Origin of the sequence: Streptomyces sp. NPDC058246, from assembly GCF_042881985.1 — a bacterium.
Taxonomy (GTDB): domain Bacteria; phylum Actinomycetota; class Actinomycetes; order Streptomycetales; family Streptomycetaceae; genus Streptomyces.
Genome location: NZ_JBHVWZ010000008.1, coordinates 231,210 through 328,725 on the forward strand (window position 1 = coordinate 231,210; position 97,516 = coordinate 328,725).

93 protein-coding genes, 1 rRNA gene and 1 pseudogene are annotated in these 97,516 nt (G+C 70.4%); 41 read left to right on the plus strand and 54 right to left on the minus strand.

The window, feature by feature from the left end; translation table 11 throughout:
- The first annotated feature begins 122 nt into the window (after window positions 1-122).
- The 3 genes from ACFVXA_RS15055 to ACFVXA_RS15065 all read left to right on the plus strand — a co-directional run bounded on the left by ACFVXA_RS15055 (window position 123) and on the right by ACFVXA_RS15065 (window position 4,001).
- On the plus strand, window positions 123-944 hold the full coding sequence (locus ACFVXA_RS15055; RefSeq protein ID WP_389467006.1) for a class I SAM-dependent methyltransferase: 822 nt from the start codon (window positions 123-125) through the stop codon (window positions 942-944).
- Between the two features lie 305 nt (window positions 945-1,249).
- Window positions 1,250-2,335: an NlpC/P60 family protein gene (locus ACFVXA_RS15060; RefSeq protein WP_362026712.1), complete on the plus strand. Its 1,086-nt coding sequence runs from the start codon at window positions 1,250-1,252 to the stop codon at window positions 2,333-2,335.
- 310 nt (window positions 2,336-2,645) lie between these two features.
- Window positions 2,646-4,001: a PP2C family protein-serine/threonine phosphatase gene (locus ACFVXA_RS15065; RefSeq protein ID WP_383739140.1), complete on the plus strand. Its 1,356-nt coding sequence runs from the start codon at window positions 2,646-2,648 to the stop codon at window positions 3,999-4,001.
- Window positions 4,002-4,366: 365 nt separating this feature from the next.
- Here the strand turns inward: ACFVXA_RS15065 and ACFVXA_RS15070 are convergent, their stop codons facing one another.
- From ACFVXA_RS15070 to ACFVXA_RS15085, 4 genes are all read right to left on the minus strand, one after another.
- Window positions 4,367-4,711 (minus strand): DUF2516 family protein, encoded by a 345-nt coding sequence (locus ACFVXA_RS15070; RefSeq protein ID WP_362026971.1) that lies wholly within the window; start codon window positions 4,709-4,711, stop codon window positions 4,367-4,369.
- Between the two features lie 205 nt (window positions 4,712-4,916).
- The gene (locus tag ACFVXA_RS15075; protein ID WP_362026719.1) at window positions 4,917-5,510 is read right to left on the minus strand and encodes a hypothetical protein; all 594 of its coding nucleotides are present in this window, start codon (window positions 5,508-5,510) and stop codon (window positions 4,917-4,919) included.
- Between the two features lie 107 nt (window positions 5,511-5,617).
- Complete coding sequence (locus ACFVXA_RS15080; RefSeq protein ID WP_390025193.1) at window positions 5,618-6,124, minus strand: helix-turn-helix domain-containing protein; 507 nt, start codon at window positions 6,122-6,124, stop codon at window positions 5,618-5,620.
- Between the two features lie 365 nt (window positions 6,125-6,489).
- Entirely contained in the window at window positions 6,490-7,614 is a 1,125-nt protein-coding gene (locus ACFVXA_RS15085) for an NAD(P)/FAD-dependent oxidoreductase (RefSeq protein WP_362026723.1), read from the minus strand.
- A 53-nt stretch (window positions 7,615-7,667) separates the two neighbouring features.
- Between ACFVXA_RS15085 and ACFVXA_RS15090 the strand changes: the two genes are divergently transcribed.
- Window positions 7,668-8,360: a TetR/AcrR family transcriptional regulator gene (locus ACFVXA_RS15090; RefSeq protein ID WP_383739145.1), complete on the plus strand. Its 693-nt coding sequence runs from the start codon at window positions 7,668-7,670 to the stop codon at window positions 8,358-8,360.
- 427 nt (window positions 8,361-8,787) lie between these two features.
- Here ACFVXA_RS15090 and rox read toward each other — a convergent pair whose 3' ends face one another.
- Together rox and ACFVXA_RS15100 are read right to left on the minus strand one after the other, a co-directional pair.
- Complete coding sequence (gene rox / locus ACFVXA_RS15095) at window positions 8,788-10,248, minus strand: rifampin monooxygenase (RefSeq protein ID WP_390025195.1); 1,461 nt, start codon at window positions 10,246-10,248, stop codon at window positions 8,788-8,790.
- 244 nt (window positions 10,249-10,492) lie between these two features.
- Window positions 10,493-10,609: pseudogene (locus tag ACFVXA_RS15100) on the minus strand (RNA polymerase subunit sigma-24); the annotation flags it as partial.
- A gap of 526 nt (window positions 10,610-11,135) precedes the next feature.
- Between ACFVXA_RS15100 and ACFVXA_RS15105 the strand changes: the two are divergent.
- Window positions 11,136-12,020, plus strand: a complete 885-nt coding sequence (locus ACFVXA_RS15105) for a nitroreductase/quinone reductase family protein (RefSeq protein WP_389467016.1) — start codon at window positions 11,136-11,138, stop codon at window positions 12,018-12,020.
- Window positions 12,017-12,685, plus strand: coding sequence for an SDR family NAD(P)-dependent oxidoreductase (locus ACFVXA_RS15110; RefSeq protein WP_362026732.1), 669 nt, complete (start codon window positions 12,017-12,019; stop codon window positions 12,683-12,685). The genes ACFVXA_RS15105 and ACFVXA_RS15110 overlap by 4 nt, the downstream gene beginning before the upstream one ends.
- Window positions 12,686-12,739: 54 nt before the next feature.
- Here the strand turns inward: ACFVXA_RS15110 and ACFVXA_RS15115 are convergent, their stop codons facing one another.
- On the minus strand, window positions 12,740-14,848 hold the full coding sequence (locus tag ACFVXA_RS15115) for a HelD family protein (RefSeq protein ID WP_390025197.1): 2,109 nt from the start codon (window positions 14,846-14,848) through the stop codon (window positions 12,740-12,742).
- A 49-nt stretch (window positions 14,849-14,897) separates the two neighbouring features.
- Window positions 14,898-15,515 (minus strand): TetR family transcriptional regulator, encoded by a 618-nt coding sequence (locus ACFVXA_RS15120; RefSeq protein WP_389467021.1) that lies wholly within the window; start codon window positions 15,513-15,515, stop codon window positions 14,898-14,900.
- Window positions 15,516-15,657: 142 nt separating this feature from the next.
- Here ACFVXA_RS15120 and ACFVXA_RS15125 point away from each other — a divergent pair, with 142 nt between their 5' ends.
- Window positions 15,658-16,629 carry a zinc-binding dehydrogenase gene (locus tag ACFVXA_RS15125; RefSeq protein ID WP_389932254.1) on the plus strand — a complete coding sequence of 324 codons (972 nt, stop codon included), beginning with the start codon at window positions 15,658-15,660 and terminating at the stop codon, window positions 16,627-16,629.
- An 85-nt stretch (window positions 16,630-16,714) separates the two neighbouring features.
- On the opposite strand, the gene ACFVXA_RS15130 is transcribed toward ACFVXA_RS15125, so the two are convergent.
- The 3 genes from ACFVXA_RS15130 to ACFVXA_RS15140 all read right to left on the minus strand — a co-directional run bounded on the left by ACFVXA_RS15130 (window position 16,715) and on the right by ACFVXA_RS15140 (window position 20,898).
- Window positions 16,715-18,871 carry a phosphotransferase gene (locus tag ACFVXA_RS15130; protein WP_390025199.1) on the minus strand — a complete coding sequence of 719 codons (2,157 nt, stop codon included), beginning with the start codon at window positions 18,869-18,871 and terminating at the stop codon, window positions 16,715-16,717.
- 387 nt (window positions 18,872-19,258) lie between these two features.
- Complete coding sequence (locus ACFVXA_RS15135) at window positions 19,259-20,071, minus strand: HAD family hydrolase (protein ID WP_383739166.1); 813 nt, start codon at window positions 20,069-20,071, stop codon at window positions 19,259-19,261.
- Entirely contained in the window at window positions 20,020-20,898 is an 879-nt protein-coding gene (locus ACFVXA_RS15140; RefSeq protein WP_362026749.1) for a winged helix-turn-helix domain-containing protein, read from the minus strand. The genes ACFVXA_RS15135 and ACFVXA_RS15140 overlap by 52 nt, the downstream gene beginning before the upstream one ends.
- A 164-nt stretch (window positions 20,899-21,062) precedes the next feature.
- Here ACFVXA_RS15140 and ACFVXA_RS15145 point away from each other — a divergent pair, with 164 nt between their 5' ends.
- Window positions 21,063-21,251 carry a hypothetical protein gene (locus tag ACFVXA_RS15145; protein WP_362026752.1) on the plus strand — a complete coding sequence of 63 codons (189 nt, stop codon included), beginning with the start codon at window positions 21,063-21,065 and terminating at the stop codon, window positions 21,249-21,251.
- A gap of 40 nt (window positions 21,252-21,291) precedes the next feature.
- Here the strand turns inward: ACFVXA_RS15145 and ACFVXA_RS15150 are convergent, their stop codons facing one another.
- Window positions 21,292-22,200 carry a winged helix-turn-helix domain-containing protein gene (locus ACFVXA_RS15150; RefSeq protein WP_390025201.1) on the minus strand — a complete coding sequence of 303 codons (909 nt, stop codon included), beginning with the start codon at window positions 22,198-22,200 and terminating at the stop codon, window positions 21,292-21,294.
- 214 nt (window positions 22,201-22,414) lie between these two features.
- Between ACFVXA_RS15150 and ACFVXA_RS15155 the strand changes: the two genes are divergently transcribed.
- Window positions 22,415-22,600 carry a hypothetical protein gene (locus ACFVXA_RS15155; RefSeq protein WP_362026758.1) on the plus strand — a complete coding sequence of 62 codons (186 nt, stop codon included), beginning with the start codon at window positions 22,415-22,417 and terminating at the stop codon, window positions 22,598-22,600.
- Between the two features lie 259 nt (window positions 22,601-22,859).
- Here the strand turns inward: ACFVXA_RS15155 and ACFVXA_RS15160 are convergent, their stop codons facing one another.
- From ACFVXA_RS15160 to ACFVXA_RS15170, 3 genes are all read right to left on the minus strand, one after another.
- Window positions 22,860-24,116: a GNAT family N-acetyltransferase gene (locus tag ACFVXA_RS15160; protein ID WP_362026761.1), complete on the minus strand. Its 1,257-nt coding sequence runs from the start codon at window positions 24,114-24,116 to the stop codon at window positions 22,860-22,862.
- Between the two features lie 71 nt (window positions 24,117-24,187).
- A complete protein-coding gene (locus ACFVXA_RS15165; protein ID WP_383900783.1) occupies window positions 24,188-25,141 on the minus strand; it encodes an asparaginase in 954 nt (317 codons plus the stop codon).
- Window positions 25,142-25,206: 65 nt separating this feature from the next.
- Window positions 25,207-25,914: an AmfC protein gene (locus ACFVXA_RS15170; protein ID WP_390025203.1), complete on the minus strand. Its 708-nt coding sequence runs from the start codon at window positions 25,912-25,914 to the stop codon at window positions 25,207-25,209.
- 242 nt (window positions 25,915-26,156) lie between these two features.
- Between ACFVXA_RS15170 and dtd the strand changes: the two genes are divergently transcribed.
- Window positions 26,157-26,582, plus strand: a complete 426-nt coding sequence (gene dtd, locus ACFVXA_RS15175; RefSeq protein ID WP_362026769.1) for a D-aminoacyl-tRNA deacylase — start codon at window positions 26,157-26,159, stop codon at window positions 26,580-26,582.
- Between the two features lie 102 nt (window positions 26,583-26,684).
- On the opposite strand, the gene ACFVXA_RS15180 is transcribed toward dtd, so the two are convergent.
- From ACFVXA_RS15180 to ACFVXA_RS15220, 9 genes are all read right to left on the minus strand, one after another.
- On the minus strand, window positions 26,685-27,650 hold the full coding sequence (locus ACFVXA_RS15180; RefSeq protein ID WP_362026772.1) for a folate-binding protein: 966 nt from the start codon (window positions 27,648-27,650) through the stop codon (window positions 26,685-26,687).
- Between the two features lie 182 nt (window positions 27,651-27,832).
- A complete protein-coding gene (locus ACFVXA_RS15185) occupies window positions 27,833-28,255 on the minus strand; it encodes a Fur family transcriptional regulator (RefSeq protein WP_383739178.1) in 423 nt (140 codons plus the stop codon).
- Window positions 28,256-28,284: 29 nt separating this feature from the next.
- Entirely contained in the window at window positions 28,285-28,917 is a 633-nt protein-coding gene (locus ACFVXA_RS15190; protein ID WP_383900786.1) for a restriction endonuclease subunit S, read from the minus strand.
- Window positions 28,914-30,602, minus strand: coding sequence for an N-6 DNA methylase (locus ACFVXA_RS15195; protein ID WP_390025205.1), 1,689 nt, complete (start codon window positions 30,600-30,602; stop codon window positions 28,914-28,916). Before ACFVXA_RS15195 ends, ACFVXA_RS15190 begins: the two co-directional genes overlap by 4 nt.
- Before the next feature lie 29 nt (window positions 30,603-30,631).
- Window positions 30,632-31,300: a hypothetical protein gene (locus ACFVXA_RS15200; protein ID WP_389467042.1), complete on the minus strand. Its 669-nt coding sequence runs from the start codon at window positions 31,298-31,300 to the stop codon at window positions 30,632-30,634.
- A 378-nt stretch (window positions 31,301-31,678) separates the two neighbouring features.
- The gene (locus tag ACFVXA_RS15205; RefSeq protein WP_362026787.1) at window positions 31,679-32,254 is read right to left on the minus strand and encodes an FABP family protein; all 576 of its coding nucleotides are present in this window, start codon (window positions 32,252-32,254) and stop codon (window positions 31,679-31,681) included.
- 225 nt (window positions 32,255-32,479) lie between these two features.
- Window positions 32,480-33,493 carry a hypothetical protein gene (locus ACFVXA_RS15210; RefSeq protein WP_389467044.1) on the minus strand — a complete coding sequence of 338 codons (1,014 nt, stop codon included), beginning with the start codon at window positions 33,491-33,493 and terminating at the stop codon, window positions 32,480-32,482.
- Window positions 33,490-34,467, minus strand: a complete 978-nt coding sequence (locus tag ACFVXA_RS15215; protein ID WP_383739189.1) for a hypothetical protein — start codon at window positions 34,465-34,467, stop codon at window positions 33,490-33,492. Before ACFVXA_RS15215 ends, ACFVXA_RS15210 begins: the two co-directional genes overlap by 4 nt.
- Window positions 34,464-35,357: a hypothetical protein gene (locus ACFVXA_RS15220; protein ID WP_390025207.1), complete on the minus strand. Its 894-nt coding sequence runs from the start codon at window positions 35,355-35,357 to the stop codon at window positions 34,464-34,466. The genes ACFVXA_RS15215 and ACFVXA_RS15220 overlap by 4 nt, the downstream gene beginning before the upstream one ends.
- A 114-nt stretch (window positions 35,358-35,471) precedes the next feature.
- On the opposite strand from ACFVXA_RS15220, the gene ACFVXA_RS15225 reads away from it, so the two are divergent.
- Window positions 35,472-35,834: a DsrE family protein gene (locus ACFVXA_RS15225; RefSeq protein ID WP_362026799.1), complete on the plus strand. Its 363-nt coding sequence runs from the start codon at window positions 35,472-35,474 to the stop codon at window positions 35,832-35,834.
- On the opposite strand, the gene ACFVXA_RS15230 is transcribed toward ACFVXA_RS15225, so the two are convergent.
- The 9 genes from ACFVXA_RS15230 to ACFVXA_RS15270 all read right to left on the minus strand — a co-directional run bounded on the left by ACFVXA_RS15230 (window position 35,828) and on the right by ACFVXA_RS15270 (window position 41,695).
- Window positions 35,828-36,226: a VOC family protein gene (locus ACFVXA_RS15230; protein WP_362026802.1), complete on the minus strand. Its 399-nt coding sequence runs from the start codon at window positions 36,224-36,226 to the stop codon at window positions 35,828-35,830. The two genes, ACFVXA_RS15225 and ACFVXA_RS15230, sit on opposite strands and share 7 nt — an antisense overlap.
- Window positions 36,227-36,267: 41 nt before the next feature.
- Window positions 36,268-36,528 carry a DUF3099 domain-containing protein gene (locus ACFVXA_RS15235; RefSeq protein WP_362026805.1) on the minus strand — a complete coding sequence of 87 codons (261 nt, stop codon included), beginning with the start codon at window positions 36,526-36,528 and terminating at the stop codon, window positions 36,268-36,270.
- A 216-nt stretch (window positions 36,529-36,744) separates the two neighbouring features.
- Entirely contained in the window at window positions 36,745-37,032 is a 288-nt protein-coding gene (locus ACFVXA_RS15240) for a DUF1416 domain-containing protein (protein WP_054232391.1), read from the minus strand.
- A gap of 31 nt (window positions 37,033-37,063) precedes the next feature.
- Window positions 37,064-37,909 (minus strand): sulfurtransferase, encoded by an 846-nt coding sequence (locus tag ACFVXA_RS15245; protein ID WP_362026809.1) that lies wholly within the window; start codon window positions 37,907-37,909, stop codon window positions 37,064-37,066.
- 144 nt (window positions 37,910-38,053) lie between these two features.
- Window positions 38,054-38,134 (minus strand): putative leader peptide, encoded by an 81-nt coding sequence (locus tag ACFVXA_RS15250; RefSeq protein WP_350310325.1) that lies wholly within the window; start codon window positions 38,132-38,134, stop codon window positions 38,054-38,056.
- Between the two features lie 200 nt (window positions 38,135-38,334).
- On the minus strand, window positions 38,335-39,078 hold the full coding sequence (locus tag ACFVXA_RS15255; RefSeq protein WP_383739198.1) for a DUF2993 domain-containing protein: 744 nt from the start codon (window positions 39,076-39,078) through the stop codon (window positions 38,335-38,337).
- A 202-nt stretch (window positions 39,079-39,280) separates the two neighbouring features.
- Window positions 39,281-40,489: a hypothetical protein gene (locus ACFVXA_RS15260; RefSeq protein ID WP_390025209.1), complete on the minus strand. Its 1,209-nt coding sequence runs from the start codon at window positions 40,487-40,489 to the stop codon at window positions 39,281-39,283.
- 8 nt (window positions 40,490-40,497) lie between these two features.
- Complete coding sequence (locus ACFVXA_RS15265; protein WP_362026818.1) at window positions 40,498-40,752, minus strand: MoaD/ThiS family protein; 255 nt, start codon at window positions 40,750-40,752, stop codon at window positions 40,498-40,500.
- Between the two features lie 82 nt (window positions 40,753-40,834).
- Window positions 40,835-41,695 carry an alpha/beta hydrolase gene (locus tag ACFVXA_RS15270; RefSeq protein ID WP_390025211.1) on the minus strand — a complete coding sequence of 287 codons (861 nt, stop codon included), beginning with the start codon at window positions 41,693-41,695 and terminating at the stop codon, window positions 40,835-40,837.
- A 252-nt stretch (window positions 41,696-41,947) separates the two neighbouring features.
- On the opposite strand from ACFVXA_RS15270, the gene ACFVXA_RS15275 reads away from it, so the two are divergent.
- Both ACFVXA_RS15275 and ACFVXA_RS15280 read left to right on the plus strand, forming a co-directional pair.
- Window positions 41,948-42,766, plus strand: a complete 819-nt coding sequence (locus ACFVXA_RS15275) for a winged-helix domain-containing protein (protein WP_383739207.1) — start codon at window positions 41,948-41,950, stop codon at window positions 42,764-42,766.
- A 23-nt stretch (window positions 42,767-42,789) separates the two neighbouring features.
- On the plus strand, window positions 42,790-43,812 hold the full coding sequence (locus ACFVXA_RS15280; RefSeq protein WP_362026827.1) for a LacI family DNA-binding transcriptional regulator: 1,023 nt from the start codon (window positions 42,790-42,792) through the stop codon (window positions 43,810-43,812).
- A 166-nt stretch (window positions 43,813-43,978) separates the two neighbouring features.
- Here ACFVXA_RS15280 and ACFVXA_RS15285 read toward each other — a convergent pair whose 3' ends face one another.
- A complete protein-coding gene (locus ACFVXA_RS15285) occupies window positions 43,979-45,730 on the minus strand; it encodes a trypsin-like serine protease (RefSeq protein ID WP_383900814.1) in 1,752 nt (583 codons plus the stop codon).
- Between the two features lie 382 nt (window positions 45,731-46,112).
- Between ACFVXA_RS15285 and ACFVXA_RS15290 the strand changes: the two genes are divergently transcribed.
- The 4 genes from ACFVXA_RS15290 to ACFVXA_RS15305 all read left to right on the plus strand — a co-directional run bounded on the left by ACFVXA_RS15290 (window position 46,113) and on the right by ACFVXA_RS15305 (window position 50,005).
- A complete protein-coding gene (locus tag ACFVXA_RS15290; RefSeq protein ID WP_390025213.1) occupies window positions 46,113-47,429 on the plus strand; it encodes a S1C family serine protease in 1,317 nt (438 codons plus the stop codon).
- A 48-nt stretch (window positions 47,430-47,477) separates the two neighbouring features.
- Window positions 47,478-47,717 (plus strand): hypothetical protein, encoded by a 240-nt coding sequence (locus ACFVXA_RS15295; protein ID WP_362026836.1) that lies wholly within the window; start codon window positions 47,478-47,480, stop codon window positions 47,715-47,717.
- Window positions 47,718-47,816: 99 nt separating this feature from the next.
- Window positions 47,817-48,548, plus strand: a complete 732-nt coding sequence (locus ACFVXA_RS15300) for a response regulator transcription factor (RefSeq protein ID WP_362026839.1) — start codon at window positions 47,817-47,819, stop codon at window positions 48,546-48,548.
- Window positions 48,545-50,005: an ATP-binding protein gene (locus tag ACFVXA_RS15305; protein ID WP_390025215.1), complete on the plus strand. Its 1,461-nt coding sequence runs from the start codon at window positions 48,545-48,547 to the stop codon at window positions 50,003-50,005. Before ACFVXA_RS15300 ends, ACFVXA_RS15305 begins: the two co-directional genes overlap by 4 nt.
- Before the next feature lie 4 nt (window positions 50,006-50,009).
- On the opposite strand, the gene murJ is transcribed toward ACFVXA_RS15305, so the two are convergent.
- Window positions 50,010-51,686, minus strand: coding sequence for a murein biosynthesis integral membrane protein MurJ (murJ, locus tag ACFVXA_RS15310; protein ID WP_390025217.1), 1,677 nt, complete (start codon window positions 51,684-51,686; stop codon window positions 50,010-50,012).
- A gap of 222 nt (window positions 51,687-51,908) precedes the next feature.
- On the opposite strand from murJ, the gene ACFVXA_RS15315 reads away from it, so the two are divergent.
- Complete coding sequence (locus tag ACFVXA_RS15315; RefSeq protein ID WP_383739224.1) at window positions 51,909-52,622, plus strand: response regulator transcription factor; 714 nt, start codon at window positions 51,909-51,911, stop codon at window positions 52,620-52,622.
- On the opposite strand, the gene ACFVXA_RS15320 is transcribed toward ACFVXA_RS15315, so the two are convergent.
- From ACFVXA_RS15320 to ACFVXA_RS15335, 4 genes are all read right to left on the minus strand, one after another.
- The gene (locus ACFVXA_RS15320; protein WP_390025219.1) at window positions 52,595-54,370 is read right to left on the minus strand and encodes an ABC transporter ATP-binding protein; all 1,776 of its coding nucleotides are present in this window, start codon (window positions 54,368-54,370) and stop codon (window positions 52,595-52,597) included. The genes ACFVXA_RS15315 and ACFVXA_RS15320 overlap by 28 nt on opposite strands.
- 176 nt (window positions 54,371-54,546) lie before the next feature.
- Window positions 54,547-54,669 (minus strand): hypothetical protein, encoded by a 123-nt coding sequence (locus ACFVXA_RS15325; RefSeq protein WP_362026854.1) that lies wholly within the window; start codon window positions 54,667-54,669, stop codon window positions 54,547-54,549.
- A gap of 248 nt (window positions 54,670-54,917) precedes the next feature.
- Entirely contained in the window at window positions 54,918-56,129 is a 1,212-nt protein-coding gene (locus tag ACFVXA_RS15330; protein WP_390025221.1) for a DUF2993 domain-containing protein, read from the minus strand.
- A gap of 81 nt (window positions 56,130-56,210) precedes the next feature.
- Window positions 56,211-58,010, minus strand: coding sequence for a bifunctional metallophosphatase/5'-nucleotidase (locus tag ACFVXA_RS15335; protein ID WP_389752432.1), 1,800 nt, complete (start codon window positions 58,008-58,010; stop codon window positions 56,211-56,213).
- A 200-nt stretch (window positions 58,011-58,210) separates the two neighbouring features.
- On the opposite strand from ACFVXA_RS15335, the gene mshD reads away from it, so the two are divergent.
- Window positions 58,211-59,137: a mycothiol synthase gene (gene mshD, locus ACFVXA_RS15340; RefSeq protein WP_383739233.1), complete on the plus strand. Its 927-nt coding sequence runs from the start codon at window positions 58,211-58,213 to the stop codon at window positions 59,135-59,137.
- 106 nt (window positions 59,138-59,243) lie between these two features.
- Here mshD and ACFVXA_RS15345 read toward each other — a convergent pair whose 3' ends face one another.
- From ACFVXA_RS15345 to ACFVXA_RS15365, 5 genes are all read right to left on the minus strand, one after another.
- Window positions 59,244-59,861 (minus strand): ABC transporter, encoded by a 618-nt coding sequence (locus ACFVXA_RS15345; protein ID WP_390025223.1) that lies wholly within the window; start codon window positions 59,859-59,861, stop codon window positions 59,244-59,246.
- Window positions 59,862-59,953: 92 nt separating this feature from the next.
- A complete protein-coding gene (locus ACFVXA_RS15350; RefSeq protein ID WP_390025225.1) occupies window positions 59,954-61,693 on the minus strand; it encodes an ABC transporter permease in 1,740 nt (579 codons plus the stop codon).
- Window positions 61,690-62,550 (minus strand): ABC transporter ATP-binding protein, encoded by an 861-nt coding sequence (locus ACFVXA_RS15355; protein ID WP_390025227.1) that lies wholly within the window; start codon window positions 62,548-62,550, stop codon window positions 61,690-61,692. The genes ACFVXA_RS15350 and ACFVXA_RS15355 overlap by 4 nt, the downstream gene beginning before the upstream one ends.
- A gap of 47 nt (window positions 62,551-62,597) precedes the next feature.
- Entirely contained in the window at window positions 62,598-63,449 is an 852-nt protein-coding gene (locus ACFVXA_RS15360; protein WP_390025229.1) for a zf-HC2 domain-containing protein, read from the minus strand.
- Between the two features lie 155 nt (window positions 63,450-63,604).
- Window positions 63,605-64,147 carry an RNA polymerase sigma factor gene (locus ACFVXA_RS15365; RefSeq protein ID WP_362026878.1) on the minus strand — a complete coding sequence of 181 codons (543 nt, stop codon included), beginning with the start codon at window positions 64,145-64,147 and terminating at the stop codon, window positions 63,605-63,607.
- 125 nt (window positions 64,148-64,272) lie between these two features.
- Here ACFVXA_RS15365 and ACFVXA_RS15370 point away from each other — a divergent pair, with 125 nt between their 5' ends.
- From ACFVXA_RS15370 to pstB, 11 genes are all read left to right on the plus strand, one after another.
- Complete coding sequence (locus ACFVXA_RS15370) at window positions 64,273-64,728, plus strand: GntR family transcriptional regulator (RefSeq protein WP_389932302.1); 456 nt, start codon at window positions 64,273-64,275, stop codon at window positions 64,726-64,728.
- Window positions 64,725-65,609: an ABC transporter ATP-binding protein gene (locus tag ACFVXA_RS15375; protein WP_390025231.1), complete on the plus strand. Its 885-nt coding sequence runs from the start codon at window positions 64,725-64,727 to the stop codon at window positions 65,607-65,609. Before ACFVXA_RS15370 ends, ACFVXA_RS15375 begins: the two co-directional genes overlap by 4 nt.
- Complete coding sequence (locus ACFVXA_RS15380; RefSeq protein WP_389745619.1) at window positions 65,606-66,631, plus strand: ABC transporter permease; 1,026 nt, start codon at window positions 65,606-65,608, stop codon at window positions 66,629-66,631. Before ACFVXA_RS15375 ends, ACFVXA_RS15380 begins: the two co-directional genes overlap by 4 nt.
- On the plus strand, window positions 66,628-67,590 hold the full coding sequence (locus tag ACFVXA_RS15385) for a hypothetical protein (protein WP_390025233.1): 963 nt from the start codon (window positions 66,628-66,630) through the stop codon (window positions 67,588-67,590). Before ACFVXA_RS15380 ends, ACFVXA_RS15385 begins: the two co-directional genes overlap by 4 nt.
- Window positions 67,591-68,016: 426 nt before the next feature.
- Window positions 68,017-70,248 (plus strand): RNA degradosome polyphosphate kinase, encoded by a 2,232-nt coding sequence (locus ACFVXA_RS15390; RefSeq protein WP_362026894.1) that lies wholly within the window; start codon window positions 68,017-68,019, stop codon window positions 70,246-70,248.
- Window positions 70,229-71,401: a CHAD domain-containing protein gene (locus ACFVXA_RS15395; RefSeq protein ID WP_390025235.1), complete on the plus strand. Its 1,173-nt coding sequence runs from the start codon at window positions 70,229-70,231 to the stop codon at window positions 71,399-71,401. The genes ACFVXA_RS15390 and ACFVXA_RS15395 overlap by 20 nt, the downstream gene beginning before the upstream one ends.
- Window positions 71,402-71,446: 45 nt before the next feature.
- Window positions 71,447-71,860: an NUDIX hydrolase gene (locus ACFVXA_RS15400; RefSeq protein ID WP_383739276.1), complete on the plus strand. Its 414-nt coding sequence runs from the start codon at window positions 71,447-71,449 to the stop codon at window positions 71,858-71,860.
- Between the two features lie 503 nt (window positions 71,861-72,363).
- Window positions 72,364-73,494 carry a phosphate ABC transporter substrate-binding protein PstS gene (gene pstS / locus ACFVXA_RS15405; RefSeq protein ID WP_362026905.1) on the plus strand — a complete coding sequence of 377 codons (1,131 nt, stop codon included), beginning with the start codon at window positions 72,364-72,366 and terminating at the stop codon, window positions 73,492-73,494.
- Window positions 73,495-73,598: 104 nt separating this feature from the next.
- Window positions 73,599-74,606, plus strand: coding sequence for a phosphate ABC transporter permease subunit PstC (gene pstC / locus ACFVXA_RS15410; protein WP_362026908.1), 1,008 nt, complete (start codon window positions 73,599-73,601; stop codon window positions 74,604-74,606).
- On the plus strand, window positions 74,603-75,664 hold the full coding sequence (gene pstA / locus ACFVXA_RS15415) for a phosphate ABC transporter permease PstA (RefSeq protein WP_362026911.1): 1,062 nt from the start codon (window positions 74,603-74,605) through the stop codon (window positions 75,662-75,664). Before pstC ends, pstA begins: the two co-directional genes overlap by 4 nt.
- A gap of 47 nt (window positions 75,665-75,711) precedes the next feature.
- Window positions 75,712-76,488 carry a phosphate ABC transporter ATP-binding protein PstB gene (pstB, locus tag ACFVXA_RS15420; RefSeq protein WP_362026914.1) on the plus strand — a complete coding sequence of 259 codons (777 nt, stop codon included), beginning with the start codon at window positions 75,712-75,714 and terminating at the stop codon, window positions 76,486-76,488.
- Window positions 76,489-76,760: 272 nt separating this feature from the next.
- On the opposite strand, the gene ACFVXA_RS15425 is transcribed toward pstB, so the two are convergent.
- Window positions 76,761-77,759 carry an inorganic phosphate transporter gene (locus tag ACFVXA_RS15425; RefSeq protein WP_362026917.1) on the minus strand — a complete coding sequence of 333 codons (999 nt, stop codon included), beginning with the start codon at window positions 77,757-77,759 and terminating at the stop codon, window positions 76,761-76,763.
- Window positions 77,760-77,766: 7 nt separating this feature from the next.
- A complete protein-coding gene (locus ACFVXA_RS15430) occupies window positions 77,767-78,387 on the minus strand; it encodes a DUF47 family protein (protein ID WP_327429850.1) in 621 nt (206 codons plus the stop codon).
- Between the two features lie 282 nt (window positions 78,388-78,669).
- Between ACFVXA_RS15430 and ACFVXA_RS15435 the strand changes: the two genes are divergently transcribed.
- Window positions 78,670-79,110 carry a metal-sensitive transcriptional regulator gene (locus ACFVXA_RS15435; protein WP_390025237.1) on the plus strand — a complete coding sequence of 147 codons (441 nt, stop codon included), beginning with the start codon at window positions 78,670-78,672 and terminating at the stop codon, window positions 79,108-79,110.
- A 113-nt stretch (window positions 79,111-79,223) separates the two neighbouring features.
- Here ACFVXA_RS15435 and ACFVXA_RS15440 read toward each other — a convergent pair whose 3' ends face one another.
- Both ACFVXA_RS15440 and ACFVXA_RS15445 read right to left on the minus strand, forming a co-directional pair.
- The gene (locus ACFVXA_RS15440) at window positions 79,224-79,409 is read right to left on the minus strand and encodes a hypothetical protein (RefSeq protein ID WP_383748124.1); all 186 of its coding nucleotides are present in this window, start codon (window positions 79,407-79,409) and stop codon (window positions 79,224-79,226) included.
- Between the two features lie 145 nt (window positions 79,410-79,554).
- Window positions 79,555-80,391 carry a hypothetical protein gene (locus tag ACFVXA_RS15445; protein WP_389932314.1) on the minus strand — a complete coding sequence of 279 codons (837 nt, stop codon included), beginning with the start codon at window positions 80,389-80,391 and terminating at the stop codon, window positions 79,555-79,557.
- A 119-nt stretch (window positions 80,392-80,510) separates the two neighbouring features.
- Between ACFVXA_RS15445 and ACFVXA_RS15450 the strand changes: the two genes are divergently transcribed.
- Complete coding sequence (locus ACFVXA_RS15450) at window positions 80,511-80,681, plus strand: hypothetical protein (RefSeq protein ID WP_383748122.1); 171 nt, start codon at window positions 80,511-80,513, stop codon at window positions 80,679-80,681.
- Window positions 80,682-80,807: 126 nt separating this feature from the next.
- Here the strand turns inward: ACFVXA_RS15450 and ACFVXA_RS15455 are convergent, their stop codons facing one another.
- From ACFVXA_RS15455 to ACFVXA_RS15465, 3 genes are all read right to left on the minus strand, one after another.
- On the minus strand, window positions 80,808-82,385 hold the full coding sequence (locus tag ACFVXA_RS15455; protein WP_362026934.1) for an FAD-binding oxidoreductase: 1,578 nt from the start codon (window positions 82,383-82,385) through the stop codon (window positions 80,808-80,810).
- A 271-nt stretch (window positions 82,386-82,656) separates the two neighbouring features.
- Complete coding sequence (locus ACFVXA_RS15460; protein ID WP_383748120.1) at window positions 82,657-83,352, minus strand: phosphatase PAP2 family protein; 696 nt, start codon at window positions 83,350-83,352, stop codon at window positions 82,657-82,659.
- A gap of 248 nt (window positions 83,353-83,600) precedes the next feature.
- Window positions 83,601-84,608 (minus strand): NlpC/P60 family protein, encoded by a 1,008-nt coding sequence (locus ACFVXA_RS15465; protein WP_390025239.1) that lies wholly within the window; start codon window positions 84,606-84,608, stop codon window positions 83,601-83,603.
- Between the two features lie 88 nt (window positions 84,609-84,696).
- On the opposite strand from ACFVXA_RS15465, the gene ACFVXA_RS15470 reads away from it, so the two are divergent.
- Entirely contained in the window at window positions 84,697-85,347 is a 651-nt protein-coding gene (locus tag ACFVXA_RS15470) for a hypothetical protein (protein WP_390025241.1), read from the plus strand.
- Here the strand turns inward: ACFVXA_RS15470 and ACFVXA_RS15475 are convergent.
- The gene (locus ACFVXA_RS15475) at window positions 85,337-86,143 is read right to left on the minus strand and encodes a trypsin-like serine peptidase (RefSeq protein ID WP_383900867.1); all 807 of its coding nucleotides are present in this window, start codon (window positions 86,141-86,143) and stop codon (window positions 85,337-85,339) included. The two genes, ACFVXA_RS15470 and ACFVXA_RS15475, sit on opposite strands and share 11 nt — an antisense overlap.
- Before the next feature lie 495 nt (window positions 86,144-86,638).
- On the opposite strand from ACFVXA_RS15475, the gene ACFVXA_RS15480 reads away from it, so the two are divergent.
- The 7 genes from ACFVXA_RS15480 to ACFVXA_RS15510 all read left to right on the plus strand — a co-directional run bounded on the left by ACFVXA_RS15480 (window position 86,639) and on the right by ACFVXA_RS15510 (window position 95,723).
- A complete protein-coding gene (locus ACFVXA_RS15480) occupies window positions 86,639-87,955 on the plus strand; it encodes a peptidase S8 (RefSeq protein ID WP_390025243.1) in 1,317 nt (438 codons plus the stop codon).
- Between the two features lie 475 nt (window positions 87,956-88,430).
- Window positions 88,431-88,739, plus strand: a complete 309-nt coding sequence (locus ACFVXA_RS15485) for a hypothetical protein (protein ID WP_028804304.1) — start codon at window positions 88,431-88,433, stop codon at window positions 88,737-88,739.
- Between the two features lie 199 nt (window positions 88,740-88,938).
- Window positions 88,939-89,793, plus strand: coding sequence for a hypothetical protein (locus tag ACFVXA_RS15490; RefSeq protein WP_390025245.1), 855 nt, complete (start codon window positions 88,939-88,941; stop codon window positions 89,791-89,793).
- Window positions 89,783-91,096 carry a hypothetical protein gene (locus tag ACFVXA_RS15495; RefSeq protein WP_389758536.1) on the plus strand — a complete coding sequence of 438 codons (1,314 nt, stop codon included), beginning with the start codon at window positions 89,783-89,785 and terminating at the stop codon, window positions 91,094-91,096. Before ACFVXA_RS15490 ends, ACFVXA_RS15495 begins: the two co-directional genes overlap by 11 nt.
- Window positions 91,093-92,652 carry an SCO6880 family protein gene (locus ACFVXA_RS15500; protein ID WP_362026960.1) on the plus strand — a complete coding sequence of 520 codons (1,560 nt, stop codon included), beginning with the start codon at window positions 91,093-91,095 and terminating at the stop codon, window positions 92,650-92,652. Before ACFVXA_RS15495 ends, ACFVXA_RS15500 begins: the two co-directional genes overlap by 4 nt.
- 14 nt (window positions 92,653-92,666) lie before the next feature.
- Window positions 92,667-94,091 carry an ATP-binding protein gene (locus ACFVXA_RS15505; RefSeq protein WP_383748107.1) on the plus strand — a complete coding sequence of 475 codons (1,425 nt, stop codon included), beginning with the start codon at window positions 92,667-92,669 and terminating at the stop codon, window positions 94,089-94,091.
- A gap of 30 nt (window positions 94,092-94,121) precedes the next feature.
- On the plus strand, window positions 94,122-95,723 hold the full coding sequence (locus tag ACFVXA_RS15510) for a type IV secretory system conjugative DNA transfer family protein (RefSeq protein ID WP_389758539.1): 1,602 nt from the start codon (window positions 94,122-94,124) through the stop codon (window positions 95,721-95,723).
- On the opposite strand, the gene ACFVXA_RS15515 is transcribed toward ACFVXA_RS15510, so the two are convergent.
- Complete coding sequence (locus tag ACFVXA_RS15515; RefSeq protein WP_390025247.1) at window positions 95,720-96,289, minus strand: GNAT family N-acetyltransferase; 570 nt, start codon at window positions 96,287-96,289, stop codon at window positions 95,720-95,722. The genes ACFVXA_RS15510 and ACFVXA_RS15515 overlap by 4 nt on opposite strands.
- Before the next feature lie 190 nt (window positions 96,290-96,479).
- Here ACFVXA_RS15515 and ACFVXA_RS15520 point away from each other — a divergent pair, with 190 nt between their 5' ends.
- The gene (locus ACFVXA_RS15520) at window positions 96,480-97,241 is read left to right on the plus strand and encodes a CDP-alcohol phosphatidyltransferase family protein (RefSeq protein ID WP_383900879.1); all 762 of its coding nucleotides are present in this window, start codon (window positions 96,480-96,482) and stop codon (window positions 97,239-97,241) included.
- A 180-nt stretch (window positions 97,242-97,421) separates the two neighbouring features.
- Here ACFVXA_RS15520 and rrf read toward each other — a convergent pair.
- Window positions 97,422-97,516: ribosomal RNA gene (gene rrf / locus ACFVXA_RS15525) — 5S ribosomal RNA — on the minus strand; the annotation flags it as partial.

Below are 97,516 nucleotides of genomic sequence, written 5' to 3' on the forward strand. Positions count from 1 at the left end.
GTCCGGCGTTTGAGGACGAGGCCGTTCAGGCCGAAAGGCGGGGGCGTGGGGCGGCGGCCTTCAGATACGGGACGGGCAGGGGCGGAGGGGGCGAACCCATCCCGGCGCATACCCTCGTACGTATGACATCCCGCGCCGCCCCGCCCCGCCCCGTGGGCACGGTGACACGCGGGACCACGAACCCCAACCGGCTGCGCCGCATGGACCGCTGGATCGCGGCGACCCATGGCACCGAACTGCGCCGCACCCCCGCCCCCGTGGCGGTCGACCTCGGCTACGGCGCGGCCCCCTGGACGGCGGTGGAACTGCTGACCCGCCTGCGCACCGTCGCCCCCGCCACCCACGTGGTGGGCATCGAGATCGACCCGGCCCGGGTCGAGGCGGCCCGCCCGTACGAGCGCGACGGCCTTGTCTTCCGGCACGGCGGCTTCGAGGTGCCGGTGCCGGGCGCCCCTGCACTGATCCGGGCGGCGAACGTCCTCCGCCAGTACGACGAGGACCAGGTCGCCGAGGTCTGGCAGCGCCTGTGCGCCCGCCTCGCACCGGCGGGCCCCGCCGGCTCCCGTGGCGGCCTGCTCGTCGAGGGCACCTGCGACGAGATCGGGCGGCGGCACGTCTGGGTCGCGCTCGGCCCCGAGGGCCCCCGCACGGTCACCTTCGCCACCCGGCTCGGCTCCCTGGACCGCCCGTCCGACCTCGCCGAACGCCTGCCGAAGGCCCTCATCCACCGCAATGTCCCGGGCGAGCCGGTGCACGCCTTCCTGCGCGACTTCGACCGGGCCTGGGCCGCCGCCGCGCCCTACGCCTCGTACGGCGCCCGGCAGCGCTGGATGCGCGCGGTCCGCGACCTGACGGCCGACTGGCCGGTGACGGACGGGGTGACGCGCTGGCGCCAGGGCGAAGTCACGGTGCGCTGGGAGGCGTTGGCGCCACGAGCGGTATAGGGGATAGGGGCATGATGCCGGGCTCGCGACCGCGCGGGGGCCTGCCGCGCCCGTGACCTGCGGGGAACGATCTCCGTGACTGGTTCGTCACACAGGCGGGGAGATCGTCTTGCGCAAGCGGGGAAGCGGGGAGGGGGAAAGGGGGCGCGGGGAGCCGGACCGGCGCGGGGAGGGGAGTTCCCGCCCGCCTCCGTCGCGCAGGAGAGGGGAGTTCTTGCCCACCTCTGTCGCAATGCGCGCCGACATGGCACGATCCCCCAGGCGTCCGGAAGTTACTGACGGTAAATCAGTTTGGGGGCGGAGTAATGGGATCCGGCAAGCGGAGCCTGACCACGGCGGCCATGGCCCTGGCCTGCGCATGTGCCTGCGTGGCACTGGCAACGCCCGGCGTGGCGTACGCGAGCCCGACACCGACACCGACCCGGACCCCCACCGCGACACCAAAACCGGTGAGCAACAAGGATCTTGAAGAGGTCCGCAAGAAGCTGGACAAGCTCTACCACCAGGCTTCGGTGGCCACGGACGCGTACAACGCGGCGGAGGAAAAGGCCCAGAAGCAGTCCGCCGAGATCGTCGATCTGGCCCGCGAGATCGTCAAGGGCCAGGCGAAGCTGGACAAGTTGAAGGACCGCGCGGGCGCCGCGGCCCGCGCGCAGTACCGAGGCGGCGGACTGCCGCCCGAGGCGCGGCTGTGGCTGAGCGACGACCCGCAGGAGTTCCTGGACGGCGCGGGGCGCGTGCGGCAGGGCGAGCACGCGGCCAAGGGCCTGCTCGCCGAGATGACGCGCACCCAGCAGGACTTGGAGCAGTACGCGAAGGACGCCTCCGCCCAGTGGAAGAAGCTGGAGGCCAACCGCAAGGCCAAGGCCGAGGCCAAGAAGAAGATCAAGGAGCGGATCGCCGCCGCCGAGAAGCTCGAGTCCCAGCTGGAGGAGAAGGAGAAGGAGCGGCTGGCGAAGCTGGAGGAGGAGGCCGCGTACCAGGCGCAGACGACGTGGCTGAGCTCCGGCATCCTCGCCGAGATCAACGGCAAGGCGTCCGAGCAGGGCAAGAAGGCCGTGAAGTACGCGACCGGCCAGATGGGCAAGCCCTACGAGTGGGGCGCCGAGGGCCCGGACTCGTACGACTGCTCGGGGCTGACCTCCCAGGCCTGGGCGTCCGCCGGGCACGGCATTCCGCGCACCTCGCAGGAGCAGTGGAAGCAGCTCACGCACGTCGACATCAAGGACATGCGCCCCGGCGACCTGATCATCTACTTCGACGACGCCAGCCATGTCGGGATGTACGTGGGCGACGGCGCCGTGGTGCACGCGCCCCGGCCCGGGCGGACGGTGACGATCACGGGGGCGGGGTCGATGCCGATCCTGGGGGTCGTACGACCGGACGCGTGACGCCTCCGCGCCGCACGCGTATAGCTCCCGCGGGCCCCTTGGCTGGGTTACCCCACGTGACCTGCCGCACGTGACGCACCGCACGGCTGCCCTCGCGGTTCCACCCCGGGGACGTGACCTTCGTCATTCGGGAGGGGACCCCATCCTGTCCAAGTGCGGTACAGGATGCGGCATATGACGGTGGCCGTTTGCCGGGCGCCGTGTCGCACACCATTCCGTTGCGGCCCCGGCTGACGCTATGGTCCCGGTCGGTGGGTGTCGAAGACCTTCGCCCCACCACGCCCTCGGGGGGAGGGAAGGAACCCAGACGATGCCCGTACCCGTACCGCGGCAGAGAGCGATCCCGGCCGTGGAGAGTGGTCCGGCTCAAGCCGCGTTCTCACCCGGCGGCCCATCCGGAGAACCGACCGGCGGCCTGTCCGGCACCTCGACCGCCAACCCGGCCGGGGGAGCACATGCGCCCCGTGCCGCCACGACCCCGGTCGACAGCACCACCAACCTCACCCTGCTGGTCATCGAGGACGACCCGGCCGGTTCGCTCAGCGTGCCCGAAATGCTCGACGCGGCGGGCAAGCCGATCCGTGTCCGTACGGCCCGCAACCTCACCGAGGCCGACCGGCTGCTCACCGACGACGTCCACTGCATCCTGCTCGACCTCGCGCTGCCGGCGCCGGGCCGGGCGGCCGAGAGCGACGACGAGCTGGCCACGCTCAAGCACGTGCTGCGGCTCGCGCCCCGGCACGCCGTCCTCGCGCTCACCGCGTCCGGCGACGCCGAGCGCGGTGCCGAGGCGGTGCGCGTCGGCGCCCAGGACTACCTCTTCCGCGACGAGCTGGACGGGCGGCTGCTGAGCCGTGCGATCCGGTACGCGGTGGAGCGGAAACGTTCCGACAAGGCGGAGCGACGGCTCACCGAGTCCAGGCTGCGCGCCCAGGAGAACGCCCGCCTGGAGCGCGGCCTGCTGCCGACCCCGCTTCTGGAGGGCTCCCCGCTGCGCTTCGCCGCGCGCTACCGCCCGGGCCGCTCCCGGGCACTGCTCGGCGGCGACTTCTACGACACCGTCCGCACGCCCGACGGCACCGTGCACGCCATGATCGGCGACGTCTGCGGGCACGGTCCCGACGAGGCGGCGCTCGGCGTGGAGCTGCGCATCGCGTGGCGCGCGCTGACGCTCGCGGGACTGTGCGGCGACGAGCTGCTCTCGACGCTCCAGCAGGTCCTGGAGCACGAGCGCGAGAACGACGAGATCTTCGCGACGGTCTGCACCGTGGACATCGCACCGGACGGCCGCCGCGCCGGGCTCTGCCTGGCCGGCCATCCGTCCCCGCTGATCGCCCGCCCGGGCCGGCCCGCCGAACTGCTGCCGTACGACAACAACGGCCCCGCGCTCGGTCTGCTGCCGCACGCCCGGTGGCCGCGTATGCAGGTGGAGCTGGGCGCGGCCTGGAGCCTGATGCTCTACACCGACGGTCTGATCGAGGGCCACATCGGTGCGGGCAAGGAGCGGCTCGGCCAGGACGGCATGGTGGACATGGTCCGCCGCCAGCTCGACCAGGGCCTCCAGGGCGAGGAGCTGCTGCGCGCGGCGGTGAACGAGGTGCGTGAGCTCAACGGCGGGGAGCTGGCGGACGACGTGGCGGTGCTGATGCTGGACCGGACGCCGTAACCGTCGTACGGCAGCGCGTACGGAGCCGTACGGCGTCTTGTGCGGGCCGCGGCCTTGCGACGGCCGTGCGGCGTCTTATGCAGCCTGCGGCCTTGCGACGGCCGTGCGGCTTCTCATGCGCCTGCGGCCTTGCGACGGCCGTGCGGCTCTTTTGCAGCCTGCGGCCGCGCGGCGTCTTGTGCCCTGCGGCCTAGCGACGTCTGTGCGGCGTCTTGTGCGGCCTGCAGCCGAGTGGCGTCTGACCTGCGTCTTGTGCGGCCGTGCGGCGCGTGCCGCCACACACCGCGGGCCCTGGATGCCAGGGCCCGCGTGGCTGCGTGGGGTACCGACCGCCGCTACACCGGGGCCGGACCGCTCGTCGTGTGTCAGCGACCGCCGTTGTAGGGGCCGTACGGCCCGTCGCTGCTGCTTCCGCCGCGGCGGCCCCACCGGCCACCGCCGCCGGAGACCTGACGGAGCGCGGGGCGTACGTCCACGAAGAAGACGATGGTGGCGACCAGGCCCGCGATCTGCAGGAAGAGCATCGGGACCAGAAGGTTCACGGCGACCGTGATGCCCAGGATGATCAGCCAGAACATCTTGTTCTGCTTGTCGGCCGCGCGGTAGGCGTCATCACGGGCCACCGCGGCCATCACCAGCGCCACCACGGCGAGCACCAGCATGGCTGTGAAGATCAGCCACATGAGACCGCCGAATGCCGTCATCAGCACAATGCCCACCGCCCGAATCGAGTCGTCTCTACGGCCACCGTACCCGGAGAACGGGCCGGGAACTCTGAGAGTGCCCGGCCCGTCTCCATGGCCCGAAGCGGCCGCGCCGCTTCTTCCTGCCGTTACTGCTCTTAGCTGTCACTGCTGTACTGCTGTCTGGTGACCGCTTACTTCTGTAGTGCTGTAGTGCTGTACTGCTGACCGCCTACTTCGCGGGCGGAGTCGTCTTCTTGGCCGTGGTGGTCTTGCGGGCCGGGGGCTTCTTCGCGGCGGTCTTCTTGTCGGAGGCGGACTCGGCGGAGGCCTCGGCGGGCTTCTCCTCGTCCTTGACCTCGACCGGCTCCGCGTTCGGCTCGACCGCGATGGCCAGTTCCTCGATCTCCTCGGCGGCCTCGCCGCGCCAGGTCTTCACGGCCTGCTCGCCGTGCTCGGCGACCTTCTCGTACGTCTCCCGGGCCTTCACGGCGTACTCGGCGGCGACGCCGACACCGCGCAGGGCGAAGTCCTGGGCCGACTCACCGATCTTCTTCAGGTCGGTGTCGAGGGTGCTGATGAACTCCGTCACCTTGGTCTGAAGGGTCTCCTGCGCCTCCTTGGCGCGGGCGGTGGCCTTCTCCTGGACGGCGTTCGGGTCGATGTTCTTCACGGTCTCGATGCGCGCCGGGGCCTCGGTGCGGATCTGCTCCACGATGCCGGGGACCTTCTTGGCCTGCTGGACGGCCAGGTCGGCGGTGCCGGCGAGGAAGTAGAGGGGGGTCGGGTCCGTGGCGGCCTTGCGGATGTCGTCGGTGATGGCCATGGCGATGGTCCTCCCGTAGTGGCTTTCGGCTGAGGGTTTTGGGTGATCCGCGGCGAGAGAGCCGGTCGGCGCTCGTTCCGGTGGTGCGGCGGTGCTGGTGCTGCTCGTCAACTGGCGGTCTGCTGCGGACCGGCATCGCTGCCGTCGGCCGTGCGGGGGCCGGGGGCGGCGGTGTCCGGTATGTCCTGGGCCGTGCGTACGTCGGTGCCGGGCGCCTCGGTGTCGTGGGCGCCCTCGTCCTTGTACGCCTGCGCCTGGGTGATCTCGAACCCGTTCTCCTTGCGGAAGGACTCGTAGATCTGGAGCAGCACCTGCTTCTGCCGCTCGTTCAGCGTGGGATCGGCGAGGATGACGGCGCGCGTCTCCACCTCGTCCCGGTCCCGCTCGGCGTCGAGGATGCCGGCCCGCACGTACAGCGTCTCGGCGGAGATCCGCAGCGCCTTGGCGACCTGCTGCAACACCTCCGCGCTCGGCTTGCGCAGCCCGCGCTCGATCTGGCTCAGGTACGGATTGGACACTCCGGCGGCGTCGGCGAGCTGCCGCAGCGACAGCTGCGCGGTGCGCCGCTGTTCCCGCAGATACTCACCAAGGTTGCCGACGTTGAGCGATGCCATGCCCCCACCTTGCCCCATCCCCGCTAACAATTGCAAGCACCCGCTTGCAAAAGTGCGCCACGCCACACGGACGGCTGGTGAGCCCGAGCACGGACGGGGCTGTCCGTTCCCTGTCTATCTGCGGTTTCCCTCCGAGTCCGCAGAGTGAAGTGAACGGGTCTCGGACGACCTGCGCAGCGAGTTGCTTCACCGTCCTGCGAGGAGGATCGGACCAGTGGCGGTAGCGGGTTGAGGGTTGCGCTCGACGCAGGCGTCCGTGCGTTCGCCTAACGGTGGTTCTGCCGGAAGGGACCGCGGCGGTGCCGTACCGTCCCGTGAAGCCGTGGCGAGCTGTTGACGCTGGTGCTCTCGCGCTTGGCAGGCAGTCAGGATTGCTGGACATGATCGAAGAGGGCGAGGGCTTCGGCGGGGTCCGGGCTCACAAGGCGTTCCAGACCGGCCGTCGTGATCTTCGCCCACCTGCCGGCCCGTGCCCACATCTGCTCCTCGAAGGCGCGGACGGCCTCGTCCAGATGTCCAGGACCGGGGGCGGCGGCGATGGACTCGGCGAGTTCTGCGCCTTCCAGCATCGCGAGGTTCGCGCCCGCCCCCAGTGGGGGCATCAGATGGGCGGCGTCTCCCAGTAGCGTCACCCCGAAGACGTGGGTCCAGGTGTGGGACACGGGCAGGACGTAGAGGGGGCGGTGGACGAAGGCGGTGCCGTGGCGGAGGAGGTCGAGGACAGGAGCGGCCCAGCCGTCGAACAGCGCCAGCAAGCTCGATCGCACGGCCTCGACGTCGGCCAGGTCCAGGTTCGTGTGCCAGTCCAGTGGCGCGCGGAACTGGGCGTACACCTTGACGTGGCCGCCGCTGTTGCGCTGGGCGACGAGAGCTCGGTTCACGCCGTACGCAGCCATGGAACCGTCGCCGATCAACCGGGCGAGGTCAGGGTGGCGGGTGTCGACGTCGTCCAGGGATGTCTCGACCGAGGTGACGCCGGTGTAGTGCGGCGTCACCGACGAGACTGCCGGGCGGACCCGGGACCAGGCGCCGTCCGCGCCGACCACGAGGTCGAACGTCTCCTGTCGCCCGTCCGCGAAATGCACCAGTACGCCATCCCGGGCCCCTGGCACCACCTGCGTCACGCCCCGGCCCCACTGGACGTCGAGGGGGCCGAGCAGTAGGTCACGGAGTTGCCTGCGGTCGATCTCGGGATTGGCCCGGTCATCCGGACGGGGTCGCCAGTCGCGCAGGACGGTCCCGTCCGTGTCCAGGATGCGCATGGCCTGCCCCTCGGGACGGGACAGCGCCTGGAACTCCGCCAGCAGCCCCGCCTTGTCCAGCGCGAGCTGGCCCAGCCCTTCGTGCAGGTCCAGGATGCCGCCCGGGGGCCGGGCGTCGGGGGCGGGATCGCGTTCGAGGACGGTGACGAGGTGATCATGGCGGTGCAGGACGCGGGCGAAGGTAAGGCCGGCAGGACCGCTCCCGACCACTGCGATGCGGTGTCTCATGCCGATACACTGTATTTTCTCATTACGATGAATCGCAACGGTACGGTGTGCCAATGACTGTGTGGGACCGGCCGGAGCCGCCGACTCAACCCGTGCCGCTCGACCGGGAGCGGATCGTCGCCGCGGCTGTCGCGCTGGCCGACGAGGGCGGGCTGGGGGCGGTGTCCTTGCGCAAGGTGGCCGCCCGCCTGGACGCCGGCCCGATGCGGCTGTACAGATACATCTCCACCAAGGAGGAGCTGTTCGACCTCATGATGGACGAGGTCCAAGCCGAGATCCTCCCCGACGAACAGCCCGGTGACTGGCGGGAGGCGGTGCGCATCCTCGCCCAGCGCACCAGGCAGGCCGCTCTCCGTCACGAATGGCTGGCCGACCTGCTCGGCGGGCGCCCGACCCTGGGTCCGAACGGCCTCGCCGTGACCGAGGCCACGCTGGCCGCCTTCGACGGCCTCGCCGATATCGACACCGTCATGCGCGCCGTGGAGACGGTCAGCGCCTACTTCATTGGCGCGATCAGGCGCGAGATCGCGAACCTGCGAGCCGAGCACGCCACGGGCCTGTCCAAGCACGACTGGCAGCGCGCCCACGGCCCGCATGTGACGAGAATACTGGCCACCGGCCGCTTCCCGGCGCTGGCCAAGGCCGTGTACGACGGCACGGACATGGACGCCGAGACATCCTTCGCAACCGGCCTGGACTGGGTCCTCGACGCCGTGGCCACCAAACTCACCCGACCGCCGACGTGACGCTCAGCCCTTGCCGAATGTGAGCGAGGTCAGGGTCGGTGTCCACGGGCGTGCGGGCTTGCGCCGCCACCACGAGTCTTGCCGAAGGCCCCTCGCCTCAGCAGTCAAGAGACACGGCCCAGCGACGGGGGTTTGCGCCGGACTGTGTAATCACCCGGACGAGGGGTTGGGCAACGCCGTACGACTACGACGCCTTACGGGGTGAGTCCCACCAGCACTGAAAAACACCAGGCCGCGGCCGTGCCGTCCGGCAGAACAAATGGGACCGTCCCAGCTTGCGGTCAAGCAGGCGCATCACCGTGCAGATCCACTGGGCCGCCCGGCTTCGGATTCGTCCCAGCAGAACTGACAAGGCCCAGCTCAGAGACACCTCATCGATTCAGATCCTTTGGGAACGGACAGGGGCCTTCGGGCCACGACCGTACGCTCAGCCGACGGCCGCGCTGCCGAACCACCTTTGCAGGCGGCTGAGCAGATCCTGCTGATCCTCGCCGACCCACGCCACGTGGCCGTCCGGCCGCAGCAGCGCCGCGGGCGCCTCCAGTTCCTCGCTGACGTCGACGACGTGGTCGACCCGATCCGCCCAGCCCTCCACCGAGAGCCGGCCGGTCTGGTCGAGCAGCAGTCCACGGCCGTCGTGCATCAGCTCGTAGAGGCGGCCCCGCTTCACCTTCACGTCCCGCAGCCGTCGGCCGAGCAGGTCGTGTCCCTCGCCCTCGCCCTCGTCCTCGTCCTCGTCCTCGCCGAAGTCGTAGCGGACGTCGACCGCGGTGATCATCCCGGTGACGTACCGGTTCACCTCCTCGAAGTCCATCAGCTTCGAGAGCAGCTCCCGCAGCGCGGTCGCACCCGGATCGGTCCCCAGCAGCGTGATCTGCGCGCGGGTGTTGTCCAGCACGCGGGCGCCCACCGGGTGCCGCTCGGTGTGGTAGCTGTCGAGGAGCCCCTCCGGTGCCCAGCCGTCGACCGCGGCGGCCAGCTTCCAGCCCAGGTTGAACGCGTCCTGCACGCCGAGGTTGAGCCCCTGGCCGCCGGTCGGCGGGTGGATGTGCGCCGCGTCGCCGGCCAGCAGCACCCGGCCGACCCGGTAGCGCTCGGCCTGCCGGGTGGCGTCGCCGAACCGGGAAAGCCAGCGCGGCGAGTGCACGCCGAAGTCGGTGCCCGCGACCGCCCGCAGCCGCTGCTTGAACTCCTCGAGGGTCGGCGCGGTCGCACGGTCCTCGGCCACGCCGTCGGCGGGCACGCCCACGCGGCACACCCCGTTCTCGCCGGGGCTGACGCCGAACCGCAGTTGGGTCTTGCGGACTTCCGCGACGACGGCGGCGATCGTCTCCGGTTCCTCGGTCACCTCCATTTCACCCAGCAGCGTCTCGACCGTGGCGGGCTCGCCGGGGAAACCGACGCCGAGCAGCTTGCGCACCGCACTGCGGCCGCCGTCGCATCCGACGAGGTAGCGCGAGCGCAGGTGGGTGCCGTCCGCCAACTCGACGGTCACCACCTCCTCGTCCTGACGCAGCCCGACCACTTCGCAGCCGCGCCGAATCTCGGTACCGAGTTCGACGGCTCGCTCGTCGAGCAGCCGCTCGGTGACCGGCTGCGGGATGGCGACGCCGTACGGGTGAGCCGTGTCCAGCCGGTCCGGCCACGGCTTCCTGATACCGCCGAAGGGACCGCCGGCCTGGAACTTCTCACTGACCGCGAGGAACCGGTCGAGGAGGCCGCGCTGGTCCATCATCTCGACGCTGCGCACGTGCAGGCCCTGCCCGCGGGACTCCCCGGTCGGCTCGGTCAGCTTCTCCAGCACGACCACGTGCACGCTGTGCAGCCGCAACTCGCCGGCCAGCATCAAGCCGGTCGGTCCGCCGCCGACCACGATCACGTCAATCATCTGAACACCCGTTCGACGAGATTGGATTTCGGCCGGCCGCTCCGCGCGGTCCGGCGGCCCGCGCAAACCCGCACCTCCGCGCCGAGTCCCCGCAACCGTGCCGCGATTCCCACCTGCGGTGCGACGTTCCCGCACAACCCCCTACGTCGACAACAGCAGTTGCGTCGTTACGTCGTTGCGCCTGTGGTGTTCCGGGCGGTTCCCGCCGCCCGGAACACTCACGGCGTCAGAGCATCAGCGCTGCCTATCTGGCGAGTTCGGCCGGTTCGTCCAGGTGTGTCAGCTTCCGCGGGTTTCTCACCACGTAGATCCGGGTGACCCGCCCGTTCTCCACCACGAGGCTCACCGCGGAGGGCTCGCCGTGCCGGGTGCCGAAAACGAAATCGCCGGCCTCGACGCCTGAAATCGTGCGGGTAAGGAAAAGCACAGGGAAGAGCGTATTGCGTTGACACCGCTCCTGGCATTACCGTTACGCCCATGACTGCCGGGTCGGCCTTGTGCCGTGAGCGAGTTGGTTGCCCGGCCTCCGAGTGAGGCCGGGGCGGGGTAGAGCCCCGCCCGCCCTTCCTTCGTACGCCTTCTGCGTACGCATTTCCGCGTACGCCTTTCCGCGTGCGGCATCTCCGTACGACATTCCCGTACGACATTCCCGTACGACATCCCCGTGCGCCGGCTGTGTACGTCGACCTCGTACGTCGTCTGCGTACGTCGACCTCGTACGACTTCCTTGTGCGCCCCCCTCGGGCCCCTCGTCCGAGCTCCTCTTCGGGCCCCCGCACGCCTTTACTCATCGCGGCACGCCTCACATTCCGCACCGCGGGCTGTCCCCTTGCACCGCATTTGCCCAGCGGTAATTCCCCCTGCCCAAAAACAAAAGAAAGCCGAGAATGCCCAACCCCTTCAATCAGCAGGTCATCGAAGAATTCCGTGCCAACGGCGGGCGCGTCGGTGGTTATTTCGAGGGAGCGCGGCTGCTCCTGCTGACGACCACCGGCGCACGGACGGGAGCCCCGCACACCACCCCCGTCGGCTACTACCCCGACGGCGGCGAGCGCGTACTCGTCATCGCGTCGGCCGGGGGCGCGCCCCAGCACCCCGACTGGTTCCACAACCTCCTCGCGAACCCCCGGTTGACCGTCGAGGACGGCGTCTTCATCTACGAGGCGGACGCGGTCGTCCTCGAACCCGCCGAACGCGACGCCGTCTTCGCCCGCGCCGTGGAAGCCGACCCGGGATGGGCGGAGTACCAGGCGAAGACCGACCGCGTGATCCCGGTCGTCGCCCTCCACCCGATCCCGAAGGACGGCCCGCCGCACGTGAACGCGGGCTCCATGGCCGAGGCCCTGAAGGTCGTCCACGACGCGTTCCGGCGTGAACTCCGTTTGATCCGCAAGGAGTTCACGGCCGCCGCGGGCACCGATGGCACCCGCACCCCCGGTGTCCCCCTCGGCGCCCAGCTCCGCGTCAACTGCCTCACCCTCTGCCAGGGCCTGCACAACCACCACACCGGCGAGGAACTCGGCATCTTCCCGCTCCTCGCCGACCGCCATCCCGAACTCACCCCGGCCCTGGACCGCCTGCGCCGGGAACACGAACGGATCGCCGAGCTGCTGGAAGAGCTGCGCCGCGCCGTCGCCCAGGATCAGCAGGACACGGACCCCGGCCGCGTACTCTCCCAGGTGGAACGCCTCACCACCGAGCTCGAAGCCCATCTGACCTACGAGGAAGAACAGTTGATCCCCCTCCTGACCTCCCCAGGAGCGTCGCGGTGATCGCTCTGGTCACCGGCGCCAACCGCGGTATCGGCCGCGAGGTCGCCGGGCAGCTGGCCGCCGCGGGCCACACCGTGCTCGTGACCGCCCGGTCCGCCGAGGCCGCCGAGGCAACGGCGCGCGACCTCGGACCGCGCACACACCCCCTCCGCCTGGACGTCACCTCCGAGGCCGACATCACCGCCGCCGCCCGGGACATCGACGCCCTTGACGTCCTGGTCAACAACGCGGCGATCACGTACGACACCTGGCAGCGCGCGACCACCGCCGACCTGGACGTCGTACGCGAGGCCGCCGAGACCAATCTGTACGGTCCCTGGCGGCTGACCCAGGCGCTGCTCCCCCTGCTGCGCGCGAGCGCGCACCCGCGCGTCGTGAACGTCTCCAGCGAGGTCGCCTCCCTGACGAGCATGGGCGGCGGGACCCCCGCCTACTCCGCGTCCAAGGCGGCGCTCAACGCCCTCACCCGCATGCTGGCCGCCGAGCTGCGCGCCGACGGGGTCCTGGTGAACGCCGTCTGCCCGGGCTGGGTCGCCACCGACATGGGCGGAGTCGGCGGCCGCCCGGTCGAGGAGGGCGCCGCGAGCGTCGTCTGGGCGGCCACCCTCCCGGACGACGGCCCCACCGGCGGCTTCTTCCGCGACGGACTGCCCCTTCCCTGGTAGACCGGTCACCGGCCGAGGCAGAGGGACCTGGATTCACCAGGGCAGGGACCTGGATCACCAGGGCAGGGGCCTGGCATGCACCACGTCCAGGCGTGACACCGCCCGCGTCAGCACCACGTACAGCCGGTGCAGTCCGCGTGTCTCCCCCTCCGCGACGGCGGCCGGTTCGACGGCGACGACGTGGTCGTACTCAAGTCCCTTGGCGAGCCCGGCGGGCACCACCGCGACACGCGCGCCCAGTTCGTCGGGGCCGGCCGTCGCGATCCCCGCGGCGCGGAGCGCCTCCCGGACGCCTACGACATCCGTGTCGGCGGCGATGACTCCGACAGAGCCCTCGTGGGTGAGCGCCTCCCGCACGGCGCGGACGGTCGCGGCCGGCAGGTCCGAGGCCGATCGCGTCCTCAACCGGCCGTCCCTGCGCAGGGATCGAACGGGCGGCACAGCCACATCCAGTCGGGCCAGCAGCCGGTTGGCGAGTTCGGCCACGGCTGCGGGGACCCGGAAGCCGGTCGTCAGCGGTACCACCGCGGCGTCCGGCTTCCCCAGGTGGCCGAGGAGTTCGCCCCACTCCCGGGCCGCCCACGGCGTCGTGCCCTGCGCGAGGTCGCCGAGCACCGTCAGCGACCCGAACGACGCCCGCCGCGCGATCGCGCGGCACTCCATCGGCGACAGGTCCTGCGCCTCGTCGATGACCACATGGGCGTATCCCTCGGGGTGTTCGATGAGCCCGGCGACCTCGTCGAGGAGGACGAGATCGGCGGCGGACCACCGCGCCGACTTCCACGAGCGCGGCGGCTTCGCCCACAGGATCGCCTTCTGCTCCTGGGCGTCGAGGATCCCGTCGGCCGCCTCCGCCAACACATCGGCGTCGGTGAGGAGTTGGGCGACCAGCTCCTCGGGGCGCACCCGGGGCCACACCGCGTCGACGTACGCGCCGACGGACCCCGCCCGCGCGATCTTCCGCGCCCACGCGTTCGTCTGCGGCCCCGCACGCCGTTCGGCCTGCCGCTGTACGTGGCGCACGACCCGCGTCCGCACGCGCTCGCGCCCGACGGCGTACGGGGGTTCCTCGGCCCGTACGCCGTCCACGATGCGCCGGAGTGCGTCGGCCGGGACGCGCCAGCGGTACGAACCGTCCGGTACGGCCAGGGAGTCGGCGAGGCCGGCAGTCCTCCCGTACAGGGCCCGGCGCAGCACCTCCGCCATCCGGGCGTCGTGCTTGACGACGGCGGCGCGCTCGTCGTCCGCCGCCGTCACCGGGTGCCGGGCGATCTCGTCCCCGATCGTCGACTGCCGCACGCCTGTCTCCCCGAGCGCGGGAAGCACCTCCGAGATGTAGGTGAGAAAGGTGCGGTTGGGGCCGAGGATCAGCAGGCCGCCGCGGCGGATGCGCTGCGGGTGTGTGTAGAGGAGGTACGCGGCCCGGTGCAGGCCGACGGCGGTCTTGCCGGTGCCGGGGGCGCCCTGCACACAGACCGAGGAGGCGAGATCACCGCGTACGAGATCGTCCTGTTCGGGCTGGATGGTGGCGGCGATGTCCCGCATGGGGCCGACGCGGGGGCGCTCGATCTCGCTCGCGAGGATGCCGCTGTCCGGCGCCTGCCCCTCTGCGATGTGCTCGTCCTCCAGGCCCGTGAGGTCGGCGGAGTCCCCCTGGCTGCCGTGCGCCCAGCCGAAGCGGCGGCGGACGGAGACGCCCTGCGGGTCGCGGGCGCTCGCCTGGTAGAAGGCGCGGGAGACGGGGGCGCGCCAGTCGACGACGAGGGGTGGGGCAGCGGGCTGCTCGGTGATCCGCAGCCGGCCGATGTGATAGCTCTGCCCGGCGTGCTCACCCGCGTACTCGCCCACGCACTCGCCCACGCACTCACCGGCTGCGCCCGGGCCCCCGTCGGCCGCCGCAGCGGTGCTCCCTTCGAAGTCCAGCCTGCCGAAGAACAAGGGCCCTTGCGGCAACTCCCGCAGCTCCTTCGCCTGGCTGCGCAGCCGGTATCCGAGGACTTCGGCGTCGGCACCGGAGGCGGAGACGTCCTCGCCGGTGACGACCTGCTCCTCGGCACCGTCGACCATGGCGGCGAGGGCGGCGCGACAGGTCTCGTGGTACGCGCGTTCTTGGGTGAGGGAGCGGGCGAGGGCGACGGTGAGGGCAGGGTCGGGTGACGTCATTCCATGAAGGGTAACGGAATGACGTAACCGAGTTACATTTTTTACCGAGTTACTCCGTGTATTCCGCGTATTCCGGGAGCCCCGCCCCCAACCGCGCGAACGCCTTCTCGGCCGCGGCGACGGCGTCCGGCCGGACCCGCTCGACCCCTTCGCCCCGCGCGATCCGCCCCCAGTTCTCCTGGGCGAGCACACGCTGTACGGCGACGATCTGCCCGGCGGCGAGCCGGGCGCCGAGGTCGCCGCCGAGCGCTTCGGCGAGGGCGGCCTCCGACCGCTCCAGGTAGCCGTACAGCCGGGCGACCAGCGAAGGCGTCCCGTAGAGCAGGCGGTGGTAGGCGAGGACCTCCGGGCTGTCGTTGAGCCCGGTGATGGGATCGCGGCGCTCCAGCCCGTCGAGGAAGTGGCGCCGCAACGCCTCCACCGCGGACGGCCCGCGCAGGGCCACCCGCGCGGCTTCGTCCTCGTGGTCGGCGAACCGGTACAGGACCAGGTCCTCCTTGGACGGGAAGTACCGGAAGAGAGTCGGCTTGGAGATCTCGGCGACGGCGGCGACCTCGGCGACGGAGACGGCGTCGAAGCCCTTCTCCAGGAAGAGCCCGATCGCGATGTCGGAGACGTCCTGGTACATCCGTCGCCTCTTGCGCTCGCGCAGTCCGATCTCACCCATGCCCCGAGCCTACGCATCCCCCGGGCGACCCTTGACCTCAACCGGGCTTGAGGTCGAAGACTGCGGAGCACTGAACCGCTTCCTGCTTCCCCTCTTCCTTCTTCTTCCTACTTCCAGTTCTTCTTCTTGTGAGGAGTGACCGATGCGAGCAGCACAGGTGAAGGCGTTCGGCGGGCCGGAGGTCCTGGCGCCGGTGGAGATGCCGGACCCTGTCCCGGGGCCGGGCGAGGTGGTGATCGATGTCGCCTACGCGGACACGATCTTCGTGGAGACGCAGGTGAGGACGGGCTGGGGCCGGGACTTCTTCTCCGTGACGCCCCCATACGTTCCCGGAGGCGGCGTGTCGGGCGTGGTGAGCGCCCTCGGGGCCGACGTCCCCGGCGAGTGGCTCGGCCGCCGGGTCACGGCCTATGTGACGGGCAGCTACGCGGAGCGTGCCCTCGCCCCGGTCACCGCCCTGACGGTCGTACCCGACTCCCTCGACCTCCTCCAGGCCGCGGCCCTGGTCCACGACGGGGTCACCGCCTCCGGTCTCCTCGAACTGACCGGCATCGACGACACCGACCGCGTCCTCGTCCTCGGCGCCTCCGGAGGCATGGGCACGCTGCTGATCCAGCTCGCGCACGCGCGCGGGGCGCGGGTGGTGGGGGTGGCCCGGGGAGCGGCCAAGGTGGCGCTGGTACGGGAACTGGGGGCGGACGCGGCGGTCGATGCGACGCACCCCGACTGGGCGGCTGCCGCGCGCACGGCCGTCGGCGGATCGCCCGAGGCCGCGGATGTCGTCCTGGACGGGGTGGGCGGGGAACTCGGCGCCACCGCCTTCCCGTTGACGGCCGACGGAGGCCGCTTCTCCGCCCATGGGGCGCCGTCGGGCGGCTTCTCCCCCGTCGACCCGGACGAAGCCGCCCGCCGGAGCATCACGCTCTTCGGCATCAGTGACGTCCAGTTCACCCCCGCCGACCTGCGCCGCTACCTGTCCGCCGCGCTCACGGAAGCCGCGGCGGGCCGCCTCCGGCCGGTGATCGGTGAGGTGTTTCCGCTGGAGCGGGCGGCGGAGGCGCACGCGGCCATCGAGGGCCGGGGGTTGGTGGGAAAGGTACTGCTGAAGATGTGAGGGACGCTTACTCCAGGTGGCGACGATGGCGTCCGCACCGGACATCGCCGGGCCCTCCGCCATGTCGAAGGGCCCGTGCGGCAGATCAGATGTCCGCGGGGACCCCGGCTGTCCGTCGGCCTCCATCGTCATGGTGCATCAGGGCACGGGCGAGAGAGGGGTTCGCGGGAGCCTTCGGCCTTCCGCGGAGTCCGAGCGCGGCCGTGGCCGCGGCCAGGGTCATCGCGTACGTGTCCACCGCCCGGCGGACGTTGGGCGCCTCGAGGCTGTCACCGGTCACCAGCCGGTCCAGGTCCACGTAGGCCGAGCGGACGACCTCCATCCAGCGGTACACGCGCCAGTCCTGCTGCCAGCCCTTCGTGCACTCCCCCGGCAGCAGGCGGTACCAGCGGGCGAACAGGCGCTCGCGGATCTCCGGGCGGGTGGGCGTGAGATGCATATGGCGGACCAGGTCGTACAACGGGTCGCCGACCATCGCCATCTCCCAGTCGATGAGGGTCAGACCGCCCTCCTCCCGGCGGACCAGGTTCCACGGGTTGAGGTCACCGTGCAGCAGCACCGGACGGCGCGGAACCACGTCGTGCCGGCCGAGGATTTCGAGCAGCCGGGAGCTGCTGGGCAGTCCGAGTTCGCGCGCCACGCCGGTGGTGGCCTGGGGGAGTTCGTTCACCATGCGGACCAGCTCGTACTGCAACTCCCAGTAGAACTCCCGCGTCTGCGCAGCGGGATCCAGCTGTCCGCAGTCGACGAAGGTCAGAGCACGGAGCTGGTCCACGAGATTGTCGGCCTCATGCGGCAGAAGACCGTTCGCGGGGTGGTTCGGCGTCCTGATCCCACCCGCCGGCCCCTCGTAGGAGTGGATGGTGAAGGGTTCCCGCAGACCGCTGAAACCCAGGGCGAGCACGCGCGGGGCCCGCACGGGGACCTTCGACAGCTCGATCGCCCTCAGGACGGCGTGCTCGTTGAGGAACCGGCGTTCCCGGGGATTCGCCGAGCCCACCTTGCGGCGGACCATGACCGGAAAGGGAACTCCGGGTACGCGGACCGCCGTGTTGAGATGCGCCGTCCCCTTGAAGACGTGGTGCGCGCAGGCGGCGCCCTCCGCGAACAGCGCACCGCTCACGGCGTCGTCGGAGAACTCCGGATGCTCCGGGATCCGCGGGTCGCGCTGCCAGACGACCTGGAAGACGGCCCTCGCCTCCCCGCCACGGGACTCGTTCCACCGGAAGAGAACGCGCTCGATCTCGCTCTCGTCCGGCACCTTCTTGAGGCGCAACGGCTCCTCGGCCGCCACCAGGGCCCGATGCACGGCATACGTCGCGGCATCCAGGTCGCGCTGGTCGTAGGAGTCGCCGAGCGAGGTGGCGGCACGCATCACGTCCGGGTAGACGGACTGGGCGCGCTCGAAGGCGAGATAGTGCTTCAGGTCCCGGTCGAGGCCGTCGACGGCATTGCTGCGCCGACTGCACATGGCCTCGCGCCAAGCCTCGATCACGTCGGGCCACTGGTCGTCGGGGTATTGCATCCGTACCAGGTGCGTGGCGAGGTCGTGCAGCGGATCGCCGAAGGACGCCAGCTCCCAGTCGACGCAGACCAGGGGCGGCTCGGCGCCTGAGGTGACGATCACGTTGCCCCGGTGGAGGTCCGTGTGGAGGAGGCTGAAGGGGCGTCTGATGAGCGTCGGCACCCGCTCCGCGAACCGCACCAGCGCGTCCTCGGGGATGCCCAGCATGGCGAACAGGCCGCCGAACTCCGCCCAGTTGCGCTGCCGGATCTGTTCCTCCGCCGCGTGCGCCAGCGTCCGCAGGAAGGCTCTGCCGCTCCTGCTGGAGCGGGGCCAGGACGGCGGCAGGGGAGGCAGATGCTGCCTGCGCACCTGCGTCATGTCCGCGAGGAGGGCCGCGAGAGCGGCGATCAAGCCGGAATCGACCGGCTTGCCGTCCGGACAGATACTCGCGAGCGGTACGCCGTCCATGTAGGTGAGGATCATCAGGTCGCCGCGTTTGACGAGGCACCGTGGCACGTGCGGGAGAAAGCAGCGGATCCTGTCGAGGAGTTCCGCCTCGTCCTGCCAGGTCCTGATGACCACGGGCAGCGCCGAGGGGATCGGCTCCCGCACCGTGACCGACTGCCCGTCAGCGCACTCCGGAAGGCCGGAAGGGCCCTTCGTGAGCGGCCGCACCCGGTAGTTCAGGTGGTGGTGCCCCCGGCCGAACTGCCCCAGGGCCCGGGCATAGCGCACGAAGTCGTCATGCTCGGCACCCGCCCTGCCTTGCGGAAAGGGCGCAGAGGGCAGAGGAACGCCCACGGGTCACTCCCGAATAACTGTGCGCCGCCGCTGATGTTCATGCGCCGCGAGAGAAGTGAGCACACCCTACGGCCCATCCTCGGAGACGGCAGGGTGGACTCCAGCATTCGATACCGACCTGAGAGAAATACCCCCGGCCCGGCTTCACCCCGTCTCGGCCAGGCGCTCCCGGCGGGAGTCGGACAACGTGGAAGGCCCGTGCGACAAAGGTGCCCAGGGCGGCCGGCACCCGGGGCGGCGGTGCCCCACGCGGCACCCCCATGTGGAAGCGGACATTCGGGTGAGCGGCCGGGCGCACCGCCTCCTGGCGGCGGGGTGGCTTCAGGCCTGACCCCGGAGCACCCGCAGAACCGGCTCCAGCGACCCCACGACGTCCTCGGCCCCCGCCCGACGCAACAGCGTCGCTTTGTCCTCGTTACGCGCGTAGCCCAGGAACGGGACCCCGGCCCGCTGAGCGGCGTAGAGGTCGGAGGGGGTGTCGCCGATCATGAGGGCGGACGACGGGGCGGCGCCCAGGGCGGTCAGGGCGCGGTTGAGGCAGTACGGGTGCGGCTTGAGGTGGCGCAGGTCCCGGGTGCGACCGTAGATGTTGGGCGTGAAGCACCCGGCGAGGCCACGGCTGTCCAGGTAGCGGGAGACCACGAGAGGCGAGTTGTTGGTCGCCACCGCGAGGCGGGCACCGACGGCCGTCCAGGTCCGTATCAGCGGATCGGCCCACGCGGTCGGCATGGCCGAGGCCACCGCCTTGAGCTCGTGCTGGGTGAGCCGCTCCTCCAGCTCGACCACCAGGTCGCTGCGCGGATGCCGCCGGTCGACCACCCGCAGGACGGCGTGCGGATCGGGATGGACGCGTTCCTCCTCGGTCAGCAGCCCCCGCAGGCCCTGCCGCTCGAGCCATTCCACCAGGTCCTTGGCCACGTCCTCCGCCGAGTGGCCCGCGAACAGACGGCACATGGGCCCGTCGAAGTCGAAGAGCACGAAGCGGGCGCGGGTGATCACTTCCCGTAGCTTCTCTGTCTCTGTTGCCACCGGTTCGGTTGCCACCGCATCAGTCTGCTCGGTCTGGGCCGTATCAGAAGTCACTAGGAGAGTGTCAGGTCCGTGGTGATGGTTTCCCAGAGGGCGTCGAACCACTTCTGGGATTCCTCCACGAAGGCGGCGTCGCGTTGGCCGGCTCGCTTCTCGAAGGAGAAGAGAAGGGACGCGGAGCCGAGGGCGTCGTACATCTCCAGGACGCCGCTGTCCATGGTCTCCTCGCGCTTGGTGATCATGTAGTACGCGATCAGCGCCTCCGTCTCGTTGAGCAGGTAGAGCTTCACCGGTGGGGTGAACGGCAGCGCGCGGAAGGTCACGCGGACGTCGATGCCGTGCGAGGAGCGCAGTGACTGGAGGTTGTGGCGCAGGACGTGACCCTGGGCGTTTCGCTGCTCCAGCCAGCGCTTGTGGACCGGGTCGTCCTCGCCGCGGCCCTCCACCGGGACCGGGAAGGCGAGAGTGATGTCCCGGGAGGGCAGCAGGATGCGGACGTCGATCGACTCGGGGCGGATCCTGCCCTCGTGGATCAGGCGGACCGGCTCACCGAGGGCCAGCATCAGGGTCTCCGCGGTGAGGCACGCCGCGTCCACCCTGACGCGCGGCACGGAGAACGCCTCGGTGAGGCGAGGCGCCAGCCCCACCATCGTCGGCTGGGGTTCGTCCCGCATGGGGGGAACCTCGGCGATCCGCGGCGGGCTGCCCTTGCTGACGTTGCTGAGGAGGCCGTCGTCCTGGAGAGCGCGCAGGGCTTGCCGGACGGTGCCGCGCTCGACACCGAATTCCTCTGCCAACTCGGCCTGAGTGGGCAGGCGGTCGCCCGCCTTGAGGTCTCCGACACGGATGCGTTCCCGCAGGATGTCGGCGATCTCCTGGGGCGAGGTCCTTCTGCTGCCGTTCACTGCCACGTTCTCCTGGGTCACGACCAAACGCTACAACTCTCGCCCATCTATGGGGAGTTGCCTGGAAGTTGTTTATGAGTAGTAGCCAAGTGGGGACAACTTAAGCAGAGTTGGTTACCAACTTGGCCAAGTTGGCGGAAGTTTTGCCTCCCCTCTCCACCCTCTTTTCAGCAGAAGCAGGAGGAACCACCATGCCCGCCATCGCACTCCTCTCCGCCGTCTTCGTCGTCGGCTTCGAACAGCTCGTCCAGTGGCAGTACGGCCCCACAGGCATCGTCGGCCTGTTGCTGCTCAGCATCGGGATCAAGGCGAAAAGCCCCACCTGCAGCTCCATCGGGGCGGTCGTGCTCGCCCTGATGGTTGCGGGACCCGCCCTGTGAACTGCGCGGATCCCCGTCGAAGAGCTCCGTCCAGGGGGCCTCAGCTCGTGAGCAGCAGCTCCGAGCTGATGGTCTCCCACAGCGCGTTGAACCACAGATGGGACTGCTCCACGAATGTCGTGTCCCGGAAGCCGGCGCCCTGGGTGAAGGGAAAGAGCATGGACCGGGTGCCCTGGACGTCGTACATCTCCAGATGCACATCGTCGATCTCCTCCTCGCGTCGGGCGAGGGTGTAGTACGCGAACAGGGCCTCGGCGCCGTTGAGCAGATACAGCTTCACCGGCGGCGTGAAGGGCAACGCTCGGAAGGTGACGTTCACCTCGATGCCGTGCGTGGAGCGCAGGGCGAGCAGGTTGTGGCGCAGCACCTGGCCCTGCGCGTTGCGGTTCGCCAGCCAGTTGCGCTGGAGCCGGCCGTCCGCGGAAGGGTCGACCGGTGCCGGGAAGGCGAGGTCGATGTCGCTGCTGGGGAGCAGCACCCGGACATCCACCTTGGCCGGTTTCATTCGCCCCGCGTGAATCTGGCGCAGCGGCTCCCCCATGGCGAGGGTCAGCGAGATCGACGTCAGACACAGCGCGTCTATCTCCACATGAGGCGCCGCGAAGGCGGCCGCTATCCGCGCGCCGAGCGCCACCGTGGTGGGCTGCGGCGGGGCTTCCGGGCCGGTCAGAGCCTGCTCCGGACGGTCGGCGACGGTCGCGGGACTCCCCTTGGACACATTGACGAGCAGCCGCTCCGACTGAAGGATGCGCAGCGCCTGCCGTACGGCACCGCGCTCGACGCCGAACTCGTCCGCCAGCTTGGCCTGTGTGGGCATGCGCTGCCCCGCCCGCAACTGACCGGACCTGATCCGGCTGCGCAGCTCGTCGGCCACCTCACGGTGTGACCACTGTGGCCGTGGTGACCTGTTCCGCCCATTGACGGCGGCGTGTTCCGGGTCCACGACCAAACACTACAACTTCTCGCCATCTTTGGGCAGTTGCCGGATAGGTGGTTATGAGTCGACCCAACACGGAGATAAGTAAGAGTGAGTTGGTCACCAACTTGAGCAACATGGTCAAGCTTCCCGGGGGTTGGCCGCAGGAGTCGCACCTGTCCACCAGGCGGCTCGGGCGGACGGTCCTCAGCGGGGGTCCGCCGCCCGTCCCGAAGGAGGGACCGTCATGCCGCTCATCGCCCTCGCCGTCGCCGCCCTCGCCATCGGATTCGAACAGCTCGTCCAGTGGAAGTACGGGCCGATGGGCATCATCGCCTTCGTCGCCCTGTCCATCGGTCTCAAGGCCAGGAACTCCGTGATCAGCGGCATCGGAGCCGTGATCCTCGTGATGCTGCTCGCCCAGTCCGGCTGATCGGGCGCCACCGTCCGGCAGTCCGGCTGACCGGGCTCCCTTCCGGAGGGGAGCCGGGAGCTCGGTCAGTCCGCACCACCGCACAGCACAGCCACAACTGAATGAACGGCCACAACTGAATGCGCAGCCACAACTGAATGCACCACCGCACCACGACAACCGAATCGCTACGGATCGACGCGGTCAACGCGTCAACGGATCAACGCGTCAACGGATCAACACTCGCCACCCGCGCGGAAGGAGTACCCCTCAGCAGACATCAGAAGATGTCCGGGCACCACGGTCGCCTGGACGTGCGGAGCAGGGCGTCGGCCACGGAGGCGGCGCCCGCTCGTTCTTCTCGCACCCGCCCCAGCGCGGCGAGCCGCACCGCCGACTCGTCGCCCAGCCACAGTGCCGCCAACTCCCCGACGTCCAGGGTGAGTTCGGCGGAGTGGGCGGTCGGCGCACAGGACGAACCGTCCGGGCCGGCCTCCAGCCGGTAGCGCCCGGCGGACAGCCCGTCGCGATCGGTGACCTCCAGCACCAAGGTCCCGGTCCCCGCGTACGTACGCGCCTCCAGAGCCCGTACGACATCCAGGATCCGCACCCACAGCCAGTCCGACTGCGTGGTGATGCGGGCGGCGCGCGGATCGGGCAGGAAGTGCGGCAGCAGATCGTCCGGGGCCCGCCAGCCGGTCTTGACCCTGGTGATCCAGTCGATCGAGCAGAGGTACTGCCACAGGGCGCGCTCGGCCGCCGGGGTCACCGCGATCAGCCAGTTCACCTCCGCCGTGTTCAGCGGCTGCTTGGCGTCGCCCCAGTTGTCGTCCGACTCGTACGAGACCAGGCCCTCGACCTCACCGGCCGCCGAGCGGTACACGGCGTAGAACGGCTCCGTCCACGGCGCGCGGTCCAGGCTCAGCACGCCCGTGTTGACCTGCCACCAGCGTTCGTCGCGGCCGACCGCCCCGTGCTGGGCGCGCCGGAACCGTTCGTGCAGTTCGGGGCCCATCTTGCGGACGTCCTCGCCGTCCACGAGGTCGATACGGCCGCCGTCGGACGGGCCCGACCAGCGGGGGTCCAGGCCCGTGCGCGGTACCTCGATGGTCCACTCGGCGGTGGTCGTGGCGGGACCGAAGCCGTACCGGCCGTAGATCGGGTACTCCGCGGCGATGAGCGTCGCGACGACGTCACCCCGGTCCCTCGCCGCCGCGAGGTCCGTCGCCATCATGCGGGTGAGCAGGCCTCGGCGGCGGTGGGTGGCGGTGACGGCGACGTTCGAGATCGCGTCGGCGGGGACGGTCGCGCCGCCCACCGTGGTGAGCTCCTGCGCGAACGAACGGAAGGTCGCCACGCAGCGCGAGCCTTCGAAGGCGCCGAGCGTGCGTGCACGGTCGATGTACGAGCCCCGGTCCGCGAGCTCCCGCTCCGACACCTCGGGCGAGCGCAGGAACCCCGTGTTCAGCGCCCGGATCCACTCCCGGGTCTCGGCCTCGGTGATCGGTCGTACGTCGATGTCGGCGGGAGGCGTCATGAAGCCACGCTAGGCGTACGACGGCAGGGATGTCGTGGGGATTTTCCCCGCCCCCGAGGGCTCCGCCCTCCTCAGAACGCCGCCCGTATCTCCCCCACCTCGAGCCCCCCGCCCAGCAGCGGCGCCCGGCCGATCCGGGAGACCACCGGGGCGTCCACGCCCAGGAGGGAGAGGGCGCGGGCCAGGACGGGGCCCAGCGCCCGGCCGCCGCCGTCCTCGACCTTGAAGGCGAGGGCCCGGCCGTCCGGGAGGGCGACCGCCTGGACGGCCTCCGCACCCATCTTGGAGAGGGCCCCCGGCACCTCCCGCATCAGCCACGTGTCGGGCCGCCGGGTGCCGGCGACGTATTCGGGGTGGGCGCGCATCGCGTCGGCGACGCGCCGCTCCGCGGTGCCGGGTGCCGCGAGGACGAAGGACCGGAAGGCACGGGCCAGGCCCGTGAGGCTGATGGCCATCAGCGGCGCCCCGCAGCCGTCCGTACCGACCGCCGCGACCCGCTCCCCGGCCGCCTCCTCGACGACGGAGTGGATCAGCTGCTGGAGCGGGTGCCCGGGATCGAGGTACGACTCCGCCGGCCAGCCCCGCAGCGCGCACACCGCGAGCATCGCCGCGTGCTTGCCGGAGCAGTTCATGGTGACCCGGTCGCGGACGGCGCCGGCGGCGAGATAGGTCTCGGCCTCGGCCGGGTCCAGCGGCAGATCCGGCGGGCACTGCAACTGCCCGGCCGTCAGACCGTGCTCGGCCAGCATCTTGTGGACGAGATCGCGGTGGAAGGTCTCTCCGGAGTGGCTCGCGGCGGCGAGGGCGAGGCGCTCCCCGGCCAGGTCGAGCCCCGCGCGCAGCACACCGGCGGCCTGCATCGGCTTGTTCGAGGAGCGCGGGAAGACCGGCACCGTCACATCGCCGAGCGCCAGCCGCACCGACCCGTCCGCGTCCAGCAGCACCAGGCTGCCCCGGTGGTGTCCCTCGACGAATCCGGAACGTACGACCTCGGCGAGGACAGGGGATATGGCGGGGACGGACATCAGCGGTGGCCTTCCGGGGTGCTGGACCCACCCCGGAAGAGGCCCGGGATCGCCGGGCCGCCGCTTCAGATGAGCAGGTCGTCTACTTGTGCTTCGCCTTCACGGTACCTGCGGGCGATCTCGGCGCTGCAATCGTCGGCCGTGCGCTGGAGCTGCTGGCGCCGCCGGGAGACCTGCTGCTCGTACCGCACCAGCCGTCCCATCCCGGCGACCAACTCATCGTCCGTACGGGCTTCCAGGTCCGACAGCTCGACCTCGCCGAGCATGTCCGCGGCCAGCCGCCGGTACTCCTCGCCGTGCGGTGTGCCCACCGTCACATGGCGGGCCGACGAGCGGTGCCTGGCGGGCGCGTCCGTCAGGATCTCCGGGAGCCGTTCGACGACGGACAGCTCCGGGAGCCGTTCGACGTCCGGGTACTCCACGGACCCGACGACCCCCGGCTGCCCCGGGGCCGCGGCCGGGGAGGGCGCCCGCAGCCCCCCGCGGCGCGCCAGCTCCGCGCGCAGGATGTCGATACGTCCCTGGAGCAGCCTCCGCACATAGCTGAGGTCTGCCTCGTCCCGCTGGGCGTCCCGGCGCAGCGTCCGCAGCTCCGGCAGCCGGAGCACGGCGAGGTCGTGCGGGGGCGGGCCGGCGGACAGCGGGCCGCTGTCGGTGCGCTGCACCGGCGGCCGGGCCGTCATCCCCCCTGCCCGCCCCGTCCGTCCCGTCCGTGGACTCATGCGGGTCAATGACACGGCTCCGGGCGGCTGCCCGGTACTCGGTGTGCTCATCTGCCTCTACCGTCCCCTCGACCGGCGCGGTCCACCCCACGAATGCACCGCAACACACCGCATCGTGCCACCCCAAGTGGTCGCTATGTGACCGAGTGCCCCCGATCAGCCCCAGATGGGGGGTTGATGACCCCCGGAAATCACGCGAAGGGCCCGCACGGCCGTCAGGTGAAGACCTGTCCGGCCCTCACACGAAGGGACCGCACGGGACCCTGCCGGCCGCACACGGCATGATGGTCCGCATGCGTGCGGTGGTGCAGAGGGTGGACGGCGCGAGCGTCGTCGTGGGCGGCGAGACGGTCGGCGAGATCAGCGGTGAGGGGCTGTGCGTCCTCGTCGGGGTCACGCACGAGGACACCAAGGAGAAGGCGGCGCAACTCGCCCGCAAACTCTGGTCCCTTCGGATGCTGGCCGACGAGAAGTCCTGCTCCGACATCGACGCACCGCTGCTCGTCATCAGCCAGTTCACCCTCTACGGCGACGCGCGCAAGGGCCGCCGGCCCACCTGGAACGCCGCCGCCCCCGGCGACGTGGCCGAACCCCTCGTCGAGGAGGTCGTCGCCCAACTGCGCGCCCTGGGCGCGACGGTGGCGACCGGGCGCTTCGGCGCGCAGATGCGCGTGTCCTTGACGAACGACGGGCCCTTCACTGTGCTGCTGGAGATGTGAGGCACGCCCGGGGCCGAGGCTGGTCTCGGGTCTCGGGTCTCGGGTCTCGGGTCTCGGGTCTCGGGTCTCGGGCCTCACGGCTGTCTCGGTGGACTCCGCACGCTAGGGCTCTACGACTACCTCCTGCGCCGCCGCCGTCGAGTCGGCCAGCAGTGGGGCGTCCAGCGGTACGTTCCGCTTCACCAGGGCCAGGGCGATGGGACCCAGCTCGTGATGGCGTACGGACGTGGTGATGAAACCGATCTTGCGGCCGTCGGGGCCTTCGTCCGCGAGGCGGAGCTCGGTGCCGTGCGGGGGCAGGTGGACCTCGCTGCCGTCGAGGTGGAGGAAGACGAGGCGGCGCGGGGGCTTGCCCAGGTTCTGCACGCGGGCGACGGTCTCCTGGCCGCGGTAGCAGCCCTTCTGGAGGTGCACCGCGCTGTCGATCCAGCCCAGCTCGTGCGGGATGGTGCGGTGGTCGGTCTCGAAGCCGAGGCGCGGACGGTGGTGCTCGACGCGCAGCGCCTCGTAGGCGAGAAGTCCGGCCGCGGGGCCGTTCTTGCCCGCGTACGACTCCAGGTCCGTACGCGGGAGGAAGAGATCACGCCCGTACGGCGTCTCGCGTACGACCACGCCGTCGGGGACCTCGGCGATGGAGCCGGCCGGAAGGTGCACGACCGCGAAGTCGGCCGTCCGGTCGGCGACTTCGACGCGGTAGAAGAACTTCATCGACTCCAGGTACGCGATCAGCGCGTCCTGGGTGCCGGGTTCCGCGTGCATCCACACGGTCTCGCCGTCGTCGACGAGATACAGCGCGTGCTCGATGTGCCCGTGCGCGGAGAGGATCAGCGCCTCGGTGGCACGGCCCGCCGGGAGGTCCGAGACGTGCTGGGTGAGCAGCAGATGCAGCCAGCTGAGCCGGTCCTCACCGGTCACGGTGACCACACCGCGGTGCGAGAGGTCCACGAAGCCGGTGCCGTCGGCCAGGGCACGCTGCTCTCGGAACAGGTCGCCATAGTGGGCGGCGACGGCTTCGTCCACACCCTCGGCGGGAACGGCGCCGGGCAGGGACAGCAGGGGACTCTTCATATCCACACAGCCTACGACCCGGTAGCCGCCTATTTTATTTCTTACTCCTCGGCTGTCTTACTCCTCGGTCGTCCTGCTCATGGGCCGACGGGCCGACTCCGTCATGGGGCCGCCGGGCCCATGACTCATGGGCCCGCCGTGTTTCCCGGCCGCTTCCCGGCCGCCATGGTGTGCCCGCCGCCTCACTTCTTGGCAGCGCATTCCTTGCAGCGGCCGAAGATCGCGAAGTGCTTCATGTCCGTCTCGAAGCCGAACGTCTCCCGGAGCTTGGCGGTGAACTCGGCGGCGACCGAGACATCGGCCTCGATGACGTTCGTGCAGTCGCGGCAGACGAGGTGGAGGTGGTGGTGGCGGTCGGCCAGGTGATACGTCGGCGCGCCGTGCCCGAGGTGGGCGTGCGAGACGAGCCCGAGCTCCTCCAGGAGCTCCAGGGTCCGGTAGACCGTGGAAATGTTGACCCCCGACGCCGTCTTCCTCACCTCGATGAGGATGTCGTCGGGAGTCGCGTGCTCCAGGGTGTCCACGGCTTCGAGGACAAACTGGCGCTGCGGCGTCAGCCGGTAGCCGCGCTGCCTCAGGTCGCTCTTCCAGTCGGTACTCACCACAGCCCCCAGTGTAGGAGTGTCGACGCCGATCACGGGCGGGTCGGCAGCCGGCCCGACATCAGCAGGCCCGAGAGGGTCTCACGCAGGGCACCGGCCGCCCTGACGATCTCCTCGTGCGCCCTGATCTTCTCGTCGACCGCGGCCAGGGCGGCTCCGATGTCGCGCTGCTGATCCAAGGGCGGGAGCATGACCGGCAGTTCCGAGAGGGTGCGTACGGTGATCGACCGCATGCCGGTGGTTCCGACGGCCCGGCTCTCCAGCCAGTGGCCCGTTGCCCGACGGGCGAGGTAGGCGACGAGGTAGGACGCCTGAGACCGGTCGTGCGGTCGCAGGCGCAGCAGGTGGGTGTTGTAGAGCCACTCCTGCTCGTGCGCGGTGACGAGCGCCGCCCGGCCCACCGTTCCGGTGCGGGTCACCAGGATGTCGTCGGCGGCGAGCCGGTGCTTTTGCAGTCGGTCCGCCCTCTCGGGTGCCACATGGGGCATTCCCGACTCCGCCGAGATCCTCTGGTTGCGGAGATCGGCCGGCCGCACCAGCGGAACGCCGTCGGGCACCCGCTCGCTCCGGCGCAATGCCGGGCCGCCCGCCTGAATGTCGCAGATCTCGCCAAGGGCAGCTCTCTGCCACCCCGCCGGGGTGCCTTCGCGGCCATCCGCGTTCACAGGCCGTACCTCCTGAGCAGTTCGTCGACCGCGGCGTCCGCATCGCGGGCCCGGCCGTGCAACTCCGCCAGACGTACGGCCAGCGCGTTCAGTTCCCGCGGGTCCGCGGACTGCACGTCGGAGGGGACGTTGCTCGACAGGTGGACGGACGGGCTGAGCGTGTAGTCGCGCTCCCTGATCTCGGCGAGTGATACGGCTCTGCTCACTCCTGGTGTGCCCGGGTACGGGCGCCCCGCCGTCCGGGCGGCCTTCCAGGACTCGTACTCCCGGAAGATGCTCTCCGTCTCGTCCTCGGCAAGTGCTCTCTGGACCCGGGACACCATCGATCCGAACCGCCGGGCATCGACGAACAGGACTTCGTCACCACTCCCCCGCGGATGCCGAAGTAGCCAGATCGTGACGGAGATGCTGGTCGTCGTGAACAGCTGGGGAGGCAGGGCGATCAGCGCCTCCACCGCGCCGTCCTCCACCATCCCGGACCGGATCCGCCGTTCGGAGGGGTTGGAGGAGAAGGCCGCGATGTCGGGCATCAGAACAGCTGCCCGCCCACCGGGGGCAAGCGAGGCCACGACGTACTGGAGCCAGTCGAAGTTGGCGTTGTGCCGGGGCGGCTGCCCGTACAGCCAGTGCCCGGAGGCGACGGGATGCTCCGGGAGCCGCGCGTTGAAGGGCGGATTCGCGACGACACGGTCGAACCCGGGGGGGCCGGGGGGGCCGAGACCCGCGGACGGGGCGGTGTGTCCGGGCCGCAGATCGGAGTGGGACAGGCCGTGCAGCGCGAGGTTCATTCCGGCCAGGGCCAGCGGGTACTCGCCCACCCCCGCCCCACTGGCTTCGGGAGGACACGTCCCTTGCCGACCCTCCGCCACGGCGCCGGATGCGGCGGACAGCAGCTCACCCGCACGTACGAAGGGATCGTGCACGCTCCCGACGCCCTGGGCCTCGCCGGCCACGAGCTTCGACACGAGATCGACCGCGGCACGTGGCGTGAAGAAGTCGCCGGCTGTCCTGCCCGCGAGTTCGCCGTACCGGGCCAGGAGCCATTCAAAAGCCTGCGCGTATTCGGTCCGCTGAGCCGGTCCGGCTTCGTCCAGCAGTCGGATGGTGTCGGCCACCCGGGAGTCGCCGAGTTTCCGGGAGAGGGCGAGGAACAGCTCGTCATGCCCCGGCCCGAGGCCCTGTTCGACGGCTTTCGCGAGGAGGCGTACAAGCAGTTCGCCGGAGTGCGGGACCGGGTACCTGTTCGCTTCGGCCGTCACCCGCGTCCATCCGTCGGGTCGACACCCCCTCACGTACACGAGCGAGAGCAGCATGGTGACGTATTCCGCCACGGAGAGTTCCCCGCGGAAGCGTTCCGCCTCCGGGCCGCCCAGGTGCTGCACGGCCTTGAGCAGCGCCCCGGTCCTCGTGCCGCCGAGCGAGGCTCGGAACCGGTCCCCGTACGTGGTCCCGGCCGGCTCGTCGGACCGCCGGGCGTTCGCCGGAACGGTCCGCCGCTCCAGCCATTCCAGGACCTCTGGGGCCCGGAACACCTCGATCTCACCGAGGCCGTCGGCACGCTCCACGACGACCGGACCGGGGAAGTTCTGGTGCCGTCGCTCCCAGTTCGTCACGGCGGGCCGCCGCACTCCCGCGCGCCGTGCGATGTCGGCCCGCGAGACGAGTACGTCGTCGAAGTCACTCACAGCGCCCTCCCAGGACTTGCGAACGAGACTCAGAATCGGGGCGGCCGGAAGCCGCGCAGCACGTCCCCTCGGCTCGCGAGAACCATCGGGAAACGGTCCATGGCCTGCGCCTCCTTCGCCAGCTGCGGGTCGAGATACCCCAGCATGCGGTAGATCTTGGCATGGTCGGCGGCGAGGTCCCGGTGGTGGACCGGCTCGTGATGCATGATCTGGTTCCGCAGCAGGACCAGCGACCACAGACCGTCGTACAAGGCGTCGCGTCGGCCCGAGTAGTACGCGAACGCCTTGTGCAGGGTGGGCACCCAGAACAAACGGTCGTAACGCGATCCACCGCTCACCAGGGATGCCCAGAAACCGAAGGACAACTCGGCCACGATGTCGTCCGCCGGCGCCGGAACGAGCCCACGGCGCTCGCACTTGCTCCTCGCCTTGGCCACGAGCCGCTGTCCGTTGGGATTGAGCGGTGCCACGGCCCACCAGTCGGCCCTGCCGTAGGCGAGGGAGAGCTGATGGTGAAGGGCATTGCGCAGAGCGAGCTCCAGACAGTGGAGAGATCCGTACAGCGCGGCGGAAGCCTCGACGTTCCACCAATACAGCCGTCCGGCCACCACAGCGTTGCCGCGCGCCGCATGAACGTAGCGCGCCAACCTGAGCTTCGAAAAAGCGCGCAGCATCCACTCCGGCAACTTGTCGGTCACTGTGATCCCCCTCTTTCGGGCATGGCTTCGCCCAGCACGGTCCAGTACAGGAAGAACCCACCGTGATACGGTCAGGTACGAAAGCCCTGGGCTCGCCTCTGCGCAGCACGCCACCCGGGGCACGGCTTTCGAACCCCCGGCCGCACCTGAGTGCGGCCGGGGGTTTTGCGTTTCCCGCATCGCGCCGGGCCACCCCACTCGGCGATGCGGGTTCCACCGTAGCCACAACCACACCGCGCACGCAACCGCAGTGCACTGCTCAAGCAATCTGTTAACCCCTGGCCCATTGCACTGTTTCGAGAGCAGCGACCGGAACACACGAAGTGGCCCCAGCGACGTCGTGCTGGGGCCACCGTGAGGGCGGGAGGCGGGGGGCGCCTACTTGAAGAAGGCGATCCCGTCGTCCGGCATGTCGTCGGGGAGGGCCTTGGCCCAGCGTTCGACGTCCTCCGGGGTGACGACCTTCTTGAGGTGCGCGGACATGTAGGGGCGCAGCTCGACCTCGGGGGTCTGCTTCTCGCCGACCCACATGAGGTCGCTCTTCACATAGCCGTACAGACGCTTGCCGCCGCTGTAGGGACCGGACGCGGCGGTGCGCGCCACGGCGTCCGTGACCAGGTCGATCTGCGGCTTCTTGTCGGCCAGATCGCCGTACCAGATCTCGACGACACCGTCGTCGCGGGTCATGACGACCTCGACCTTGCGGTTGCCGTCGATGCGCCAGAAGCCGGACTCGGTCTCCAGCGGCCTGACCTTGTTCCCGTCCGCGTCGAGCACCCAGGTGTACGAGTGGTACTCCAGGAAGTCGCGCCCGTCGTGGGTGAAGGTCACTTCCTGCCCGAAGTTGCATTTCTCGGAGCCGGGGAAGTCGTGCACGCCCGCGCCCGCCCAGTCGCCGAGCAGGAAGGCGAGGGGGACGAGGTCCTTGTGGAGGTCGGACGGGATCTCGATCATGAGGTCGGCAGTTCCTTGATGGGGGTCAGCGCTGGCCCTGGTACAGCTTCTTCACGCTCAGTCCGGCGAAGGCGATGACGCCGACGCAGACCAGGACCAGCAGGGTTTCGAAGAAGATCTCCACGGGGTGCTCCTCGGATGAGCGGAATCTGCGGTACACAAGAGCCGGACCCCACTCTAGTCCGGTGGGGCCCGGCTCTCTCTGTCAGGTACACCCTGGCGGGCTCAGCCGAGCAGCTGGCTCTGCAGGATCACCGTCTGCTGGAACGGGACGGCCTGCGCGGTCCCCTTCCGCGACTGCACGATCACCGCCACGGTGTCCCCCGCCGACAGGTACGCCTGACGGACCTGCTCGGCGCCGTACGGCTTGCTCTCCACGTACGCGAACCGCGTGATCTCGTCGACCGCGGCGCGCTCCGGGAACTTCTCGTCCCGTTCGGTCAGTGGAGCACCGCGCACCGCGAACTGCGGGGAGTCGTAGTACGTGAGCTCCGTGGACATCAGCTCATCGGCGACGGCCGCCGTGTCGAAGTGCAGCAGATAGATCCGCGTGTGCGTGCCGTCCGGCGTCGTCCAGCCGCGCGCGGCGATGTTGCGCAGGCCGTAGTCGGTGAGCAGCTGCCGGAGGCTCTCCCGGTCCTCCTTCGCGGCGTACTCCGCCAGGAAGGTCCCGCTCGCCAGCCACCCGTCCTCGCCCCGCAGCGCCGCGTCGTCCTTCGCGCCCTTCGGGGCGGGCAGGACCAGCTTGCGCAGGTCGGCGTAGTGGCTGCCCGACTTGTTCGCCTCGGCGAACGGGGCCGGGCTGCCGGACGGCAGCGGCGGCCTGGTGATCGTCGGGTAGTCCCAGCGCCCGTCCGGCTCCGTCGCCAGACCGGGTACGTCGGTGCGCTCCATCCGCGTGATGCCGTACGCCGCCGACGTGCCGACCGCCGCGAAGACCACGGCGGCGGCGGTCCAGCGCAGGACGGCGCGCAGGATTCGGCGGTCCTTCTTGACGGGCTCGTCGGGCCCGGCCGGCGGGATGGGCCCGACCGGCGGGACCGGCTCGGCGATCGCCCCAGGGGGGACCAGGTCCGCGGCCGCTACGGGCGGGGCCACGGGCATCGGCGGCACGGAAGCCACGACGGCCTGCGGCTCCTTCGGCTTGCCCGCGCCCGTCGCCTGCTCCGTCGGCGTCGCCCGCTCCGTCAGTGTCCCCTGCGTCGCCTGCTCGTCCGTCGGTGTCGTCTGCTCGGTCATACCGCCTCCCCCGGCTCGGTGATGCGGTCGAGCTGCTCGCGCAGGAGCGCCGCGACCCCCTTGGTGTTCAGCGGCTTGGCCGCTTCCGCGGTGACGCTGACCAGCACGTCCCCCTCGTAGGCGGAGCAGACCATCATGTCGAGCTTCTCGCCCTTGATCTTGGGTGGCAGGAAGCACTTGGCGTTCTTGTGGCCCTCGATCTTCGGCCCCGTGCGGAAGATGGAGAGGGCGTCGAAGAACTCGTTCTGGAAGGTCGACATGTTCCGGACCGCCGACTTGTCCTCCATCTGCATCAGCTCGATGCTCACGGTGAAGGCCTTCTCGGCGTAGAGCGAGGAGTTGGCCGCGTTCGCCGTGCTCAGATAGCTGCGCATCACCATGCCCTTGGTGCGCTGCTTGTCGATCTGCTTCTCCAGCCGCCGCCGCTGGGAGCGCGGCAGATCGCTGATCGACTTCTTGCGCAGCGCGGCGGCCTCGCCGCCGCTGAGCGCGGCGTCGGAGCCGAACTCGTCGATGTCCGGGCCCCGGCTCCAGCCGTCGGCCTCGTACGGCACGAGCATGGCGGCGAGTCCAGAGGCCGCCTTCGCCGTCCTGGCGTCGTCCTTCGCGGCCTTCGGGAACTTCCAGACCGGCGCGCCCGCGTCACGGTCGGCGTCCTGGACGGTCACGACGGTGTAGGCGCTGCCCCCGATGACGGCCCCGACGAGCAGGACGGAACCGGCGATGGCGGCGACACGGCCGCGACGCACGGGCTTCTTCGTCTTCGGATTCTTCGCCGGAGTCCCGGGAACGGTCTCGGCCGCGGACTCCGGTACGGAATCCAGGGGTTGCTCGGCCTGCTCGGCCTGCTCGGCCTGCTCGGCCTGCTCGGGCTGCAAGGCGTGCACGGGCTGCACGGCTTGCTCGGACTGCAAGGCGTGCTTGGGCTGCTCAGCCTGCTCGGGCTCCGGCGTTGTCGAGTGCTCGGTGGTCACAGCCGCTCCATCTGCCGCTTGGCCAGGTCCATGATCTTCGCCTTGGAGATCGGCTTGGTGTCGTAGATCCAGATCTCCATGGCGATGTCACCGCGCCAGGCATGCGCCTGCGCCGTGTAGAGCGGCAGATAGCCGGGCTTCGTGTCGGGCTTGTCGGTGACGTACGCCATGCCGTCGCTCGTGCCGGGGATGGGCCGGCCGCTGGCGCCGTCGACGTTCCAGTTGCCGGCCCGCTCCGCGGCACCGAGGTTCTCCTCCTGGCGGTACTGCACGAGCCGGACCGCCACGCTGTCCGTGTTGCCCATGCGCCATTCGGTGGAGACCGCGCGCCGGAACTCGGCGCTGACGAGGTCTCCGAACTCCTGGTCGGCGTTCTTGAGCTGGTCCGCGTAGTCGCCGAGGCTCAGCCAGCCGTCCTGGCCCGCCGGGTAGTCGACGTCCCGTGCGCCCTTGGGCCGCTTGATCAGCAGCTTGCGCAGGTCACCGTCGGTCTTCACCCGGCGGTCCTGGGCGGCGGACAGGGGCTCGGGGCCCGCTCCCTTGGCCTGTGCGACCACCGGCTGCGACAGCGACGGCAGCTTGGTGGGCTCGCGGTCGGCCTGCACCAGATAGCCCGCGCAGGTACCGGCGACGAGCCCGAGCACGGCAGCCGTGGCGATGAGCAGGGCCGTACGCCCGCGTCGGCGCACCCGCGTCACGGGTTCACCGAAAACCGCACCGACCGCACCGACCGCACCGACCGCACCGACATCGTCGACCGCACCGGCCAGATCGGCGTCGCCCACCGCACCGACCGCACCGGAGCCGTCGACCGGCACAACCCCGGGTCTTTCGGATACGTCGGCTGCTTCGGCCACTTCGGCCACTTCGGCCACTTCAGGTACTTCCAAGACGTCCCCCCACAGAACGCGAAGCGCGGATTCCGTATCCGCGCGCACAGGAGACCCATGGCTTACGCATGGAGTTGCACGGGGGTTGATTACGATTCGGACTACCATTCGGGCATGGCGAAGAAGCTCGTGATCAAGGTGACGGCGGGGGCCGATGCCCCGGAGCGCTGCTCACAGGCGTTCACCGTCGCGGCGGTGGCCGTGGCCAGTGGCGTCGACGTCTCCCTGTGGCTGACCGGCGAGTCCTCGTGGTTCGCGCTGCCGGGCCGCGCCGCCGAGTTCGAGCTCCCGCACGCCGCGCCGCTGCCGGACCTGATCGACTCGGTCCTCGCGGCCGGGCGCATCACCCTGTGCACGCAGTGCGCGGCCCGGCGCGAGATCACGGAGCAGGACGTACTGAAGGGCGTACGCATCGCGGGCGCGCAGGTGTTCGTGCAGGAGGCGATGGCGGACGGGACGCAGGCGCTCGTCTACTGACGCGTGTGCCGCGTGTGCCGCACAGGAAGCCATGGGCGCACCGGGCGCCTGTGCACCCAGAGGCAGAAGGGGTGCCCGGCCGGGTCGAACAGGACCCGTACGTCCTCCTGGGGCTGGTAGTCGGCGAGCTTGGCACCCTCGGAGACGGCACGGGCCGTCTCCCCGGCCAGGTCGTCGACCTCGATGTCGAGGTGCAGCATCATTCGCTGGTCACCGGGGCCCGCCGGCCACACGGGCGGCGTGTAGAGCCGCTCGGTCTCGAAGGCCAGCGCGGTGCCCTCGAACGGCGGGCCGATGAGCACCCAGTCGGGCTCCTCCGCGCGCACCACGTAACCGAGCAACCGCATGTAGAAGCCGGCCAGCTCATGCGCGTCGGGCGCATCGAACACCACGGTGGACAATCTCGTTCGCGACATGTGCGCCCTTTGCTGCCTTACTGCCGCCGCTTCTTCCCGTCCAGTTCGTCCCACCATTCGTCGGACTTGGGGTCCCCGGACGGGTCGTCCCACCACCGGTCCTCCGGCCCGCGCCGATTGGCCACCATCGCGGCCACCGGCGGAATCACCATGGCCACCACACACATCCCCACGGCCACGGGGATCGACCAGAGCCGCACGACTCCCCAGGCCAGGACGAAGAGCCCGATGCACGTCCCCATCATGGCGAAGTACATGTGACGCCGTCGTGCGTACATACATACAGCGTAGGCCCCGGAAAGCCATCCGGCGCAGAGCCGGAAAGCCATCGGGCGCGGGGGGCGGAAAGCCGTCCGGCGCAGGGCCGGAAAGCCGTCCGGCGCGGGGGCGGAAAAGCCGAAGGACCGCACCCCGATCCGGTAAGCGTCCAACCCCCGGGGGTGCGGCCCTTCAGCCGTTCAGATGACAGCCGTCAGGGACGGCGGTCTGCCGTTTCAGACGGCGATGGCGACCTCGGCGAGGCCGCCCGTCTGGGCGACGACCGTGCGGTCGGCGGTGCCGCCGGGCACGAGCGCCCGTACGGTCCAGGTGCCCTCGGCCGCGTAGAAGCGGAACTGTCCGGTGGCCGAGGTCGGGACCTCGGCGGTGAACTCGCCGGTCGAGTCCAGGAGGCGGACGTAACCCGTGACCGGCTCGCCGTCGCGGGTCACCTGCCCCTGGATCGTGGTCTCACCGGGCTTGATCGTCGAGGCGTCGGGGCCGCCGGCCTTCGCTCCACACATATTTCGATTCCGTCCTTCAGGCCTTGAGGGGTTACTTGTTGGCGCCGAGCTCGATCGGCACGCCGACGAGGGAGCCGTACTCGGTCCACGAGCCGTCGTAGTTCTTGACGTTCTCGACACCGAGCAGCTCGTGCAGCACGAACCAGGTCAGGGCCGAGCGCTCGCCGATACGGCAGTACGCGATCGTGTCCTTCGCCAGGTCGACCTGCTCCTCGGCGTAGAGCTCCTTGAGCTCGTCGTCCGACTTGAAGGTGCCGTCGTCGTTGGCGTTCTTCGACCACGGGATGTTGCGGGCGCTCGGGATGTGACCCGGACGCTGCGACTGCTCCTGCGGCAGGTGGGCCGGGGCCAGCAGCTTGCCGCTGAACTCGTCGGGCGAGCGGACGTCGACCAGGTTCTGCGAACCGATGGCCGCCACGACGTCGTCGCGGAAGGCGCGGATCGAGGTGTCCTGGGCCTTGGCCTTGTACTCGGTGGCGGCACGCTCGGGCACCTGCGAACCGTCGACCAGGTCGCGGGAGTCGAGCTCCCACTTCTTGCGGCCGCCGTCGAGGAGCTTCACGTTCTCGTGGCCGTACAGCTTGAAGTACCAGTAGGCGTACGAGGCGAACCAGTTGTTGTTGCCGCCGTAGAGGACCACCAGCGTGTCGTTGGCGATGCCCTTCGACGACAGGAGCTTCTCGAAGCCCTCCTGGTCGATGAAGTCACGGCGCACCGGGTCCTGGAGGTCCTTGGTCCAGTCGATCCGGATGGCGTTCTTGATGTGGTTCTTCTCGTACGCGGACGTGTCCTCGTCGACCTCGACGACGACCACGCTCGGGTCGTCCAGGTGGTCCTGGACCCAGTCGGCGCCTACCAGGACGTCGCTGCGGCTCATGCTCGTTCTCCTCCGGGGCAGTTGCGGCGGGGCGGTGCGTTAGAGAGGGGTGCGCGTTCATGCCGGTCACGGCTGCGCTGCACAAGAGTGGCCCTGACAAGAGAGGTCGAAGGGCCCGGCTCGCGGAAGTACGGACGCTTCCGCTCAGAAGGTGCGACAGAGCATGGCGGCGACGCGGCACAGGTCTACTGCCCGCCGCTTCGTGAGATCCGCCTGTCGCTTCATGCCGTCGATCGTAGGGATGGACAGGCGGCCATGTCACCGGTGTGTCGCATGATGAGATGCGATCGTCCGGGATGTGGGACGCCATACCCGGGAGCCCTCCCCGTCGGCTTTCCGGGCGCCCGGATCCGTCGTCACGATCATCCGCACATCTGCGGTACGGACGGGGCCGTCTCGCCCCTCGGACAACGGCCCTCTCCCTCCTACCCGACCAGCTTGACGTCCGAACCCTTCACCGAGATGTCGACGCCGCTCTTCGCCGCCTCGACCTTGTCGAGCTGGATGCCGCCGGGCAGTTCGTCGATCTTCTGCTGGAAGTCGGTGATCGCGCGGATGCGGCCCTCGGCGAGCTCGACGCCCAGCTTGGGCAGGGAGTCCGCGTGCACCTTCACCGTGTCGCCCGAGACGCTGACGGAGCTCAGCACGGAGACCGGCTGGGGCAGCTTGGTGCCGAGGACGGTCGCCGAGACGGTGACCTTGATCTTGCCGTTGCCGCCGTCGGAGAGGCCGATGACCTGGGCGGTGACGCCGGGGGCGACCTGGTTGGGCTCGGCCTTGGCGGCCTTGAGCAGCTCGGCGTAGCTGATGCTCGCGGTGCCGGTGGCGCTGTTGGCGGTGGCGGAGCTGTAGTCGCTGTTGAAGGCGACGCCGTGCATCTCGGCGTTCAGGTCGTCGATACGGATCTTGGACGTGGCGGCGTCGGTGCCGCCCGTCGACGCCTCGTAGTCCTTGATTCCGATCTTCACGTCGTCGAGCTGGCCGCCGGCGACCTGGGTGAGGAAGGGGAAGCCCTCGATGGACACGTCGGGGGTGCCGGCCAGGCCCTCGGTGGTCTTGATCCGGTCCGCCGCCTTGTTCTCCGCGAACCCGACCGCCACCCGGTCAGCGATGACGAACAGGCCGCCCAGGATGACGACGACGATCAGGGTTATTCGCAGTGCGCGCATGCTCGGTGTTTCCCCCACCTCGGCAGACCCGGTCTCAACGACCGAGTGGCCGTCGATCGCGAGCCTAACCCCGAAGGGCCCCCGTGTCGGGGGCCCTTCGGAGTGCTTGTCGATCAGCTGTGACGAACCGAGCGGCCAGGACCCGTCCGGCGGATCATGCCGAAGACGCGGGGCTCGGCACGCCTGATCCGCCTGACAGCGCTTAGCCGAGCGCGCGGCCCAGCAGGTAGACCACCGGGGCTGCGGCGGCCAGTGGCAGGGCCACGCCCGCGGTGAAGTGCACGAAACGGGACGGGTAGTCGTAACTGGCGACCCGGTGCCCGATCAGCGCGCAGACACCCGCGCCGAGCCCGAGGAAGGCGCCCTGGCCGCCCAGGTCCGTCATCCCGCCGACCACGGCACCGGCGCCCGCGGCGGCCGGCAGCGCGACCACCACGGAGGCCGCCGTGGGCAGCGGCAGCGCGCGGGCCAGGATCGCCACGGCGACCGCGGCGCCGCCCACCGTGACGGCGTCCGGCTCCGCCGCGAGGTGCCCGGCCGCGACGATCGACAGCGCCGCCGAGGCGACGGTCGCCATCAGGCCGTACATCCGGGTGTCCGGGTCCGCGTGGCTGCGCAGTTGCAGGACGAGGGTGAGCAGGACCCACACGCCGAGGGTGCCGAGGATCGCGGCGGGCGCGTTCTCCCGGCCGGCGACGAGCAGCGCCACGTCCGCGGTCACCGCGCCCAGGAACGCCAGCGCGATGCCCTGCCGGGCGGGCCACATCCCGTTCAGCCGGAACCAGCCCGCCGCCGTGACGGCCTGGAGCAGGACGAGGGGTACGACGAGCGCGTACTCCCCGATCGCCGCCGCCCCGGACAGCAGCAGCCCGAGCCCCGCCGTGAGCGCGGCCGGCTGGATCCCGGGTTCGATGATCGGCGACCGCCCCTCGGCCCGCGCACGCTGAGCATCGGTGATCCGGGGATTACCGGTGATGGTGGGCGGCCCGTAGCCGGGAGCGGCTTCCTGGTCCTGGTCCCGGTCCTGGCCTTGGGCAGTCGTCCCGCCGGGGCGCGACGGGTGGGCGAGGCCACCGGCACCGGGCGCCGTGGAGGCGGAGTCGTACGCGGGATCGGCACCCCCGGTCCACTGGGCGGCCGGCGTCTCCGGCGGCAGGGGCTGACCCACGGCGCCGTACCCCTGATAAGCCTGCGGAGGCGAATACGCCGTGTCCGCCGCGGAAACCGGCGTCTGCGCCTGCGTCTCCCAGGTCTGCCCCTCCCACTGCTGGGTGTACTGCTGCCACTCGGGCGTCTGCTGCTGAGGCGGCTGGGCCCCCTGCTGCCGATACGGGTCGTACCCCTCGTACGGCGGCTCATAAGGCGGCTCGTACGGCGGCTCGTACGGCGGTTCATACGGCTGGTTGCTCATCGTCTCGCTCACCCTCCTGCGAACGGCGGGAGCACCTCGACCGTGCCGCCCTCGGCCAGCCGTACCGTCTCATGCCCGCGGGTCCCCACGGGGTCACCGTCGATGAGGAACGAGCATCGCCGCAGGACGCGGACGAGTTCTCCGGGGTGTCGCTCACGGGCCGCGTCGAGCGCCTCGGCGAGCGTGCTCGCGTCGTACGGCTCCTCGGCGACGCCTGCCGCGGCCTTGGCGGCGGCCCAGTAACGCACCGTGCCCTTTGCCATCTCGATCCTCAATCAGTGCGTGTGTGCAATGCCTGCACTCAGGGGATCCGGTGCATCAGCGGATCCTGTGAACACCGTCAGGCTAGCCCGCGTGCGCGACGGCCCAGTCCCCGATCCGGGCGAGCAGCTCGTCGTCGGCCGCGTTCTCGGCGTGGCCCATCCCGTGCTCCAGCCACAGTCCGGCATGGCCCCCGGAGGCCTCGGCCAGCATCTTCGGGTGGTCCACCGGGAAATAGCCGTCCTGGTCGCCGTGGACGATGAGCAGCGGGGTGGGCGCGATGAGCGGGACGGACTCGGCGGGAGAGGCGGGGACCGGGTCCCAGTCGCGGTGGTGGATCCGCGTCCGCAGGCCGTAGCGGCCCACGGCCCGACCCACGGGACGGGTCACCAGCCAGTGCAGGCGCCGCATGGGGGCCGTGCCCCGGTAGTACCAGCGGGCGGGCGCGCTCACCGAAACCACGGCGTCCGGATGCGCTTCCGTGCGCCCCTCGTGCTTCTGCGCCGGGTGCCCCGCATTCCGATGGATCGCGGCGTGCCGCAGCACCACCGAGCCGCCCATCGAGAAGCCGACCGTCGCGACCCGCGGGTGCCCCAGCTCGCGCGCCCACGCCACGGCGGCCGCCAGATCGTGCACCTCGCGGTCGCCGACCGTGGAACTGCCGCCGGAGGCCCCGTGACCACGGAAGGAGAAGGTGACCACGGCCGCGCTGCGCGCCAGGACGCCCGCCGCGCGGCGCACGTGCGGACGGTCCAGGTCGCCCGTGAAGCCGTGCGCGACGACGATCGCGAGGTCACCCGAAGGCGTCGTTCCGGGCTCGTACGCCGCATCGATCGTCACCCCGTCGACCGTACGGAGAAACCTCCGCGACGGGGTGCGCGGTGCTGTCTCAAGGTGTGGACTATTGAAAGATCGCGTCACATGACCTGCCGGACCTGAGCTCATGTGGGCTATTCTGCTGGGCAGAGGACTCGGGCAGCGAAGCCCCCGGGTCCTTTTGTGCTTTCGGAAGCGTTGTATACGAAGCGGGAAACCGCAGGTGTACGGGGCCCCGGACGCGACGCGGATCCCAGGGGCGCGGGAGCCGCACGTACAGAGCAGTGCCGCAAACGTCCTCGCAGGGACCGAGGAGGAACCAGACGTTATGGGCGAGCGAACCGTGCACGAACGTAGGACGACCCAGGCAGGTGGGGCGCGATGAGTTCTCTGCTGCTCCTGACCAATGCCCTTCAGCCGTCGACGGAGGTGCTTCCTGCCCTCGGCCTGCTGCTCCACAACGTGCGTGTGGCCCCCGCGGAGGGACCCGCACTCGTCGACACCCCCGGCGCCGACGTCATCCTCATCGACGGACGCCGTGATCTCCCCCAGGTCCGCAGCCTGTGTCAGCTGCTGCGCTCCACGGGCCCCGGCTGTCCCCTCATCCTCGTCGTCACCGAGGGCGGTCTCGCGGCCGTCACCGCCGACTGGGGCATCGACGACGTGCTGCTCGACACCGCCGGTCCGGCCGAGGTCGAGGCCCGGCTGCGGCTCGCCATGGGCCGCCAGCAGATCGTCAACGACGACTCCCCGATGGAGATCCGCAACGGCGATCTCTCCGTGGACGAGGCGACGTACAGCGCCAAGCTCAAGGGCCGGGTCCTCGACCTGACCTTCAAGGAGTTCGAGCTCCTCAAGTACCTCGCGCAGCACCCGGGCCGCGTCTTCACCCGCGCCCAGCTTCTCCAGGAGGTCTGGGGTTACGACTACTTCGGTGGCACGCGGACGGTCGACGTCCACGTACGACGGCTGCGCGCGAAGCTCGGACCGGAGCACGAGTCGCTCATCGGCACCGTGCGGAACGTCGGTTATCGATTCGTTACGCCTGAGAAGGTGGACCGCGCCGCGGACGAGGCGAGGGCCAAGGCGGCCCAGCCAAAGCCGGATGATGCGGACGAGACGGCGCACCTCGACGCCGTCGACGCCACGGAGGCCACAGCGGGGGCACAGGAAGCCGCCGTACGCCCTGCCCAGAGGTAGGTCCATCCGCGTAGACTCCGCGCGTGGCCAAGGTGACTAGGGATGATGTGGCACGGCTGGCGGGTACCTCCACCGCCGTCGTCAGCTATGTCATCAACAACGGACCGAGGCCGGTTGCCCCGGCCACGCGCGAGCGCGTTCTCGCCGCGATCAAGGAGCTGGGGTACCGGCCCGACCGGGTCGCCCAGGCCATGGCGTCGCGGCGGACCGAGCTCATAGGCCTGATCATTCCGGATGCGCGGCAGCCGTTCTTCGGCGAGATGGCGCACGCGGTCGAACAGGCCGCCGCCGAGCGCGGGAAAATGGTGCTCGTCGGCAACACCGACTACATCGCCGAGCGTGAGGTCCACTACCTGCGCGCCTTCCTCGGTATGCGCGTCTCCGGCCTGATCCTCGTCAGCCACGCGCTCAATGACAACGCCGCCGCGGAGATCGACGCCTGGGACGCCCGCGTGGTGCTGCTGCACGAGCGGCCCGAGGCGATCGACGACGTCGCAGTCGTCACCGACGACATAGGCGGCGCCCAGCTCGCCACCCGCCACCTCCTGGAGCACGGCTACGAGTACGTCGCCTGTCTCGGCGGTACGGCGGAGACCCCGGCTGTCGGCGACCCCGTCTCCGACCACGTCGAGGGCTGGCGGCGCGCGATGCAGGAAGCCGGGATCCCGACGGAGGGGCGCCTCTTCGAGGCCCCGTACAACCGCTACGACGCCTACCAGGTCGCCCTCGGGCTGCTCGCCGGCCCGGACCGGCCGCCGGCCATCTTCTGCTCCACGGACGACCAGGCGATCGGCCTGCTGCGCGCCGCTCGCGAGCTGCGCATCGATGTGCCCGGGGAGCTGGCCGTGGCCGGCTTCGACGACGTCAAGGAAGCCGCGCTGACGGACCCGCCGATGACGACGATCGCGTCGGACCGGTCGGCCATGGCCCGGGCGGCCGTGGATCTCGTCCTCGACGACGGTTTGCGGGTCGCCGGGTCGCGGCGTGAGCGGCTGAAGGTCTTCCCGTCCCGGCTGGTCGTGCGGCGGTCCTGCGGCTGCCAGTGAGCCGCGAGCCCGTTGTAACTGGTCGCGCCCGCGTGCGGCTGATCGCGCCCACGCGTAGGGCTGATCGCGCCCGCGCGGCGGAGCCCCGGATGCCACAGAACCCGCACCCCTGGCGGGGCGCGGGTTCTCTGCTTCCAGAACAGCGGGTTGTACGGGTCCAGGGCTTTTAGAACAGCAAGTTGTACTGGTTGAAGCCCGAGCCGAGGCTGATCCGTGAGCCGAAGAGGCTGCTGGACGCCTTGTTGGTGCCGGGGTAGAGCCAGAGCTTGCCGGCGGAGTCGCGGGTGATGACGTCGGCGATGCCGTCGCCGGTCACGTCGCCGTTGGACACGTACGAGGTGAAGTTCCAGCCCGTACGCGCCTGGATCCGTGCCGCGAACGGCGCCTTCTCCACCTGCGTGCCCTTGTAGAGGTAGAGGACGCCCGAGCTGTTGCGGACCAGCAGGTCGGCGCGGCCGTCGCCGGACAGGTCGCCGTGACCGAAGATCTTCACGTTCTTCCAGGCCTTGTCGACGACCTTGACGCGGCCGTAGAACTGGCCGTTGCCCTTGCCCGGGTAGAGGTAGACCGAGCCGTCGGCGTCCACCGCGACGAGGTCGGGGCGGGCGTCACCCGTCATGTCGCCCGGAACGGCATAGGACTTGTAGCCGCCCCACACCGAGCTGATCTGCGTCCACTCGTACGCACCGGAGCTGTGGTTCAGGTGGTTGCGGTACAGCTTGCCGTCGCCCTTGTCGCGGACGATCAGGTCCTGGTAGAAGTCCCGGTCCAGGTCGGCCTGGAGGCCCCAGCTGATGCCCTCCCAGCCGCTGCCCTGGTAGGCGCGTGCCGTGAGCGAGGTGCCCTTGCTGTCCTGTTCGAAGAGGCCCCCGGAGGGCGTGCGCTCCAGCAGGTCGGCCTTGCCGTCGAAGGTCAGGTCCGCGTCGTCGATGCGCGGCTGGGCCGCCCAGGTGTACGAGGTCACCTTGGTGAACACCGGGTAGGCGCCCTTGGCCGTGCAGCCCGCGACGCCCCACGAGACGATGCCGATGACCTTGTTGTTGGCGATCACCGGGCCGCCGGAGTCACCGTTGCAGGGGCTCTTGGTGCCCTCGTCCGTGCCGGTCGCCGGCGTGCCCGCGCAGAACATCGAGCCTTCGACGAAGTCGTCCTCACCGAGGACCGACCGCATCGCGGAGTCACAGGTGGCGTCGTCCCGCAGCGTCAGGTCGACCGTGCGCAGCCTGGCCGAAAGGTCGGCGCCGTCGGCACCGGAGGTCAGGCCCCAGCCGTAGACCGTGCCGGTCAGGCCCGCGGTGTACTGCGCGACGTCGCCCGCGGCCGACAGCCGCATCCACTTCTGCTCCAGCGGGCGGTCGAGGGTCAGGACCGCGATGTCGTTCTGGGTGGTCGTGGGGTTGTAGCGCGGGTGGTTCCACTGGCGGTAGACGCCCGCGACGGTGCCGGTGCTGCTGTCGTACAGGTCGGCGGTGCCCGCCAGCACGGCGCCGTTCTTCGCCCAGTCCAGGCCGGCCACGCAGTGCGCCGCCGTCAGGACCTTGTTCGGGGCGACGAGGGTGCCGCCGCAGAAGTAGCCCTCGTCGGTGGTGCTGTCGTAGTAGGCGAGCTGGACCATCCACGGCGCGGAGTCGATCGTCGTCTCGCTGCCGCCGATGATGAACGGAGTCTTCTTGGGGGTCGCGTCCGCGGTCGCCTGGTCCTTGGCGGCCTCGACGACCCGGCTGCGCAGCTCCTTGTCGGAGGTGGTCGGCTTCACCGGTGCCGACTGCTCGGCAACCGGCAGCGAGGGGCCGTCCGCCGCGGTCGCGGGCTGCGCCGCGAGGGCGCCGACGCAGGTCAGCGCCAGCGCCAGCGCGAGGGCGGCCGCGGGGAACGCCGTGACGGGGCGTCTCGGACGGCCGCGCAGGGCACGTATCACTCAGGGCTCCTGGGGTGGGTGCGTGTGGTGTCGTTTCATGTCGTGAGAGGCCCGAGAAGGGCGTGCGACGCACCCGCGCGAATCCATGCGGACACACATGCGGACAGACATGCGGACAGAAGTGACCACACAGCCGCTTGCATCGATTCAGGCGAACCGCGGAGCCCCCCTCCGGCGCGGAGATCGTAGGCCTCACGCGTCCCCGCGCACACGGCTTGCACAGCAGGCAGACAAGTATTCGTCCGCACCGTTCCCCACCATCACCCCGGCGCAACCCCCTGTTTCCCGGGCCCCAGCGCCCTTATATCGGGCATACGAGGTTCTGTCGGGCTTCTCAGGGGGCACTCAGGGAGCTCTCATGATCGCGGGACAAGCTTTTTCCATGACCGAGAGCTTCCGCCGCAGCGGCGAGTACCCCGAGGGCGACGACCACCAGTCCCCGTACCCCGAGCAGCAGCAGCACGCCTCCTCCCCCGTGAACCCCGAGTGGCCTCCCCCGCCGGCCTACGAGCCGGTCGCGCCGGTCGCCGTCGAGCCGGGCACCACCGTGTGGCCGGGCTCCGGTCAGGGTGGCGGCGGCAACGAGGGCCACGGCGGCGCGGGCTACGACAGCGGCTACGGCAGTGGCGGCGCGGGCCATGACGGCGGCGGATACGGCGGTGGTGGATACGGCGGTGGCGGATACGGCGGCGGTGGCTACGGCAGTGGCGGATACGCCGGCCACCCGGGCGCCCCCGAGTCGGCCGCGGCGAGCACCGCGGTCCTCATGGCCGAGCCGGTCCCCGCGCAGGACGCGCCCGCCGCCGCTCCGAAGAAGCGCGCGAAGGGCCCGCTGGCCCTGCTCGCCGCCGTGGCGATAGTCGCCGCCGCCATCGGAGGCGGTACGGCGTACGGCATCCAGGAGCTGACCGGCAGCGACACCGTCTCCTCCAGCAGCACCAGCACCAGCGTGGTGCCCACCAGCCAGAAGGGCACGGTCGCCGGGGTCGCCAAGGCGGTCAGCCCGAGCATCGTCGAGGTCAACGCGACCTCGAACGCGGGCTCGTCCACCGGCGCGGGCGTGATCATCACCTCCGGCGGCGAGATCGTCACCAACAACCACGTCATCTCGGGCGCCTCGTCGATCAAGGTGCAGCTGAGCAACGGCAAGTCGTACACCGCGCGGGTCGTCGGCACCGACAGCAAGAAGGACCTCGCCCTGATCAAGCTGGACAACGCGCCGTCCGGTCTGAAGGCCGCCACGCTCGGCAACTCCGACGGCGTCCAGGTCGGCGACCAGGTCGTCGCGATCGGCTCCCCCGAGGGCCTGACCGGCACCGTCACCAGCGGCATCGTCTCGGCCCTGAACCGCGACGTGACCGTCTCCACGGACGAGAGCCAGGGCCAGCAGCAACAGCAGGGCGGCAACGGCCAGTGGCCGTTCGAGTTCGGCGGCCGCCAGTTCAACGGCGACACCGGCTCGTCCACCACCACGTACAAGGCGCTCCAGACCGACGCCTCGCTGAACCCCGGCAACTCGGGCGGCGCGCTGATCGACATGAACGGCAACATCATCGGCATCAACTCCGCGATGTACTCGGCCGCTTCGGACTCGTCCTCGTCCTCGTCGAGCGCCGGCAGCGTCGGCCTCGGCTTCGCCATCCCGATCAACACCGTGAAGGCCGACCTGTCCGCACTGCGGGCCGGCGGCTCGAACTGACCCGAGATGACCTGAGCTCACCCCCGTGAGCCGACCTTGGAGGTCGACATGATCAAGCAGGTTCCGATGGCACGGTTCTCCCTCAGGCAGGTTTCCCACGCCGACGCCGGCGTGGACCCGGCCGGGCTCGGCATCGCCCTGGAGGTCGCCCGCGAACTGCACACGCCGACGCGGCCCCGGCCGCCGGAGGTGGCCGTGGTCCCGCAGCTGATGGGCCTGCGGATGTCCTCCGCGCACCCGCACCGCCGCAAGGTTCCGCTGAGCCGCCTCAGCAAGCTGCCCGGCTGAACCGGATCTTTCACTCGCCGACGCTTCACGAACCCGACCGGAAACGTGCGAGGCTGAAGACGTCAGCCCTCGTCCCACCGCACCCGAGGAACCCCGCCCATGAGCCCCGCCGATGGCGACCGTGACCCCCAGCGCATCCTGATCGTCGACGACGAGCCGGCCGTGCGCGAAGCCCTCCAGCGCAGCCTCGCCTTCGAGGGGTACGACACCGAGGTCGCGGTCGACGGTGCGGACGCCCTGGAGAAGGCGACGGCCTACCAGCCCGACCTGGTCGTCCTGGACATCCAGATGCCCCGGATGGACGGCCTGACCGCCGCCCGCCGGATGCGCGGCGCGGGCACGACCACGCCGATACTGATGCTGACGGCCCGGGACACGGTCGGCGACCGGGTCACCGGCCTGGACGCCGGCGCCGACGACTACCTCGTCAAGCCCTTCGAACTCGACGAGCTCTTCGCCCGGGTCCGGGCGCTGCTGCGGCGCAGTTCCTACGCGGCCGCGGCGGTCGGCACCCAGGAGGACGACGCGCTCGTCTTCGGCGACCTCCGCATGGACCTGGCCACCCGCGAGGTCACCCGGGCGGGCCGCCAGGTGGAGCTCACCCGTACCGAGTTCACCCTCCTGGAGATGTTCCTGGCCCACCCGCGCCAGGTCCTCACCCGCGAGCAGATCCTGAAGGCCGTCTGGGGCTTCGACTTCGAGCCCTCCTCCAACTCCCTCGACGTGTACGTCATGTACCTGCGCCGCAAGACCGAGGCGGGCGGCGAGCCGCGCCTCGTGCACACGGTGCGGGGTGTGGGATATGTGCTGCGGTCGGGTGGCGCGGAGTGATCAAGGTGGTACGCCGGTTCCGGTCCCTGCCGATCCGGACGCGATTGGCCCTGTTGGTCGCGGCGGCGGTGGCGTTCGGGGTGGCGGCGGTCTCGGTGACGTGTTGGTTCATCGTGCAGGGGAAGCTGTACCAGGAGATCAACAACAATCTCAAGGCGCAGAAGGGACCCGTGTCGTACGGGGCGGTCCAGCGCGCCGGCAACAACTGTGGCAAGGACCCGAAGAGCAGCACCGACAGTCCCCGCCGGTCCGAGTACTACTCCCAGGTGGTCCAGGCGAACGGCACCGTCTGCGCCTTCGACAACTCCGCGGGCACGGTGAAGGTCACCAGTAGCGACACGGACGTGGCCAAGTCCCCGAAGTTGGGCGTGGACACGCTCCGGAGCGGAACCGACAGCAACGGCGACGCCGTACGGGTGCTGACCATGCCGCTCGTCGTCAGCGACGGTCCGGTCAGCGGCCCGTCCGTCGTCCCGAACGCCGCCCTCGTCGTCGCTCTCCCGCTCAAGGGCACCCAGGCCACCCTCAACGACCTCGCCCTGCTCCTCCTTCTCGTCTCCGGCATCGGAGTGGTGGGCGCCGGAGCCGCGGGCCTGGCGGTCGCCCGGGCGGGCCTGCGTCCCGTCGACAAGCTCACCGAGGCCGTCGAGCACGTGGCCCGCACGGAAGACCTCTCCGTACGCATCCCGGTGGAGGAGGAGAGCGAAGACGAGATCGCCCGCCTCTCCCGCTCCTTCAACTCGATGACCGCCTCTTTGGCAAGCTCCCGTGAGCTCCAGCAACAGCTCATCGCCGACGCCGGTCACGAGCTCCGTACGCCGCTCACCTCCCTCCGTACGAACATCGAACTCCTCACCCGCAGTGAGGAGATGGGCCGCCCGATCCCCCCGGCGGACCGCAAGGCACTGCTCGTCTCGGTCACCGCGCAGATGACGGAACTGGCGTCGCTGATCGGCGACTTGCAGACGCTGTCGCGTTCGGACGCGGGGACGCCGACCGACCGGGTGCAGGTGATCGCGTTGCAGGACACCGTCGAGGCGGCCCTGCGCAGGGCGCGGCTGCGCGGGCCGGAGCTGACGATCACGGCGGACGTGCAGCCCTGGTTCGTACGGGCGGAACCGTCGGCTCTGGAGCGGGCGATCGTGAACATCCTGGACAACGCGGTGAAGTTCAGCCCCGAGGGCGGGACCATCGACGTGACGCTCAAGGAGGGCGAACTCACCGTCCGGGACCACGGCCCCGGTATCCCCTCCGACGAACTCCCGCACGTCTTCGACCGCTTCTGGCGCTCCCCGAGCGCCCGCGCCCTGCCGGGCTCCGGCCTGGGCCTGTCGATAGTGGCGCGGACGGTGCAGCAGGCGGGCGGCGAGGTGTCGCTGACTCCCGCCCTGGGCGGCGGCACGGTGGCGAGCATCCGCGTGCCGGGCGCCCCGACCCCTCCGCCCGAGGCGCCGTAGGGCCTCAGCGCGGACGCGGACCAGGAAGCCGTACCTCCGCGATCCTCATCAGCCGGGCGAGGAGGAGGTACGCCGACGCCATGGCGGCCGTCCCCGCGACGAGCGCGAGCGCCGTGGCCGGGGTGCCGGAGCCCAGTGCGGCGGCGGTGGCCCGGGCCGCGGCCCAGCCCAGCCCCGCGGCGACGGCCGAGGCGCACAGCAGCTTCCCGTACAGACGGCGCAGGCCTCCGTCGTCGAGACGGCCGCCGAGTCGGCTGCGCAGCAGCCGTGCGGTGATCAGGAGCCCGGCCAGGTACGACAGGGTGTACGCGGCCGCCATGCCGGTCACCGACCAGCGCGCGGGGAGCAGCAGGTGGCAGGCGGTGGCCAGCGCGATGTTCACCACGGCGATCCAGGCGGCCATGAAGAACGGGGTCCGGGTGTCCTCGAAGGCGTAGAAGCCGCGCAGCAGCAGGTACTGGGCGGAGAAGGGGATCAGGCCCAGGCCCAACGCCTGAAGCATGTACCCGGTCGGCTGCGCGGACGCGGCGTCCGCGGCGCCGTGGGCGAACAGCAGCGCCGCGATCCGCGGGCCCAGCGTGAGGAAGAGGAATCCGGCGGGCACGATGATCACGCCGGTGATCCGCAGGGCCCGGGCGAGATCCGCGCGCAGATCGGCGGTGCGGCCCTCCGAGACCGCCCTGCTCATGCGCGGCAGCAGCGCGGTCACCAGGGAGACGGTGACGATGGACTGCGGAAGCAGCCAGATGGTCTGGGCGTATGTGTAGGCGGTGTAGCCGACGCCGGCGTCCGGGAGTTCCGCGTCGGCGGCGTTGGCGTAGTTGGTGACCACGGCCAGGGCGACCTGGTTTACGAGCACGAAGAGCAAGGTCCACTTCGCGGCGTGGACGCTCTTGCCCAGACCGGTTCCGCGCCAGTCGAACCGAGGGCGGAACCGGAAGCCGGCCGCGCGCACGAAGGGGATCAGGGCGAGGGCCTGCACGGCTATGCCGGCCGTCGTACCGAGCCCCAGGAACCGCACCTGCGCCGTCGTGATGTCCTCGACCCGGTCCGGGACGGTCATCAGCCCCAGATAGACCCCGAACATGCCGATCAGAACGGCGTTGTTCAGCACCGGCGTCCACATCATCGCGCCGAACTTCTCGCGGGCGTTGAGGACTTGGCCCAGGATGCCGAACATTCCGTAGAAGAAGATCTGCGGCAGCAGGAACCGCGCGAAGACCACGGTCAGTTGGAAGGCCTGGTGGTGGTCCGGGGTGTCGCGCATGTACACGCCCACGATGTCCGGGGCCGCCCACACCGCCAGCGCCGTCCCCGCGCCCAGAACACACAGGACGAGCGTCACCAGGCGCTGCTCATAGGCCCGCCCGCCGTCCGGTTGCGTCACGCGGGCCCGCACCAGCTGGGGCACGAGCACGGCGTTGAGCGCGCCGCCGATCAGCAGGGTGTAGAGGCTCGTCGGCACCGTGTTCGCCGTGTTGTACGTACTGGCCAGCAGGCCGGTGCCCAACGCGGCGGCCTGCAGCACCTGCCGTACCAGTCCGGTCGCCCGCGACACCACGGTGCCCAGCGCCATCAACACCGACGAACGCGCCGGCCCGCCCCTTTCCGCCTCGGCCTTCGGGGCAGCATGGCGCCCCTTCGCCCGATCCCCCGCCGCGGTCCGCGTGCCCTCCACCATCCCGCAAACCTACGTCCTCAAGATCAGGCACTGCTCACTTTTGACGGCCTGCTCCGAATTTTCGACCGCCACCGCCGAAGGACGGATGGCGGCGGGCCGCGCCGGTCGGCCGGCAGGGCCCAGCCGCTCCGGCACCCCTCACCCGTCGCATCCCTCGCACCGCCCAGCCTCCCCACACCCCACTCCCAGGCCTGCCACAGCCTCCCGTTACACGTTGGAGTGATGGCGCGGAAGATCCTGTTGGCCGATGACGACGTGGCCGTACGTGAGGGGCTCGACCGGCTGCTCAGGTTCGAGGGGTACGAGACCGTCCTCGCCGGGGACGGCCGCGAGGCCCTCGCTCTCGTGGGCGGGGCGGACGGGTGGCCAGACCTGGTGCTGATGGACGTCACCATGCCCGGGCTCGACGGTCTGGCCGCCACCCGGCGGATCCGGGCCTCCGGGTCCACCGTCCCCATCCTCATGATCACCGGCCGGGACGCGGTCGGCGACCGTATCGTCGCGCTCGACAACGGCGCCGACGACTATCTGATGAAACCCTTCGCGAGCGAGGAACTCCTCGCGCGGGTACGGGCGTTGCTGCGCCGCAGCCCGCGACGGGAGCACGATCCGGACGGGTCCTCCGCCGGCGGCCGGCTCACCTTCGAGGACCTCGCCATGGACGTGCGCACCCGCACGGTCACCCGCGACGGCCATCCGCTCGACCTCACCAAGACCGAGCACGCGCTGCTGGAGTACCTGCTGCGGAACCCGGCCAAGGTGCTCAGCCGGGCCCAGATCCTCAAGGAGGTCTGGGGCTTCGACTTCGAGCCGACGTCCAACACGCTGGACGTGTACGTGATGTATCTGCGCCGGAAGACCGAGAGCCGGGGCGGACCCCGGCTCATCCACACCGTGCGGGGGCTGGGCTACACGCTCCGCGCCGCCGCGAGGTAGTCGAGTTCGAGTGCGGTCGTCGGCGTCGGCGTCGCGAGCCGCGCGTAGGCCCCGCCGTACGCCATCAGCTCGTCGTGCGTGCCGGCCTCCACCAGGCGTCCGCCGTCGACGACCAGGATGCGGTCGGCGTCGGGCGCCAGCGACAGATCGTGAGTGATCATGATGGTCGTACGGCCCGCCATCAGCCGGCGCAGCGGCTGCACCACGCGGCGCGCGGCGACCGAGTCGAGTCCGGTCGTGGGCTCGTCGAGGACGAGGACGGGGGCACCGCGCAGCATGGCGCGGGCGATGGCGATCCGCTGGAGCTGGCCGCCGGAGAGGGTGGCCGTGCCGGGCGCGATCTCGGTGTCGTACCCCTCGGGCAGCGCGCTGATGAACTCGTGCGCGACGGCGTCCCGGGCGGCCCGCTCGATCTCGGCCAGGGACGCGCCCGGCCGTCCGCACTCGATGTTCTCGCGGATCGTGCCGTGCAGGACGAGGGTCTCCTGGGGCAGCAGCGCGACGTTCTCGCGCAGGAACTCCAGGGATACGTCGGTCAGCGGGACGCCGTCGAGGCAGATCACGCCGGCCGTGGGGTCGTAGAAGCGGGTCAGGAGCTTGGAGAGGGTGGACTTTCCGGCACCGCTGGGTCCGGTGACGATGACGAGTTCGCCGGGGCCGGCCGTGAAGGTCACGTCGTGCAGGCAGTCGCGCTCGGCGCCCGGGTAGCGGAACGACATGCCGTGGAAGCTGACCCAGCCGCGTACGGGCCATCGCCGCACCGGCTCGGCGGGGTCCTGGACGGCGGGCTCGGTGTCCAGGACCTCCTGAAGCCGCTCGGCGCCCGCGGTGGCGGCGGTGAGGGTGAGCCCGAGCTGACCGAGGTTGCGGATCGGCGGGTAGAGATAGCCGAGGAAGGCGGCGAAGGCGAGCAACTGGCCGAGCGACATGCGGCCCTGCGAAATCTCCCAGGCGCCCAAGCCGATCACCGCGAGGACGCACACCGTCTCGACGACCTCGATGACCTGCTCGTACATCTCGCTCGCCCGCGCCCCGCGCACGGACGCCCGCATCCAGGCGCGCGCCTCCCGGTCGAGGCGCTTCTCCTCGGCGCGGCGGCGGTTGTACGCCTGCGTCAGGACCACGTTGCCGAGGGCCTCCTCGACGACGGAGGTGATCGCGCCGTCGGCGGCGCGCTCCTCCTGGGAGGCCGTCCTGATCCGCCCGGAGAAGCGGCGGGCGGCGACCAGGAAGAGCGGGGCGAGGACGAAGGTGACGAGGGCGAGGTCCCAGCGCAGCCAGAGGGCCGCGGCGGCGTAGAAGAGGGCCGAGAAGACGGCGGAGACGGTCCCGACCACCCCCGACACGACCATCTGTTCGATGGCCTCGACGTCGCCGGTGAGGCGTTCGACCAGGTCACCTCGGCGGTGCTGCTGAAAGAAGTGGGGAGGCAGATCCTGGACGTGCCGGAACACACCCGCGCGAAGCCGCAGCACGAATCTCTCGGCGGTCCACACGGCGAGGGAATTGCCGAGGTACCCGACGAGCGCACCGATCACGGCGACACCGAGCCAGGCTCCGGCCGGGCCCCAGAACGCGGAAAGCGACCCCACCTTCAAGGCGTGATCGGTCAGCTCGGCGAAGAGCAGGATCGACGCCGTCTCGGCGAGCGCCGCCACGACCACACAGCCGATGATCAGCACCAGCCACTTGCGGTCACCGCGCGTCAGCGGCCAGAAGCGCGCGAACGCTTCCTTCACTTCCCGCATGTCAACTCCCCTTCCACCGAGCCTCTTTGCCAGCCTCTTTGCCGACCTCTTCACCGGCCTTTTCACTGACCCTTCTGCCGGACCTTTCGCCGGCCTTTCGCCGGCCTTCCCTCGGCCCCGACATGGCCGAGGCGGGGCCGCCGGATCGATTCCGGGGCCCCGCCTCGCAGCAGCTACTAGCGGCCGTCGCGGCTCACCGGGCGCTTCTTCGGCGCGGGCTTGGCGGGCTTGTGCGCCTTCTTCGGAGCGGGAGCGGCCTTGTGCTGCTTCTTGACCGGGGCGATCTTGTGGAAGCTCATGGGGGTCTCCTTCTTCTCGGTGGGTGAATTCCCTTTGCCGTTTGCGTCGTTCGCTTTCGACAAGGCAAACACTACGGGACCCCGGGCCCGGAAATCGCCAATTCAGCTGAGACCTCAATGAATTACAGCTGAAAGAAATTCTTAGCGAGCGGACGGAACCAACCGCCCACTCACACAGAATTTATTACGGATCTCACCTGGAACTTACTGAGGGAATTGAGAGGTTAATTGAGCCGACCGGTGTTCTGTCAATGCCCGATCGTCAGGGCCGACCCCGTCATCCGAACCCGGATCCCGTCCTTCTCCACGCGTACGTCGCGCAGCCGCAGGTCGCCGTCCTTCGGATGCGGCAGGCGGAATCCCAAGGACAGTTGGTCCACGAGGACGGGACGGGTGAGCCGGGAGAGGCCGTCGAGGAGGGCCGGGTCCAGGCCGAAGCGCTTCAGGAGCGCCGGGTGGGCGATCGCCACGTCAAGGAGGTTCACGCGCATCGCCCGTCGCGCGAACGTCGCTGAGCCCGTCAGCGAGGCGAGCTTGGTGTCGTCGCGCAGCGCCTCACGCACCGCCGCGTCCGGCACCCCGAGGCGACGCACGATCGACGGGACGGAGAGCAGGGCCCGCGCCTTGGCGGTCTCCTTGCCGAGGCGCGCCACCGAACGCGGGGTGAGATGCAGGCCCTCCGAGGCACGGGCGCCCGGCCGGTACGTCGCCAAGTCGCCGATGTCCAGGCGCATTCCGTCGATCTGCGTCGAGATGCCGCGCTCACCGTCGCGGCCGATACGGGCGTCGGCCCGGAGTCTCAGATCGTGTCCGGCGACGGGCAGCGTGCCACGCGCCCGCACCCGGTCGTGGCCGTGCCCGGTGAACGTCACCTGAGACGCGCCGAGTTCACGGTTCAGGTCGTCGAAGGAGAGCAGCACCTCGCCGTGCAGCGCGGGGACATGGGCACCTCGTACGGTGGTGGGGTCGTCGCCGCTGTCGAGCCGTACATGCGTCGCCGTCGCCGACACCTCCGCCAGCGAGACCCGGTCGGCGGCCACGTCCGGCACGGTCACCTTCACGGAGTCCAACCGGTGGTCGGCGAGTTGGGTGAGGAACGGAAAGCCCCCGATCTCGACCTCGGGCGCGGCGGCCAGGTGCAGCTGGTCCTTGAGTTTGCCGGCCGCCTCGTGCTCGGCGTACAGCAGCGCCCAGCGGTCGGTGAGGGTGAGGAACGAGGCGAGGGACAGGACGAGAACGGCCGCCTTCACCGCGAACGGCAGTCCGGCCAGGCGTTTCCGGCGGCGGCGGCCGGCCCTGCGGTGGTTGGGCGGGGCCCAGTCCTCCTCCGGCACCGCTTCCGGCGCCTGGGCCGGTTCGTCCTCGTGGAGGAACTCCTCCAGCGGCCCGTCGTCCAGAGCGGCGAGCTCTTCGTAGGGGTTGGTATAGGGATGCGTTGTCATGCGGTGGGGGGTACGCATCGATCCATCCGACCATGCGTACCGCCCCTGTCCGCAACCGCTACCACCCGTATGCGATCTACCTCACGGCATTCCCGGTCGCTACTTCACGATCGTGATCCGGTCCGCCGCCGGCACCGGATACGGCGTGGCGGCCGAGGAGTTGGCCGTCAGGTAGGACTCGAAGGCCGCCAGGTCGTCGCCGCCGACGACGACGTTCGTGCCCTTGCCGAGTTCGGCGAATCCGTCGCCGCCGCCCGCGAGGAAGGAGTTCATCGCGACGCGGTAGGTGGCGGCGGGGTCGATCGCCGTGCCGTTGAGCTTGACGGAGCCGGTGACGACGCGAGCCGCGCCCGTCCTGGTCAGGTCCAGCGTGTACGTCAGGCCCTTCGACACCTGGAGGATCTTCGGCGCCGCCTCGTTCGCGCCGCTGACCTGCTGCTGAAGCGCCGTGAGCAGCTGCGCTCCGGTCAGGTCGACCAGGTTGACGGTGTTGGCGAAGGGCTGCACCGTGTAGGCCTCCCCGTAGGTCACCACGCCGTCGCCCTCGCCGCCGCTCGCCGGGTAGGTGAGCCCGGCGCGGATGCCGCCCGGGTTCATCACCGCGAGGTCGGCCTCGGGGTCCACGGACCTGGCGTACGCGAGTTGCGCGTCGGCGATCAGGTCGCCGAGCGGGGACTCGGTGCCGGCGTTGCCGATGTCGCCCGCGACATGGCCGATGGGGCGGGAGGCGACCGGTGCGGAGAGCGTCTTCCACTTGCTGATCAGGGCCGTCATGTCGGCGGCCTTCGCCACGTCACGGGTGACGACGTGGTTCGCGGACTTCACCGCCGTACGGGCGATGTCACCGGTCCAGCGGTCGTACGTCAGCGTCGTGTCGGTGTAGAGCCGGCCGAAGGAGGAGGCCGAGGTCACCATGCGGGGCTTGCCCGCCGGGTCCGGGACGGTGCATGCGTACGCCTGGTGGGTGTGGCCGGTGACCAGCGCGTCCACGGCCGGCGTGACGTTCTTGGCGATGTCGACGATCGGACCGGAGATGCCGTCACCGGCGCCGGGGCTGTCGCAGTCGTAGTTGTACGACTGCGACGCGGGCGCGCCGCCCTCGTGGATCAGGGCGACGATCGACTTCACACCCTGGCGCTGGAGCACCTTGGCGTACTTGTTGATCGTCTCGACCTCGTCGCCGAACTTCAGGCCCTTGACGCCGTCGGCGGAGACGATGTTCGGGGTGCCTTCGAGGGTGACGCCGATGAAGCCGACCTTGACGCCGTTCTTCTTCCACACCCAGTAGGGCTTGAGGATCGGCTTTCCGGTCTTCTCGTCGGTGACGTTCGCCGCGAGGTAGGGGAAGTCGGCGCCGGTGAACTTCTCGCTGTCGTCGTAACAGCCGTCCTTCGGGTGGCAGCCACCGTTCTGCAGGCGGGCCAGTTCCTTGGCGCCCTCGTCGAACTCGTGGTTGCCGACCGAGGTGACATCGAGGTCGAGCTTGTTCAGCGCGTCGATCGTCGGCTCGTCGTGGAAGAGGCCGGAGATCAGCGGGGAGGCGCCGACCATGTCACCGGCGGCGGCCGTGATCGAGTACGTGTTGCCCTTGCGGGCGTCGCGCAGATGCGTGGCGAGGTACTCGACGCCACCCGCGTCGATGGTCTTGGTGGTGCCGTCCGCCTCCTGCTCCGTGACCCGGCCCGAGGAGCCGGACGGCGGCTCCAGGTTGCCGTGCAGGTCGTTGAAGGACAGCAGTTGTACGTCCTGGTAGCGGCCGCTGCCCTGGTGGTGCAGGGGCGTCGCCTTGTCCTGACCCGCGCTGGCGGGCATCGCCGCGGCCAGCGCACCGACGGTGGCGAGGCCTGCGGCGGCGGCGAGGATGCGATGGGTACGTCTGTGCCGGGGCGTCTGCGGCATGGTTCCCCCCTGTAGGAGCTGTAGGAGTTGTGCGAGCTGTGCGAGCTGTGCGGGACGACTGTGGGGCGGCGGTGGCTGCCGTGTGGCTTTGCCCGCACTTTAGATTCAACGCGCGTAGCGCAACAGGGGGTCGGGGGTTACCAGTTGGTTGCCGCCGAGGGCACTTCGCCATGAAACGGGCAGGCCTTACCCTCGTAGCCATGACCAGCGACGACACCGCACCGCCCGCCTACTCCCGCTCCATCGAGACCTACACCGCGCTCTCCCCGGGCCAGGCCGAGGACGTGCTCCGGCTGCTCGCGGAGGCCGCCCGGGCCGACGGGCAGCAGGCGGTGTCCGAGCAGGGGCGGCTGCAGCTCAAGGGCGGGGCCCGGGAGGGCGTACGGCATCTGCTGCTGACCGTCGGCGACCAGCTGCTGGGGTACGCGCAGCTGGAGGACACCGACCCGGTGGAGGCCCCGGCCGCCGAGCTGGTCGTGCACCCGGCGTACCGCGGGCACGGGCACGGGCGGGCGCTGGGCTCGGCGCTGCTCGGCGAGTCCGGGAAGCGGCTGCGGGTGTGGGCGCACGGCGGGCACTCGGCCGCCCGGCACCTCGCGCAGGTTCTCGGACTCACGCTCTTCCGCGAACTGCGTCAGATGCGGCGGCCGTTGGCGGGCCTCGACCTGCCCGAACCGAAACTCCCGGACGGTGTCTCCGTCCGCGCCTTCGTACCGGGGCGGGACGACACGGCCTGGCTGGCGGTGAACGCCGAGGCCTTCGCCCACCATCCCGAGCAGGGCTCCCTCACCCAGCGCGACCTGGACGACCGGATGGCCGAACCGTGGTTCGACCCGTCCGGGTTCTTCCTCGCCTTCCGCGACGGCCGGCTCGTCGGCTTCCACTGGACCAAGGTCCACGCGGAGGAGCAGCTCGGCGAGGTGTACGTCCTCGGGGTCCGCCCCGGCGCCCAGGGGGGCGGCCTCGGCAAGGCCCTCACCACCATCGGCCTGCGCCACCTCGCCGCGCAGGGCCTGCCCACCGCGATGCTCTACGTCGACGCCGACAACAAGGCGGCGGTGACCGTGTACGAGCGGCTCGGCTTCTTCACCCACGAGACGGACCTGATGTACCGGACGGAGTCCTGACCGCAGCACGTACCGGACGGAGTCCTGACAGCAGCATGTACCGGACGGAGTCCTGACCGCAGCATGTACCGGACGGAGTCCTGACCGCAGCCCGGCGGGGGTCGAGTCAGCGGTGAGCGACGGTGGTTGCCCGTCGCCGCCGCAGGGGTTCCGCCACGGAGAACGCCCCCGCCACCGCCGCCACGACCAGGAGCCCGGCCCACCGTTGGTGGGCGCCGTCCCAGCGCGGGTCGGACGCCGCCACGACGAGCGTCCACCGCTCGGGCGGCAGCAGCGGCGCGGCGACCGCGACGGGCAGCAGTCCCGCCGTCACCGCGGCGCCCGGTTCGGTCACGTCCGTGCACCGCACGGCCACCGTCGCCGCCGCCAGGGCGAGGACGGCGATGGCGGCCGCCTCCAGGGTGACCGCGCCCACCGGGGGCCGTGCCTGCTCCGGTACGAGGAGCAGGGCGGCCGTCCACCACACCGCCGCGAACGGGGCGACGAGCGCCACCCGCAGACCGACACGCACCGGACGCCGGGTCGGCACCGCCGCGGTGGTGTGCCGGGCCGGGTCGTCCAGCAGGAAGGCCAGGCCCAGACCGAAGGCGAGCGCGGCGGCCCGCAGGAGGTTGAGGCACAGCCACGCGTCGGGCGGGGCGGACAGCAGTCGCGGGGTCCCGGCGAGCAGCAGGCCCAGGGCACTGGCGGTCGCGAGGGGGCGCCGGGGCAGGGAGCGCCACACGGGCGGCAGAAGGGCGCGGACGACGGCGGAACCGGTGCCCCTGCCCGGGGCTGCGGGACCGGTGCCCCTGCCCGGGGCTGTGCCGGCCGTGGCTACTCCCCGCACGAGTCGCCGCCCGATGCCCGCTCGTGCCCGGCCGGAACCCCCAGCAGCTGGGCGACCCGTGCCGTGGACGTCTTGGGAGAGGTGAGTTCGGTCCAGTGGGCCTTCACCTTGGCGGTGACGCTGTAGCGCGGCTTGTGCAGCAACTCTCGTACGATCGCGGTCTGTCGGGCGGTCATGGAGAGGGAGTTCGTGGCCGCCAGGACGAAGGCGGAACCCTCGGTGCTGTCGTCGAGCCGGACGTTGCGGAACGCGGTCATCGGGTCGGACTCCGCGCCGAGGGCCAGCCACATGATCGTCACCATGCGCGCGTCGCAGACCTCGCCGCCGGACTTCTCGTCGCCCGTCACCAGGACCGACGCCACACCGACGGCGAACTCGGGGATCCGGTTGCCGCCCCAACGGGTGGTGACCGTCACCGTGCCCGGCGTGGTCGACGGCTCGAGCGCGGCGTCGTCGATCAGCCCGTAGCGGGCGTCGACCCGCTGCCGTACGGTCAGCCGCTCGCCCCCGGCGGCGCCGCCCGCGAGCGACTGGACACGGCCGACGACCGAGGCCCAGTCGTCGGTCAGGCCGGTCCATTCGGGGTAGGCGCAGTACGTCGACCTGCCGTGCGCGACGCAGGACCGCACCTTCTCCGGGCCGGCGGACGCCTTCGCGCGGGCCGCGGCGAGCGCGGCCGAGTCGCCCGGCGACTGCCCGGCGACGCCGGCGGCCGTCGCGGCGAGGGCGAGCGCGGTGACCGCCCCGACGGCGCGCGTACGACCGCCGCCGACCAGCACCGCGACACCGGCCAGGAACACCACGAGGCCCGTCAGATACAGCGCGTGCCAGGCGGCCGGGCGGCCCAGCAGGTCGGAGGGGAAGGGGTCGGCCCCGTCCTCGGAGACGACCGGGAACAGCCAGTGCGTCCAGTGCGCGCCGTTCGTGGCCGTGGACGCGAGGGCGGTGAGGACATAGGCGCCGACCACGGCGAGCGGAGCCGCGAACCCGGAGGGGATCAGCCGCGCGAGCAGGACACCGCAGACGCCGGACAGCAGGACCACCAGCGGGCCCACAGCCAGTTCGGCGGGCGAGCCGTGGCCGACCGCGCCCGGCTTCAGCGCCGCCCAGGTGAACGGGAAGAGGACGACCAGCGCGGTGATCGCGGCGAACGGCACCACCGACAGCGCGTGCGCCACCGTACGCCGCCACGGCTCCATGACCAGCACGTCGAAGTGCTGGTCGGTGCCCCGCTTTCGGGAGCGCAGCACGGTGCGGTTGACGCAGACGAGCAGGGCGATGGCGAGGAGCACGGGCCCGGTCTGGGTGGACCGGTCGACGTCCTGGAGGACCGGATAGTCGTCCATGCCCTCCCGGCCGTTGAACACCTTCCAGCCGGTGTAGCCGACGTACACCACGAGGAAGACGCACACCGGTATGTGGAGCAGGAGTTGGCGCGCCTCGAAGCGGGCGAGGGCGAGGACGGCGGCCGTCCTGGACTGCTCGGTCGGCCTGGACTGCTCGGTTGTCCTGGGTTGCTCAGCCGTCAAGGACAGCTCGGCCGTCGTGGACTGCTCGGCCGTCGTGGACTGCTCGGTCGGCCTGGTTGGTGCGGGCGGCTCCACCCCCGTGGGCGTCGCCCGCACGACGGTGCCGGTTCGGGTGTTCGCGCCGGGGTTCGTGCCGGGGTTCGTGCCCGAGGAGGTGTCTGGGGTGGTGTCTGGAGTGGTGTCTGGAGTGGTGCTCATGCGGCCACCTCCGCCGGCTCGCCGTCCAGCGTCAGCAAGTAGCCGTCCTCCAGGGTCGGTTCGACGAGGGCGGCGCCCGGGGGCGGGTCACCGACGTTGCGGAAGGAGCCCGTGCCCGTACGCCATCCGGCGCGCGCGCCCGGATCCCGTTCGGTGCTGCTCCACACCCGTCCGGCCGCCCGGGCGGTCAGCTCGGCGGGCGTGCCCTCGAAGCGGACGCCTCCACGGGCCATGACGATCACCCGGTGGCAGAGCATCGCGACATCCTCGGTCTGGTGGGTGGAGAGGAGGACCGTCCGCCCTTCACCCGCCTGGGCGATCAACTCCCGGAACCGCATGCGCTGTTCGGGGTCGAGTCCGACGGTGGGCTCGTCGAGGACGAGGAAACCGGGGTCGCCGACGAGCGCGGCCGCCAGCGCGACCCGCTGGCGCATCCCGCCGGACAGCCTCTTGATGCGCTTGCCCCGTACGTCGGACAGGTCGACGGCCTCCAGCACGCGCCGCACCTCCCGGTGCCGGGCGGTACGGTCCGTCAGCTCCTTCAGGATCGCCACATAGTCGACGAACTCGAAGGCCGAGAAGTCCGGGTGGAAGCCGGGCGTCTGCGGCAGATAGCCCAGCGTCCGCCGCACATCCAGGCGGCCGGCCGCCGTGCCCGGGTCGTGCCCGAGCACCGTGAAGGCCCCGCGGTCGGAGGGTACGGCGGTCGCGAGGACCCGCAACAGGGTGGTTTTCCCGGCCCCGTTGGGCCCGAGCAGCCCGGTGACGCCCTCGGTCAGCCGCAGCGAGACGTCATCGAGAGCGACGGTCGCGCCGTAGCGGAGGGTGAGGCCGGAGGCGGAGACAGTGGGGGTCATACGTGCGGTACTCCTGTCGCGGGGGTGGGGACGGGCAGGGGCGGCGGTCATGCGGCACCCCTGTCGGAGAAGTCGGTGAAGGCGACGGGGACGCGCGAGGCGTCGAACCGGTCCCGTGCGAGATAGAGCAGCCCGGCGGCGAGCGCCGCGACCGCGCCGGCGACGCCCTGGCCGGCCGCCGTGAACGGCGCGAGCGTCCCGTGGCCCTCGCTCGCCGCCCGCGCCGCCACCAGCAGCGTGATCCACCCGCCGCCGACCAGGCAGGGCGCGAGGACCGGGCCCAGCCGGGCGGTCAGGGCGAGCCCGGTCCCGGTCAGGGCGAGCGCGGGCAGCAGCCAGGCCAGGGCGCGCAGACCGTACGACGGGAGCGCCAGCGTCGCCAGCCCGTTCAGGCCCAGGCCGACGGCCAGCACCGCGATCGTGCGGATCATCAGCAGCCGGAAGCCGTGCGTCGGTGAGACCACCGCCATCTCGTACGTCGGGTCGAGCGCGGGTCCGTACGACAGCGCGACCCCGGCGAGCGGGAGCAGCGGGGCGAGCGCGAGGAACAGCGTGGGCGAGGACGCGGCCCGCATCGTGTTGGCCGCCAGCACGGTCATCAGGAGGACGACGGTGACCGCCCCCAGCCAGGAGCGGCGCAGTACGGGGGTGGCGGCCAGCAGCCGGGCGGTGTGGTCGGCGACGCCGACCCGCACCAGCAGCGACTCGACCCGGCCCGGGCGCGGGGCGTCGAGTTCGGCGTCGAGCCGTTCCCATCCGGCGTCCAGCGCGACCGGGTCGCCGACCGAGGCCAGCGTCTCGCGGCACCGTGCGCACGCGGCGAGGTGGGTGTCGGCGGACCAGAGCCGGGGCGGGGTCAACTCGCCTTGGGCGTAGGCCCGGAGGTCGGCCTCGTCCACGTGCCACTGGCTGCCGGCGGCGGCCGGAGCAGCGGTTTCCGCCCCCTCCGCCCCTGCCCCTTCCCGTCCCTTGGGAGCTCCGTCCCCAGACCCCCGTGCCTCACACGGCGGAGGGGCTGAGCTGTCCGCCGGAGGAACTGAATTCGTGTCGTCGCTCATGCCAGTGCCTCCCGCAGTTGCTTGCGGGCCCGTAGGGCCCGTGTCTTGACCGTGCCCGGCGGGATGCCGAGCAGGACGGCCGCCTCGCGGGTACTGAGCCCGTCGATCACCGTGGCCTGGAGCACCGCCCGCAGTTCGGGCGAGAGCCTGGTCAGGGCGCCCGCCAGGTCGCCGTGTTCGACCCCGGCCAGTACGCGTTCCTCGGCGGAGGCCTCGTCGCGGTGGCGGAGGCGGGCCAGCGCCTGCCGCAGCCGGCCGCGCGCGCCGTCGCCGCGCAGGGTGTCGATCAGCCGGCGCGAGCCGATGCGCCACAGCCAGCCGGCCGCGTCGCCCTCCTCGCGGTAGCGGGCGGTCCCGCGCCACACGGCGAGGAACGTCTCCTGCACGACGTCGTCGACGACCCCGGCGTCCGCGCACCGGCCGCGCAGCCGCGCGGTCAGCCACGGCGCGTACCGCCGGTACAGCTCCTCGAAGGCCCGACGGTCCCCGTCCGCCGCGATGGCCCGCAGCAGCTCCCCGTCGCTTCTCGTTTCCCTCACAACCCCTCATCGGACGAGACCGGCCGATCGGTTCACGGCCCCGCCGGAAGATCTCGCTCTTGACTCCGCACACCATCTTGCACCACCCTTTCACTACTCAATTAGTGAAAGGGTGGTTGTTCCGAGTGGTCGAATACCGCATCGACCGGCACAGCGGCGTGGCCACCTACGTCCAGATCGTCCAGCAGACCAAACAGGCGCTGCGTCTGGGGATGCTGGAGCCCGGCGACAAGCTGCCCACGGCCCGCGAGGTCGTCGAGGCCACCGCCATCAACCCGAACACCGTCCTGAAGGCCTATCGCGAGCTGGAGCGCGAGGGACTGGTCGAGGCGCGACGGGGCCTCGGCACCTTCGTGCGCAAAGGGCTGAGCACCACCCCGGCCGACTCGCCCCTGCGCACCGAACTCGACGCCTGGGCCGAGCGCGCCCGCGAGGCCGGGCTCGACCGCGACGACGTGGCCGCACTCTTCACCGCCGTACTCGAAACGCACTTCGGGACGCACACCGAACCGACGCCCTCCGAACCGACGCGCACCGAACCGACGCACACCGACACGCACTTGCAGGGAGACCCTTCATGACGACCGACACCGCCATAGAGGCCGCCGCACTCGGCAAACGCTTCGGCCGGCGGGGAGGGTGGGCGCTGCGGGACTGCGCCTTCCGGCTGCCCGCCGGGCGGGTCTGCGCGGTCGTGGGGCCCAACGGCGCGGGCAAGTCCACCCTCCTCGCCCTCGCCGCCGGGCTGCTGGCCCCGACCGAGGGCGCGATCGCCGTCCTGGGAGGACTGCCGGGCGCGGCACGCGAGCGGGTCGGGTTCGTCGCCCAGGACAAGCCGCTGTACCGGCGGATCACGGTCGCCGAGACGCTGCGCATGGGCGCCGACCTCAACACCGACCGCTGGGACGCGGCCACCGCCGAGCGCATCGTGGCCGGCGGCGACCTCGACCCGAAGTCCCGGATCCGCTCGCTCTCCGGCGGCCAGCGCACCCGCGTGGCGCTCGCCCTCGCCCTGGCCAAGCGGCCCGAACTGCTGCTCCTGGACGAGCCGATGGCCGACCTGGACCCGCTGGCCCGCCACGAGATGATGGGCGTCCTCATGGCGCAGGCCGCCCAGTACGGCACCACGATCGTGATGTCCTCGCACGTGGTCGCCGAGTTGGAGGACTCCTGCGACCATCTGCTGCTGATCGGCGGCGGCCGGGTCCGCCTCGCGGGCGAGATCGACGACCTGCTGGCCGCCCACACGCGCGTATCCGCGTCCGCGCAGTCGGTCCTCGACCCGCACACCGTCGTCGAGTCCCGCACCACCGGCCGCCAGCTCACCGCGCTGATCCGCCCGGCCGGCCCGCTCCCCGGCGACTGGCGGTCCGATCCGCCCACGCTGGAGGAGCTCGTCCTCTCCTATCTGCGCAACCCCCAGGCATCCATGACCGACAAGAAGCGGGAGACCGTCGCGTGAGCGCCCTCGCCACCCCCGCGCCCCCGGCCACCGGACGCCCGGCCGGCCGGCCGAGCCCGGTCCGCTGGCTGCTGCGTCTGCACCGACCGGACCTGCTCGCCTGGGCGGGACTCGTGATCGTCCTCGGCACCGCCCTGTTCTGCGTCGGCGGCCCGCTCACCGACGCCTCGGCGCACGCCTGGCGGCAGATCGACGCCTGCCGGACGGCGAACTGCGGGTACGACCAGGCCGCGATCCTGCGCTACAAGGACTGGTACGGGTACACGACCTACGCCGTCCTCGCCGTCCCGTTCCTGGTCGCCGCCTGGTCGGGCGCCACGCTGACCAGCCGCGAACTGGAGAACGGCACCGCTCACCTGGTCTGGACCCAGTCGGTCGCCCCGATCCGCTGGCTGGCCGCCAAGCTCGCCGTCCCGGCCGCGCTGATCACCGTGGGAACCGGTCTGCTGGCGCTGCTGCACCACTGGGCGTGGTCGACGGGCCAGGGCCGTATCGACACCGCCAAGCGGTGGTACGACACCGGGACCTTCGCCGCCAACGGCACCGTCCCCGTCGCCCTCGCCCTGGCGGGCCTGGCGATCGGCGCGCTCATCGGCCTGGTGCTGCCCAACTCCCTCGCCGCGCTCGTCGGCTCGGTGTTCGCCACCGGCGGCCTGTGGGGTGCCCTCAGCACGGCCACACCCCACCTCTGGCCCACCGTCACCAAGGTCGCCGCCCTCAAGCGCGACGGCCCCTCGGGCTCGGGCATCAGCGTCTCCCAGGGCCTCCTCACCTCCAGCGGCGAGCGCATCGCCGACGCGTACTGCGGCAGCGGCACCTACGCGAGCTGCCAGGCCGCCTACGACAAGCTCGACGCCGTCAGCTTCTACAACGACTACCACCCCCAGTCCCACTACTGGCCCCTCCAACTGACCGCGAGCGCCCTCGTCCTCGCCGTCACCGCCGCCCTGACGGTGGCCGCGTTCCGCCTCCTCAAGCGCACCACCGGAGCGACCGACGGCGGCAAGGCGGCCACCCCATGACCGGCCTGGCGCGCACGATGCTGCGGCTGCACCGCCCGGCCCTGATCGTGTGGGGCGTCTTCGTGGCGGCCGCGCTCGTCTGCCTGGTCCGGCTGACCGAGATCACCGCGGGCGCCGCGCGCGCGGAAGCGGCGTCGTGCCCCGCCCACCAGGGCTTCTGCGGCTCCATGTGGGCGACCCTCGACTACAGCGAGCCGATGGGCTGGGTCAGCACCTGCGTGTACTACAGCTTCTGGGTCGTCGCCGCCTGGGCGGGCGGCGCGCTGATCGGAGGTGAACTGGAGTCCGGCACCGCACGGCTCGCCTGGACCCAGGGCGTCTCCCCCGCCCGTTGGCTGGCCGCCAAGCTCACCGTGCCCGCACTGGCGATCGCCCTCGGCGGCGCGCTCTTCATACCGGTCTACCGCTGGGCCTGGTCGGCGAACCGGGACCTGATGGGCGACGACTGGACCTTCGCCGACGTGTTCGCCGACCGTGGCCCGGCCGTGGTGGCGTACGGCCTGTGCGCCCTCGCGGTCGGCGCGCTCACCGCGCTCGTGCTGCGCCGCTCGCTGCCCGCCATGGGGGTCTCGGTCGCCGTGATGGTGGTGCTCAACCAGTTCCTGGAACGGCACCGCGAGGACTTCTGGCCCGCGGTGACCCGCACGTCGACCAAGGCGTTCGAGGTGTCCGACAGCGTGTGGCAGGTCGAGAACGGCACCGTCACCCGCGGGCACCGCGTCGAGGGCCTCGACCACACGGCGTGCCACGGCTCCCCCGGCGAGATCAAGCGCTGCCTCGACGCCATGGGCATCGACGGCTACTACGCCATCTATCACCCCCGGTCCCACTTCTGGCCCATGAACCTGGTGGAGACCGGCATCCTCCTCGCCGTCGCCGCCCTCGCCACCGTCCTCGCGTTCCGCCTGCTCAAGCGCCATACGGGCGCGGCAGCCGGCCACCAGGAGCTCACGGTTTGACCGCCCTCGCCACCCCCGCCGCCCTCTGGCTGCCGCGCCGCCGCACCGCGGCGACCATCGGGTTCCGCCGCCGCATCCCGTAAGACCGTCACGGGGCTCCGAAGCCGTACGCGCCCCACGGGGGTGGGCGCGTACCCGGCTCCCGGCGGCCGCCGGACGGGATCCCCGTGCGTGTGGACGTCCGGGAGCCGCCCCCCGATATCCCGCACGTCATGTCGTCTTAACCATCGATTCAGACGACCTTGCGACGCTCGACCAATGCAGCCCGCCGTGCCCGAGCCTTCGCCTCCGCCGGAGAACGAGTCCTCCCCGACGACGGGGAGTGAGGCCACGCCAGCGATCCGGAACGGGAATTTCCGGACCGCCGCGCTGCCGCTCGCCCTCTCCGACGCGCCGGTCTCGCCCCTGGCGCGGAAGAATGGGTCCATGAACCAGCCCAGCGCCCAGGCACCGGTCCAGCACCCGCAGCCGTCCGTCGGCTCCATAGCCGCTCACCGCCCGCACACCGTGTCGGCGGCGGTCTCCGATCTCGAGCCCGACATCGACGCGGACCTCGACGCGTACGAGGACACGGTGCAGGACGGCATCACGCTGCCGCAGGGCCGTTTCCTGGACCGGGAGCGCAGCTGGCTGGCGTTCAACGAGCGGGTTCTCGAGCTCGCCGAGGACCCGAACACGCCGCTCCTGGAGCGCGCCAACTTCCTGGCGATCTTCGCCAGCAACCTGGACGAGTTCTTCATGGTCCGGGTGGCGGGCCTGAAGCGCCGTATCGCGACCGGCGTGGCCACCAAGTCCGCCTCCGGGCTGCAGCCCCGCGAGGTCCTGGAGATGATCTGGGCCCGTTCGCGCGAGCTCATGGCCCGGCACGCCGCCTGCTACCAGGAGGACGTCGCCCCCGCGCTCGCGGAGGAGGGCATCCACCTGGTCCGCTGGAGCGAGCTGACCGAGAAGGAGCAGGCCCGCCTCTTCACGCTCTTCCGGCACCAGATCTTCCCGGTCCTGACCCCGCTGGCGGTCGACCCCGCGCACCCCTTCCCGTACATCTCGGGGCTCTCGCTCAATCTCGCCGTCGTGGTCCGCAACCCCGTCTCCGGCCACCGGCACTTCGCGCGCGTCAAGGTCCCGCCGCTGCTCTCCCGCTTCCTGGAGGCCTCCCCGAACCGCTACGTCCCCATCGAGGACGTGATCGCGGCCCACCTGGAGGAGCTCTTCCCGGGCATGGAGGTGTTGGAGCACCACACCTTCCGCCTCACCCGGAACGAGGACCTGGAGGTCGAGGAGGACGACGCCGAGAACCTGCTCCAGGCGCTGGAGAAGGAACTCATGCGGCGCCGCTTCGGACCGCCGGTGCGCCTGGAGGTCGAGGAGTCCATCGACCGGTACGTCCTCGATCTCCTCGTACGCGAGTTGAAGATCTCCGAGGCCGAGGTGTACCCGCTGCCGGGTCCCCTGGACCTCACCGGCCTCTTCGGCATCGGCGCCCTCGACCGGCCCGAACTGAAGTACCCGAAGTTCATCGCGGGCACCCACCGCGACCTCGCGGAGGTCGAGTCGGCGTCCGCGCCCGACATCTTCGCCGCCCTGCGCGAGCGCGACGTCCTGCTGCACCACCCGTACGACTCCTTCTCCACCTCGGTGCAGGCGTTCCTGGAGCAGGCCGCGTCCGACCCGGACGTGCTCGCCATCAAGCAGACCCTGTACCGGACCTCGGGCGACTCGCCGATCGTGGACGCGCTGATAGACGCGGCCGAGTCCGGCAAGCAGGTCCTGGTGCTGGTCGAGATCAAGGCACGCTTCGACGAGCAGGCCAACATCAAGTGGGCCCGCAAGCTGGAGGAGTCCGGCTGCCATGTCGTATACGGCCTGGTCGGTCTGAAGACGCACTGCAAGCTGTCGCTCGTCGTACGGCAGGAGGGCGACACCCTGCGCCGCTACTCCCACGTCGGCACGGGCAACTACCACCCCAAGACGGCCCGGCTCTATGAGGACCTGGGGCTGCTGACCGCGGACCCGCAGGTCGGCGCGGACCTCTCCGACCTCTTCAACCGGCTCTCCGGCTACTCGCGCCGCGAGACCTACCGCCGGCTCCTGGTCGCCCCCAAGTCGCTGCGCGACGGCCTGATCTCGCGCATCGACAAGGAAGTCCAGCACCACAAGTCCGGACGCCCCGCCTTCGTCCGCATCAAGGTCAACTCGATGGTGGACGAGGCGATCATCGACGCGCTGTACCGCGCGTCGCAGGCCGGCGTACCCGTCGACGTCTGGGTGCGCGGCATCTGCGCGGTGCGCCCGGGCGTCACCGGCCTGTCCGAAAACATACGGGTCCGCTCCATCCTCGGCCGCTTCCTCGAACACTCCCGGGTCTTCGCCTTCGGCAACGGCGGCGAACCCGAGGTGTGGATCGGCAGCGCCGACATGATGCACCGCAACCTCGACCGGCGGATCGAAGCGCTGGTCAGGGTCACCGACCCGGCTCATCGCGCCGCGCTCAACCGGCTCCTCGAGACCGGCATGTCCGACACCACCGCCTCCTGGCACCTGGGCCCCGACGGCGAGTGGACGCGGCACGCGACCGACGCGGATGGCCAGCCCCTGCGGAACGTCCAGGAGATGCTCATAGACGCCCGGAGGCGCCGGCGTGGCACAGCAGCACCTTGATCCCCCCACCGACCCCACGACCGGGCCCTCCCCCACCGGTGATGCCCTCGCGGGCTATCTGCGGGCCCAGGCCACGGAGTTCCTCCGTTCGCTGCGCCAGCACCGGGAGGCCGGCGGCGACGGGGGTCCCGCAGGCCGAGCGAAGTCGAGAGTGGGGGACAACGGCTCGGAGGGGTCCGTCGACGCGGCGCGCGCCCTGCGCCGCTCGGCCCGCCGCATCAGCGGCAGCCTCCACACCTTCCGGCCGCTCCTCGACCCGGACTGGTCGGAGGCCATCCGCCCGGAACTGGCCTGGCTGTCCGGCACGTTGGCCCGCGAACACGCGTACGCGGCCCGGCTCGAGCGTCTGCTGAGCGCGCTGAACCGCCTGTCGGGTATGGCAGCCCTTCCGGTGCAGACCGCCTCCGCCGTGGGCGGCCGATCCGCCGGGGCGATGGGAGTCCCCCCTGAACCCGAGCTCGTCGGAGGTTCTCGGGGGAGGGTGGGCACGGCGGAACCGGTCAACTCCGGACCCCGCACCCAGCCCACCGGCAACCTGACGGTGGGCGCCGCCAAAGCGGGCGCCCTCCTCGACCGCCAGCTGACCCTGGCCCGCACGAGGGCCCACTCGGCGGCACTCCAGGCCCTGGGTTCCTCCCGCTTCCACGCGGTCGCCGACCGCGTGGCGGTCCTCGCCAGCGAGGTGCCGCTGACCCCGGCGGCGTACACGACCGACCCACGCCCCCTGGCCGCCGCCGCCGAGGACCGCCTCACCGACGCCGTCGCCGCACTGCCGCTGCTCACCGCGGGCCACCCCTACAACGCGGAGGCCCTCGTGCACGGCCTCTCCGCGGACACCGCGCCCCAGCCGCAGGACGCCCCCTGGCACCAGGTCCGCCTGCTGCTGCGGCTGCACCGCTACGCCCGCGAGGTCCTGTACGGCGAGGAGTGCCCCGTCGACGGACGGCTCCTCGCCGCGGGTCAGGCCCTCAACCTCCACCGGGACGCGGCGGAGGCGGCGTCGGCAGCGGCGTCGGCGGCGCGCACCCCGCGGATCGCCCCGGCGACGGCGTACGCGCTCGGCGTGCTCCACGCCGACCAGCGGCACGAGGTGGAGGCGGCCAGGTTCGCGTTCCAGCAGGCATGGCAGAAGACGGCGGTACGCACCACCTGAGCGACTTCTGACGGAGGGCCCGTGACGGACGACGAGGGAGACACCATGGCCGACGACACCATCAAGGCGGCGGGCTGCGTCCTGTGGCGCCGCTCCCCGTTCGACGGCGAGGTGGAGATCTGCCTCGTCCACCGCCCGAAGTACGACGACTGGTCGCACCCGAAGGGCAAGCTGAAGCGGGGCGAGGACGCCCTGGTGGGCGCGGTGCGCGAGGTCGAGGAGGAGACGGGGTACGTCGCCGTCCCGGGCGCCGCGCTCCCCTCCCTGCGCTACGCCGTCGACGGCCGCCCCAAGGAGGTCCGCTACTGGGCGGCCGAGGCGACGGACGGACACTTCACGCCCAACCGCGAGGTCGACCGCATCCTCTGGCTCTCCCCCACCGCCGCCCGCAACCGGCTGACCCAGCTCAGGGACCGCAACCTGGTGGACGCCCTTTTGAGCACATTTCACCTAGCCTGATCAGGAACCGCGTCCCCAGGGACGCGGGACCGCGACATCACAAGGCCGCGCCACCGTGCGGCTCCGGCGCGTGGGCGCGCCCGCCCACCGGGGACGCCCGGCCACGGAGAGCACTCACCCGCCGGGGGCGCTCAGCCACCGAGGGCGCCCGCCCGCCAGGGGCGCTCACACACCGAGGGCGCTCGGCCACCGAGGGCGCTCAGCCACCCACAACCCGCGCGTAACCACCGCCTCACTCGTCCGTCACTTCACGGCCCGAGCCAATGGAATGCCCTCGTGTCCTCGACGTAAGCGTTCCGTGACCTCACCGCACCGACCGCAGGGGTTCACCCCCCGTTCACTTACGGCCATCGGCGCCTTCACCTGTTCTGCCTAATTTCGGCCTTACACGGTGCGGAGCGCGTCCTCGGATGTTCTCCGCGTTACAGACCGTGTCACCAACCGCGTTACACAGACTTCGCACGCCGCCACCAGACGGCGGCTCCTGGAAGGAACTCCCGAAAGTGAAGCTTCAGCGCATGAACCGGCGGGCCCTCACCCTCGGTGCTCTCGCCGTCTCCGGCGCCCTGGCCCTCACGGCGTGCGGCTCTGACGACAACGGCGGCAAGAGCAGCGGCAACGCCTCGTCGTCCGCGAACGCGAGCTCGATCAAGTGTGACAACGCCAAGGGTCAGCTGCTCGCCGATGGCTCGTCCGCGCAGAAGAACGCGATCGACGCGTGGGTGAAGAACTTCAGCACCGCCTGCTCCGGCGTCCAGATCAACTACAAGGGCGGCGGCTCCGGCGCCGGCGTCACCGCGTTCACCCAGGGCACCGTCGCCTTCGCCGGTTCCGACTCCGCGCTGAAGCCCGAAGAGGTCACCGCCTCCAAGAAGATCTGCACGGGCGGCGGCCAGGGCATCGACCTCCCGATGGTCGGCGGCCCGATCGCCCTCGGCTACAACGTCCCGGGTGTGGACAACCTGGTCCTGGACGCGCCGACCCTCGCCAAGATCTTCGACAGCAAGATCACCAAGTGGAACGACCCGGCGATCGCCGCGCTGAACAAGTCCGCCAAGCTGCCCGACCTCAAGATCCAGGCGTTCCACCGCTCGGACGAGTCCGGCACCACGGACAACTTCACCAAGTACCTGATCGCCGCCACCCCGGACAACTGGAAGTACTCCGGCGGCAAGGCCTGGCAGGCCAAGGGCGGCCAGTCCGCTCCGCAGTCCGCGGGTGTGGCCCAGCAGGTCAAGCAGACCGCCGGCGCCATCGGCTACTTCGAGCTGTCGTACGTGAGCGACGGCATCAAGGCGGTCAGCATCGACACGGGCGCCTCCGCCCCCGTCGCGCCCAGCACCGACAGCGCCACCAAGGCCATCGCCGACGCCAAGGTCGTCGGCACCGGCAAGGACCTGTCCCTCAAGCTGAACTACGCGACCAAGGCCGAGGGCGCCTACCCGATCACCCTGGTCACGTACGAGATCGTCTGCGACAAGGGCAACAAGGCGGACAGCCTCGCCGCCACCAAGGCGTTCCTGACCTACATCGCGTCCGAGGACGGCCAGAACGTTCTGGGCGGCATCAAGTACGCGCCGATGCCCGCTGAGATCATCACCAAGGTTCGCAGCACCATCGCGAGCATCAGCTGACCTGAGAGTGCGGCCGGGCCCCGCTCAGGGGTCCGGCCGCATCGTCCGGTGCACCGCCGCCAGGTGCCGCACGTCGCGTGTGACACCGCAGACCGGAGAACCCGATGGACATATCGACACAGCACACCGCAGCCCCTCCCCCAGCCCCCCGGTCGACCGTGACCGAGCAGAAGCGCGCGTCCCGCGGCACCACCCGACCCGGTGACCGGATCTTCCTCGGTCTCTCCCGCGGCTCGGGCATCCTCCTGTTGGTGATCATGGCCGCCATCGCGGTCTTCCTCACCTACCGTGCCTCCCTCGCCATCGGCAGGGACCACGGCAACTTCCTCACCACCTTCGAGTGGAACACCAACCTCAACCCGCCGGTCTTCGGCATCGCCGTCCTGGCCTTCGGCACGGTGGTCTCCTCGATCATCGCCATGGTCCTCGCGGTCCCGATCGCGGTCGCCATCGCGCTCTTCATCACGCACTACTCCCCGCGCAAGCTGGGCGGCACCATCGCGTACGTGATCGACCTGCTCGCCGCCGTGCCGTCCATCGTGTACGGCCTGTGGGGCGCACTCGTCCTCGTACCGCACATGAACGGCCTCTTCGGCTGGCTCAACTCCTACTTCGGCTGGACCGGGATCTTCTCCTGGGACGGCGGCGCCCCCCGCTCGATGCTCACCGTCGGCATCCTGCTCGCGATCATGATCCTTCCGATCATCACCAACGTGAGCCGCGAGGTCTTCCGCCAGGTCCCGCAGACGCATGAGGAAGCGGCCCTCGCCCTCGGCGCCACGCGCTGGGAGGTCGTCCGCATGTCGGTGCTGCCCTTCGGCCGCTCCGGCGTCATCTCCGCCTCGATGCTGGGCCTCGGCCGCGCGCTCGGCGAGACGATGGCCGTCGCGACCGTCCTGTCGCCGGACTTCCTGATCCACGGCAGCCTGCTCAACCCGGGCGGCGGCACCTTCGCCCAGAACATCGCCAGCAAGTTCAGCGAGGCGACGGCGGACGGCCGTGACGCGCTCATCGCATCCGGTCTGATCCTGTTCGTCATCACCCTGCTGGTCAACGGCGCGGCCCGCCTCATCATCGCCCGCCGCAAGGAGTACTCGGGGGCCAACGCATGAGCACCGCACCCATCGCCGACAAGCGCCCCAGCCCCCTGCGCGGCGCCAGCCTGCCGAAGTGGTCGCCCTGGGCGATCGCCGCGGGCGCGATCGTCCTCGCCTTGGCCATCGGGCTGCTCGGCGGTCTGCACAGCAAGATCCAGTGGGGTCTGATCGCCGCGATCCTCTTCGTCCTCGGTACGTACGGCATCGCCGCGCGCGTCGAGGGCCGCCGCCAGGCCAAGGACCGGGTCGCGACCAGCCTCGTCTGGGTCGCCTTCCTGATCGCCGTGGTGCCGCTCGTCTCCCTGCTCTGGACGACGATCAAGCGCGGTGTGAAGGTCCTCGACGTCTACTTCCTGAGCCACTCGATGGGTGTGGTCGCCGACTCCGAGCCGGGCGGCGGTATCTACCACGCCATCATCGGCAGCCTGGAGCAGGTGGGTCTGGCCACCATCATCGGTGCCCCGATCGGTGTGCTCACCGCGATCTACCTGGTGGAGTACGGGCGCGGCCACCTCGCCCGGGCCGTCACCTTCTTCGTCGACGTGATGACCGGTATCCCGTCGATCGTCGCCGGTCTGTTCATCCTCAGCCTCATGCTGATCTTCGACATGCAGCCCTTCGGCTTCGCCGGTTCGCTCGCCCTGGCCATCCTGATGATGCCGGTCGTGGTCCGCTCCACCGAGGAGATGCTCAAGCTCGTACCGAACGAGCTGCGTGAGGCATCCTTGGCACTGGGCGTGCCCAAGTGGCGCACCATCCTGAAGGTCGTCCTGCCGACCTCCATCGGCGGCATCACCACCGGCATCATGCTGGCGGTCGCCCGTATCGCCGGCGAGACCGCACCGGTGCTGCTGCTGGTGTTCGGCAACCGGTTCATCAACAACAACCCCTTCGAGGGTGCGCAGTCGTCGCTGCCGCTGTACATCTACCAGCAGTACGCGAACAGCGCGGGTGCCAACGCGGCGTACGACCGAGCCTGGGCGGCGTCGCTCACGCTGATCGCCTTCGTGATGATCCTCAACCTCGGGGCTCGCGGCATCGCCCGCTGGAAGGCCCCGAAGACCGGTCGCTGACGCGGCCTCCTCAGCGACCGATCTGAATCTCTGGAAGTGAAGCAGTCATGGCCAAGCGAATCGACGTAAGCGGACTCACCGCCTACTACGGCGCACACAAGGCGATCGAAGACATCTCGATGACGGTCGAGCCCCGCTCGGTGACGGCCTTCATCGGCCCCTCCGGCTGCGGCAAGTCGACCTTTCTGCGCACCCTCAACCGCATGCACGAGGTCACCCCCGGTGGCCGCGTCGAGGGCAAGGTGCTCCTGGACGACGAGGACCTGTACGGCAGCGGGATCGACCCCGTCGCCGTGCGCCGCACGATCGGCATGGTCTTCCAGCGCCCCAACCCCTTCCCCACCATGTCGATCTTCGACAACGTGGCGGCGGGCCTGCGCCTGAACGGCTCGTACAAGAAGTCCGAGCTCAGCGACGTCGTCGAGAAGTCCCTCAAGGGCGCGAACCTCTGGAACGAGGTGAAGGACCGCCTGAACAAGCCCGGCTCCGGCCTGTCCGGCGGCCAGCAGCAGCGTCTGTGCATCGCGCGGGCGATCGCGGTCGAGCCCCAGGTACTCCTCATGGACGAGCCCTGCTCCGCGCTGGACCCGATCTCCACCCTCGCCATCGAGGACCTGATCGGTGAGCTCAAGGAGCGCTTCACGATCGTCATCGTGACGCACAACATGCAGCAGGCCGCCCGCGTCTCCGACCGCACCGCGTTCTTCAACCTGGCCGCGGTCGGCCAGCCCGGCAAGCTCATCGAGATCGACGACACCGAGCGCATCTTCTCCAACCCGTCGGTCCAGGCCACGGAGGACTACATCTCCGGCCGCTTCGGCTAGGCCACCCATACCCCTCGCGGTGCTGCATGGCGGTGCCACCGCGAGGACGAGAAGGGCCCGCCCCTGGCTCCCGGGGGCGGGCCCGCTCGTTTTGCCCGTTTTTTTCAGAGGTACGGGGAACTGCGCAGTCTTTGGCGGGGGTTGCCCAGGGGCGCGGGGAACTGCGCAGTCTTTGGCGGGGGTCCGGGGGCGGCAGCCCCCGGATACGGGAAGGGCAGGGGCGGAGGGGGCGAGAACCCCGTGGGGACGCCCCCGCCCCTGCACCGCCCCGCCTACAGAACCGCCAGATTCACGACCCAGAAGCTCGCCGCAGCCACCAGCGCGGCCGCCGGCATGGTGATGAACCACCCCAGCACGATGTTCTTGGCGACGCCCCACCGCACCGCGTTCACCCGCTTCGTCGCCCCGACACCCATGATCGCCGAAGTGATGACATGCGTCGTCGAGATCGGCGCCTTGAACAGGAACGCCGTGGCGAACATGATCGACGCCCCCGTCGTCTCCGCCGCGAACCCCTGTGGCGGATCAAGCTCGATGATCTTCCGCCCCAGGGTCCGCATGATCCGCCACCCACCCGCGTACGTCCCCAGCGACAGCATCACGGCACAGATGATCTTCACCCACACCGGGATCGGATCGTCCGACTTCTGGACGTCGCCGATGACGAGTGCCATCACCACGACACCCATCGTCTTCTGGGCGTCCTGAAGACCGTGCCCGAGCGCCATCCCCGCCGCGGACACCGTCTGCGCGATACGGAACCCCCGCTTGGCCTTGTGCGGATTGGCCCGCCGGAACAGCCACATGATCGCGCACATGACCAGATAGCCGACGACCAGGCCGACGACCGGCGACAGGAACATCGGGATGATGACCTTGTCCACGACCCCGGACCACAGCACCTTCGTACCGCCCGCGAGCGCGGCCCCCACCAGCCCCCCGAACAACGCGTGCGAGGAGGACGACGGAAGCCCGAAGTACCAGGTGACCAGGTTCCAGGCGATCGCCCCGACGAGCGCGGCGAAGAGGATTCCCATCCCCTTCGACCCTTCGGGCGTCGCGATCAGCCCCTTGCTGACGGTGTTCGCCACCCCGCTCCCGAGGAAGGCACCGGCGAGGTTCATCACCGCGGCCATCGCGAGCGCCGCCCGCGGGGTCAGCGCCCGCGTGGACACGGACGTGGCGATGGCGTTCGCCGAGTCGTGGAAGCCGTTCGTATACGTGAATCCGAGCGCGACCAGAATGGTCACGACCAGCGCAAAGGTGTCCATGAAGGGGTCAGGACTCCTTGACGGCGATGGTCTCCACCGTGTTCGCCACGTGCTCGAACGCGTCGGCCGCTTCCTCCAGCACATCCACGATCTGCTTGAGCTTCAGCACGTCCATGGCGTCGTACTTGCCGTTGAAGAGGTGAGCGAGCAGCTTGCGGTGGATCTGGTCGGCCTGGTTCTCCAGCCGGTTGACCTCGATCCAGTACTCGGTGAGGTTGTCCATGGTCCGCAGGTTCGGCATGGCCTCGGCGGTCAGCTCGGCCGCGCGCGCCAGCACCTCGATCTGCTGCTCCACGCCCTTGGGCAGCTCCTCGACCTGATACAGCACGACCAGGTCGACGGCCTCCTCCATGAAGTCCATGATGTCGTCGAGGGACGAGGCCAGGTTGTAGATGTCCTCACGGTCGAACGGCGTGATGAAGGAGGAGTTCAACTGGTGGAAGATCGCGTGCGTGGCGTCGTCGCCGGCGTGTTCCGCGGCCCGCATACGCTCTGCGATCTCGGCCCGGCCGGCGGTGTCCGCCCCGAGCAGTTCCATCAGGAGCTTCGAGCCCGTGACGATGTTGTCCGCGGACGCGGAGAACATGTCGTAGAAGCTCGTCTCCCTGGGGGTCAGACGAAAGCGCACGTGGGGTCCTCGGGGTGCTTCGGTTCGGTCAGGCTGATGCTAGGCGCATCATCCGGCCACGGCTAATGGGCCGTCCCCCAGTGTCGCCCATCAGGAACAGTGATCAGCACGGGGTCCGGTCCCGCCGCCGGGCAAGGGCCCTATACCCAGCAAAGTTCGATACCATATACCCACTAGGGGTATATGTAAGTGGTGTTTCAGACAGGCTCGCCGACCGCACCGGACCGGTTCAGCACACACGGCACACACAACAGATCCAGCAGATCCAGCAGGAGGAACGCGATGACGACCACCGAGGCCGGATCGACGGCACCCTCCGGCGGGTCCGAAGAGGTTCAGCAGTCGCAGCAGCCGGGACGGCCAGGTCAGTCAGGTCAGTCAGGTCAGTCAGGTCAGTCACAGGAGATCGTGACCGACATCGTGACCGACCACGACCGCGGTATCCACGGCTACCACCAGCAGAAGGCCGAGCACCTCAAGCGCCTGCGCCGCATCGAGGGCCAGATCCGCGGCCTGCAGCGGATGGTCGACGAGGACGTCTACTGCATCGACATACTCACCCAGGTCTCGGCCTCCACGAAGGCCCTGCAGTCCTTCGCCCTCCAGCTCCTCGAGGAGCACCTGCGGCACTGCGTCGCGGACGCGGCCCTCAAGGGCGGCGACGAGATCGACGCGAAGGTGGAGGAAGCGACGAAGGCGATCGGCCGGCTGCTCCGCACCTGAGACCGTTCCACGGACCGGGGAACCGGACCCACCGGCGTCTCCGCGGCGTCTTCGGGGGCGGCCGTCCCCAGGGGCCCACTCGGCCTCCTCGACCCCCTCGCCCCTAGTGCGACCTACTCGCCGGCACCTTGGTCATGAACACGCTCTTCGGCCACTTTCAGCACCTCGTCGATGCTCTCCAGACTGAGCCGGTCCTCGTCGGCCGCCGAGGCCGCGATGATCAGGTCGCCGCACAGCTCGATCTCGGCGAGGGCCACGTGGTCCTGAACTGCCGTACCGCCGACCGGAGCCACGTGCATTCACCTCTTCCTGCCGTCACCGACTTCCTAGAGTAGGGAGCGCCCTACACACCGCGCATGGCACGGAAGGGCCATTTCCGGCCCCTCCCGGGAACCTAGTGCTCCGCTCCGGCCACACCCCTGAAGCTACTACTCCACTCTTCCGCTATTCCGCGATCTTCCCGGCGAAGATGTCCCCGGATTCCGGAAGGCGTACGTCGGCCGGGACTCCGAAGTCGTACAGCAGCGTCGTCGAGGCGACCGCGACGGTGCCCTTCTGCAGCCCGTTGACGAAGCTGAACCGGTGGCGGACCTTGCGCAGCCGTCCCTGGTCGTCGAGGTAGGCGTCGAACGGCACCTCGGCGGTGGCGAACCCTTTCGCCGCCGCCTTCAGCGCCTCCCGCTGCCCCTTCGAGGCGCCCTCCGCGGCGACGTTCAGATCGGCGGTCCCGCGATAGTGCCGCACCGGGGTCCCGGCCACCTCGGTCCTGCCCACATACGTCACCGTCCGCGCCCCGCGCAGCAGTTCGGCCGCCGCGTACGGGTCGGTGGCGCCGCCCGTGACCAGGTTCCCGTCGGAGAGACCGGCCGTGTCGACGCGGACCCACTTGTCTGCGGGGACGCCGGCGCCGCGGTTCTTCATGAAGAGGGCGCCCGGGGCGAGGAGTTCGGTGATCGGCCGGTGCTCGGCGGTGCCGGCCGGGTCCTGCGGCAGCAGCACCTTCAGCTGCCCCATCTGGTTCTTGAAGTCGTACACGCCCTCGCCGCGGATGGTGACGCGCGTCCCGCCGGTGGCCATCTCCATGGACGTACGGGCCTTCGCGGTGCCCGCGCGCTCCAGCGCGGCGGCGGCCCGGTGCAGCACCTCGACGGAGTCGGTGGCGGCGCGGGCGTCCTCGGCGGCGGCCCCGCCACCGGAACACCCCGTGGCACCGACCATCAGCCCCGCCACCACGGCTGCGACGACCGCCCGGCCGACCCGTCCTTCCGCCTGCGCCACCATCGCCTGCCGACCCCCAGCCGGTCCGTCCCGGGCCCTCCCTGTCGTTCCGGTTAACGACGAGTAGGGGCGGTCGTCACGCGGTGGCATCCCGTTCACTTGCCTTGGGTAACGTTGTCAGGGTGGCAGAGCAGGACGAGACCAACTCCTCCCCCGAACACCGGACCACGACGACCGAACAGGGCCGCTTCTGCGTAGCCCGCTGCGCCTGCGGCTGGCGCGGCCCGGCCCGTAGAGCCCGCAGCCTCGCCCGCGCGGACGCGCAGGCCCACTTCAGCCCGCCCGGCATGTGAGGCCCGTCCGGCATGTGAGCCCGTCCGGCGTTTGAGGACGAGGCCGTCCAGGCCGAAGCGGGGGTCTGGGGGCGGCAGCCCCCGGGGGCCAAGGGACGGGTAGGGGCGGAGGGGGCGAGAACCGCCCTACAGCGCCTGCGGAAACGTGAAGAAACGATTCGGGTCGTACTGGTGCTTCAGCGCCGTAAGACGCGTGGCCGCGTCGCCGTAGTACGCCTTGCGCCAGTCGGTGAGGCTCGCGTCCGTGTAGTTCTGATAGGCGGCACCCGACGCGTACCGGGACATCGCGTTGTGCGCCCCGGTCAGCCAGGACTGGGCGGCGCTGCCGGAGGTGCCCGCCCGCCAGGAGGCGATGTACTGGGCGAGCATGCGCGAGCGCCGGTGCACGAACGCCGTCGACGTGGGAGCCACACGGTTGACGGCGCCGCCCAGCGCCGTGAGCGCGACACTGCCCGCCCCGCCCCGGACCGACGACATCTGGTTGAGGAGCGTCTGGATACCGGCCGTGGAGATCGAGCGGTCGAAGAAGTCCGAGCGGGCCGCGTAGGTCTCCCGCCCGAGGGCGCCCGACGGTGAGCGGCCCGGCGTCGAGCCCGGCAGGTGGCACTGGGCGTCCGTCGAGAAGGACGAGCAGCCCGCGTACACCTCCATCGAGTCCTTGTACGAGCGCTTCTTGAGCGAGACGCTGCGCGCGGGAGCGCCGATCTTGTCGGCGAGGCGGTCCACGGCGTTCTGGAGTTCGCTGTAGGTGCCGAGGGAGAACGCCGCGATGGACACGGTGGGAGTGCCGCCCGCCGCGTTCGCGAGGTGGCAGGAGGACCAGATCTCGTCCGGCTGGTCCGGGCCCCACTCCTGCCAGGCCTTCACCACGGCGGCGGCCCTGGCCCACGGCCAGGTCATGTACGCCGAGACGGCCTGCGGCGCGGGGTGGGTTTTGAAGCGCAGCTCGGTGACGACGCCGAAGTTGCCGTTGCCGGCCCCGCGCAGGGCCCAGAAGAGGTCCTTGTTCTCACCGGCGTTCGCGACGAGCTGCTTGCCGTCCGCGGTGATCAGCGTCGCCTGGGTGAGGCTGTCGCAGGTCAGCCCGTACGCCCGGGAGACGACGCCGTGGCCGCCGCCGAGAGTCAGTCCGGAGACGCCGACGGTCGGGCAGGAACCGGCCGGTATCGTCACGCCCTTCGCGGCGAGGGCGCGGTAGACGTCGATCAGTTTCGATCCCGCTCCGACGACCGCCTCGTTCGCGGATGCCCGGATCTTGTTCAGCTTGGAGACGTCGATGACCAGGCGGCCGTCGCCGGAGGACCAACCGGCGTACGAGTGGCCGCCGTTTCGGATCGACACCTTGATGCCGTGGGCGCGGGCATAGTCCATGGTGGTGCGGATGTCGTCGGCGTGGGCTATGTACGCGACGGCGCTGGGCTTCAGGTTGTCGAAGCGCGTGTTGTACAGCTGGTGGGCGGCCGGCCAGCTGTGGTCGCCGGGGCGGACCAGTGCGCCGTCGAGCTCCCTGGCCAGAGCGGTCCAGTTGGCTGCGGCACGGGCGCCGGCGGTGGCCGTGCGTATGGACGTGCCGGTGGTCGCGTCCGTCACGGCCGCCGATGACGTGGCGGCCTTCGACGACGCCGTGCCGCCTCCGTCGCACGCGGCCGTCGTCGCCGCCGCGAGTGCGGCGGTCGCTCCGCCGATGAACATACGCCGTTGCATGTGCGCCTCCCGTGGGTTCCGTGGAACGAGACGGGCCCCCGATCTCAGGGGTTCCCAGGGAATGCCACAGAACCGCTACAGCATGGCGCATGGCTCTCCCAGCCCGTCCGGCGGCTGAGGACGAGGCCGTTCAGGCCGAAGCGGGGGTCTGGGGGCGGCAGCCCCCAGGACCTAGGGCTGAGGGCGGCAGCCCCCCAGGTAGGGGACGGGCAGGGGCGGAGGGGGGCGAAACCCCCCGAGCCCAGCCTCCCGGACCGCGGCCCCCAGCCACCTACGCAGCCAGATCCCGCTCCTCAGGCAGCTCGGCCCGGGCGCCGGGAATCAGCGCGCCCTCCCCGGAGGGCACCCGCGCGCGGATCAGCCACCCCGCCCGCGGCGCCCGCTCCACGGCCTTCATGACAGGCGTCAGCAGCGCCATCGCGAGCGGGGACAGCAGCAGAGCGACCGCCGTGCCGAGGGCGAACCCGCCGACGACGTCCGTCGGGTAGTGCACGCCCATGTACACCCGGCAGAAGCCTTCGAGCAGCGCGAGCCCTATTCCGACGAACCCGAACTTCCGGTTGGCGACGAACAGCCCGACGGCCATTGCCATGGTGAGCGTCGCGTGATCGCTGACGAAGGAGAAGTCGGACTTGCCGGACACAAGAACGTCCAGCCCCTGGTGATCGACGAAGGGGCGGGGTCTCTCCACGAAACCCCGTATCGGCATGTTCACCAGCACCGCGATACCGGCCGCCAGCGGCGCCCACACCAGCGCGGCCACCGAGGACGCGGCGTCGCCGTCGCCCCGCCGCCGCACGGTCCACCAGCACCACAGCACCAGCAGGACCATGGCGAGCAGCAGCCCGTACTCACCGACGAATTCCATGCCCCGGTCGAACCAGTGGGGCGCGGCCTTGGCCAGGCCGTTGATGTCATAGAGCAGGTCGACGTCGGGGTTCGAACCGGATTCGGCGAGTCCAGCCATGGTGCTGCGGCCCCTTCGTCGTCTTGCCTGCGAGCGCAGCCCTTCGTGCGCCGCTCGATCCACCCCCGTGGTCGTAGAACCGCTAGAACCGGAACCGTTGGAACCGCCAGAACCGCGTCATAGATCAGTGCTACGTCAAAAGGAACGCACAGTCCCCTCTACTACGTTCCACCCTCCACTGAATGATCACGCAGACGTTATCGAAGAGAGACACATCGCCGCAGCTCAGGGGGTGGGTTCAGGCGCCTTCACACGGAGGTGGGCAACGCTTTCGCGCCATCTTCGGTCACCCGGGTGGCGCCGAAGTAGTCGGGGGTGTCGACGGGGTCGAAGCGGATGACGGCGCCCGACCGCGGCGCGTCGATCATGTAGCCGCCACCGACATAGATCCCCACGTGCCGAATGGTCTGCGAATTGGTGAGGTCGTCCGAGAAGAAGACCAGATCTCCCGGCAGCAACTCGGACCGCTTCGGGTGCGGCCCGGCGTTGTACTGGTCATTGGCGACCCGCGGAAGCCGGACCCCCACACTCTCGTACGCGGCCTTCGTCAGCCCCGAGCAGTCGAAACGTCCGCCCTGGTCAGCGGTGCCGTTGCCGCCCCACAGGTAGGGCGTGCCGAGCTTCTTCTGGGCGTACGTGATCGCCGCCGCGGCCTGCTTCGAGGGGTCCACCCGGGTCACCGGCGCGGCGAAACTCTTCTCCAGCGTCGTGATCGTCTTCACGTAGTTCCGGGTCTCCTTGTACGGCGGCACGCCCCCGTACTTGATGACCGCGTAGGCCCCCGCGTTATAGGCGGCGAGCATGTTCTCCGTGACGTTCCCCGGCGCGTTCTTCACGTAGGAGGCGAGCTGGCAGTCGTACGAAGCGGCCGACGGAATCGCGTCATTCGGATCCCATACGTCGCGGTCGCCGTCCCCGTCGCCGTCCACGCCGTGCGTGGCCCAGGTCCCCGGAATGAACTGCGCTATTCCCTCGGCTTTCGCCGGACTCTTCGCATTCGGATTGAATCCGCTCTCCTGGTACAGCTGCGCGGCCAGCAGCGCCGGGCTGATGGCGTCACACAGATTGCCCCACTTCTGTACGAGCGTCTGGTACGCGGCCGGTACGGCACCCTTGGCGAGCGCGCGGGAGCCTCCGCCGACCCCGTTCGCGAGGTTCCCCGCGACCAAGTAGACGCCGACGACGAGCAGCATCATGAAGCTGATCCCGGCCCCGACGGCAGCGGTCGCTACGATCCATGCCTTACGCACCGTCAACCGCCCCTCGCCGCCCAGGAGTCCGCCGCCGTCAGTCTAGAGGCGGCCGCCGCGCGAGGGGACGATCACACACAAGGAGAAACCGCACGTGGCGACCCCGCCCCCGTACCAGAACGCGCCTCAGGGCAACCCCTTTGCCCCGCAAGGCGGTTACGCGCCAAACGGGGCCCCGGCGGCGCCGGCGCATGGCTCATTCGGCACGCAGGACGCGTATGGAACGCAGAACTCGGCGTACGGGCAGAACCCGGCGTACGGGGCCCAGAACCCGGTGTACGGCGCGCCGAACCCCGCGCCCGGCCAGAACCCCTACGCGTCCGCTGGGGGCTACGCCCCGGCCCCGCCCCTCACCCCCGCCTGCCGCATATGTGCCACGCAGCCGGCCGGGGACATGACCATCCGTCAGCACACGGGTCTGCTGGTCGCGATGCGGTTCTCCAAGATGGAGGGCCCGTTCTGCCGTTCGTGCGCCACCGCGATCCACCGGGAGATGACGACGAAGACCCTGGCGGGCGGCTGGTGGAGCCCGGTGTCGCTGGCCCTCTTCACCCCCCTCACCCTCCTCTGGAACCTGTACGTCCGCACGAAGATCAGGAAGCTCGCGCACCCGACGACGCCGTCCCCGACCGGGGTGGTCATGGACCAGGGCAAGCCGGTCTTCCAGCGCCCGCTGGCCTACGTGGTCCTGCTGCTGCCCCTGCTCTGGCTCGCGGCCTACATCTCCAACGAGGTCAGTTCGTAGAGCGGTTCGTCGAGCGGTTCGTCGAGCGGGCAGTGCTCGCAGTGCTCGTAGTGACGGCCTGGTGGTAGAGCTCCGCGACCTCGGTCTTGAAGACGACGCTGAACGAGACGTCGTCGGTGTCCCCGCCCTGCTGGTGGCCGCCGATGACGCCGACGACCTCCCCGTCGCCGTTCACCCAGGGGCTACCGCTCGTGCCCCCGGCGAACCCGGGACAGCCGATGCGCTGTTGCGTACTGCTGTGGACGGTGGGCTTGTTGGTGCAGGTGATCGCCGTGTCGAGGGTGCTGGGGTACCCGGTGACGGTGACGGCCGTCGACCCGGTGGCGCGCCCGGAGGCGAAGAGGTTCCCACCCCCGACGACGTCTTCGACGCCGTGCCCGTCCTTGTCGGCGAGGACGGCGAAGGCGACGTCGGTGTCCTCGTCCTGATCGCTCGTCCACCCCTCGGGGACGAAGGTCCCCTGGACCTCCCAGTAGCCGTACGGCGCCTTGCCGTCCCGGTACCCGGGCGCGAAGCGCAGGGTTCCGCCCCCGTCCACGCAGTGCGCGGCGGTCACGATCAGGTCCCGCCCCGCGCTGTGCACGACGGAAGCGGTGCAGAAGTGCCCGCCGCTGCCGTGGAACAGCGCACCCACGCGAGCGGTCTGCCTGGTCACGGCGCTGTGGACGGTCACCCCGAGCGGCCCGGGGCCGGCGTCCGCCGCCGCCACGGAGGACGACGTCACGGCCGCCACCAGCACGACCGCCCCGAGAAGGGCGTGCCGGCGGGTGCCAGGGGGACGAGTGGTGCGCTTCATCGCCCCTCACCTTGCCGCAGGTCGGTGAGAAAAACCCTGAGGGCACACTAAATGTCTCCTGTGAACCACCCCCGCCGGGTCCGCCCCCGCCCCCGTGCAGCGGGAATCCCACGGGCCGTGCACCTCGACAGAGCGGCGACCCGAGCCTCGCCATGCTCGGGGCCGCCCTCCGGGCCTTCGCCGCCCTCGTCCACGTGCTGAAGGAGGACGACCGCCGTGGCCGAAATCCCCCAGAGCCCGCACCGCACTTGTCAAAAGCCCCTGAGAACACTGTGAGTTGAGTCAAGCCACCGCCAGCTTCCAGCCATCCCGCGGCCATGGAGCGGTCACGCGCACGCCTCGTTCGTAAGGCGGAAGTCAGGATTCCAGAAGCCTCTTGTTGTCGCGTACTCAACAAGGGATGGTCATCCGCGGGCCGCTCGGCCCACCGCCGGGGACCGCGTACCGGCGGCGCACCCGCACTGCCCCTGTCAAACACTCTCAGGAGGCTGTACGTTGCGTACCTCATCCCCCCAAAGACCTTCCTCGCGCGGCAGCCTGCGCCGCGTCGGCGCGGCCGCGTTCGGCACCGCGGCCCTCGTCCTCGCCGCCTTCGGCAACGCCGGAGCGGCCGACGCCCAGGCCGGCGTCGCGAAGGTCACCCCCCACGTGAGCTGGACCCGGGCCTGCGCGACGCCCACCAAGGCGGACGTCGCCGCCTGCAACGCCAAGCGCGTCACCAGCGGCGTCACCGAGTACCTGGCGGAGAAGGCGTACGCCAAGGGCGTCACCCCGAAGGCCGCCGACGCCTCCACCCCGTCCGGCTTCGGGCCAACCGACCTCCAGGCCGCGTACGGCCTGACCTCCGCCGCGGCCTCCAACGGCGCCGGCGAGACCATAGCCATCGTCGACGCGTACAACGACCCCAACGCCGAGGCGGACCTGGCGACCTACCGCTCGTACTACGGCCTGTCGGCCTGCACCACCGCCAACGGCTGCTTCAAGAAGGTCAGCCAGACCGGCTCGACGACCTCCCTGCCGAGCAGTGACACCGGCTGGTCCGAGGAGATCTCCCTCGACCTGGACATGGCCAGCGCCATCTGCCCGAAGTGCAACATCCTGCTCGTCGAGGCGACGTCCGCCACCATGGCCAACCTCGGCAAGTCCGTGAACGAGGCGGTCACCCTCGGCGCCAAGTACGTCTCCAACAGCTACGGCGGCTCCGAGTCCTCCTCCGACACCACGTACGACACCTCGTACTTCAAGCACGCCGGCGTCGCCATCACCGTCAGCGCGGGCGACTCGGGCTACGGCGCCGAGTACCCGGCGGCCTCGCAGTACGTCACCTCCGTCGGCGGCACCGCGCTGACCAAGGCCACCTCCACCACCCGGGGCTGGACCGAGGCGGTCTGGAAGACCAGCAGCACCGAGGGCACCGGCTCCGGCTGCTCCGCGTACGACGCCAAACCGAGCTGGCAGACCGACACCGGCTGCACCAAGCGCACCATCTCCGACGTCTCGGCGGTCGCCGACCCGGCCACCGGCGTCTCGGTCTACGACTCGTACGGCATCACGGCGGGCTGGTACACCTTCGGCGGTACGAGCGCCTCGTCACCGATCATCGCGGGCGTCTACGCCCTCGCGGGCACCCCGTCGTCCAGCTCCTACCCGGCGAAGTTCCCGTACACGGCGGCCGGCACCTCGGCCCTCAACGACGTCACCTCGGGCAACAACGGCAGCTGCACCACCAGCTACCTCTGCACCGCCACGTCCGGCTATGACGGCCCGACCGGCTGGGGCACCCCGGAGGGAGTCGCGGCCTTCACCGGCTGACCTTCAGGGAGCGGGGGGCCGCCGGGAAGACGTGGGGATCCCCGGCAGCACCTGAGGAACGGGCCGCGGCAACCAGCCGCGGCCCGTTTTCCCGTGCCGGGAGACGGGAGATAGCCTGGGGACACCGACGCGACGGCCCGTCAGAAGCGGGACCCATGCCCGGCGTACACACAAGGCGGCCGGGGCGTGCGCTTCGTAGAAGGGGTTAACGACGGAACCACACCACAGGTTCCGCTCCGACTTCATTGCCCGGCGTGACCGGCCGTGATACACAGAGTGACCATACGACTCTTCGCATACCGGCGCACGCCCCCGCCAGGGTCCCGCGTACGCCGGCGGCAAGGGTTTCGTACGAAACCCGCCAACCAATGACGTCAAGTCGACATACGACAGCGACATTGTCGGCGAGAATGGGCCCGACCTCTGCGCGCAGTGGCAGGGGGTGCAGAACTACCCAATAGGGGCGGTGACTTACATGCTTTTCGCAGCCGATAAGGGCGACATCACCACGATCATCGGCGGGATCGCTCCGGACTGGGGTCCCTTCGGCAGCCTCGGCAACGAAGCGAAGGTGATGATCGAGGTCGTGATGGCGGTCGCCATCCTGCTCTGCCTCGGCATCGCGATCTGGGGCGCGGCCAAGCAGCGCATCGGCGCGACCGCCCTGCGCGACACCTTCAGCGCCGAACAGGGCAAGGGCCTCATCATCGCGGGCCTCACCGGAGTGTTCATCATCGGATCCCTCGGCACGCTCTTCACCATCGTGTACGGCATGGCTGTCTGAGCCCGGCCACGCCTGGCGCACCGTCAGTCCCGGCCGGGCACGCCCGGATCCCCTCCCCTCCGACCCACCCGTCCGTCGTGCCCACCGGCTGAGGTTGCGTTTCCCTGATGTCGAGTCACCACACCGCGCCCGCGCGGGAACCAGCACGGCTACCGTCGTACTACTTGGTTCAGCGAGAGGTTGAGGGGGCGTACGCGACATGAGTCTCGGTGACGAACCCGGCTACGGCGACACCTCGCGCGGCGAGGACGGCGGGTACGGCGGCTCCGGCCAGACCCGGACCCGTCTCCCCGACCGCCCGGGCGACGTCTACGGCGGCGCGCGCCGCGGCCGCTCCTCCTCCCGGAGCCTGATCACGCTCGTCGGCGTCGTCGTCCTCCTGATCGCCGCCATCGCCTTCGCGAACCGTGGCGGGGACGATCCCTCTTCTTCCGGGAACGGGGGCAGCGACAAGGCCAAGACCTCCCCTACGACAGCCTCGGGCACGCGCCCGGTGGAGTCGAAGGTGGCGGGCATCCCGGCGGGGTTCGCGCACAGTGAGCAGGGGGCGGAGAGCGCGGCGGCGAATTACGCGGTGGCGTTGGGTTCGACGGGCATGTTCAACACGGAGCAGCGGCACGCAATCGTCAACGCCGTGTACGCACCCGACGTCGCCGCCGCGCGGCTGCCTGACTTGGACACGGCGTACTCCAGCGAGAAGTTCCTGACCAACATCGGCCTGAACAAGGACGGATCCGCGCCGGCCGGGGAGACCTTCATCTCGCGGATCATCCCCGTGGGCACCAAGGTCACCGCCTCCGGCGCCGACAGCGCCACGGTCGAGCTCTGGTACACGTCGCTCTTCGGCCTCTCCGGCAACGGGTCCACGAACCCCGTCTCCGAGAGCTGGTACACGACGACCTATCAGCTGGAGTGGATCAACGGGGACTGGAAGGTCACCGACTTCACGCAGAAGGACGGGCCGGTGCCGGTCGGCCGGGACCAGAAGGCTTCCACCGCCGACGACATGACCAAGGCTGTCGAGGAGTACGGAGGGTTCACCTATGCCCGCTAACCATCGCGTACTCAAGCTGACCGCGACAGTGGCAGCGGTGCAGTCGGCTGCCGTCCTGCTCGCCACCAAGGCCCTGGCTGCCCCCAGCCCCACGCCCACCGGCAATGCCTGCGACCTCGTCCGCGGCCCCGCCAAGAAGTACTGCGAGGGCGACAGCAAGGGCACCATCAGCCCCACTGACCCCACCTCCACCCTCGACCCCCTCTCCTCCCTCGCGAAGGGCTGCGCCGACGCCGCCTCCTGGACCATCGACAAGCTCTCCGCCGCGGTCAAGGACACGGCGAACGTCGACTTCACGAACCCGAAGTTCCTCCAGCAGTACGCCGTGGTCTTCGCGGCGTCGACGATCCTGACGCTGCTCCTGTGGCTGCTGGCCGTGGCGAAGAGAGCGGTGCGGGGCGTCCCGCTCACCACGGCACTGTCGGAGGCGATCGGGTTCCTGTGGCTGACGGTGCTGGCGTCCGCCTTCACGCCGCTGATCCTCTACACCGTCGTATCGGCGACGGACGGCGTCACCGAGGTGCTCGCGAAGACGACCGGCAATCAGACGGACACCTTCTTCGGGACGTTCTCCGGCGCGCTGAGCAAGGGGGAGAACATCGGCGGCGGCCCGATCATGCTCATCGTCGTGTCGCTGGTGTCGATCCTCGCGGCCGGCGTCCTCTGGCTGGAGCTGGTCATCCGGGCCGCTCTCCTCTACGTAGGCGCCCTGCTCGGCACCGTCGTGTACGCGGGCCTGGTCGACAAGAACCTGTGGGGACACGTCCGCCGCTGGGCCGGGATCATGATCGCGGTGATCCTGGTCAAACCGGTCATCGTGATCGTGCTGGGTCTGGCCGGGGCACTGTCCACCGACAGCGGCCCCGACGCGTTCTCCGCCGTCGTGTCCGGCCTCGCCATCATCCTGCTCGCCATCTTCGCCAGCGCGATGATCTACCGCTTCGTCCCCGGCTTCGGCGACGAGATCGCGGGCTCCCGCAACAACCGCATCATGCAGGGCGCCGAGAGCAAGGCCGCGGCCGTGATCAGCTCCCCGGCCACCCTGGTCGCGCAGGGCATCAAGACCCACAGTTCCCGCGCCGACAACAACGGCGGCGGTGGAGGAGGGGGCGGCAACAGCCAGCCGCGCCCCGCCAACCCCGCGTCCGGCGGTGTGGCCGCGCACAGCACGCGTACGCCGAACGGAGGCGGCGGATCTGTCCCCTCCGCCGCACCCCCGCCGCGTACCAGCCCGGCCAACACCCCGCACGCGAGCAACACCCGCAACAGCAGTACCAACCGCACGGGAGGTGAAGGGCGTTGACGACCGAGTCCCATGTGTCCCATCCGGTCACGCCCCGCCGTACATATCTGATCGGCCGCGCCCGGCCGAACGCGATCGTCGGCCGGAATCGCGAGTCCGGCGAGATCGCGCTCATCATCGCGGGCGCGTTCCTGGGCATGATGTGCGGCTTGCTCGTCCCGGTCCTGTCGCTGCGGATCGTCCTGCTCATGGGCTTCCCGCTCCTCGCACTCGCCGCGGTGTACGTCCCGTACAAGCGGCGCACGTTCTACAAGTGGTTCGAGATCAACCGCAGTTACAAGCGCAGCCTGCGCCGGGGCACGGCGTACCGCAGCAATGTGATGGAGGCCGGTACCCGCCTCGACGGCAAGGAGGTCGAGATCGGGCCGCCGCCCGGCATCGGCCGGATCTCCTGGCTCGCCGCCCCCTTCGGGCCCGACGAAATCGCCGTACTCCTGCACGCCGACCGGCGCACGGTGACGGCCGCCATCGAGATCGAGGGGCCGGGCGTCGGCCTGCGCGACTCCGAGGACCAGGAAGCGCTCGTCGACCGCTTCGGGACCCTCCTCAAGCACGTCGCGAACGGCGACGGCTTCGTCACCCGGCTGCAGATGCTGGCCCGTACGCTCCCGGCCGACCCCGACGCCCACGCCAAGGACGTCGCCGTGCGCGGGGACGAGAAGGCTCCCGGCTGGCTGATGCAGTCGTACGACCAGCTCCAGTCCATGGTGTCCACGAGCAGCGAGCAGCACCGGGCGTACCTCGTGGCCTGCATGCACTACTCGCGCGAACTCGCCGCCGAGGCGCAGGCGATGGCGCGGGCGGCGCGCCCCCAGGGCGGGAAGAAGCTGGACCGGGACGCGGGGCTCGCGGTCGTCATGGCGCGTGAGCTCACCGACATCTGCTCGCGGCTCCAGGAAGCCGACATCCGCGTACGGCAGCCGCTCGGTCAGGGGCGGCTCGCCTCCCTCGTGCACTCGATGTACGACCCCGACCACCCGATCGACCACATCCAGGCGATGACGAAACGGAACGCCTGGCCGGCGGAGCTGGACGCCATGGAGCCCACCTACCTCCAGGCGAAGACCCGTGAGTCCTCCACCCGCGCGCCCTGGTGCCACGCCACGGCCTGGGTGAAGGAGTGGCCGATGACCCCGGTGGGCGTCAACTTCCTCGCCCCGCTGCTCGTCCACACCCCGGACGTCATCCGCACCGTGGCCGTGACGATGGACCTCGAACCCACCGAGGTCGCGATCGAACGCATGCTGACCGAGAAGACGAACGACGAGGCCGAGGCCAGTCGCGCCGCCAAGATGAACCGGACCGTGGACCCCCGCGACGTCGCCTCGCACAACCGCCTGGACCAGCGGGGCGAGGACCTCGCCAGCGGCGCGGCCGGCGTGAACCTCGTCGGCTACATCACGGTCTCCGCCCGCTCGCCGGAAGCCCTCGCGCGCGACAAGCGGACCATCCGCGCCTCGGCCGGGAAGTCGTATCTGAAGCTGGAATGGTGCGACCGCGAGCACCACCGCGCCTTCGTCAACACACTGCCGTTCGCCACCGGAATCCGCAGGTAGGAGCTGATGTTCTGATGCGGGATCCGCTGTCCGCCGCCACGGACGCCTTCACGTCCTTCCTCTTCGGCAAGGTCGAGACGACCCGCCTCCCCGTACGCACATCCACGGGCCAGGCCCAGGCGGTCTACCTGCCGACCGCCGCGCCGGGCCTGGGGGACTCCGGCGTGATCATCGGCCGCGAGGTGTACTCCGGGAAGGGCTACATCTACGACCCCTTCCAGCTGTACGGGCAGCAGCTCCCGGCGCCGCACTGGCTGGTCCTCGGCGAGTCGGGCAACGGCAAGTCGGCGCTCGAGAAGACGTATGTGCTCCGGCAGTTGCGCTTCCGCGACCGTCAGGTCGTCGTCCTCGACGCCCAGGGCGAGGACGGCGTCGGCGAATGGAACCTGATCGCGGAAGAGCTGGGAATAACTCCCATCCGCCTCGACCCGACCGCCGCCCTCGACATGGGCATCCGCCTCAACCCGCTCGACCCGGCGATCACGACGACGGGCCAGCTGGCCCTGCTCCGCACGATCATCGAGGTCGCGATGGGCCACGGCCTCGACGAGCGCTCGGGCTTCGCCCTGAAGGTCGCGCACGCCTACGTCAACGAGACGATCGTCGAGCGCCAGCCCGTCCTGATGGACATCGTCGAGCAGCTACGGCACCCCGAGCCGGAGTCGGCCGAGGCGATGAACGTCGCCATAGACGACGTACGGGCCTGGGGCCTGGACGTGGCGCTGGTCCTGGACCGTCTGGTCGACGGTGACCTGCGGGGCATGTTCGACGGCCCCACGACGGTCGGCATCGACCTGGACGCCCCTCTCATCGTCTTCGACCTGTCCCACATCGACCGGAACTCGATCGCCATGCCGATCCTGATGGCGATCGTGGGCGTGTGGCTGGAGCACACCTGGATCCGCCCCGACCGGAAGAAGCGCATCTTCCTCGTCGAGGAGGCCTGGCACATCATCAACAGCCCGTTCGTGGCCCAGCTCTTCCAGCGGCTGCTGAAGTTCGGCCGCCGTCTGGGCCTGTCGTTCGTGGCGGTGGTGCACCACCTGTCCGACGTCGTGGACGGAGCGGCGGCGAAGGAGGCCGCGGCGATCCTGAAGATGGCGTCGACACGGACGATCTACGCCCAGAAGGCGGACGAGGCACGCTCGACGGGACGGGTCCTCGGCCTGCCCAGGTGGGCGGTGGAAATCATCCCGACGCTGACCCCCGGCATCGCGGTGTGGGACGTGAACGGCAATGTTCAGGTGGTCAAACACCTCATCACCGAGACCGAGCGCCCGCTCGTCTTCACCGACCGCGCCATGACCGAGTCCTCCGCGGACCTCCTCTCCGACGACGCGCTGCGCGCCGCGGAGTTGGAGGCGGAGGAGCGCGCGGCCGCCTTCATGGAACAGCACCTCAGCGATCTCGACGGCTCCTCCGAGTCCACGGTGGCGTGAGCGTGAGCGTGGGCGGAGAGGTGGCGTGAGATGAGACAGGATCCGCGCGGGCATCGCGACGGGGAAGGCGGCATCCCTGACGGGCTGTTGATCGGGGTACTGGCCTTCCTCCTCGGCATGACCCTGATGGTCTGGACGGCGACGGGCCTCGCGGGCTGGTTCGCCCGCGGCGCCTGGCCGGACGCGGTCACCTTCACCCGTACGCCCCTGGCCATGCGCCATCTGATCGGGCAGCCACATGACATGGCGGGCGCCTGGCCGGACACCCCTGAAGCCCAGCTCTCCGGTTACGGCCTCTTCTGGGGCCTGTTCATCGGCCAGTTGATGGTGCTGCTGGTACTGACGGTGTTCGTGATGGGCACGGTGGCCCGGTGGAGGGCCGGCAGAGCGAGACGCAGGGCGCAGGGCGACACGGCGACGGGGTACGACACGGCGTACGGCACGGGGATAGGGCTGCCGAGACAGGCGAGGGAGCCACAGACGCCGGCGACTCCTTCGAGGGGTCCCTTGGCCGCTGACGGTGAACGGGCAGGCGGGTGGGAAACCGCTCGCGCCGCAGGAGCGGCGGCAGAGCCCACAGCCGCGCCGCAGCCGATGCCGACGGCTCCCCTGGCGGCGGGGGGTGAACAGGCGGGCGGGCGGGAAAACACCCTCGCCGAAGGCGCGGCCCCGCCAAGGACGACGACGGCCCCCCGGCCGGCACCCACCGCACGGACGGTCGTCCTCGGCCCCGCCGAATACCGCCACCCCACGGCCACCCAGGCGGTACGGGACGCGGAGGGCCCAGCCCTGGTGGTCACCTCGAACCCCCACACCTGGTCGGAGACCAAGGACGCCCGAGCGAAGCTCGGCCCCGTCCTCCTCTACGACCCCACGCACCTGTGCGACACCCCGGCCCGCCTCCACTGGTCCCCCGCGACAGGCTGCGAGGACAAGGCGACGGCGGCGGCCAGAGCGGCAGCCCTTCTCACCCCCGTACGCCCCACCGCCAAGGTCGACCAGGCCATGGCAGACGTCGCGGAAACGCTCCTGCGCAGTTATCTGCACGCAGCGGCCGTGGAGGGCAAACCCTTCCGCCACGTCCATCGCTGGGCCCAGGGCAGCCAGGTACAGGACGCCGTACGAGCCCTCCGTACGAACCCCAAGGCCGCGTCCGGGGCGGCCGGCGAACTCGAAGCCGTCCTCACCTCGCACCCCGAACGCCGCGACATCGCCCAGGAGTTGACGGCCCGCGCACTGTCCTCGCTCTTCACGGTCAATATCCGCGAGGCCTGCACTGCGAACCGAAATGACAGCCTCGCCTTGGATTCCTTCGTCAACGAAGGGGGCACGCTTTATGTGGTCGGTGAACCCATCGAGGACCCCAAGGCGAACCCCGGCGCGATGCCGCTCCTGACGGCCCTCGCCTCAAGCGTGGTCGAGCGCGGCCGGCGCATGGCCGAACGGTCATCCTCCGGTCGCCTCGACCCACCACTGACCCTCGTCCTGGACGACGTCGCCGCCGTGGCCCCGCTCCCCCAGCTCCCGGACCTCCTGTCCACCGGAGCCGCACGGGGCCTCCCGACCCTCGCCCTGCTCCGGTCCCGGGAACAGGCGAGGTCCCGCTGGCCCGAGTACGAACTCCCCGTCTAGGGCCGGACCCCCGCGTTCACCCGCTCGATCACGAGCTCCAGCTCAAGCTCTCCCTTGTCCCCCGGCGCAGCCACGGTCCGCCCGCTCGGCACGAATCCGGCCTTCCGGTAGAACGCCTCGGCACGCGAGTTCTTCTCGTGCACGAAGAGCCGCACCCGGTCGAGCCCGATCCCCCAGGACCACTCAAGGGCGGCGTCGAAGAGCGCTCCGGTCACACCGATGGCACTCCCCCGGTGCTCGGGCCGCACGTAAACCCCCACCAGATGTCCCTGGCGCCGCTCGACCACGTCCCCGCTGAAGTCCCGCTCGCCGGCCTCCTCGACCAGCACGGTCACGCTCCCGCCCCACACCCCGTCCGCGTCCTCGGCGACGAACTGCTGCCGCTCCGCCGTCCCTTCGGCCGCCCCGGCCGCCCGCTCCTGCCAGTACGCGTCGGACCTGGCCGCGGCGTCCTCGTAGCTCTCCAGGAACGCGAGATGTGCCACGGGGTCCTGGAGGGCGTCGAGCCGGAGCTCCTTCACCTTGGCCCACTCGTCGGTGCGTATGGAACGGATCACGTGGTTCATGCGGGCCACGGTAGTACGCGCCCCCGACATCACCCACCGGTTATCCCCTTCGCCGGCCGCCGATGCCCTCCCTGCCGATCCCCTCGTCCGACCCCGCCGACGCTTTCCTTGTCCACCCTGCCGACACCCGCCGTCCGGGCCCCCGTCATGCTCTTCCCAGTACGCACATTGATCCCAGGGAGAACACCGCATGACCAAGGTCCAACTCGAGGAACTCCGCGAGGTCATCCACCCCGCGGGCAAACTGGACAGCAGGGCGGAGCACTGGGCCGGCCGCCTCTATATGCGTGCGCTGTCCCTGCGGGTGACCCGCCTGATGCTGGGCACGCGGTTCTCTCCGAACCAGATCACGACGGTGATGGTCTTCGCGGGCGTCCTCTCCGGAGTCGCCCTGGTCGTCCCGGGCCTGGGAGGCGCCGTACTCTCCGTCGTCTTCATGCAGCTGTATCTGCTGCTGGACTGCGTGGACGGCGAAGTCGCCCGCTGGCGCAAGCAGTTCAGCCCGCTCGGCGTCTACCTGGACCGTCTCGGCGCCTATCTCGCCGACGCCGCCGTCATGGTCGGCATGGGCATCCGCGCCGCCGAACTCGGCCTGAACCTCTACCTGGTGGCGGGCCTTGCGGCGGCCATCGGCGTGCTGCTCCTGAAGTCGTCCTCCGACCTGGTCCACGTGGCCCGCTCCGACAGCGGCATGGCGAAGGCCACCGACCAGTCGGTCGTGCCGCGCTCCAGCGGTCTCGCCCGAGTCCGCCGCCTCACCTCGGCCGTCGGCCTCCACCGCCTGGTCAACGGCATCGAGTGCACCATCCTGCTGCTGGTGACGGCGATCGCCGACCTGGCACTCGGCGACCTGACGGCGACGAAGATCGCGACCGTCGCCGTGACAGGGATCGTGTGGCTGCTCGTCCCGGCCCACATCGTCTCGATCGTCGCGTCGTCCCGCCTGAAGTAGTCCTCCCTATCGGTACGGCCCCCACTCCCGCGGGGAGTAGGGGCCGTACCACGAGGGCGACGGCCAGCATCATCACGGATATCACCTATCCAGCATGACGTGGACATGACCGTCTAGTGAACGCGAAAAAGCCCCAACTCCGGGTGCATACCCAAGAGTTGAGGCTTTTTCTCAAATTTAGTTCGGCGGCGTCCTACTCTCCCACAGGGTCCCCCCTGCAGTACCATCGGCGCTGTAAGGCTTAGCTTCCGGGTTCGGAATGTAACCGGGCGTTT

Bases quoted from the DNA above. Each gene is read 5' to 3' on its own strand.
- ACFVXA_RS15055 (WP_389467006.1), top strand. From the start codon at position 123: ATGACATCCCGCGCCGCCCCGCCCCGCCCCGTGGGCACGGTGACACGC.
- ACFVXA_RS15060 (WP_362026712.1), top strand. From the start codon at position 1,250: ATGGGATCCGGCAAGCGGAGCCTGACCACGGCGGCCATGGCCCTGGCC.
- ACFVXA_RS15065 (WP_383739140.1), top strand. From the start codon at position 2,646: ATGCCCGTACCCGTACCGCGGCAGAGAGCGATCCCGGCCGTGGAGAGT.
- ACFVXA_RS15075 (WP_362026719.1), bottom strand. From the start codon at position 5,510: ATGGCCATCACCGACGACATCCGCAAGGCCGCCACGGACCCGACCCCC.
- ACFVXA_RS15080 (WP_390025193.1), bottom strand. From the start codon at position 6,124: ATGGCATCGCTCAACGTCGGCAACCTTGGTGAGTATCTGCGGGAACAG.
- ACFVXA_RS15085 (WP_362026723.1), bottom strand. From the start codon at position 7,614: ATGAGACACCGCATCGCAGTGGTCGGGAGCGGTCCTGCCGGCCTTACC.
- ACFVXA_RS15090 (WP_383739145.1), top strand. From the start codon at position 7,668: ATGACTGTGTGGGACCGGCCGGAGCCGCCGACTCAACCCGTGCCGCTC.
- rox (WP_390025195.1), bottom strand. From the start codon at position 10,248: ATGATTGACGTGATCGTGGTCGGCGGCGGACCGACCGGCTTGATGCTG.
- ACFVXA_RS15105 (WP_389467016.1), top strand. From the start codon at position 11,136: ATGCCCAACCCCTTCAATCAGCAGGTCATCGAAGAATTCCGTGCCAAC.
- ACFVXA_RS15115 (WP_390025197.1), bottom strand. From the start codon at position 14,848: ATGACGTCACCCGACCCTGCCCTCACCGTCGCCCTCGCCCGCTCCCTC.
- ACFVXA_RS15120 (WP_389467021.1), bottom strand. From the start codon at position 15,515: ATGGGTGAGATCGGACTGCGCGAGCGCAAGAGGCGACGGATGTACCAG.
- ACFVXA_RS15125 (WP_389932254.1), top strand. From the start codon at position 15,658: ATGCGAGCAGCACAGGTGAAGGCGTTCGGCGGGCCGGAGGTCCTGGCG.
- ACFVXA_RS15145 (WP_362026752.1), top strand. From the start codon at position 21,063: ATGCCCGCCATCGCACTCCTCTCCGCCGTCTTCGTCGTCGGCTTCGAA.
- ACFVXA_RS15155 (WP_362026758.1), top strand. From the start codon at position 22,415: ATGCCGCTCATCGCCCTCGCCGTCGCCGCCCTCGCCATCGGATTCGAA.
- ACFVXA_RS15160 (WP_362026761.1), bottom strand. From the start codon at position 24,116: ATGACGCCTCCCGCCGACATCGACGTACGACCGATCACCGAGGCCGAG.
- ACFVXA_RS15165 (WP_383900783.1), bottom strand. From the start codon at position 25,141: ATGTCCGTCCCCGCCATATCCCCTGTCCTCGCCGAGGTCGTACGTTCC.
- ACFVXA_RS15170 (WP_390025203.1), bottom strand. From the start codon at position 25,914: ATGAGCACACCGAGTACCGGGCAGCCGCCCGGAGCCGTGTCATTGACC.
- dtd (WP_362026769.1), top strand. From the start codon at position 26,157: ATGCGTGCGGTGGTGCAGAGGGTGGACGGCGCGAGCGTCGTCGTGGGC.
- ACFVXA_RS15180 (WP_362026772.1), bottom strand. From the start codon at position 27,650: ATGAAGAGTCCCCTGCTGTCCCTGCCCGGCGCCGTTCCCGCCGAGGGT.
- ACFVXA_RS15205 (WP_362026787.1), bottom strand. From the start codon at position 32,254: ATGATCGAGATCCCGTCCGACCTCCACAAGGACCTCGTCCCCCTCGCC.
- ACFVXA_RS15210 (WP_389467044.1), bottom strand. From the start codon at position 33,493: ATGACCGAGCAGACGACACCGACGGACGAGCAGGCGACGCAGGGGACA.
- ACFVXA_RS15225 (WP_362026799.1), top strand. From the start codon at position 35,472: ATGGCGAAGAAGCTCGTGATCAAGGTGACGGCGGGGGCCGATGCCCCG.
- ACFVXA_RS15235 (WP_362026805.1), bottom strand. From the start codon at position 36,528: ATGTACGCACGACGGCGTCACATGTACTTCGCCATGATGGGGACGTGC.
- ACFVXA_RS15240 (WP_054232391.1), bottom strand. From the start codon at position 37,032: ATGTGTGGAGCGAAGGCCGGCGGCCCCGACGCCTCGACGATCAAGCCC.
- ACFVXA_RS15245 (WP_362026809.1), bottom strand. From the start codon at position 37,909: ATGAGCCGCAGCGACGTCCTGGTAGGCGCCGACTGGGTCCAGGACCAC.
- ACFVXA_RS15250 (WP_350310325.1), bottom strand. From the start codon at position 38,134: ATGAAGCGACAGGCGGATCTCACGAAGCGGCGGGCAGTAGACCTGTGC.
- ACFVXA_RS15255 (WP_383739198.1), bottom strand. From the start codon at position 39,078: ATGCGCGCACTGCGAATAACCCTGATCGTCGTCGTCATCCTGGGCGGC.
- ACFVXA_RS15260 (WP_390025209.1), bottom strand. From the start codon at position 40,489: ATGAGCAACCAGCCGTATGAACCGCCGTACGAGCCGCCGTACGAGCCG.
- ACFVXA_RS15265 (WP_362026818.1), bottom strand. From the start codon at position 40,752: ATGGCAAAGGGCACGGTGCGTTACTGGGCCGCCGCCAAGGCCGCGGCA.
- ACFVXA_RS15270 (WP_390025211.1), bottom strand. From the start codon at position 41,695: ATGAGCTCAGGTCCGGCAGGTCATGTGACGCGATCTTTCAATAGTCCA.
- ACFVXA_RS15275 (WP_383739207.1), top strand. From the start codon at position 41,948: ATGAGTTCTCTGCTGCTCCTGACCAATGCCCTTCAGCCGTCGACGGAG.
- ACFVXA_RS15290 (WP_390025213.1), top strand. From the start codon at position 46,113: ATGACCGAGAGCTTCCGCCGCAGCGGCGAGTACCCCGAGGGCGACGAC.
- ACFVXA_RS15295 (WP_362026836.1), top strand. From the start codon at position 47,478: ATGATCAAGCAGGTTCCGATGGCACGGTTCTCCCTCAGGCAGGTTTCC.
- ACFVXA_RS15300 (WP_362026839.1), top strand. From the start codon at position 47,817: ATGAGCCCCGCCGATGGCGACCGTGACCCCCAGCGCATCCTGATCGTC.
- murJ (WP_390025217.1), bottom strand. From the start codon at position 51,686: ATGGTGGAGGGCACGCGGACCGCGGCGGGGGATCGGGCGAAGGGGCGC.
- ACFVXA_RS15315 (WP_383739224.1), top strand. From the start codon at position 51,909: ATGGCGCGGAAGATCCTGTTGGCCGATGACGACGTGGCCGTACGTGAG.
- ACFVXA_RS15320 (WP_390025219.1), bottom strand. From the start codon at position 54,370: ATGCGGGAAGTGAAGGAAGCGTTCGCGCGCTTCTGGCCGCTGACGCGC.
- ACFVXA_RS15325 (WP_362026854.1), bottom strand. From the start codon at position 54,669: ATGAGCTTCCACAAGATCGCCCCGGTCAAGAAGCAGCACAAGGCCGCT.
- ACFVXA_RS15330 (WP_390025221.1), bottom strand. From the start codon at position 56,129: ATGCGTACCCCCCACCGCATGACAACGCATCCCTATACCAACCCCTAC.
- ACFVXA_RS15335 (WP_389752432.1), bottom strand. From the start codon at position 58,010: ATGCCGCAGACGCCCCGGCACAGACGTACCCATCGCATCCTCGCCGCC.
- mshD (WP_383739233.1), top strand. From the start codon at position 58,211: ATGACCAGCGACGACACCGCACCGCCCGCCTACTCCCGCTCCATCGAG.
- ACFVXA_RS15350 (WP_390025225.1), bottom strand. From the start codon at position 61,693: ATGAGCACCACTCCAGACACCACTCCAGACACCACCCCAGACACCTCC.
- ACFVXA_RS15355 (WP_390025227.1), bottom strand. From the start codon at position 62,550: ATGACCCCCACTGTCTCCGCCTCCGGCCTCACCCTCCGCTACGGCGCG.
- ACFVXA_RS15375 (WP_390025231.1), top strand. From the start codon at position 64,725: ATGACGACCGACACCGCCATAGAGGCCGCCGCACTCGGCAAACGCTTC.
- ACFVXA_RS15385 (WP_390025233.1), top strand. From the start codon at position 66,628: ATGACCGGCCTGGCGCGCACGATGCTGCGGCTGCACCGCCCGGCCCTG.
- ACFVXA_RS15390 (WP_362026894.1), top strand. From the start codon at position 68,017: ATGAACCAGCCCAGCGCCCAGGCACCGGTCCAGCACCCGCAGCCGTCC.
- ACFVXA_RS15400 (WP_383739276.1), top strand. From the start codon at position 71,447: ATGGCCGACGACACCATCAAGGCGGCGGGCTGCGTCCTGTGGCGCCGC.
- pstC (WP_362026908.1), top strand. From the start codon at position 73,599: ATGGACATATCGACACAGCACACCGCAGCCCCTCCCCCAGCCCCCCGG.
- pstA (WP_362026911.1), top strand. From the start codon at position 74,603: ATGAGCACCGCACCCATCGCCGACAAGCGCCCCAGCCCCCTGCGCGGC.
- pstB (WP_362026914.1), top strand. From the start codon at position 75,712: ATGGCCAAGCGAATCGACGTAAGCGGACTCACCGCCTACTACGGCGCA.
- ACFVXA_RS15425 (WP_362026917.1), bottom strand. From the start codon at position 77,759: ATGGACACCTTTGCGCTGGTCGTGACCATTCTGGTCGCGCTCGGATTC.
- ACFVXA_RS15435 (WP_390025237.1), top strand. From the start codon at position 78,670: ATGACGACCACCGAGGCCGGATCGACGGCACCCTCCGGCGGGTCCGAA.
- ACFVXA_RS15440 (WP_383748124.1), bottom strand. From the start codon at position 79,409: ATGCACGTGGCTCCGGTCGGCGGTACGGCAGTTCAGGACCACGTGGCC.
- ACFVXA_RS15445 (WP_389932314.1), bottom strand. From the start codon at position 80,391: ATGGTGGCGCAGGCGGAAGGACGGGTCGGCCGGGCGGTCGTCGCAGCC.
- ACFVXA_RS15455 (WP_362026934.1), bottom strand. From the start codon at position 82,385: ATGCAACGGCGTATGTTCATCGGCGGAGCGACCGCCGCACTCGCGGCG.
- ACFVXA_RS15460 (WP_383748120.1), bottom strand. From the start codon at position 83,352: ATGGCTGGACTCGCCGAATCCGGTTCGAACCCCGACGTCGACCTGCTC.
- ACFVXA_RS15475 (WP_383900867.1), bottom strand. From the start codon at position 86,143: ATGAAGCGCACCACTCGTCCCCCTGGCACCCGCCGGCACGCCCTTCTC.
- ACFVXA_RS15485 (WP_028804304.1), top strand. From the start codon at position 88,431: ATGCTTTTCGCAGCCGATAAGGGCGACATCACCACGATCATCGGCGGG.
- ACFVXA_RS15490 (WP_390025245.1), top strand. From the start codon at position 88,939: ATGAGTCTCGGTGACGAACCCGGCTACGGCGACACCTCGCGCGGCGAG.
- ACFVXA_RS15495 (WP_389758536.1), top strand. From the start codon at position 89,783: ATGCCCGCTAACCATCGCGTACTCAAGCTGACCGCGACAGTGGCAGCG.
- ACFVXA_RS15505 (WP_383748107.1), top strand. From the start codon at position 92,667: ATGCGGGATCCGCTGTCCGCCGCCACGGACGCCTTCACGTCCTTCCTC.
- ACFVXA_RS15510 (WP_389758539.1), top strand. From the start codon at position 94,122: ATGAGACAGGATCCGCGCGGGCATCGCGACGGGGAAGGCGGCATCCCT.
- ACFVXA_RS15515 (WP_390025247.1), bottom strand. From the start codon at position 96,289: ATGAACCACGTGATCCGTTCCATACGCACCGACGAGTGGGCCAAGGTG.
- ACFVXA_RS15520 (WP_383900879.1), top strand. From the start codon at position 96,480: ATGACCAAGGTCCAACTCGAGGAACTCCGCGAGGTCATCCACCCCGCG.